Annotated in this window: 106 protein-coding genes and 3 rRNA genes (2 of these 109 cut by a window edge); 72 read left to right on the top strand and 37 right to left on the bottom strand. The window is 69.6% G+C overall.

The window, feature by feature from the left end:
• From ACQEXA_RS25645 to ACQEXA_RS25620, 6 genes are all read left to right on the top strand, one after another.
• Positions 1-464, top strand: the 3' portion of a protein-coding gene (locus tag ACQEXA_RS25645; protein ID WP_433131123.1) for a type III pantothenate kinase. Its footprint begins 334 nt before the window's first position; only the last 464 of its 798 coding nucleotides appear in the window; its start codon lies beyond the left edge, outside the window; it ends in the stop codon at positions 462-464.
• Between the two features lie 194 nt (positions 465-658).
• Positions 659-1,312: a hypothetical protein gene (locus tag ACQEXA_RS25640; protein ID WP_432930980.1), complete on the top strand. Its 654-nt coding sequence runs from the start codon at positions 659-661 to the stop codon at positions 1,310-1,312.
• A gap of 101 nt (positions 1,313-1,413) precedes the next feature.
• On the top strand, positions 1,414-1,593 hold the full coding sequence (locus ACQEXA_RS25635) for a hypothetical protein (RefSeq protein ID WP_432930982.1): 180 nt from the start codon (positions 1,414-1,416) through the stop codon (positions 1,591-1,593).
• A 200-nt stretch (positions 1,594-1,793) separates the two neighbouring features.
• Positions 1,794-2,354 (top strand): BlaI/MecI/CopY family transcriptional regulator, encoded by a 561-nt coding sequence (locus ACQEXA_RS25630; RefSeq protein WP_433134618.1) that lies wholly within the window; start codon positions 1,794-1,796, stop codon positions 2,352-2,354.
• Between the two features lie 9 nt (positions 2,355-2,363).
• Entirely contained in the window at positions 2,364-2,897 is a 534-nt protein-coding gene (locus ACQEXA_RS25625; RefSeq protein ID WP_432930984.1) for an amino-acid N-acetyltransferase, read from the top strand.
• Between the two features lie 240 nt (positions 2,898-3,137).
• Entirely contained in the window at positions 3,138-3,476 is a 339-nt protein-coding gene (locus tag ACQEXA_RS25620) for a histone-like nucleoid-structuring protein Lsr2 (protein ID WP_359394812.1), read from the top strand.
• Here the strand turns inward: ACQEXA_RS25620 and ACQEXA_RS25615 are convergent.
• Positions 3,455-4,129, bottom strand: coding sequence for an SCO3374 family protein (locus ACQEXA_RS25615; protein ID WP_433131121.1), 675 nt, complete (start codon positions 4,127-4,129; stop codon positions 3,455-3,457). The genes ACQEXA_RS25620 and ACQEXA_RS25615 overlap by 22 nt on opposite strands.
• Positions 4,130-4,559: 430 nt before the next feature.
• Between ACQEXA_RS25615 and ACQEXA_RS25610 the strand changes: the two genes are divergently transcribed.
• Together ACQEXA_RS25610 and ACQEXA_RS25605 are read left to right on the top strand one after the other, a co-directional pair.
• A complete protein-coding gene (locus tag ACQEXA_RS25610; RefSeq protein ID WP_432930988.1) occupies positions 4,560-7,085 on the top strand; it encodes an ATP-dependent Clp protease ATP-binding subunit in 2,526 nt (841 codons plus the stop codon).
• Between the two features lie 407 nt (positions 7,086-7,492).
• Positions 7,493-8,158: a M23 family metallopeptidase gene (locus ACQEXA_RS25605; protein ID WP_433131119.1), complete on the top strand. Its 666-nt coding sequence runs from the start codon at positions 7,493-7,495 to the stop codon at positions 8,156-8,158.
• Between the two features lie 7 nt (positions 8,159-8,165).
• Here the strand turns inward: ACQEXA_RS25605 and ACQEXA_RS25600 are convergent, their stop codons facing one another.
• Positions 8,166-8,765, bottom strand: coding sequence for a TetR/AcrR family transcriptional regulator (locus ACQEXA_RS25600; protein ID WP_433131117.1), 600 nt, complete (start codon positions 8,763-8,765; stop codon positions 8,166-8,168).
• A 167-nt stretch (positions 8,766-8,932) separates the two neighbouring features.
• On the opposite strand from ACQEXA_RS25600, the gene ACQEXA_RS25595 reads away from it, so the two are divergent.
• The 3 genes from ACQEXA_RS25595 (at position 8,933) to ACQEXA_RS25585 (ending at position 11,563) form a co-directional block, all read left to right on the top strand.
• Complete coding sequence (locus ACQEXA_RS25595; RefSeq protein WP_432930994.1) at positions 8,933-10,516, top strand: MDR family MFS transporter; 1,584 nt, start codon at positions 8,933-8,935, stop codon at positions 10,514-10,516.
• 116 nt (positions 10,517-10,632) lie between these two features.
• A complete protein-coding gene (locus tag ACQEXA_RS25590) occupies positions 10,633-11,055 on the top strand; it encodes a helix-turn-helix transcriptional regulator (RefSeq protein ID WP_359394895.1) in 423 nt (140 codons plus the stop codon).
• A 58-nt stretch (positions 11,056-11,113) separates the two neighbouring features.
• Positions 11,114-11,563, top strand: coding sequence for a VOC family protein (locus ACQEXA_RS25585; protein WP_359394822.1), 450 nt, complete (start codon positions 11,114-11,116; stop codon positions 11,561-11,563).
• Positions 11,564-11,842: 279 nt separating this feature from the next.
• Here the strand turns inward: ACQEXA_RS25585 and cseC are convergent, their stop codons facing one another.
• From cseC to ACQEXA_RS25555, 6 genes are all read right to left on the bottom strand, one after another.
• Positions 11,843-13,183: a two-component system sensor histidine kinase CseC gene (gene cseC / locus ACQEXA_RS25580; RefSeq protein ID WP_432930996.1), complete on the bottom strand. Its 1,341-nt coding sequence runs from the start codon at positions 13,181-13,183 to the stop codon at positions 11,843-11,845.
• An 8-nt stretch (positions 13,184-13,191) separates the two neighbouring features.
• Positions 13,192-13,896, bottom strand: a complete 705-nt coding sequence (gene cseB, locus ACQEXA_RS25575; protein WP_432930998.1) for a two-component system response regulator CseB — start codon at positions 13,894-13,896, stop codon at positions 13,192-13,194.
• 9 nt (positions 13,897-13,905) lie between these two features.
• On the bottom strand, positions 13,906-14,565 hold the full coding sequence (locus ACQEXA_RS25570) for a hypothetical protein (protein ID WP_432931000.1): 660 nt from the start codon (positions 14,563-14,565) through the stop codon (positions 13,906-13,908).
• On the bottom strand, positions 14,553-15,092 hold the full coding sequence (locus ACQEXA_RS25565) for a SigE family RNA polymerase sigma factor (RefSeq protein ID WP_432931002.1): 540 nt from the start codon (positions 15,090-15,092) through the stop codon (positions 14,553-14,555). The genes ACQEXA_RS25570 and ACQEXA_RS25565 overlap by 13 nt, the downstream gene beginning before the upstream one ends.
• A gap of 392 nt (positions 15,093-15,484) precedes the next feature.
• On the bottom strand, positions 15,485-16,435 hold the full coding sequence (locus ACQEXA_RS25560; protein ID WP_432931004.1) for an A/G-specific adenine glycosylase: 951 nt from the start codon (positions 16,433-16,435) through the stop codon (positions 15,485-15,487).
• A gap of 661 nt (positions 16,436-17,096) precedes the next feature.
• On the bottom strand, positions 17,097-18,728 hold the full coding sequence (locus tag ACQEXA_RS25555; RefSeq protein WP_433131115.1) for an IS200/IS605 family accessory protein TnpB-related protein: 1,632 nt from the start codon (positions 18,726-18,728) through the stop codon (positions 17,097-17,099).
• Between the two features lie 262 nt (positions 18,729-18,990).
• Between ACQEXA_RS25555 and ACQEXA_RS25550 the strand changes: the two genes are divergently transcribed.
• Positions 18,991-19,797, top strand: a complete 807-nt coding sequence (locus ACQEXA_RS25550) for a hypothetical protein (RefSeq protein ID WP_432931006.1) — start codon at positions 18,991-18,993, stop codon at positions 19,795-19,797.
• Positions 19,798-19,802: 5 nt separating this feature from the next.
• On the opposite strand, the gene ACQEXA_RS25545 is transcribed toward ACQEXA_RS25550, so the two are convergent.
• The 3 genes from ACQEXA_RS25545 to radA form a co-directional block, all read right to left on the bottom strand.
• Entirely contained in the window at positions 19,803-20,162 is a 360-nt protein-coding gene (locus ACQEXA_RS25545) for a DUF6204 family protein (protein ID WP_432931008.1), read from the bottom strand.
• A 67-nt stretch (positions 20,163-20,229) separates the two neighbouring features.
• Complete coding sequence (gene disA, locus ACQEXA_RS25540) at positions 20,230-21,354, bottom strand: DNA integrity scanning diadenylate cyclase DisA (protein ID WP_359394842.1); 1,125 nt, start codon at positions 21,352-21,354, stop codon at positions 20,230-20,232.
• 81 nt (positions 21,355-21,435) lie between these two features.
• Positions 21,436-22,845 carry a DNA repair protein RadA gene (gene radA / locus ACQEXA_RS25535; RefSeq protein ID WP_432931010.1) on the bottom strand — a complete coding sequence of 470 codons (1,410 nt, stop codon included), beginning with the start codon at positions 22,843-22,845 and terminating at the stop codon, positions 21,436-21,438.
• 243 nt (positions 22,846-23,088) lie between these two features.
• On the opposite strand from radA, the gene ACQEXA_RS25530 reads away from it, so the two are divergent.
• Positions 23,089-24,825: a BACON domain-containing protein gene (locus tag ACQEXA_RS25530; RefSeq protein ID WP_433131113.1), complete on the top strand. Its 1,737-nt coding sequence runs from the start codon at positions 23,089-23,091 to the stop codon at positions 24,823-24,825.
• Between the two features lie 134 nt (positions 24,826-24,959).
• Here the strand turns inward: ACQEXA_RS25530 and ACQEXA_RS25525 are convergent, their stop codons facing one another.
• Complete coding sequence (locus tag ACQEXA_RS25525) at positions 24,960-25,811, bottom strand: hypothetical protein (RefSeq protein ID WP_432931014.1); 852 nt, start codon at positions 25,809-25,811, stop codon at positions 24,960-24,962.
• Positions 25,812-25,882: 71 nt separating this feature from the next.
• Between ACQEXA_RS25525 and ACQEXA_RS25520 the strand changes: the two genes are divergently transcribed.
• The 4 genes from ACQEXA_RS25520 to ilvD all read left to right on the top strand — a co-directional run bounded on the left by ACQEXA_RS25520 (position 25,883) and on the right by ilvD (position 30,498).
• Positions 25,883-26,809, top strand: a complete 927-nt coding sequence (locus ACQEXA_RS25520; protein ID WP_359394852.1) for a Ppx/GppA phosphatase family protein — start codon at positions 25,883-25,885, stop codon at positions 26,807-26,809.
• Positions 26,810-27,027: 218 nt separating this feature from the next.
• Positions 27,028-27,852, top strand: a complete 825-nt coding sequence (locus ACQEXA_RS25515) for a sugar phosphate isomerase/epimerase family protein (RefSeq protein WP_359394854.1) — start codon at positions 27,028-27,030, stop codon at positions 27,850-27,852.
• A 16-nt stretch (positions 27,853-27,868) separates the two neighbouring features.
• Positions 27,869-28,498 (top strand): TetR/AcrR family transcriptional regulator, encoded by a 630-nt coding sequence (locus tag ACQEXA_RS25510; protein ID WP_359394857.1) that lies wholly within the window; start codon positions 27,869-27,871, stop codon positions 28,496-28,498.
• Between the two features lie 146 nt (positions 28,499-28,644).
• Complete coding sequence (gene ilvD / locus ACQEXA_RS25505) at positions 28,645-30,498, top strand: dihydroxy-acid dehydratase (protein WP_359394858.1); 1,854 nt, start codon at positions 28,645-28,647, stop codon at positions 30,496-30,498.
• Positions 30,499-30,550: 52 nt separating this feature from the next.
• Here ilvD and ACQEXA_RS25500 read toward each other — a convergent pair whose 3' ends face one another.
• Complete coding sequence (locus ACQEXA_RS25500; RefSeq protein ID WP_433131111.1) at positions 30,551-32,644, bottom strand: serine/threonine-protein kinase; 2,094 nt, start codon at positions 32,642-32,644, stop codon at positions 30,551-30,553.
• A gap of 177 nt (positions 32,645-32,821) precedes the next feature.
• Between ACQEXA_RS25500 and ACQEXA_RS25495 the strand changes: the two genes are divergently transcribed.
• From ACQEXA_RS25495 to proC, 7 genes are all read left to right on the top strand, one after another.
• On the top strand, positions 32,822-33,139 hold the full coding sequence (locus ACQEXA_RS25495; protein ID WP_432931020.1) for an SH3 domain-containing protein: 318 nt from the start codon (positions 32,822-32,824) through the stop codon (positions 33,137-33,139).
• Positions 33,140-33,160: 21 nt separating this feature from the next.
• Complete coding sequence (locus ACQEXA_RS25490; protein ID WP_432931021.1) at positions 33,161-33,502, top strand: hypothetical protein; 342 nt, start codon at positions 33,161-33,163, stop codon at positions 33,500-33,502.
• Positions 33,503-33,547: 45 nt separating this feature from the next.
• A complete protein-coding gene (locus tag ACQEXA_RS25485) occupies positions 33,548-34,039 on the top strand; it encodes an EamA/RhaT family transporter (RefSeq protein ID WP_432931023.1) in 492 nt (163 codons plus the stop codon).
• A 124-nt stretch (positions 34,040-34,163) separates the two neighbouring features.
• Positions 34,164-34,940, top strand: coding sequence for a class I SAM-dependent methyltransferase (locus ACQEXA_RS25480; RefSeq protein ID WP_433131109.1), 777 nt, complete (start codon positions 34,164-34,166; stop codon positions 34,938-34,940).
• Between the two features lie 62 nt (positions 34,941-35,002).
• Positions 35,003-35,839: an ABC transporter ATP-binding protein gene (locus tag ACQEXA_RS25475; RefSeq protein ID WP_433131107.1), complete on the top strand. Its 837-nt coding sequence runs from the start codon at positions 35,003-35,005 to the stop codon at positions 35,837-35,839.
• Positions 35,836-36,609, top strand: a complete 774-nt coding sequence (locus ACQEXA_RS25470; RefSeq protein ID WP_432931028.1) for an ABC transporter permease — start codon at positions 35,836-35,838, stop codon at positions 36,607-36,609. The genes ACQEXA_RS25475 and ACQEXA_RS25470 overlap by 4 nt, the downstream gene beginning before the upstream one ends.
• A gap of 119 nt (positions 36,610-36,728) precedes the next feature.
• Positions 36,729-37,538, top strand: coding sequence for a pyrroline-5-carboxylate reductase (gene proC, locus ACQEXA_RS25465; protein ID WP_432931030.1), 810 nt, complete (start codon positions 36,729-36,731; stop codon positions 37,536-37,538).
• Positions 37,539-37,582: 44 nt separating this feature from the next.
• Here the strand turns inward: proC and trpS are convergent, their stop codons facing one another.
• Positions 37,583-38,578 carry a tryptophan--tRNA ligase gene (trpS, locus tag ACQEXA_RS25460; protein WP_432931031.1) on the bottom strand — a complete coding sequence of 332 codons (996 nt, stop codon included), beginning with the start codon at positions 38,576-38,578 and terminating at the stop codon, positions 37,583-37,585.
• 735 nt (positions 38,579-39,313) lie between these two features.
• Here trpS and ACQEXA_RS25455 point away from each other — a divergent pair.
• The 12 genes from ACQEXA_RS25455 (at position 39,314) to ACQEXA_RS25400 (ending at position 52,378) form a co-directional block, all read left to right on the top strand.
• Positions 39,314-40,839: ribosomal RNA gene (locus tag ACQEXA_RS25455) — 16S ribosomal RNA — on the top strand.
• A 311-nt stretch (positions 40,840-41,150) separates the two neighbouring features.
• Positions 41,151-44,268 (top strand): 23S ribosomal RNA (locus tag ACQEXA_RS25450).
• A gap of 88 nt (positions 44,269-44,356) precedes the next feature.
• Positions 44,357-44,473, top strand: a 5S ribosomal RNA gene (gene rrf / locus ACQEXA_RS25445).
• The 16S, 23S and 5S rRNA genes sit together here, the layout of an rRNA operon.
• A 70-nt stretch (positions 44,474-44,543) precedes the next feature.
• A complete protein-coding gene (locus ACQEXA_RS25440) occupies positions 44,544-45,188 on the top strand; it encodes an HAD family hydrolase (RefSeq protein WP_433131105.1) in 645 nt (214 codons plus the stop codon).
• A 93-nt stretch (positions 45,189-45,281) separates the two neighbouring features.
• The gene (locus tag ACQEXA_RS25435; RefSeq protein ID WP_433131103.1) at positions 45,282-45,983 is read left to right on the top strand and encodes a VC0807 family protein; all 702 of its coding nucleotides are present in this window, start codon (positions 45,282-45,284) and stop codon (positions 45,981-45,983) included.
• Positions 45,984-46,049: 66 nt separating this feature from the next.
• Entirely contained in the window at positions 46,050-47,261 is a 1,212-nt protein-coding gene (locus ACQEXA_RS25430) for an MFS transporter (RefSeq protein ID WP_433131101.1), read from the top strand.
• Positions 47,212-48,384, top strand: a complete 1,173-nt coding sequence (locus ACQEXA_RS25425; protein WP_432931038.1) for an acetoin utilization protein AcuC — start codon at positions 47,212-47,214, stop codon at positions 48,382-48,384. Before ACQEXA_RS25430 ends, ACQEXA_RS25425 begins: the two co-directional genes overlap by 50 nt.
• Before the next feature lie 123 nt (positions 48,385-48,507).
• Entirely contained in the window at positions 48,508-49,323 is an 816-nt protein-coding gene (locus ACQEXA_RS25420) for a phosphatase (RefSeq protein WP_359405424.1), read from the top strand.
• 129 nt (positions 49,324-49,452) lie between these two features.
• Entirely contained in the window at positions 49,453-49,665 is a 213-nt protein-coding gene (locus ACQEXA_RS25415; protein WP_166661820.1) for a helix-turn-helix domain-containing protein, read from the top strand.
• 156 nt (positions 49,666-49,821) lie between these two features.
• Complete coding sequence (locus ACQEXA_RS25410; protein WP_003948845.1) at positions 49,822-49,920, top strand: 30S ribosomal protein bS22; 99 nt, start codon at positions 49,822-49,824, stop codon at positions 49,918-49,920.
• A 335-nt stretch (positions 49,921-50,255) separates the two neighbouring features.
• Positions 50,256-51,317, top strand: coding sequence for an NAD-dependent epimerase/dehydratase family protein (locus ACQEXA_RS25405; protein ID WP_359405439.1), 1,062 nt, complete (start codon positions 50,256-50,258; stop codon positions 51,315-51,317).
• 14 nt (positions 51,318-51,331) lie between these two features.
• Positions 51,332-52,378 carry a lysophospholipid acyltransferase family protein gene (locus ACQEXA_RS25400; protein WP_432931043.1) on the top strand — a complete coding sequence of 349 codons (1,047 nt, stop codon included), beginning with the start codon at positions 51,332-51,334 and terminating at the stop codon, positions 52,376-52,378.
• A 106-nt stretch (positions 52,379-52,484) separates the two neighbouring features.
• On the opposite strand, the gene ACQEXA_RS25395 is transcribed toward ACQEXA_RS25400, so the two are convergent.
• The 3 genes from ACQEXA_RS25395 to ACQEXA_RS25385 form a co-directional block, all read right to left on the bottom strand.
• Positions 52,485-53,759: a DUF5667 domain-containing protein gene (locus ACQEXA_RS25395; RefSeq protein WP_432931045.1), complete on the bottom strand. Its 1,275-nt coding sequence runs from the start codon at positions 53,757-53,759 to the stop codon at positions 52,485-52,487.
• 306 nt (positions 53,760-54,065) lie between these two features.
• Positions 54,066-54,842, bottom strand: a complete 777-nt coding sequence (locus ACQEXA_RS25390; protein WP_432931047.1) for an ECF subfamily RNA polymerase sigma factor, BldN family — start codon at positions 54,840-54,842, stop codon at positions 54,066-54,068.
• Positions 54,843-55,500: 658 nt separating this feature from the next.
• A complete protein-coding gene (locus tag ACQEXA_RS25385; protein ID WP_359405411.1) occupies positions 55,501-56,433 on the bottom strand; it encodes an HAD family hydrolase in 933 nt (310 codons plus the stop codon).
• A 172-nt stretch (positions 56,434-56,605) separates the two neighbouring features.
• Between ACQEXA_RS25385 and ACQEXA_RS25380 the strand changes: the two genes are divergently transcribed.
• From ACQEXA_RS25380 to ACQEXA_RS25360, 5 genes are all read left to right on the top strand, one after another.
• Entirely contained in the window at positions 56,606-56,890 is a 285-nt protein-coding gene (locus tag ACQEXA_RS25380) for a glutaredoxin family protein (protein ID WP_432931049.1), read from the top strand.
• Positions 56,891-57,204: 314 nt separating this feature from the next.
• The gene (locus tag ACQEXA_RS25375) at positions 57,205-57,957 is read left to right on the top strand and encodes a redox-sensing transcriptional repressor Rex (protein ID WP_432931051.1); all 753 of its coding nucleotides are present in this window, start codon (positions 57,205-57,207) and stop codon (positions 57,955-57,957) included.
• The gene (locus ACQEXA_RS25370) at positions 57,954-59,747 is read left to right on the top strand and encodes a glutamyl-tRNA reductase (protein WP_432931053.1); all 1,794 of its coding nucleotides are present in this window, start codon (positions 57,954-57,956) and stop codon (positions 59,745-59,747) included. Before ACQEXA_RS25375 ends, ACQEXA_RS25370 begins: the two co-directional genes overlap by 4 nt.
• Complete coding sequence (gene hemC / locus ACQEXA_RS25365) at positions 59,744-60,739, top strand: hydroxymethylbilane synthase (RefSeq protein ID WP_432931055.1); 996 nt, start codon at positions 59,744-59,746, stop codon at positions 60,737-60,739. Before ACQEXA_RS25370 ends, hemC begins: the two co-directional genes overlap by 4 nt.
• Entirely contained in the window at positions 60,736-62,442 is a 1,707-nt protein-coding gene (locus ACQEXA_RS25360; RefSeq protein WP_432931057.1) for a uroporphyrinogen-III synthase, read from the top strand. Before hemC ends, ACQEXA_RS25360 begins: the two co-directional genes overlap by 4 nt.
• 43 nt (positions 62,443-62,485) lie before the next feature.
• Here ACQEXA_RS25360 and ACQEXA_RS25355 read toward each other — a convergent pair whose 3' ends face one another.
• Positions 62,486-64,117 (bottom strand): IS200/IS605 family accessory protein TnpB-related protein, encoded by a 1,632-nt coding sequence (locus ACQEXA_RS25355; protein WP_433131098.1) that lies wholly within the window; start codon positions 64,115-64,117, stop codon positions 62,486-62,488.
• Between the two features lie 410 nt (positions 64,118-64,527).
• Here ACQEXA_RS25355 and hemB point away from each other — a divergent pair, with 410 nt between their 5' ends.
• Positions 64,528-65,520, top strand: coding sequence for a porphobilinogen synthase (hemB, locus tag ACQEXA_RS25350; RefSeq protein WP_432931061.1), 993 nt, complete (start codon positions 64,528-64,530; stop codon positions 65,518-65,520).
• 10 nt (positions 65,521-65,530) lie between these two features.
• Here hemB and ACQEXA_RS25345 read toward each other — a convergent pair whose 3' ends face one another.
• Positions 65,531-66,118: a DUF4232 domain-containing protein gene (locus ACQEXA_RS25345; protein ID WP_432931063.1), complete on the bottom strand. Its 588-nt coding sequence runs from the start codon at positions 66,116-66,118 to the stop codon at positions 65,531-65,533.
• Positions 66,119-66,450: 332 nt separating this feature from the next.
• On the opposite strand from ACQEXA_RS25345, the gene ACQEXA_RS25340 reads away from it, so the two are divergent.
• The gene (locus ACQEXA_RS25340) at positions 66,451-67,356 is read left to right on the top strand and encodes an SAM-dependent methyltransferase (protein WP_433131096.1); all 906 of its coding nucleotides are present in this window, start codon (positions 66,451-66,453) and stop codon (positions 67,354-67,356) included.
• Positions 67,357-67,372: 16 nt separating this feature from the next.
• Here the strand turns inward: ACQEXA_RS25340 and ACQEXA_RS25335 are convergent, their stop codons facing one another.
• From ACQEXA_RS25335 to ACQEXA_RS25320, 4 genes are all read right to left on the bottom strand, one after another.
• Entirely contained in the window at positions 67,373-68,305 is a 933-nt protein-coding gene (locus tag ACQEXA_RS25335; protein ID WP_432931067.1) for a phosphotransferase family protein, read from the bottom strand.
• Between the two features lie 285 nt (positions 68,306-68,590).
• A complete protein-coding gene (locus ACQEXA_RS25330) occupies positions 68,591-69,409 on the bottom strand; it encodes a DUF4253 domain-containing protein (protein ID WP_432931069.1) in 819 nt (272 codons plus the stop codon).
• A 35-nt stretch (positions 69,410-69,444) separates the two neighbouring features.
• Entirely contained in the window at positions 69,445-69,687 is a 243-nt protein-coding gene (locus ACQEXA_RS25325; RefSeq protein ID WP_432931071.1) for a DUF397 domain-containing protein, read from the bottom strand.
• Positions 69,684-70,511, bottom strand: a complete 828-nt coding sequence (locus ACQEXA_RS25320; RefSeq protein ID WP_432931072.1) for a helix-turn-helix domain-containing protein — start codon at positions 70,509-70,511, stop codon at positions 69,684-69,686. Before ACQEXA_RS25320 ends, ACQEXA_RS25325 begins: the two co-directional genes overlap by 4 nt.
• A gap of 113 nt (positions 70,512-70,624) precedes the next feature.
• On the opposite strand from ACQEXA_RS25320, the gene ACQEXA_RS25315 reads away from it, so the two are divergent.
• Positions 70,625-71,053, top strand: a complete 429-nt coding sequence (locus ACQEXA_RS25315; protein WP_432931074.1) for an ATP-binding protein — start codon at positions 70,625-70,627, stop codon at positions 71,051-71,053.
• On the opposite strand, the gene ACQEXA_RS25310 is transcribed toward ACQEXA_RS25315, so the two are convergent.
• Together ACQEXA_RS25310 and argS are read right to left on the bottom strand one after the other, a co-directional pair.
• Entirely contained in the window at positions 71,046-71,276 is a 231-nt protein-coding gene (locus ACQEXA_RS25310; protein WP_433134836.1) for a hypothetical protein, read from the bottom strand. The genes ACQEXA_RS25315 and ACQEXA_RS25310 overlap by 8 nt on opposite strands.
• A gap of 386 nt (positions 71,277-71,662) precedes the next feature.
• Positions 71,663-73,426: an arginine--tRNA ligase gene (argS, locus tag ACQEXA_RS25305; protein ID WP_432931080.1), complete on the bottom strand. Its 1,764-nt coding sequence runs from the start codon at positions 73,424-73,426 to the stop codon at positions 71,663-71,665.
• Between the two features lie 222 nt (positions 73,427-73,648).
• On the opposite strand from argS, the gene lysS reads away from it, so the two are divergent.
• Positions 73,649-75,394 (top strand): lysine--tRNA ligase, encoded by a 1,746-nt coding sequence (gene lysS, locus ACQEXA_RS25300; RefSeq protein WP_432931082.1) that lies wholly within the window; start codon positions 73,649-73,651, stop codon positions 75,392-75,394.
• Positions 75,395-75,469: 75 nt separating this feature from the next.
• Here lysS and ACQEXA_RS25295 read toward each other — a convergent pair whose 3' ends face one another.
• From ACQEXA_RS25295 to ACQEXA_RS25285, 3 genes are all read right to left on the bottom strand, one after another.
• Positions 75,470-76,855 (bottom strand): DUF2637 domain-containing protein, encoded by a 1,386-nt coding sequence (locus tag ACQEXA_RS25295; RefSeq protein WP_432931084.1) that lies wholly within the window; start codon positions 76,853-76,855, stop codon positions 75,470-75,472.
• Positions 76,856-77,024: 169 nt separating this feature from the next.
• Positions 77,025-77,888, bottom strand: coding sequence for a DUF3558 family protein (locus ACQEXA_RS25290; RefSeq protein WP_433131094.1), 864 nt, complete (start codon positions 77,886-77,888; stop codon positions 77,025-77,027).
• 124 nt (positions 77,889-78,012) lie between these two features.
• A complete protein-coding gene (locus ACQEXA_RS25285) occupies positions 78,013-78,846 on the bottom strand; it encodes a DUF3558 domain-containing protein (protein ID WP_433131092.1) in 834 nt (277 codons plus the stop codon).
• Between the two features lie 193 nt (positions 78,847-79,039).
• Between ACQEXA_RS25285 and ACQEXA_RS25280 the strand changes: the two genes are divergently transcribed.
• On the top strand, positions 79,040-80,233 hold the full coding sequence (locus ACQEXA_RS25280) for an RtcB family protein (RefSeq protein WP_432931090.1): 1,194 nt from the start codon (positions 79,040-79,042) through the stop codon (positions 80,231-80,233).
• Positions 80,234-80,318: 85 nt separating this feature from the next.
• Here ACQEXA_RS25280 and ACQEXA_RS25275 read toward each other — a convergent pair whose 3' ends face one another.
• The 3 genes from ACQEXA_RS25275 to ACQEXA_RS25265 all read right to left on the bottom strand — a co-directional run bounded on the left by ACQEXA_RS25275 (position 80,319) and on the right by ACQEXA_RS25265 (position 81,737).
• Positions 80,319-80,486: a hypothetical protein gene (locus tag ACQEXA_RS25275; RefSeq protein WP_359405345.1), complete on the bottom strand. Its 168-nt coding sequence runs from the start codon at positions 80,484-80,486 to the stop codon at positions 80,319-80,321.
• Positions 80,486-81,262, bottom strand: coding sequence for an SDR family NAD(P)-dependent oxidoreductase (locus ACQEXA_RS25270; RefSeq protein WP_432931092.1), 777 nt, complete (start codon positions 81,260-81,262; stop codon positions 80,486-80,488). The genes ACQEXA_RS25275 and ACQEXA_RS25270 overlap by 1 nt, the downstream gene beginning before the upstream one ends.
• A gap of 139 nt (positions 81,263-81,401) precedes the next feature.
• Positions 81,402-81,737, bottom strand: coding sequence for a YnfA family protein (locus ACQEXA_RS25265; protein WP_432931094.1), 336 nt, complete (start codon positions 81,735-81,737; stop codon positions 81,402-81,404).
• 147 nt (positions 81,738-81,884) lie between these two features.
• On the opposite strand from ACQEXA_RS25265, the gene ACQEXA_RS25260 reads away from it, so the two are divergent.
• Positions 81,885-82,346: a hypothetical protein gene (locus tag ACQEXA_RS25260; RefSeq protein WP_432931096.1), complete on the top strand. Its 462-nt coding sequence runs from the start codon at positions 81,885-81,887 to the stop codon at positions 82,344-82,346.
• A 4-nt stretch (positions 82,347-82,350) separates the two neighbouring features.
• On the opposite strand, the gene ACQEXA_RS25255 is transcribed toward ACQEXA_RS25260, so the two are convergent.
• A complete protein-coding gene (locus tag ACQEXA_RS25255) occupies positions 82,351-82,761 on the bottom strand; it encodes a winged helix-turn-helix transcriptional regulator (protein ID WP_432931098.1) in 411 nt (136 codons plus the stop codon).
• A gap of 136 nt (positions 82,762-82,897) precedes the next feature.
• Here ACQEXA_RS25255 and ACQEXA_RS25250 point away from each other — a divergent pair, with 136 nt between their 5' ends.
• Entirely contained in the window at positions 82,898-83,788 is an 891-nt protein-coding gene (locus tag ACQEXA_RS25250; RefSeq protein WP_432931100.1) for an NADP-dependent oxidoreductase, read from the top strand.
• 66 nt (positions 83,789-83,854) lie between these two features.
• Here the strand turns inward: ACQEXA_RS25250 and ACQEXA_RS25245 are convergent, their stop codons facing one another.
• On the bottom strand, positions 83,855-84,661 hold the full coding sequence (locus ACQEXA_RS25245) for a DUF6597 domain-containing transcriptional factor (protein ID WP_432931101.1): 807 nt from the start codon (positions 84,659-84,661) through the stop codon (positions 83,855-83,857).
• 120 nt (positions 84,662-84,781) lie between these two features.
• Between ACQEXA_RS25245 and ACQEXA_RS25240 the strand changes: the two genes are divergently transcribed.
• The 5 genes from ACQEXA_RS25240 (at position 84,782) to ACQEXA_RS25220 (ending at position 90,203) form a co-directional block, all read left to right on the top strand.
• Complete coding sequence (locus tag ACQEXA_RS25240; protein WP_432931103.1) at positions 84,782-85,897, top strand: LLM class flavin-dependent oxidoreductase; 1,116 nt, start codon at positions 84,782-84,784, stop codon at positions 85,895-85,897.
• Positions 85,894-86,625: an FMN reductase gene (locus tag ACQEXA_RS25235; RefSeq protein WP_432931105.1), complete on the top strand. Its 732-nt coding sequence runs from the start codon at positions 85,894-85,896 to the stop codon at positions 86,623-86,625. The genes ACQEXA_RS25240 and ACQEXA_RS25235 overlap by 4 nt, the downstream gene beginning before the upstream one ends.
• 570 nt (positions 86,626-87,195) lie before the next feature.
• Complete coding sequence (locus tag ACQEXA_RS25230) at positions 87,196-87,906, top strand: response regulator transcription factor (protein ID WP_432931108.1); 711 nt, start codon at positions 87,196-87,198, stop codon at positions 87,904-87,906.
• Positions 87,907-87,953: 47 nt separating this feature from the next.
• Positions 87,954-89,471 (top strand): HAMP domain-containing sensor histidine kinase, encoded by a 1,518-nt coding sequence (locus ACQEXA_RS25225; RefSeq protein WP_432939408.1) that lies wholly within the window; start codon positions 87,954-87,956, stop codon positions 89,469-89,471.
• Between the two features lie 447 nt (positions 89,472-89,918).
• Positions 89,919-90,203: a GNAT family N-acetyltransferase gene (locus ACQEXA_RS25220; protein WP_432931110.1), complete on the top strand. Its 285-nt coding sequence runs from the start codon at positions 89,919-89,921 to the stop codon at positions 90,201-90,203.
• Positions 90,204-90,205: 2 nt separating this feature from the next.
• Here the strand turns inward: ACQEXA_RS25220 and ACQEXA_RS25215 are convergent, their stop codons facing one another.
• Positions 90,206-92,155 (bottom strand): amino acid transporter, encoded by a 1,950-nt coding sequence (locus ACQEXA_RS25215; RefSeq protein ID WP_432931112.1) that lies wholly within the window; start codon positions 92,153-92,155, stop codon positions 90,206-90,208.
• Positions 92,156-92,434: 279 nt separating this feature from the next.
• Here ACQEXA_RS25215 and ACQEXA_RS25210 point away from each other — a divergent pair, with 279 nt between their 5' ends.
• Positions 92,435-93,712 carry an ArgE/DapE family deacylase gene (locus tag ACQEXA_RS25210; RefSeq protein WP_432931114.1) on the top strand — a complete coding sequence of 426 codons (1,278 nt, stop codon included), beginning with the start codon at positions 92,435-92,437 and terminating at the stop codon, positions 93,710-93,712.
• 200 nt (positions 93,713-93,912) lie between these two features.
• On the top strand, positions 93,913-94,317 hold the full coding sequence (locus ACQEXA_RS25205; RefSeq protein WP_432931116.1) for a hypothetical protein: 405 nt from the start codon (positions 93,913-93,915) through the stop codon (positions 94,315-94,317).
• A gap of 248 nt (positions 94,318-94,565) precedes the next feature.
• On the opposite strand, the gene ACQEXA_RS25200 is transcribed toward ACQEXA_RS25205, so the two are convergent.
• A complete protein-coding gene (locus tag ACQEXA_RS25200) occupies positions 94,566-95,228 on the bottom strand; it encodes a hypothetical protein (protein WP_359395148.1) in 663 nt (220 codons plus the stop codon).
• A 139-nt stretch (positions 95,229-95,367) separates the two neighbouring features.
• Between ACQEXA_RS25200 and hemL the strand changes: the two genes are divergently transcribed.
• The 9 genes from hemL to ACQEXA_RS25155 all read left to right on the top strand — a co-directional run bounded on the left by hemL (position 95,368) and on the right by ACQEXA_RS25155 (position 104,881).
• Positions 95,368-96,687, top strand: coding sequence for a glutamate-1-semialdehyde 2,1-aminomutase (gene hemL, locus ACQEXA_RS25195; protein ID WP_432931118.1), 1,320 nt, complete (start codon positions 95,368-95,370; stop codon positions 96,685-96,687).
• Positions 96,684-97,358, top strand: coding sequence for a histidine phosphatase family protein (locus ACQEXA_RS25190; RefSeq protein ID WP_432931120.1), 675 nt, complete (start codon positions 96,684-96,686; stop codon positions 97,356-97,358). Before hemL ends, ACQEXA_RS25190 begins: the two co-directional genes overlap by 4 nt.
• A 191-nt stretch (positions 97,359-97,549) precedes the next feature.
• Positions 97,550-98,836: a hypothetical protein gene (locus ACQEXA_RS25185; RefSeq protein WP_432931122.1), complete on the top strand. Its 1,287-nt coding sequence runs from the start codon at positions 97,550-97,552 to the stop codon at positions 98,834-98,836.
• 66 nt (positions 98,837-98,902) lie between these two features.
• On the top strand, positions 98,903-99,544 hold the full coding sequence (locus ACQEXA_RS25180) for a TlpA family protein disulfide reductase (protein WP_432931124.1): 642 nt from the start codon (positions 98,903-98,905) through the stop codon (positions 99,542-99,544).
• Position 99,545: 1 nt separating this feature from the next.
• On the top strand, positions 99,546-100,319 hold the full coding sequence (locus ACQEXA_RS25175) for a cytochrome c biogenesis CcdA family protein (RefSeq protein ID WP_359395157.1): 774 nt from the start codon (positions 99,546-99,548) through the stop codon (positions 100,317-100,319).
• Between the two features lie 3 nt (positions 100,320-100,322).
• The gene (gene resB / locus ACQEXA_RS25170; protein ID WP_432931126.1) at positions 100,323-102,164 is read left to right on the top strand and encodes a cytochrome c biogenesis protein ResB; all 1,842 of its coding nucleotides are present in this window, start codon (positions 100,323-100,325) and stop codon (positions 102,162-102,164) included.
• Complete coding sequence (ccsB, locus tag ACQEXA_RS25165) at positions 102,161-103,243, top strand: c-type cytochrome biogenesis protein CcsB (protein WP_432931128.1); 1,083 nt, start codon at positions 102,161-102,163, stop codon at positions 103,241-103,243. Before resB ends, ccsB begins: the two co-directional genes overlap by 4 nt.
• 137 nt (positions 103,244-103,380) lie before the next feature.
• The gene (locus ACQEXA_RS25160) at positions 103,381-103,791 is read left to right on the top strand and encodes an SRPBCC domain-containing protein (RefSeq protein ID WP_432931129.1); all 411 of its coding nucleotides are present in this window, start codon (positions 103,381-103,383) and stop codon (positions 103,789-103,791) included.
• A 124-nt stretch (positions 103,792-103,915) separates the two neighbouring features.
• The gene (locus tag ACQEXA_RS25155; protein WP_432931131.1) at positions 103,916-104,881 is read left to right on the top strand and encodes an isopenicillin N synthase family dioxygenase; all 966 of its coding nucleotides are present in this window, start codon (positions 103,916-103,918) and stop codon (positions 104,879-104,881) included.
• Positions 104,882-104,961: 80 nt separating this feature from the next.
• On the opposite strand, the gene ACQEXA_RS25150 is transcribed toward ACQEXA_RS25155, so the two are convergent.
• A complete protein-coding gene (locus tag ACQEXA_RS25150; RefSeq protein WP_432931133.1) occupies positions 104,962-105,354 on the bottom strand; it encodes a PLD nuclease N-terminal domain-containing protein in 393 nt (130 codons plus the stop codon).
• A gap of 88 nt (positions 105,355-105,442) precedes the next feature.
• Between ACQEXA_RS25150 and ACQEXA_RS25145 the strand changes: the two genes are divergently transcribed.
• On the top strand, positions 105,443-106,900 hold the full coding sequence (locus ACQEXA_RS25145) for a menaquinone biosynthesis decarboxylase (protein WP_432931135.1): 1,458 nt from the start codon (positions 105,443-105,445) through the stop codon (positions 106,898-106,900).
• The gene (gene mqnP, locus ACQEXA_RS25140) at positions 106,897-107,799 is read left to right on the top strand and encodes a menaquinone biosynthesis prenyltransferase MqnP (RefSeq protein WP_432931137.1); all 903 of its coding nucleotides are present in this window, start codon (positions 106,897-106,899) and stop codon (positions 107,797-107,799) included. The genes ACQEXA_RS25145 and mqnP overlap by 4 nt, the downstream gene beginning before the upstream one ends.
• Before the next feature lie 155 nt (positions 107,800-107,954).
• On the opposite strand, the gene ACQEXA_RS25135 is transcribed toward mqnP, so the two are convergent.
• On the bottom strand, positions 107,955-108,593 hold the full coding sequence (locus tag ACQEXA_RS25135; protein ID WP_432931141.1) for a rhomboid family intramembrane serine protease: 639 nt from the start codon (positions 108,591-108,593) through the stop codon (positions 107,955-107,957).
• 91 nt (positions 108,594-108,684) lie between these two features.
• Between ACQEXA_RS25135 and ACQEXA_RS25130 the strand changes: the two genes are divergently transcribed.
• The 6 genes from ACQEXA_RS25130 to ACQEXA_RS25105 form a co-directional block, all read left to right on the top strand.
• Positions 108,685-109,377 carry a UbiX family flavin prenyltransferase gene (locus ACQEXA_RS25130; protein WP_359395176.1) on the top strand — a complete coding sequence of 231 codons (693 nt, stop codon included), beginning with the start codon at positions 108,685-108,687 and terminating at the stop codon, positions 109,375-109,377.
• Positions 109,378-109,531: 154 nt separating this feature from the next.
• Positions 109,532-109,987, top strand: a complete 456-nt coding sequence (locus ACQEXA_RS25125) for an Lrp/AsnC family transcriptional regulator (RefSeq protein ID WP_359395178.1) — start codon at positions 109,532-109,534, stop codon at positions 109,985-109,987.
• A gap of 84 nt (positions 109,988-110,071) precedes the next feature.
• Complete coding sequence (mqnE, locus tag ACQEXA_RS25120; protein ID WP_360990263.1) at positions 110,072-111,235, top strand: aminofutalosine synthase MqnE; 1,164 nt, start codon at positions 110,072-110,074, stop codon at positions 111,233-111,235.
• A gap of 109 nt (positions 111,236-111,344) precedes the next feature.
• Complete coding sequence (locus ACQEXA_RS25115; RefSeq protein ID WP_432931143.1) at positions 111,345-111,869, top strand: N-acetyltransferase family protein; 525 nt, start codon at positions 111,345-111,347, stop codon at positions 111,867-111,869.
• 141 nt (positions 111,870-112,010) lie between these two features.
• Positions 112,011-112,310: a DUF4229 domain-containing protein gene (locus ACQEXA_RS25110; protein ID WP_359395185.1), complete on the top strand. Its 300-nt coding sequence runs from the start codon at positions 112,011-112,013 to the stop codon at positions 112,308-112,310.
• Positions 112,311-112,352: 42 nt separating this feature from the next.
• Positions 112,353-113,018 carry the 5' portion of a TetR/AcrR family transcriptional regulator gene (locus ACQEXA_RS25105; RefSeq protein ID WP_433131090.1) on the top strand. Its footprint extends 63 nt past the window's final position, so the window shows 666 of its 729 coding nt (coding positions 1-666); its start codon is at positions 112,353-112,355; its stop codon lies beyond the right edge, outside the window.

Genomic DNA, 113,018 nt, shown 5'->3' with positions numbered 1-113,018 from the left:
GCGCCGACCGCATCATCAACGCGGCGGCGGCGGTCGAGCTCTACGGCGGTCCGGCGATCGTCGTGGACTTCGGTACGGCGACCACGTTCGACGCGGTCTCGGCGCGCGGCGAGTACACGGGAGGCGTCATCGCGCCCGGTATCGAGATCTCCGTCGAGGCCCTCGGCGTCCGCGGCGCCCAGCTCCGCAAGATCGAACTGGTCCGGCCGCGCGCAGTGATCGGCAAGAACACGGTCGAGGCGATGCAGGCCGGCATCGTCTACGGGTTCGCCGGACAGGTGGACGGCGTGGTGAACCGGATGGCCCGCGAGCTGGCGGAGAACCCGGACGACGTCACGGTCATCGCGACCGGCGGCCTGGCCCCGATGGTCCTGGGCGAGGCCTCGGTGATCGACGAACACGAGCCGTGGCTGACCCTGATCGGTCTGCGGTTGGTGTACGAACGGAACGTCTCCCGTATGTGAGCGCCCCGCGCCCGGCAGGGGCGCGGGGACCGCGGCATCGCACGGCTCCGCCGCCGACCGCACACGACGCGCAGTCGCGTGCGGCCGGCACCGCCGACGGCGAACGGACGCGCCTCGCCCCCACCTGAGGGAAACCGGAAGCGACACGACAGCCTGGTAGGCCGGTTTTGTCCGATTAGCGGTAGCGTCCCCGCATGCCCACGCCATACGGATCCCGCGGCGGCCTGGCGTTCGGCACGGAGGAGCTGTACGTGCTCCGCCGTGCCCTCGCCCTCGCCCTCCAACCCCGCACCGCTTCCGCAGAGGACGTCCAGGACTGCCTCCGCCTCGCCGCGTCCGTCGACGAGGCGGTGCGGGAGGGTGCCCGCCTGAGGACCTTCCTGGTGGCGGACCTCGCGCGCTACCGTGCCGCCCTCCCCGGTGCCGCCGTCGGCTACCTCACCCTCCTGGACGACGCCCTCCGCGCCGGCCACCGCCCGGCCCCCGACGACCTCGCCGCCTTGCGCGCCCTGCGCGGCACGCCGGCCGCCGCCGCCCTCCTGGAGCGCTGCCGAGCCGTGGCCGAACTCGACGCACGCGCCCAGCCGACGCCCCGCAGGGCGGTCATCCCCGCCTCCCGTGCCCGGCTCACGGCCCTTCCGGGCGGCCGCGCGAGCGGAGAGGAGCCGGCCGAGGAGCCGGCCGCCAAACCCGGTGACAAGCCCGCCGAGAAGCCGGAGAAACCCGGTCCGCGTCCCGAGCCCGGGACCCCGCGCCCGTCGCGCCCCATCCCCACCCCCGGCGAGGTCTTCCCGCCGAAGCGCAAACCCGGGCCGCCGCACGCGCAGCGGGAGCTCGCCGTCGGCTGACCCGCAGCGAGGCGCCGCGCCCGTACCCGCCCCACCTGCCGCAATCCGGTAACGCCGACCCGACCGGGGCCGATCGGACAGGCCCTGGCTACTCTGGTCGCATGGACTACGTCTCCGCGCTCGTACCCCCGGTCGTCATGGCCGTGTTCTTCATCGGACTCATCAGGGTGATCGTGAAGACCCAGGGCGGCGCCAACAAGGCCAAGGAGGACGCGGCCGTCGACGCGGCCCTCGCCCATGCCGAGCATGCCCACAAGGGCGCTCAGGACGCCGAGGTCTGACCCGGCCGGCGCGCATCGGCGGGCCGCCGCGTTCCAGGTGTCTCCAGCCCACCCTGGCGTACGACCCGTGGATCTTTCGAGTCGTACGCCCTTTTTGCTGGGGTTCGCCGCGTAAGCGCACGTCCGGTAGGCCATGGATGACTTCTGCCACTATTGTGCTGAACGTGCCTCGCCCATTGGGAGAACTCGAAGACGCGGTCATGACGCGGGTGTGGAAGTGGAACCGCCCGGTGACCGTTCGAGAAGTCCTGGAAGACCTTCAACAGGAACGGTCCATCGCGTACACCACCGTGATGACCGTCTTGGACAACCTCCATCAGAAGGGCTGGGTCCGCCGAGAGGCGGAAGGCCGTGCCTATCGATATGAGGCGGTCTCCACCCGTGCCGCCTACGCGGCGGCCCTGATGAACGACGCCTGGTCGCAGAGCGACAACGCGGCCGCCGCACTGGTCGCCTTCTTCGGCATGATGAGCGACGAACAGCGGCAGGCCCTGAACGACGCCGTACGCATCGTGCAGGGCCCGGAGAGCCGGGAGTCGTCGAGTACGAAAACGCCGGGCGCCGAGGATGCCGAATCCCCCGAATCGAGCGCACGTCCGGGTGGTGCCGAGGGGAGCGGCGGCGAGAACCCCGCCGGGAACCCCGGGGAGAACCCCGCCGGGAACCCCGGGGAGAACCCCGCCGGGAACCCCGGGGAGAACCCCGCGGAGATGCCTGACGAGAACAACCCCGCCGCTGCCGAGGACGACACCGGGCGATAGCGTCCGCCCATGCCGGCAGAGAGCACCGAAGCCACCACGAAAGCCATCACTGTCCGACGGGCCAGGACGAGCGATGTCCCCGCGGTGCGCCGACTGCTCGACGCCTACGTCCGGCGCGGCATCCTGCTCGACAAAGCGACGGTGACGCTTTACGAGGACATCCAGGAGTTCTGGGTGGCGGAACGCGACGACAACGGCGAGGTCGTGGGCTGCGGCGCCCTGCACGTCATGTGGGAAGACCTGGCGGAAGTGCGCACTCTGGCGGTGAACCCCGGGGCCAGGGGGCTCGGTGTCGGGCATCAGTTGCTGGAGAAGTTGCTGCAGACCGCCCGCTGGCTCGGGGTTCGCCGTGTTTTCTGCCTGACCTTCGAAGTGGACTTCTTCGGGAAGCACGGCTTCGTGGAGATCGGGGAGACACCGGTGGACAGGGATGTCTACGCGGAGCTGATGCGTTCCTATGACGAGGGTGTGGCGGAGTTCCTCGGTCTCGAACGAGTGAAACCGAACACCTTGGGCAACAGCCGGATGCTTCTGCATCTGTGATCGCCCGCGACTATTCAGCCGTGCTTCAGCCGGACGACCTTGCCCGGGTTCCCTATGTCCGAAACGCGTATCTTTCCGCTCTCAGGGTCGTCCACTGACCTCTCCCAGAGGGTTTGTGTTTTTCCAGCAAAAGCGGTTTGCTTTCCGACGTACTGCAGTACTGCATATAACAGGGGACGCGAAACGGGCGGCACAGGCCGCAGACCCTCGGCCCTGAAGATATCGATGAAAGGAAATCCGGTGGCACAGAAGGTTCAGGTCCTTCTTGTCGACGACCTCGACGGTGGCGAGGCGGACGAGACCGTCACGTTCGCGGTGGACGGCAAGACGTACGAGATCGACCTCACGACCGCCAATGCGGACAAGCTCCGTGGCCTTCTCGACCCCTATGTGAAGGGTGGTCGTCGTACCGGTGGCCGTGCGTCGGGCGGACGCGGCAAGACCCGTGCCGCGGCTTCCGGCGGCAGCCAGGACACCGCGCAGATCCGTGCCTGGGCGAAGGAGAACGGTTACGAGGTCAACGACCGCGGCCGTGTGCCGGCGTCCATCCGCGAGGCCTACGAGAAGGCGAACGGCTGAGCGCTCGCGCTCCTCAGCCGGACCCGGTGGCACTGCGTTGCCATCGTGTCGACCAGACGTACCAGATCGGGGGCGCCCCCACCGCCCCGCACGGCCGACAGCGCCGGCAACAGCAGTTCGACGTCGCATCCCGGCTCGGGGGGCCGCAGCCAGACGGCGGCCCCCTGTGAATCGTTCCGGTCCAGGGGAAGCGGCCGGGATTCCGGGATGCCGTCCGGATCCGACGGCACCTTCGCCAGGGGGCGTCCCGGCGGCAGCGGAGCCTCGATGTGCCCGCCCTCCCCGGTCGCCATGAGATCCAGGGCCACAGCGCCCCACTCCAGCCAGTCGAGCAGCCCAGGCACCTCCTCCGCGCTGCCCGCGGCCACCAGCAGCCGCATCCGCCGTCCGCACAGTGCCACCGGCGACGAGGGCCCCAGATGCCGCAGTGCGGCGAAACCGGCCTCCGCGGGGACTTCCAGGACATCGAAGCGCACCCCCGTCACCAGCCGCACCGGCTCTCCGGGCAGGGTCTCCCAGCCCAGTTCCCGCTCGTACCAGTGACGCACCGCACCGCTCGCGCCGGGCGCCGTCCCGGGCGGCGGCATGGCGACGGGCGGGGGTGGCGCTGAACGCCCCGACGAGAGGTGGCGGTCGGGCGACGGGCGGGCCATGTCAGGAGCAACAGCGGAAGTCCGTTCGGGGTTACTCTATGTGCCGAGCTCGTTGCACACAGTGCCGAAAATGGGGACGTCAAGGGGTGTTCGGCGGCGCAAGGATGTTCGCCCGTAGCGGAGGGAACCGGTGTGCACGGCATGGAGTGTCAATGCGTGCGGGTAAGACATCCCTAGTGGGAGGGGGCGTCGCGGAGGAAAGGCGGTCTCACGTTCGCCAACGGCGTACTGGCGAGTGGGGTATCTGCCTGGCCTGCGGGAACATCGTCTCGCACCATCGAGTTGGAGCAGATGTCGGCGTTCGGGGTCAGGAGGCCAAGAACGGTGTCGGCAGTTGGAATGAGCGGTCCCCGCTTGCGGGACTAAGCTGCGGAAGGACAGCGAGGGGAGAGTCCCCTCACTGCCTGACCGCTCTGAGGAGCGATTAACGATGTTCGAGAGGTTCACCGACCGCGCGCGGCGGGTTGTCGTCCTGGCTCAGGAAGAAGCCCGGATGCTCAACCACAACTACATCGGCACCGAGCACATCCTCCTGGGCCTGATCCACGAGGGTGAGGGTGTCGCCGCTAAGGCCCTGGAGAGCCTCGGGATTTCGCTCGAGGCGGTCCGCCAGCAGGTGGAGGAAATCATCGGCCAGGGCCAGCAGGCGCCCTCAGGCCACATTCCCTTCACTCCCCGTGCCAAGAAGGTCCTAGAGCTGTCGCTCCGCGAGGCCCTCCAGCTCGGCCACAACTACATCGGCACGGAGCACATCCTGCTCGGCCTGATCCGTGAGGGCGAGGGCGTCGCCGCCCAGGTCCTGGTCAAGCTGGGCGCAGACCTCAACCGTGTCCGCCAGCAGGTCATCCAGCTGCTGTCGGGCTACCAGGGCAAGGAGACCGCCACCGCCGGCGGCCCGGCCGAGGGCACCCCCTCGACCTCCCTCGTCCTGGACCAGTTCGGCCGGAACCTCACCCAGGCCGCTCGTGAGTCCAAGCTCGACCCGGTCATCGGGCGCGAGAAGGAGATCGAGCGGGTCATGCAGGTGCTGTCCCGCCGGACCAAGAACAACCCGGTCCTCATCGGCGAGCCCGGCGTCGGCAAGACGGCGGTCGTCGAGGGCCTGGCCCAGGCCATCGTCAAGGGCGAGGTGCCCGAGACCCTCAAGGACAAGCACCTCTACACCCTCGACCTGGGCGCGCTGGTCGCCGGCTCCCGCTACCGCGGTGACTTCGAGGAGCGCCTGAAGAAGGTGCTCAAGGAGATCCGCACCCGCGGCGACATCATCCTGTTCATCGACGAGCTGCACACGCTGGTCGGTGCGGGTGCCGCCGAGGGCGCCATCGACGCGGCTTCCATCCTGAAGCCGATGCTGGCCCGCGGTGAGCTGCAGACCATCGGTGCGACCACGCTGGACGAGTACCGCAAGCACCTGGAGAAGGACGCGGCCCTCGAGCGCCGCTTCCAGCCCATCCAGGTCGCGGAGCCGTCCCTGCCGCACACCATCGAGATCCTCAAGGGTCTGCGCGACCGTTACGAGGCGCACCACCGCGTCTCCATCACGGACGAGGCCCTGGTCCAGGCGGCCACCCTCGCCGACCGCTACATCTCGGACCGCTTCCTGCCGGACAAGGCGATCGACCTCATCGACGAGGCCGGTTCCCGGATGCGCATCCGCCGGATGACCGCTCCGCCGGACCTGCGCGAGTTCGACGAGAAGATCGCGGCCGTCCGCCGGGACAAGGAGTCCGCGATCGACTCCCAGGACTTCGAGAAGGCGGCGTCTCTCCGTGACAAGGAGAAGCAGCTGCTCGCCGCGAAGGCCAAGCGGGAGAAGGAGTGGAAGGCCGGCGACATGGACGTCGTCGCCGAGGTCGACGGCGAGCTGATCGCCGAGGTGTTGGCCACCGCCACGGGCATCCCGGTCTTCAAGCTCACCGAGGAGGAGTCCAGCCGACTGCTCCGCATGGAGGACGAGCTCCACAAGCGGGTCATCGGCCAGGTGGACGCCGTCAAGGCGCTCTCGAAGGCGATCCGCCGTACGCGTGCGGGTCTGAAGGACCCGAAGCGTCCGGGTGGTTCGTTCATCTTCGCGGGCCCGTCCGGTGTCGGTAAGACCGAGCTGTCCAAGGCGCTCGCCGAGTTCCTCTTCGGTGACGAGGACGCGCTGATCTCCCTCGACATGTCGGAGTTCAGCGAGAAGCACACGGTCTCGCGTCTCTTCGGTTCGCCCCCCGGCTACGTGGGCTACGAGGAGGGCGGCCAGCTGACGGAGAAGGTGCGGCGCAAGCCGTTCTCGGTGGTTCTCTTCGACGAGGTCGAGAAGGCCCACCCGGACATCTTCAACTCGCTGCTGCAGATCCTGGAGGACGGTCGTCTGACCGACTCCCAGGGCCGGGTCGTGGACTTCAAGAACACGGTCATCATCATGACGACCAACCTCGGCACCCGGGACATCTCCAAGGGCTTCAACCTGGGCTTCGCCGCCGCGGGCGACACGAAGAGCAACTACGAGCGCATGAAGAACAAGGTGTCGGACGAGCTGAAGCAGCACTTCCGGCCCGAGTTCCTCAACCGCGTCGACGACGTGGTCGTCTTCCCGCAGCTGACCCAGACCGACATCCTGGCGATCGTCGACCTGATGATCGGCAAGGTCGACGAGCGGCTCAAGGACCGGGACATGGGCCTCGAGCTCGCCCAGTCCGCCAAGGAGCTGCTGGCGAAGAAGGGCTACGACCCCGTGCTGGGCGCCCGGCCACTGCGCCGCACGATCCAGCGCGAGATCGAGGACACGCTGTCCGAGAAGATCCTCTTCGGAGAGCTGCGTCCGGGCCACATCGTGGTCGTCGACACGGAGGGCGAGGGCGACGCCAAGACCTTCACCTACCGCGGTGAGGAGAAGTCGGCACTGCCGGACGTCCCGCCGATCGAGCAGGCGGCCGGTGGCGCCGGACCCAACCTGAGCAAGGAGGCGTAAACCCTCCGAGGGTTTCGCCGAAGGGGCTGCCCCGGGACTTCGGTCCCGGGGCAGCCCCTTTTTCCATTCCTTCGTTTCCCCATGGATCTCCCGGTCCTCAGTGACCGATCCATGACGGAAGGCAGGCCCGGCAAACGGCGGCGGTGACATGCCGCACACGCGAACCGGGTGGTACTAGGCGCACTAGTCGAGCATCCCGGCGAATAAAAGGGACATTTCCTTCTCCGAACCGAGGTGAGGGCCCGAAGCGCACCTTGTCAGATGTTTGCCCGATATCGATGTCTGGTGTCAAGTGTTCTGAATCATCCGCACTGATTACGAACTATCACCGTAGATCGTGAATTTTGGCGTCAGTCGACCCAGCGGTTACCAAGAGATGGTCAAGTCCCCGACCTCCGAGGTTCCGCATGTCGAAGCGCACCCTGTCTCTTCTGACCCGTACGTTCCGATTCCGCACCCGCGTCGCCGCTCTGGCCGCCGGTGTGGGCGCCTCGGCCGTGCTGGGAGTCGGGGTCGCGGCCGCCACCGGTGCCACCGAGGACAAGGCCCCCACCGAGGCCGTCGCCGCGAAGGTTCCTGTCCAGGCGAAGGCGCCCGCCAAGCCCGCCGAGGCGAAGCCGAAGGCTCCCGCGCGCAAGGCGCCGGCGAAGCCGCCCTCCTGGGTGGGCCCGGTCGGCCACTACACGCTCTCCGCGAGCTTCAACCAGTCCGGCGGCATGTGGAACTCCACCCACAGCGGTCAGGACTTCGCGGTCCCGAGCGGGACGGACGTCGTCGCCGCGCACGGCGGCACGGTCGTCAAGGCCGGCGGCTACGGCGCGGGCGACGGACCCGCGTACGGCAAGGCCGTCGTCGTCAAGCATGCGAACGGCATGTACTCCCAGTACGCCCACCTCTCCCGGGTCGACGTCAGGGTCGGCCAGGCGGTCGGCACCGGGCAGCACATCGCGCTCTCCGGCAACACCGGGAACTCCAGCGGGCCGCATCTGCACTTCGAGATCCGTACGAGCCCCGACTACGGGTCCGCCGTCGACCCCGTCGCCTTCCTGCGGTCCCAGGGCGTGTCGCTCTGAGCCGCCGCTACTGGGCCTGCGTGCCCGAATGAGCCTGCGTGACGAGGTCTATGGCCACCTCGAGGACCGCCTTGCGCTTGTCCTCGGGATCGCCCTCGACCTCCTGGAGGACGAACATCCCCGCGTGCATCGTGAAGAGCGCGCTGATGCAGCGGACCTGGTCGGTCAGTGACGCGTCCGGGTCCCTGATGATGTCGCGCATCTGCAGCATGCGGTCCTTGAACTGGTTGCCGATGCTCAGTTCCCGGATGGCGGCCTGGTTCTCCTGCATGAAGCGGAAGAGCGGGGCCGCGCCGGCCAGCGCCTCGCTGTAGCGGCGCAGCACCTCCTCCTTGGTCCGCAGGCTGTGCGGCTGCGCCTTGGCCCACTCGATCAGCTCGTCCATCGGCCGGGAGAGGTCCTCGAAGATGCTGACCAGGATCTCTTCCTTGGTCTTGAAGTGGTAGTAGAGCGCAGCCTTGGTGACGTCCAGCTGCTCGGCGATCTCCCGCAGCGAGGTCTTCTCGTAGCCCTGCTCGGCAAAGAGTTCGAGCGCCACGTCCTGGATGCGCTGGCGCGTGTCCCCGCGCCGCTGCCGCTTGGTGCCCTCCATGGTGGTGCCGCCCATCGCCGTACTCCTCGCACTTCCGATACCGACTTGCCTGCCCGACCGGCAGGCGCGCCGAAACTTACTTGACGCCCGGCTAGTTACGGGACTACCTTCCCTTAGTGTAGTCAACTAGCCGGTCGGCAAGTAAGTGCCCGAGCGGCACGCGGTACCAGGGGAGTGGGAGCATGGCGGACAACGCGGCACCGGCGGAAACCGGGAAACAACCACGGAGCGTGCGGGTCGTCCTGCTCGCTCTCATGGTCACCATGATGCTCGCCATGCTCGACAACATGATCGTGGGCACCGCGATGCCGACGATCGTGGGCGAGCTCGGTGGGCTTCAGCACCTGTCGTGGGTGGTGACCGCGTACACGCTCGCGACCGCCGCCTCCACCCCCCTGTGGGGCAAGCTCGGCGACATGTACGGGCGCAAGGGCTCCTTCATGTCCTCGATCGTGATCTTCCTGATCGGATCGGCGCTCAGCGGCATGGCGCAAGACATGGGCCAGCTCATCGGCTTCCGTGCCATCCAGGGCCTCGGCGCCGGTGGCCTGATGGTCGGCGTCATGGCCATCATCGGCGATCTCATCCCGCCGCGAGAGCGCGGCAAGTACCAGGGCATGATGGCCGGCGTCATGGCGCTCGCGATGATCGGCGGCCCGCTGATCGGCGGCACCATCACCGACCACTGGGGCTGGCGCTGGGCGTTCTACATCAACCTGCCGCTCGGCGTCGTCTCCCTGGCCGCCATCAGTGTCGTACTGCACCTGCCCAGGAAGCGCTCCAAGACGCGGATCGACTACCTCGGCGCCCTGCTGCTGACCGTCGGCATCACCTCGATCGTGCTGGTCACCACCTGGGGCGGCACCGAGTACGCGTGGACCTCCGCGCGGATCATGGAGCTGATCGGGATCGGCGTCGCGGCGCTCATCGGATTCGTGTTCTGGCAGACCAAGGCCGCCGCGCCGGTCGTGCCGCTGCACATCTTCCGCAGCCGCAACTTCTCGCTGATGTCGGTGATCGGCTTCATCACCGGTTTCGTGATGTTCGGTGCGGTGCTGTTCCTGCCGCTGTACCAGCAGTCGGTGCAGGGCGCGTCCGCCACCAACTCCGGTCTGCTGCTCCTGCCGATGCTGGGCGCGATGCTCGTCGTGTCGATGATCGCCGGACGGGTGACCACCAACAGCGGGCGCTACAAGATCTTCCCGGTGGCCGGCAGCGCGCTGATGATCACGGGTCTGTTCCTGCTCTCCCAGATGGACACCGGGACGAGCCGGTTCACCTCGGGCGTCTACATGGCCGTCCTGGGCGCCGGCATGGGCTGCCTGATGCAGATCACCATGCTGGTGGCGCAGAACAGCGTCGAGATGCGGGACATGGGTGTGGCCTCGTCGACCACCACCCTTGCCCGGACCCTCGGCTCCTCCTTCGGTGTCGCGATCATGGGCGCCCTCTTCAACAACCGGGTGCAGCACGTGATGGCCGAGCGGGCCGGCGCCCTCGGGTCGAAGATCACCGAGCAGTCCGCGCAGCTGGACGCCAAGAGCCTGGAGAAGCTGCCGGCGGCGGCCCGTGAGGCCTACCAGTACGCGGTGTCGACGGGTACGCACTCCGCGTTCCTGCTGGGTTCGGTGGTGGCCGTGGTGGCGCTGCTGGCCGCGGTGTTCGTGAAGGAGGTCCCGCTGCGCGGTGCGGGGCCGAACAAGCAGGCCGAGACCACGGCAGGGGACGCCGTGGACGCGCAGCCGACGGTTGCAGAGGCCGTCTGACCAGCGCGATTCTCGGCTCCTGAAGGCCCCCGGTGTCGTCCGCCCCGGGGGCCTTCCCCTGTGCGCGTCGAGGCGCGTTGTCAGGGCTCCGTGGCAGCATCGAAACCGTGGACAAGATGCGGCAGCTGCGGCTCGCCAAGGACGCGATGGACCGGGACTGGGCCGACCCGGACCTCGATCTCGACGCCGTCGCCGCACATGCCGGGTACTCGCGCTACCACTTCATACGGGCCTTCAAGGCGGCCTACGGCGAGACACCCGGCCAGTACCTGACCCACCGGCGGATCGAGCGGGCCGAGGACCTCCTGCGCACCGCGAACCTCACCGTGACCGAGATCTGCCACCTCGTGGGATTCAGCAGCGTCGGCACGTTCTCCGCCCGGTTCAAGGCCTGGACCGGCCTGACCCCCAGCGAATACCGGACCAAGCACGTCGGTCGCGGGGCCGCGCTCATCCCCGGGTGCTACGCGATGCTCTGGGCCGGTGGCTTCCGCCCCGGGTCCGCCGCGCAGGACCGCAATTCCGGAGAAGCGCCCTGAGACCCGTGCTGCCTACCGTGGCAGCGCAAGCAACCCCCGCGCATCCGGGAGAACGACCATGATCAAAGGCCTTGCCATCACGACCGTCTGGGTCCTCGACCAGGACCGGGCCAAGGAGTTCTACACACAGAAGCTCGGCCTCGAGGTCCGTACGGACATGACCATGGGGGAGGGCGGAATGCGCTGGCTCACCGTCGGTGCCCCCGACCAGCCCGATGTCGAGCTGACGCTCATGGTGCCGGGGCCGCCCGCGATGGATCCCGAGTCCGCCGAGATGATGAAGAAGCTCGTGGCCAAGGGCGCCCTGGGCGCCGGTGTGCTGGCCACCGACGACATCCACGGGGACTACAAGAAGCTCAAGGACCGCGGGGTGGAGTTCCTCCAGGAGCCCCAGGAGCGCCCGTACGGCACCGAGGCGCTCTTCCGGGACGACTCCGGGAACTGGTTCTCCTTCACCCAGCGCCGGGAGGACGGCGGCCTGGACCTCGACAAGGAGTGGGCCTCCTAGGCTCACCAGTTGGATTAGCGAGCCGTAGTGAACCTGTGGCAGAGTGCTACGCGCACGCCCGGCGCCCAGGCGACGTCGGGCACCCTCCTCGGTCGGGTCTTGCGGCCCGGTCGACCAGCGTCCGGAGGGACGTGCCACGCGGGCTGGCGGCTTCTGTCGTTCAGTACCAGGGCACGAAGGCGATTGGGCTCCCAAGGCTGAGCAACGCTCAGGCTCGCTAAGCCAATCAGAGACGCTCTGCGATCCCTCCGGCGGCGGGTCCGCGCGGGTTCGCGCGGCTCAGCCGCCGGAGAGCGGCAGGATCGGGAAGCTCCCGGTGTTCGTCGGTGCGTGCTCGGGCAGCCACAGCACGGCGACCGCACCTTCGGCTGGTACCTCCTCCGGTGCCCCGCCGGGGCGGATGTTGCGGAACGTCAGGCGCGCGCCCAGCACGCGCGCCTGGCCCGCCGCGATCGTCAGTCCCAGGCCGTGGCCGACGCCCGAGCGGTCGGAGCGGCCCGTGCGGAACCGCTGCGGGCCGTCCGACAGCAGCTCCTCCGGGAAGCCGGGACCGTGGTCCCGGACCCGGATCACCCGGCCCTCGACCGACACCTCGATCGGCGGTTTGCCGTGCCGCGCGGCGTTCGCCAGCAGGTTGAACAGCACGCGTTCCAGCCGGCGCGGGTCGGTGGTGACCTCCGACTCGTGGATCACCCGGACCTTGGTGTCGGGATCCCTCGCGGCCACCCGCCGGCTGACGAACTCACCGAGCATGATGTCCTGCAGTTCGGCGCGCTCGGACGCGCCGTCCAGGCGGGCGACCTCCAGGACGTCCTCCACCAGCGTCCGCATGGCCTTGGCGCGGTCCAGCACGAGTTCGGTGGGGCGGCCGGGCGGAAGGAGCTCCGCCGCGGTGAGCAGGCCCGTGACGGGGGTGCGCAGCTCGTGGGCGATGTCCGCGGTCACCCGGCGCTCCGCCTCCAGACGCTGTTGCAGCGCGTCCGCCATCGCGTCCACCGCGCGTGCCAGATCGTCGGTCTCGTCGCGCACGACCCCGCCGATCGCCTCCCGTACCCGGACGTGGGCGTCGCCGGCCGCGACCCGGTTCGCCGCGGCCGCCGCCTTGCGCAGCCGCCCCGAGAGCTGGCCGCCGATGAGGACCCCGAGCGCCGACCCGCCCAGCACGACCGCGATCGAACCGATGAGCAGCGCCTGGTCGAGGTCCTTCATCACCTCGGCGCCGCGGTCCGTGAACCGGGTGTGCAGGGACAGCACCCGGCCGTTCTTGAGCGGCAGGGCGGCCCAGATGTCCGGCACGCCGTGCGCGCCCTCCGACACATAGGTGGCCCGCCGGCCCTCCGCGACCTTGTCCAGCAGGTCCTGCGGGATGGTCGGGTCGTCGACCTTGACCCCGAAGGCCAGGGTGCGCCCCGACTCGTACATGCGCTGGGCCACCTGGATCCGCTCGTCCGCGAGGTCGCGCGAGTTGTTGAGCATCGAGACGCTCGCCGCGTTGTGCACGACGAGGCTCAGCGCGATCGCGACCATCGCGCCGACCAGGGCGATGGCCGCGCTGAGCTTCCAGCGCAGGCCCGTGCGTATGGCGTCGTCCGGGATCAAGCGTCGAAGGAACCGGCGCATACTCCCGCTCAGGCCTTCAACTTGTAGCCGAAGCCGCGGACCGTCTCGATCCGGTCCTGGCCGATCTTGGTGCGCAGTCGCTGCACATGGACGTCGACGACCCGGGTGTCCCCGCCCCAGCCGTAGTCCCACACGCGTTCCAGCAGCTTGTCGCGCGACAGCACGCTGCCGGGCGCCGAGGAGAACTCCAGCAGCAGCCGCATCTCGGTCGGGGTGAGCGCCACCGTCTGACCCGAGCGCCGGACCTCCATACCGTCGGTGTCGATCTCCAGGTCGCCGAAGGCGAGCACACCGCCGTCCGCCGTCGAGGTGTCCTCGGCTGCCCGGTCGGCGCCGCTCGCGTGCCCGAAGCGGCGCAGCACCGCGCGGATGCGGGCGACCAGTACGGCACCGTCGAACGGCTTGGTCACGTAGTCGTCGGCGCCCGCCTCCAGGCCCAGTACGACGTCGATGGAGTCCGCTCGCGCGGACACCATGATCACCGGCACGGTCGACTCGTCACGGATACGGCGGCACAGACTGACCCCGTCCAGGCCGGGGACCATCACGTCCAGCAGGGCGATGTCGGGACGGCGGGCGCGGAACGCCTCGAGGCCCGACAGGCCGTCGGGCATGGCCGTGACCGCGAAGCCGTCCCGCTCCAGCGCGAGCTGGGTGGCCTCGCGGATGACATCGTCGTCCTCGACGAACAGGACGTGGGTCTGCTCTGCCATCCGGTGCTCTCAGTTTTTGGTCGGGGCGGCCGAGCCGCCGTTGCCCACCGCGTTGCTGTATTCGTTGTGCGTCCGGGACACCTCGGTGAAGTGGTTCGTCCGCCAGTTGTAGGTGATCACTTCCTCGATGGAGGGGTATGACACCGGGTCGCCCTTCTCGTACATCTGCTGGGTCACCACCAGGTCGCCGCGGTCTATCTCCGCGTAGACCGGGGGTTCCTCCGCCTTGAACACATTCTGGTACCTGTGGTTCTTCATCTGGTACACGTACGACCCCATGCCGACGGCGTCATGGCAGGTCATCACGTTGACCACGATGTCGCTGAACGTCCCGTGGGTCAGATTGCCGTAGGACACGTCGACCGGGTACTCGTCGGCCACGCAGGGCTTCAGATCCTCCTTGACCGCCCTCGCGACCCGGGGATCGTCCTTCACGAGTTGCACCACGTCCAGCCGTGTGGGCTCTGCGGTGGTCGGCGAGGCCGAGGGCTTCGCGGCGGGGCCCGGGACCACCGAGTCGCTGCGCGCCGGGCCCTCGTCCCGTGCTCCGGTGCCGCCGGTGGCGCAGGCGGAGAGGAGAAGCCCGAGGGCGGCGATCGCGGTCATCGCCGCGGTCGCCGCCTTGAGGGCTCCGATGGGCCTCAAGGCCCTCGTGCCTAGGCCGCGCAACGCTCCTGCTCCTCACGCTCCAGCGCACGTGCGTCCAGGTCGCGGGCCTCCAGCTCCTCCCGGAGCCGGGCGAGCGCCCGGTGCAGCGTGCTCTTGACCGTACCGGCCGACATGCCGAGGGCGGCGGCCGTCTCCTCCGTGGACATCTGTTCCCAGTGTCGCAGGACGACGACACTGCGCTGCTTCGGAGCGAGAACATTCAGCACGTCCATCAGCAGGGCGCGGTCCGCGTGCTGCTCGGTGGTGTCCTCGACGGGTGCCTCCGGAAGCTGTTCGGTGGGGACCTCCTCGAGCCTGCGGGCCCGCCACCACTCGGTGCGCGTGTTGATCATCACGCGGCGGAGGTAGGCGTCCGCCAGCCGCTTGTCCGCGATACCGTCCCAGCGGCCGTAGGTGCGCACCAGCGCCGTCTGCAGCAGGTCCTGGGCGTCGGTCGGGTCCGGCACCAGCCGGCGGGCGCTGCGCAGCAGCGCGTCCTGTCGGGTGCGGACATACTCCTCGAACTCGAGCACCTCGCCCTGCGCCATTCCAACCGCCTCCGTTCCCCGTTTCCGACCTCTCCTCGGGCTGCGTCCCGCAGCCGGGTGCCGGTTCTCCAAAGCCTGTGCAGGTCGTGTGCCGCGGTCTTCCGCGGTACGGACATGAAGCTACTGAGGAGTTGTCACGGGGTTGTCTGAGGCAGCCTGCGGAGAGCCCTCGGCTGTCCGTCGGTTGTGTAACGGATGTAGGAACGGGGTAACGGGGGAAGGGAGTTGGGGTGGATGTGAGGTGATTTGTCCGGTAGGTGGACGGAGAACTTCATGACGGACACCGCGATGGCTGTGACACGGCGAGCCGCGGGCTGTGCGACGGCTGAGCGCCGGATGTGTGCGCCGGCGTCCGGGCGCGGCCGGTGGCACGCGTCCGGACTCCGGCGGGGTCAGGAGAGCGGGAGGCGGTAGAGGCCGCCGGGCAGGGGTTCCACCAGGCCGTCGGAGACCAGGCCGTCCAAGGCTCGGGCGCGTTGCACCGGCTCTTCCCAGACCCGGTCGAGCACCGACTGGGGAACCGGGGTCATGGCCTCCCGCAGCACGGCCAGCAGCCGGCCACGCACCTGACGGTCCGTGCCCGCGTACGTCTGACCGCGCCGTGGCGGGCCCTCGTGCTCCGGCTTCCCGGCCGACTGCCAGGCGCACAGGGCGGCGATCGGGCAGCGGTGACAGGACTCGTTCTTCGCGGTGCAGATGAGCGCGCCCAGCTCCATGGAGGCGGCGGCCCAGCGCGACGCCGTGCGCTCGTCCGCGGGCAGCAGCTCACGGGCGAGCTTGCGCTCGGCGGCGGTGGTGGCGTTCGGCGGGTACTGCACACCGGTGACCGCACGGGCCAGGACCCGGCGCACATTGGTGTCCAGGACCGGGTGCCGCTGGCCGTACGCGAAGGAGGCCACGGCCGCGGCCGTGTACTCGCCGATACCGGGCAGCGCCAGCAGCTGGGCGTGCTCGGTGGGTACGTCGCCGCCGTGCCGCTCCGTTATGGCCACGGCGGCGCCGTGCAGACGCAGTGCGCGGCGCGGGTAGCCCAGGCGGCCCCAGGCGCGGACGGCCTCGCCGGGGGGCTCCTTGGCCAGGTCGGCCGGGCGCGGCCAGCGGGCGAGCCACTGCTCGTAGACGGGCAGGACGCGGTTGACCGGCGTCTGCTGCAGCATGAACTCACTGACCATCACGCCCCACGGACCGGCCTCCGGGCGCCGCCAGGGGAGATCGCGGGCGTGCTCGTCGAACCAGGCGATGACCAGGCCGTGCAATGCCGTGCCCGGGGCCTGCCCGGTGGGGGCGTCGGAGGTGCCGTCGCTCTGGACGGAGGTGCGAGTGGGGGTGGTGGGTGCAGTCATGACGCGTTCGATCCTGCCATGTGAGAGGGCACAGGGTGGGGGACCGGCTCGGGTCGGAGTGGTGTGTCGGTCCGGGCGGCATCCGGACGGGCGGTGCGCCGGAGCCCGGGCGGGCAGGGCGCGGACCACGGCGGACGGAGCGCCGGCGTCCGCCGTCCGGCCGTCTGCCGGGGAGCGTTCGGCGGTCGCCTGTCTGGAGGAGGGGAACGGGGGCGGGCGGACGGCCGCGGTCCTGTCCCATCCGGTCCGGCCGGATTCCGTCCCGCGTGAAGGCGGCTCGGTGGAGCGGACATCGCAGGATGTGCGCCGGCCGATGCGGCTGCCGAGCCCCCGCCTTGTCCGTGTCCGTGTCCGCGCCGCCGCGGCGCCGCGGACGGCTGGTGGGATCCCGGTATCCCAGCGCTCCGGCGCTTCGTTCGACGGCTGCCCGCCGAGCAGACCTCGACCGGTCGACGGATTCCCCTTGAGCAGGCTCCGACCGCTCGGCGCTCCGGAGCCCAGGGCGATGCCATGGTTCCCGCCGAGGGCTCCACCGGGCCGGTGCGCATGGGGGTTCGCCACCGGGCGGGTCCTGCTCGCGCCGCGGGCTCTCGTCGATGGGTCCACGCCATCTGTCGTACGAGCCGGGCGCACGGTGCTCGCCGCAGGTCCTCAACCGTTCCTAGTCAGTGAGCAGGAGTGAGTCTTGTACCCAATCCTGGTCAACTGGCGCATCCCGAACGGTGGTGGATGCACTGGTCTCCCGCGTTCGCGCCGCGTCCGGCGACACGGATCGTGTCCGTGGTCCGGGGATGCGGGGGCGGGATTCCTCACGCCCTGGGGTGCCGTGTGCGGCCTGGGCGGTCCGATGCCCCATACGATCGCTCTGGTCGTGTGGGGGCGGTGCCGTCCGTCGCCGGATGCGGTGCCCCAGGGCGCGCCTGCCGATCGCGATGCCCGCGGCATCGTGACGGCTGGTTTTCCTGGTCGTGTGGGTGAGGGGTTTTTGCCAGTGCTGGGCGCCCCACCTGCTGGTGTAGGCGGGGTCGACGGCGATGATGGTGATGCCGAGTTCGGCCGCCATGCTGACGAGCCGGGCCCGCAGCCTGGATACGGGCATGCCGGAGATCACCTGCCGAAACCGCTTCTGGCGCCCGTGCTTCTCCCGGGTCTTCTCCGCGCTGAAGTCGAGGTCTTCGACCGCGATCGACAGGCTGTGGCGTTTCGCCCAGTGCAGGAGCCGGATCAGCGCATGCCGTACCTGGGCGTCACGATGGTCCGCGGTGCCGGACAGGTCGTAGAAGAACCGGCGCGGTTCGCCGACCGGATTGCCGTGCTGATCGAGCCGCCAGGCGGCGAGGTGGTCGGCATTCGTATCGACACTGATTAGACCGCCTGCGCGGGCGTGGGACAGGGGGACGGTTGTGACCGGTGGGATGGTCCAGGACGCGGTGAGGTACCAGCGCCCGCGCTGCACGTCGTAGTGGATGCGGTAGGCCACGGCCCGGTTCGTGGTGATGCGGTCGGCCCATTCCTCGCTGCGGTGGTGGAAGACCGCGGTTGCGGCGAGGACGTACCGGCCGTGTGGGGCGTTCGCCAGGTGGGCGAGCGGGGCGGGGAGCTTGAGGGAGATTTCGCCGTCCGGGGTGACGCGGATCGTCTCGTTCCCGAACCGCTTGCCTGACTCGCCGTCCGCCTGGAGGAACCAGCGCTCCGCTTCCCACCGCCGGCGCCATGCGTGCTCGGTGAGCTGCGCCGCGTCGAGGTGGTGTCGGGTGTTGAGCAGGCGTTTGCCGCCTCGCACCACCCGCACCCGTCCCCTGTCGTGATCGGCCCGCTCCCGCTCCAGCCGGTCCTTCAGCAGACGCAGTCGCCGGGACTTTTGGAACCACTCCTGCCGGGTGCGGTATCCGCCCGGCGCCCGCTTCGAGCCCTTCTCACCCACCGGCAGCGACAACCGGCTGGTGATCGTCTTGATACCGGCCTCAAGGCTGTGGATGTGCGCGAGTTGGGCACGCCTGGACAGCGCCCACTGATCGTGGCTGGCCTTCGTGATCGAACCGGCCCACCGCGAGGACGACGTGTCGGTCAGGGCCCGCTTGCGCCCCGCCCATGTATCCGTGGAGTGCTCCAGGCCCTCGGCGCACCGGCGTTTGAGATCCTTCGAGGCCAGCGACCCCAGATGCGCGCCGACCAGACGTAACACCGTGTCATCGTCCGGCGTGAGGTCCTTGATGCGGGTGCGGATCGCCACGCCGGCCGGGCCGAGGGCCACGAAGGGGGCAGCGATCGTGCGCAGCGACTCACCTCGCATCGATGTGCCCCCTCCACAACGCTTGATCAGCAACAGGAAGAACGCTACCGGCCGACACTGACATTCAGTGCCCGCCAGCGTCGTGCGCGCGCTGCAACACCACGAACCAGTGCACACTCACGCACACTCCTGCACATCCGAAACCGAACAGCTCCCAACCCCTCGTGAACGGCACCCGATCTGTGATGATGATCCGGAAAAACCGGGCCCAGAGCGGCGGGTGGGGCAAGGCACGGCGCAGTTCTCTCGTACAGTTTGCGCCGTGGGATCTCTGCGCAATCCGGTCGGGCCGCTTCCCTCCTCCATCTACTGGCGACGGAGGGCCGTACTGCTGTCCATGGTCGCCCTGTTGGCGCTGCTGATCGCGTGGGTGGTGACCGCCACCGGCGGCGGTGGCGGGAAGAACGGCGCCGACGGCTCGAACGGCAAGCACCCCACCTCCTCGATCACTCCGGGTCCGTCGGGCACCGGGCCTGCGATCAGCCAACACCCGGGCGGGCGCGACGAGTCGAGCGGCGGCGGTTCGGGGTCTTCGCCCGGATCGTCGGGGTCCGGCGGGTCCGGTGACACGGGCAGCGGCTCAGGTGGCGCGGACGGCGGGGCCTCCGGCGGTGGCGACGGCGGGTCCTCCGGCGGTCAGCTGTCGGCCGGTGCTGGGTCCTCGCTGCCCAACTGCACGTCAGGCGCGGTGACGTTGACGCTGAAGTCCGTGCACAACTCGTACGCCCCCGGAGACACGCCTACGTTCGAGCTGACCGCCAAGAATTCGTCCGGTGGCGACTGCAAGGTCGATCTCGGGCCCAAGACCGCGGTGTTGACGATCACGCAGACGGGCAGCGACGACGACATCTGGTCCTCGTCCGACTGCCCGAGCGGCTCCGGAAGCCTGCTGTTCCGCGTGCCGGCCAACAGCGAGGCCACCTACACGGTGAAGTGGGACCGCAAGCAGAGCGCGCCCAACTGCGCGACTCCTCCGGCTGGTTCGGCGTCGGCGGGTACCTACCTGGTCGAGGTGCAGGCCCCCGGCTTCCCGAAGGTCCAGACGTCGTTCGTGCTGTCGCAGGACTGAGCCGGTCAGGAGGACGACTCCGCGATCGCCCGGCGCCGGCGCTTGCCGAGCGGCGCCTGGGAGAGGTCCTCGGCCTTGGAGCGGAGGTTCTTGTAGCCGTAGCCGTGGTCGTCGAGCCAGGCCTTCGCGGCCTCCTCGGCGCGTTCCGTGGCCTCCAGGATGTCCTCCTCGGCCTCACCGGAGTCCAGGAAGCGGAAGGTGAACGTGGTGCGGGCGGCGAGGTCGTAGCTGAGATGGCCCTCCGGGGTGAAGGCCGCGCGCAGCACGTCGTGCTCCGCGGCCCGGGCCAGTAGCTCGGCGCGCTGTCCGTCGTCGAGGCCGTCGAAGACGCCACGGACCGTGATGCGGAAGGTGCGGATGCTCATCCCTCGAACGTAGACGCGAGGAGAGGCATCCCTCTACGGGATTTTCCGCGCTCGGTACGGCCGACGGCTAGACGTAGCGTTCGAGGATGGAGGACTCCGCGAGGCGCGACAGCCCTTCCCGCACGCTGCGGGCCCGGGCCTCGCCGACGCCGTCCACCGTCTGGAGGTCGTCCACGCTGGCCGCGAGCAGCTTCTGCAGGCCGCCGAAGTGGTCGACCAGGCGGTCGATGATGGCGCCGGGCAGCCGGGGAACCTTCGCCAGCAGCCGGAAGCCGCGCGGGGACACCGCCGAGTCGAGGTTCTCAGGGGAGCCGGTGTAGCCCAAGGCGCGGGCTACCGTGGGAAGTTCGAGGAGCTCGAGGTGGCTCAGCGCATCCAGTTCGGACAGGGCCTCGTCGACCGTGCGGGAGCGCTTCGCGGTCGGCTCGGGCACGTAGTCGCGTACCACCAGTTCCCGCTCGGGCTCCACGCCCGCGATCAACTCGTCCAGCTGCAGGGCGAGCAGACGACCGTCCGTGCCCAGTTCGACCACGTATTCCGCGATTTCGGTGGCAATGCGGCGGACCATCTCGAGTCGCTGGGACACCGCCGAGACGTCCCGGACCGTCACCAGGTCCTCGATCTCCAGCGCGGAGAGCGTGCCCGCCACCTCGTCCAGGCGGAGCTTGTACCGCTCCAGGGTGGCCAGGGCCTGGTTGGCGCGGGACAGGATCGCCGCGGAGTCCTCCAGGACCCGGCGCTGTCCGTCGACGTACAGCGCGATCAGGCGCATCGACTGCGAGACGGAGACCACCGGGAAACCGACCTGCTTGCTCACCCGATCCGCCGTCCGGTGACGTGTGCCCGTCTCCTCCGTCGGGATCGTGGGGTCCGGGACCAGCTGCACGCCGGCCCGCAGGATCTTCGACAGGTCCGAAGAGAGAACGAGGGCGCCGTCCAGCTTGCAGAGCTCACGCAGCCGCGTTGCCGTGAACTCGACATCCAGGACGAAACCACCCGTGCACATCGTCTCGACGGTCTTGTCGGAGCCGAGCACGATGAGACCGCCGGTGTTGCCGCGCAGGACGCGCTCGAGGCCGTCGCGCAGGGGCGTGCCGGGTGCCACGGCGCTCAATGAGGCGCGCATCAGGCCATCGGCGCCGGAACTCCCACCGTACTTTCCGGGAGCTGCTGCCCGGTCGTTGGCTGCCACTGCACTCCTCCGGTCGCAGGTTCTTGGGCGCTCCCGTGTCGCACAGTCGGTTCGTACGGACGGGCAAGACCAGGGCAAAGTCTACCGGCGGTCCTCGTCGTCCCGTGGGGCCTCTCGGCGACGGGAGCGTGGGAGGACCCGCAGGGCGTCCCCTATGTCCGCCACTTCCAGCACCTTCATCCCGGACGGGACCTTGCCCGGGTCGGTCGGTACGAGCGCGTGCGTGAAGCCCAGACGGTGCGCCTCGGCCAGCCGGCGCTGAACACCCGTGACCCTTCTGACCTCGCCCGCGAGCCCCACTTCGCCGATCGCCACCAGGTTCTTCGGGAGCGGGGTGTCGCTCGCGGCGCTCGCCAGCGCCAGCGCGACCGCCAGGTCGGCGGCCGGCTCCGACAGCTTCACTCCGCCGACGGTCGCGGAGTAGATGTCCCGTTTGCCCAGGGCGCTGATCCGGCCGCGCTGCTCCAGGACGGCGAGCATCATCGAGACCCGCGAGGTCTCCAGCCCCGACGTGGTGCGGCGGGGGGAGGGGATCTGCGAGTCCACGGTGAGCGCCTGGACCTCGGCCACCAGGGGACGGCGGCCCTCCAGGGTCACGGTCAGGCAGGTGCCGGGCACCGGCTCGGCACGGCGGGTCAGGAACAGGCCGCTCGGGTCGGCGAGACCCGTGATGCCCTCGTCGTGCAGCTCGAAGCAGCCGACCTCGTCCGTCGCGCCGTAGCGGTTCTTGACCCCGCGTACCAGACGCAGGCGCGCGTGCCGGTCGCCCTCGAAGTGCAGGACGACGTCCACGAGGTGCTCGAGCAGGCGCGGGCCCGCGATCGCGCCGTCCTTGGTGACATGGCCCACGAGGAGGGTGGACATGCCGCGCTCCTTGGAGGCGCGGATGAGTGCCCCGGCGACCTCCCGCACCTGGGCCATGCCGCCGGGCGCACCGTCGATCTCGGGGGAGGCGACGGTCTGCACGGAGTCGAGGACGAGGAGTGAGGGCTTGACCGCGTCCAAGTGGCCCAGGACGGCCGCGAGATCGGTCTCCGCGGCGAGGTAGAGATGATCGTCGATGGCCCCGATGCGGTCGGCGCGCAGCCGCACCTGGCTCGCCGACTCCTCGCCCGTCACATACAGCGTGCGGTGCTCGTCACTCGCCGCCTTGGCCGCGACGTCCAGCAGGAGCGTCGACTTGCCGACGCCGGGTTCCCCGGCGAGCAGCACCACCGCGCCGGGGACCAGCCCGCCGCCGAGGACGCGGTCCAGCTCGGCGACGCCGGTGGAGCGGGCGGTGGCCTGGCGTCCGTCGACCTGCCCGATGGGCAGGGCGGAACTCGTCACCCGGCCCGGCGCCGTGGTCCGCACCGCGGGCGCGCCGTACTCCTCGATCGTCCCCCAGGCCTGGCACTCGGGGCAGCGGCCGAGCCATTTGGCCGTCTGCCAGCCGCACTCGGTGCAGCGGTAGGACGGCCGGTCCTTGGTGATCTTCGTACGGGCAGCCATGGACGAAACCGTAGCGGGGCCCACTGACACGGGGGCACACGCCCGGGCAGGAGGAGCGCCCCCGAGGGCGCGCGGGCCGCGCGCGTCACGTCCGTCCCTGCGCCGCCGCGGCCGACGGCGCGCCCGGGCCGGCCAGGGAGTGCGCCGTTCCCGCCCCCCTTATGAGGGATCGTTTCACCCGTACGGAGTAAAAGTCCGCAAGGGGGCAGAAGGCGCCATGGATGGGCGCCTACGGTCGCACAGGTGATGAGCAGCAGGCCGGAGACGTCCCCACACGCCAGCGGCGCACACCCGGCGCGAAGGAACGCGCGCAATCGGGGCAGGGTGCCTCGTGGCGCGCACCTCAGCACCACGGCGCAGCAGCCGCCCACGAGGTACGACCCCTACCTGGACGGTCTCTTCACCTACTGCCTGTCCGTGCTGTGCGACCACGACGAGGCGACCGCAGCCCTGGCGGACGCCCTGGTGCTCGCCGAGCGCCGTGGCTCGCGCGGCTCACAGGCCCCCGGCGGCCGCCGCGCCTGGCTGTACGCCCTCGCCCGCTGGTCCTGTCTGCGCCGGCTCGCCGAGGCCAGGCGCCGCCGTCAACCCGGCGGCCATGCCGCCGGGCGGGACCGGGGCCCCCGCGCGCACAAGGAAGCCGCCGACCGGCGCGCCGCCGAGGCGGCCGCCGCCGTGCCCCTCTCCGAGGAGACCCAGGAGGAGCGCCGCCGGGAGCTCGCCCGGCTCGCCTGGCCGGAGGCCGCCGGCACCACCCCCGAGCAGCGCGAGGCGCTCGAGCTCGCGGTGCGCCACCAGCTCTCCGCCTCCGAGGTCGCCGCGGTGCTGGGCATGGAGCCCGCCGCCGCCCGTGAGCTCCTCGCCTCCGCCGCCTGTGAGGTCGAGCGCACCCGCGCCGCCCTCGCCGTCGTGGAGACCGGCGTGTGCCCGAGCGCCGCCCGTCTCACCGGCGACCACCAGCTGGTCCTGAGCGCCACACTGCGCCGCGAGCTCGTCCGGCACGTCGACGACTGCCCCCGGTGCCGCCGTGCCGCGGAGCGCGCGGTTCCCGGCAGCTGGCCCGGCACCAGCGTCACTCCCGCCGAACTCCCCGTTCTCAAGGTGCCCCGCAAGGTTCTGCAGAGCGCGATGGCGCATGCCGCACCCACCCGTGGCGGCGTCCCCCGCTTCGACCGCCGGGGTTTCCCGGTGGACCCGAAGGACCACGCAGCCCGCAGGGACCGTCTGCGCGCGCGTGCCGTCACCACGACGGTGGTCGCCGCCGTGATCGCGGCCCCGGTCCTCGCCCTGTGGGCCGCCTACCGAGGTCCCCTGGCCGGCGACAGCGCCGAGGGACCCAGCGCCACCGCACGCGAGGCGCACGGCTCCGAGACGCTCGGCGGCGACGGCGCCGGCGGCTACGAGAACGCGGGCAACGCCAGTGCGAAGCCCGGCGGGCACTTCGGCAAGGACGGCCGCTCGCCTGACGTCTCCGTCGAGGTCATCGGTGTGAAGACCGGGAACCCGGGGTCGGGACACCTGGGGGTGGTGGCCCGCAACGACGGCACCACGACCCTCATCACGCTCACCGCGTCGGGAGACGGACCGGTCCACTGGTCGGTGTCCACCCGGGCCTCCTGGCTCTACATGAACCAGTCCTCGGGGACGCTCGCACCCGGAGAATCGTTCACGGTGCGGGTGTACGTCGACCACCTCCGCGAACCGTCGGGCTCCTGGCACGCGAGCGTGGCGGTGGCTCCCGCGGGCGCGGTCGTCACCATCGACGGATATGGGGCGGTGCGCCCGACCGAACCGCACCCCACCCCTGACCAGTCCGGTCCGTCCGACCCCGCGCCGAGCGGTTCGCCCTCGGCCGACCCGGACCCCACACCCAGCGACCCGACTCCGACCGACCCGCCGTCCACGAGCGGGCCTCCCTCCGACCCGCCGTCGCCGACCCCGACGCTCACCGACAGCTTCACCGCGAGCCCGTCCCCGTAGGCACCCGTCGATCCGGGCCGGCACGGGTCCACGGTCGGCGGCGAACGGGACGCGAAGGGGCGGGACGAGCCGCAGCTCGGCCCGCCGGATCAGCGGGGTCCGATGCCCAGTGCGCCGGATGCGCGGGGGCCGGGCTAGGGGAGCGCCGGATCAGCGGGGTGCGGTGCCACCAGCGGGAGCTGCGAGGCCAGGCGCTGCTCGCACAGCTCCGCCAGGCGGTCGTACCCCGCCTTGCCCATCAGCTCGGTCAGCTCGGCCCGGTACGAGACGTACACCGGCTCGCCCGCGCCGTGCGCCGACGTGGCCGACGTGCACCACCAGTGCAGGTCGTGGCCGCCCGGCCCCCAGCCACGGCGGTCGTACTCACCGATGGACACCTGCAGCACCCGGGTGTCGTCGGGCCGGTCGATCCAGTCGAAGGTCCGCCGGATCGGCAGCTGCCAGCAGACGTCGGGTTTGGTCTCCAGCGGCTCGCGGCCCTCGCGCAGCGCCAGGATGTGCAGCGAGCAGCCGGCGCCGCCCGGGAATCCGGGCCGGTTCTGGAAGATGCAGGAGCCCTGGTAGGGGCGGGTCTGCCGGGAGCCCTCGTCGTCCTCCGCGACCCAGCCGGTCTCCATGCCCACGTCATGGTTCTGCCAGATCTCCGGCGTGAGTCGTGCCACATGCCCGGCCACCCGCTTCTCGTCGTCCTCGTCCGAGAAGTGCGCACCCAGCGTGCAGCACCCGTCGTCCGCGCGGCCCGCCTGAATGCCCTGGCAGCCGCTTCCGAAGATGCAGCTCCAGCGCGAGGTCAGCCAGGTCAGATCGCAGCGGAAGACCTGCTCGTCGTCGGCCGGATCCGGGAACTCCACCCACGCGCGCGCGAAGTCGAGCCCCTTCTCGTCGTTCGCCTTCGGGGCCTTCCTGGGCGCGGGCGCCTTCGCCTGCGAGGAATCCTTCGACCCCTTGGAGGATTTGTCGGACTTCGCCTTTTTCGTCTTTGGCACGCATCCAGGGTAAGTGGCCCCGGACCTCATCCGGGACTGAGCACCGTCGTCGTGGCAGTAGCGTTCCGTACATGAGACTCGGTGTCCTCGATGTGGGTTCGAACACGGTGCATCTGCTGGTGGTGGATGCGCACCCCGGCGCGCGTCCGCTTCCCGCGCATTCGCACAAGGCGGAGCTGCGGCTCGCCGAACTCCTCGACGGCAGCGGCGCCATCGGCGCCCACGGGGTCGACAAGCTGATCGCCGTCGTACGGGACGCCCTCGAGGCGGCCGAGGACAAGGGAGTCGAGGACCTGCTGCCGTTCGCCACCTCCGCGGTGCGCGAGGCGACCAACGCGGACGACGTCCTGGCCCGGGTGAAGGAGGCCACCGGCGTCGAGCTCCAGGTGCTGACCGGCGCGGAGGAGGCACGGCTGACCTTCCTCGCGGCCCGCCGCTGGTTCGGCTGGTCGGCGGGCAAGCTGCTCGTCCTGGACATCGGCGGCGGCTCGCTGGAGATCGCCTACGGCATCGACGAGGAACCCGACGCCGCGGTGTCGCTGCCGCTCGGCGCCGGCCGGCTCACCGCGGGCTGGCTGCCGGGCGATCCGCCGGACCCGGCCGACGTGAAGGCGCTGCGCCGCCATGTCCGCGCGCAGATCGCCCGCACCGTCGGCGAGTTCAGCCGTTTCGGGGCGCCCGACCATGTGGTCGCCACGTCCAAGACCTTCAGGCAGCTCGCCCGCATCGCCGGGGCGGCGCGGTCCGCGGAGGGGCTGTACGTGCAGCGCGATCTGAAACGGCAGTCCCTGGAGGCGTGGGTGCCGCGGCTCTCCGGGATGACGGCCGTGGAGCGCTCGACTCTGCCGGGCGTCTCCGACGGCCGTGCGGGCCAGCTCCTCGCCGGGGCGCTGGTCGCCGAGGGCGCGATGGACCTGTTCGGGGTGGAGACCCTGGAAATATGCCCGTGGGCGCTGCGCGAGGGCGTCATCCTGCGGCGCCTCGACCACATGCCCTAGGTGCGCGCAGGCGAGTGGTGACGGCGGAGGAGATCCCGCCATCCCCCTCGCCCGCGCCGTGCGGCAGCCCGGTCCACGGGTGCCGCGAGGGCCCGGGCGGAGCGGGCACCGGCCCGGCCGCGCGGCGGCGGCGACTTCCGGCCGCTGTGCCACTTCCCACACCCCGCGCCCCGCTTCCCGCCCTCCATGTCAATGCGGCGCCCCGTACCCTGTCCCTCGTGGCAGAACCAGCGGTGCGCATCCCGGATGCGAAGGTCGCGCTGTCGACGGCCTCCGTCTATCCGGAGTCGACGGCAACGGCCTTCGAGATCGCAGCGCGCCTCGGTTACGACGGGGTCGAGGTCATGGTGTGGACCGATCCGGTCAGCCAGGACATCGAGGCGCTGCGCCGGCTCAGCGACTACCACCGGGTCCCCGTTCTCGCCATCCACGCCCCCTGTCTGCTCATCACCCAGCGCGTCTGGTCCACCGATCCCTGGGTCAAGCTGCAGCGGGCCCGCGCGGCCGCCGAGAAGCTCGGCGCCGGCACCGTCGTGGTCCACCCGCCCTTCCGGTGGCAGCGTCAGTACGCCCGCGACTTCGTCGACGGCGTATGGCGCATGGCGGACGAGACGGATGTGCGGTTCGCCGTCGAGAACATGTACCCGTGGCGCTACCGGGACCGCGAGATGCTCGCGTACGCCCCCGACTGGGACGTCACGCGCCACGACTACCGCCATTTCACGATAGATCTCAGCCACACCGCGACGGCTCGTACGGACGCCCTGCAGATGCTCGACCGCATGGGCGACCGCCTCGGCCACGTCCACCTCGCCGACGGCAACGGCTCCAACAAGGACGAGCACCTCGTCCCCGGCCGCGGCGTGCAGCCCTGCGCCGAGGTGCTCGAGCGGCTCGCGCTCACCGGCTTCGACGGGTACGTCGTCATCGAGGTCAACACCCGCCGTGCCATGTCGGGTGCCGAGCGCGAGGCCGACCTCGCGGAGGCCCTCGCCTTCACCCGGCTGCACCTCGCGTCGGCCGTGAAGGTGTCCCGCGGGTGAGTGGGATGCTGTGCCCATGACCAGGGCGACCGGAACGGGTCCCGTCCGTCGCGGCCGGGGACGGCCCAGCCGTACGGAGACGGCGGCGGCCCCCGCCACCCGCGACAGCATCCTGGAGGCGGCCCGCGAGGAGTTCTCCGAGCGCGGCTACGAGAAGACGTCGGTGCGCGGCATCGCCAAGGCCGCCGGTGTGGACTCCGCGCTGGTGCACCACTACTTCGGCACCAAGGAACAGGTCTTCGAGGCCGCCATCGAGGTGGCCTTCGCCCCCGCGATGAGCGCGCCGGACGCGATCGCCCAGGGGCCCGAGGAGGGCGTCGGCGAGCGCCTGACCCGGTTCGTCCTCGGCATCTGGGAGAACCCCACGACCCGTACGCCGCTGCTGGCGATTCTCCGGTCCGCCGTGAACAACGAGTCCGCGGCCGCCGTCTTCCGCCGCCTGGTGGCCACGCAGCTGCTGCGCCGCGTCGCCGGCCAGCTGGACATGCCGGAGCCCGAACTGCGCGCCGAGCTGGCAGCCGCCCAGCTCGTCGGGGTGGCGATGCTGCGCTACGTGGTCAAGGTGGAGCCGCTGGCCTCGGCGGACCTGGAACAGCTCGTGGCGCGGCTGGCCCCCGTGGTGCAGGGGCACCTGACCAACCCCTGAAGGGGGCCCGGCGCGCTCCGGGCGAAGGGCCGGGCGGACCGGTTCGACCGAGACCCGCGTCCCGGGATCCGGACAGTTGTGTCCGGTCCTTGGAGCACCGGCGTAGGCTCGAGGGAAGTCATGACTCTCCGAAGGAGCGAGCGACGATGCCCGAGCTGAGGTCCCGCACAGTCACCCACGGCCGCAACATGGCGGGCGCCCGCGCCCTCATGCGTGCCTCAGGTGTACCCGGTGCGGACATCGGACGGAAGCCGATCATCGCCGTCGCCAACTCCTTCACGGAGTTCGTGCCGGGACACACCCACCTCCAGCCGGTCGGCCGGATCGTCAGCGAGGCGATCACGGAGGCGGGCGGCATCCCCCGCGAGTTCAACACGATCGCCGTCGACGACGGCATCGCGATGGGGCACGGCGGCATGCTCTACAGCCTGCCCTCCCGCGACCTGATCGCGGACAGCGTGGAGTACATGGTCGAGGCGCACTGCGCCGACGCCCTGGTCTGCATCTCCAACTGCGACAAGATCACCCCGGGCATGCTGATGGCCGCCCTGCGCCTGAACATCCCGACGGTCTTCGTCTCCGGCGGGCCGATGGAGTCCGGCCGCGCCACCCTGGTCGACGGCACGGTCCGCACACTCGACCTGGTCGACGCGATCTCCGACGCCGTGAACGACAAGATCTCGGACGAGGACATCCTCCGCATCGAGGAGAACGCCTGCCCGACCTGCGGCTCCTGTTCCGGCATGTTCACGGCCAACTCGATGAACTGCCTGACCGAGGCGATCGGCCTCTCCCTCCCCGGCAACGGCTCGGTGCTGGCCACCCACACGGCCCGCCGTGCGCTGTACGAGGACGCGGCCCGTACGGTCATGGATCTCACCCGCCGTTACTACGAGCAGGACGACGAGACGGTCCTGCCCCGCTCCATCGCCACCTTCCCGGCCTTCGAGAACGCGATGGCACTCGACATCGCGATGGGCGGCTCCACCAACACGATCCTGCACCTGCTGGCGGCGGCCCAGGAGGCGGGCGTCCCCTTCGGGCTGGCGGAGATCGACCAGGTGTCGCGCCGCGTCCCGTGCCTGGCGAAGGTCGCCCCGAACGTCGCCAAGGACCGTACGTACTACATGGAGGACGTGCACCGCGCCGGCGGCATCCCGGCCCTCCTCGGCGAACTGCACCGCGCGGGCCTGCTGAACGAGGACGTCCACGCCGTCCACAGCCCGTCCCTGGCCGACTGGCTCAAGACCTGGGACGTCCGCGGCGGCTCGCCCTCGCAGGAGGCCGTGGAGCTGTGGCACGCGGCCCCGGGCTGTGTGCGCTCGGCCGAGGCCTTCTCCCAGTCCGAGCGCTGGGCGTCGCTGGACGAGGACGCGGAGAGCGGGTGCATCCGCTCCGCCGAGCACGCGTACTCCAAGGACGGCGGTCTGGCCGTCCTCAAGGGCAACCTGGCCGTGGACGGCTGCGTGGTGAAGACGGCGGGCGTCGACGCGTCCATCTGGACGTTCGAGGGGCCCGCGGTCGTCTGTGAGTCGCAGGAGGAGGCCGTCCAGAAGATCCTGACCCAGGAGATCAAGGAGGGCGACGTCGTCGTCATCCGGTACGAGGGTCCCAAGGGCGGCCCCGGCATGCAGGAGATGCTCTACCCGACCTCGTACCTCAAGGGCCGGGGCCTCGGGAAGAGCTGCGCCCTGGTCACGGACGGCCGTTTCTCCGGCGGCACGTCGGGCCTGTCCATCGGCCACGCGTCCCCGGAGGCGGCCTCGGGCGGCACCATCGCGCTGGTCCAGGACGGCGACCGGATCCGGATCGACATCCCGGACCGCACGATCGAGCTCCTGGTCTCCGACGAGGAACTGGCCGCCCGCCGCGAGGCCCTGAACGGCGTGTACGCTCCGGCCAACCGCGACCGCAAGGTCTCGGCGGCCCTGCGCGCCTACGCCGCGATGGCGACGAGCGCGGACAAGGGCGCGGTGCGCGACGTCAGCAAGCTGGGCTGAGGCTCCGCCGACAGCACTGGGCCGTCCCTGCGGGGGGCGGCCCTTTCGCCTGTCACCAACTCGACGGGTCATGCCCGTCCACGGCGAAGACGGTGCCGTCGGGGGCGGAGGCGTAGACGTGGCCGTTGAGGAGGAGGGGCTCCGGGAGCGAGGCCGCGACGTGCTCCGCGCGCGTGCCGAGGCGCGGCCGGGTCTGGCCGATGAGACCTCCCTTGTCGGCGTCGAAGGCGAGCAGCCGTCCGTCGGCCGCGGTGAAGTAGACGTGACCGCCGTCCGCGACCGGCGCCGAGCCGCGCGTCACCGACGTCTCGACATGCCAGAGCCGCTTTCCCGCGACCATGTCGACGGCTTCCAGTGAGCCGCCGGCGGCCAGGAGGTACACGACGTGGCCGTGCACGGTGGCGTGGGCGCGCTCCAGCGGTACCGGCAGCGCCACTCTCCGCGTCGAAGCGGAGCCAGGGGTGTAGCGGACCACGGCCGTCGTGCGTTCGTAGACCTGGTCGACGGAGAGGAAGAAGACGGACCCGCCCGCGGTGCCGAACGGTTTCAGCACACCCTTCAGCCGCGCGTCCCACCGCACATCACCCGTGTGCGGATCCACTGCGGTGACGTGCGTGCTCGACCCGTCGTCAGATGCGCTCGCCGCGTACGCCAGCGGGTTGCCTGCGAACGAGGTGAAGTACGGCATGCCCTGGCCCGGGATGGCGTGACTCCACTCCGTCTTGCCCGTGGCGCTGTTCACGCCGGTGACCGTCCCGTCGGCACCGGTGAGCAGCAGCATGTCTCCCGCCTGACGCGGTGCGTCGTACCCGGACGAGGCCCGCTGCCAACGCGTCCTTCCCGACGCGGGGTCGAGTGCCTGCAGAGCGCCGCGCTGGTCGGTCAGAGGCTGAACGAGACCGCCCGACACGAGCGGCGGCCCGCTCCTGATCGTCCTCGCGACCGCGTGCCGCCAGAGCTGGGTGCCGTCGGACGGATTGAGGGCGAAGATCAGCCCTGGCTGTCCGCAGAACAACTTGCCCGCGCCGTGGGAGCACTGCGCAGCGTTCCCGTCCTCGGACACGGGCGTCGTCTCCCAGGCGCGGAACGCGTCCCCCGTGGTCCGGGGCGTGTCACCCGTCGGCGTGGTGGCGGGCCCTCCTTGGGACAGGACCGAAAGGAGCACGCCGCCCACGGCCAGGACGAGCGCTGCACCGGCGAACACCACACGCCTGCGCGGGCGCTTCCCAGGCGGAGCCTCCGGCTTCTCGACGCCGGGTTGCGGCGCCGGCGCATCGACGGTCCGCTGTCCCGGTATGAACGCCCGGGTGTCGTACGACGCCGCCACCGACCGCAACTCGCGCATCAGTTCGTCCGGTGTGGGCCGGTCTTCGGGCTCCTTGGCGAGGCAGCGCAGCACCAGCGGCGCGAGATCCTCCGGCACCCCGGCCAGGTCGGGCTCGTCGTGCACCACCTGGTAGGCGACGACATACGGGCTGTCCGAGTCGAACGGCCCGCGCCCGGTCGCCGCGTGCACCATCACGGACCCGAGGGCGAAGATGTCGGCGGCCGGCCCGACCTCTCTCGGACGCCGGAACTGCTCGGGCGCCATGAAGGGCGGCGTTCCGATCAACTTTCCGGTCTCGGTCCGCAGTTCGCTGTCCTTCGGCCGGGAGATGCCGAAGTCGATGACCTTCGGCCCGTCCTCGGCGAGCAGGACGTTGCTCGGCTTCAGGTCCCGGTGCACGACCCCGACGCGGTGGATGTCGCGCAGCGCCTCCGCGAGACCGGCCATCATCCGGCGCAACTGGGACGGCGCCATGGGCCCGTTCTGCTTCACCTGGTCGGACAGGGTCGGACCGGGAATGAACAAAGTGGCCATCCAGGGCCGTTCGGCCTCCGGGTCGGCGTCGACCACGGGCGCGGTGAAGGCACCACTCACCCTTCGGGCGGCGGCCACCTCCTGCCGGAAACGGCCCCTGAACTCGGGATCCTTGGCGAACGCGGCGTGCACGACCTTCACCGCGAGCTTCAGCCCCGAGGCGCTCCTGGCCAGATGTACGACACCCATGCCGCCCGAGCCCAGGCATGACTCCAGCCGGTACTGGCCGTCGTACTCGGGACGTTCCGCTTCCGCGCCCCCTCCGGTGTTCTGCTGCGGCGCCATGGACCACCCCCGTGCTGTTCGTCCGCGCGCGATTTGGGAGCCTAGTCGATGAAACTTACGAGACCGAGGCGGCTTGCCAGCCTCCTCATGCCAGTCGCCGAAGTGCGTTTCAGTACGTGGCTGGAGGGAATCAACGGGTCCCCATGACACTCATGGGGCCAACGGGGGAGGTTTTTCATGACAGTTGACCGTGCCGAAGGAGCCGGGGGCGACGGCGTGGCGGCGGCCGTGGCGACGGCCGCCGCCCTGCACTACTACTCGGTGGCACCGGGCGTCCGGCTGAATGTCCGTAGTGGTCCCGGGACCGGCTACAGCATCGTCCGGGTCCTGCCCGAGGGCGCCAAGGTCGCGATCTTCTGCCAGACGCCGGGTACCAAGGTCACCGGCCCGTACGGCACCAGCGCCATCTGGGACAACATCGACGACGGCGAGTACGTCGCGGACGCGTATGTGAACACGGGCAGCGACGGGTACGTCACCTCGCGCTGCGGCTGATCCCACCAAGGAGAGACAGTCATGACATCCAGGAAGCGCAGATCCGTCCTTCTGGCCGGATCAGCCGCCGGAGCACTTCTCATGGTGCTGGGCTCGTCGGTGAGCGCATCGGCAGCTCCGTACTACTCGGTGGCACCGGGCGTCCGGCTGAATGTCCGTAGTGGTCCCGGCACCAGCTACAGCATCGTCCAGGTACTGCCCGAGGGGGTCAGCGTCCCGATCTTCTGCCAGACGCCGGGGTCGACCGTGACGGGTTATTACGGCACGAGCAACATCTGGGACAACATCGGCAACGGTGAGTACGTGTCCGACACCTATGTGCATACGGAGAGCGACGGATACGTCACGTCACGCTGCGCATGACGACAGCGGCGGGGACCCCCGGTCGTCCGGAGTGATAATCGACCCGTGAGCGACGCGAACGGCACTCCGGGCACCCCCACGGGTCCCCGCCCCGAACCCCTCCGCTTCTTCGGCACGACGTGGGTGGACCACGACGGCGGATACGCGGGACGCCGCGTCGGCGTGGCCGTCGGCTCGCTCGTGGCCGCCGCCGTCTCCTGCCTGGTGCTGCGCTTCGCCTACCAGGGCCTGGAGGTCGCCAACGTCGGCAAGGGGGTGACCCTGCTGGTCGTGGTGATGTTCGCGGTGTGCAGCGCGATGGCCTTCAACCACACCTGGGGGAGCTTCACCAAGCGCCCCGACCCGGAGCGGCAGGCATCGCTCCGCGGCCTTCTGGCGATCGGCTTCGTCGGCTCGCTGCTCGCGTACTTCTTCCGCTCGCTGCGCGAGGCCCCCGGTGAGAAGCTCCACCGCGAGGACTACGAAGAAGCCCGCGCCGCCTACGAGAAGCGCACGACCCGACGTTCGGGCAACCCGGCCCGCAAACGCCGCCCCTGACCCGGCGGCCCCGCGGCGCCGCCGGCCGGCCGTGGGCCGGGACCGGCTCCCTTCCCGGTCTCACCGTCCCTCGGCCCGGCAAACCCGCTGTCCCCCGGTGTCCGGCCCCCGCCACCATGGGCGTATGAACGCGTCGCTCCGCTCCACCCGCGCCCACTCCTTCAACGCCGCCGCAGCCCAGTACGCCGCGAACCGCCCGACCTACCCGCCCGCCCTCTTCGACGCCCTGGAAGACCTCGCGGGCCGCCCGCTCGCCGGCGCCCGAGTGGCGGACATCGGCGCCGGCACCGGGATCGCCACCGCCCTTCTCAAGTCCCGTGGGGCCCATGTTCTCGCGGTGGAGCCCGGCGAGGGCATGGCGGCCCAGTTCCGCCGAAGCGTCCCCGGCGTCCCCGTCCTCCGCGGCGACGGCAACGCCCTGCCCCTCGCCACCGCCTCCACCGACTTCCTCACCTACGCCCAGGCCTGGCACTGGACCGACCCCGCCCGTTCGGTCCCGGAAGCACTGCGGGTGCTGCGCCCCGGCGGCGCCCTCGCGCTGTGGTGGAACATGGACGCGCAGGACGTTCCGTGGATCGCCGCACAGGCCGACCGCATCAAGCGGCACTTCGGCGCCGAGCACGCCTCCAAGTCCGGCGCGGGGGGCACCCGTACCGAACTGGCCTTCGCAGGCGCACCCGACGTCCCGGCCCACACCCACCGAGTCGTCCGCTGGAGCCGCACGGTCTCCGTGGACACCCACCTCGCCAACGTCGGCAGCCACTCGATCTTCCTCGTCCTCGGTGAGGAGGATGCGCGCGCCTTCTTCGCCGAGGAGCGCCAGCACCTCCTCGAGGTCTTTCCGGACGGCCTGGTCGAGGAGGTCTACGACGTCGAGTTGATCGTGGCGACGCGACCGTAGGCGCCATGGCGGCCCGGCCCCACCGGCTTGACGGCCGGTCCGTCGCGCGCCATATTCATCACATGATGAATATCAGTCGGACGCATCCGCCCGGCCTCCCGGAGCAGGGGCCCGCCGCCCCCGCCATCCGAGCCGCAGACCTCACCGCCGTACGCGGCCCCCGCACGGTCCTACGGGGTCTCGACTTCACCGTCCCCCGCGGCCGCATCACCGGACTGCTCGGTCCCTCCGGGTGCGGCAAGTCGACCCTCATGCGCGCGATCGTCGGCACCCAGGCCAAGGTGAGCGGCACCCTCGAAGTCCTCGGGCGCCCCGCCGGCGACGCCTCCCTGCGCTCCCGCATCGGCTACGTCACCCAGGCGCCCTCCGTCTACGACGACCTCACGATCCGCCAGAACCTCGAGTACTTCGCCGCGATCCTCGACCCCGGCCGCGCCGCCGCCGACCGCCGCCACGAGGACGTCACCCGGGCCATAGCCGACGTCGACCTCACCACGCACGCCGACGCCCTCGCCGGCAACCTGTCCGGCGGCCAGCGCAGCCGCGTCTCCCTCGCGGTCGCCCTGCTCGGCACCCCCGAACTCCTGGTCCTGGACGAACCGACAGTCGGCCTCGACCCCGTTCTGCGCCGCGACCTGTGGGCCCTCTTCCACACCATCGCGGCGGACCGCGGCGCCACGCTCCTCGTCTCGTCCCATGTCATGGACGAGGCCGAGCGCTGCCACCGCCTCCTGCTGATGCGCGAGGGCGAGATCCTCGCCGAGGACACACCCGAGGCACTGCGCACCCGTACGGGCGCGGAGACGGTCGAGGAGGCCTTCCTGCACCTGGTGGACGAGGCAGCGGCCGGGAACAAGGCCGGAGAACCGAAGAACACCGCCGAGGAGACGGTCCGATGACCACGACGACCCCGCGCGCCACCACGAGCCCTCTGACCCTCTCCCGCACCACGGCGACGGCCGTACGCGTCCTGCGCCAACTCCGCCACGACCCGCGCACGATCGCGCTGATGATCGTCATCCCGTGCGTGATGCTGCTCCTGCTGCGCTACGTCTTCGACGGCAGCCCGCGCACGTTCGACTCGATCGGCGCCTCGCTGCTCGGTATCTTCCCGCTGATCACGATGTTCCTGGTGACGTCGATCGCGACCCTGCGCGAACGCACCTCCGGCACCCTGGAGCGCCTGCTCGCGATGCCGCTCGGCAAGGGCGACCTGATCGCGGGCTACGCCCTCGCCTTCGGAGCTCTGGCGATCATCCAGTCGGCCCTCGCGACCGGTCTCGCGGTCTGGTTCCTGGGCCTCGACGTCACCGGCTCGCCCTGGCTGCTGCTTCTGGTGGCCCTCCTCGACGCGCTGCTCGGCACGGCGCTCGGTCTGTTCGTCTCGGCCTTCGCGGCCTCGGAGTTCCAGGCGGTCCAGTTCATGCCCGCGGTGATCTTCCCGCAACTCCTCCTCTGCGGACTGTTCACCCCTCGCTCCGACATGCACCCGGTCCTGGAGGCCATCTCCGACGTCCTTCCCATGTCGTACGCGGTGGACGGCATGAACGAGGTCCTCAAGCACACGGACATGACGGCGACGTTCCTGCGGGACGCACTGATCGTGGCGGGCTGCGCCCTCCTGGTCCTGGGGCTGGGGGCGGCGACGCTACGGCGCAGGACGGCTTGACGCGGTCGCGAGCCGCACCGGGAAGGCCCATCCCGCCCACCGGACAAGGACCCCCCGCACGTACCCCCGGTGCGAGGATGAATCCGGACGACGCAAACCCTCCGGAGGGCACCCGCACCATGAGCCAGAAAGTCGCAGTCCTCGGCACCGGAAAGATCGGCGAAGCCCTGCTCAGCGGAATGATCCGGGCCGGCTGGGCTCCCGCCGATCTCCTGGTCACCGCCCGCCGCCGGGAACGGGCCGAGGAACTCCGCGCCCGTCACGGCGTCACCCCGGTCACCAACGCCGAGGCAGCCAAGACCGCGGACACGCTCATCCTCACGGTGAAGCCCCAGGACATGGGCACGCTTCTCGACGAGCTCGCCCCGCACATCCCGGCCGACCGCCTGGTCATCAGTGGCGCCGCCGGCATTCCCACCTCGTTCTTCGAGGCCCGGCTCGCCGCCGGCACCCCGGTCGTCCGCGTCATGACGAACACCCCCGCCCTCGTCGACGAGGCCATGTCCGTCATCTCCGCCGGGAGCCACGCCACCGAGGCCCACCTCGCCCACGCGGAGGAGATCTTCGGCGCCGTCGGCAAGACGCTGCGCGTCCCCGAGTCGCAGCAGGACGCCTGCACCGCCCTCTCCGGCTCCGGTCCGGCGTACTTCTTCTACCTGGTCGAGGCCATGACCGACGCCGGCATCCTGCTCGGACTGCCCCGCGACAAGGCCCATGAACTGATCGTCCAGTCCGCGATCGGCGCTGCGGTGATGCTCCGCGACAGTGGCGAGCACCCGGTGAAGCTCCGCGAGAACGTCACCTCGCCCGCGGGTACGACCATCAACGCGATCCGGGAACTGGAGAACCACGGGGTGCGTGCCGCGCTCATCGCCGCGCTGGAAGCCGCCCGTGACCGTAGCCGCGAACTGGCGTCCGGCAACAACTGACCTTCGTGCCCACCGCCGGGCGTCCGGCGGTGGGCACGGGACCTTCAGGCGGGCAGCAGACCGATCGCGCGGTACGCCGCGTCCACCCGAGGAGCGGCCATCTCTCTGGCCCGCTCCGCTCCGGCCCGCAGCACCTCGTCCACCCGACCGGGATCCGCGCACAACGCCCGGTGCCGCTCCTGAACCGGCCGCAGCAGTTCGACGACGGCCTCCGCGGTGTCCTTCTTCAGGGCGCCGTAGGTGTCATAGGCACCGCTCAGCTCCTCGGGGCTCCGCCCCTCGCACGCGGCCAGGATCTCCAGCAGGTTCGACACACCCGGCCGCGCCTCCCGGTCGTAGACGACGTCCGACCCGCTGTCGGTCACGGCCCGCATGACCTTCTTCCGCACCACGTCCGGCTCGTCGAGCAGATAGACGATGCCCGGCCCGGAGTCGTCGGACTTCCCCATCTTCGACGTCGGTTCCTGAAGGTTCATGACCCGGGTCGCGACCTCCGGATGGGTCGCCCGGGGCACCACGAACGTATGCCCGTACCGCTGGTTGAACCGCACCGCCAGATCCCGGCTCAGTTCCACGTGCTGCGTCTGGTCGTCCCCCACCGGCACCTCGTCGGTCCCGTACGCCAGGATGTCCGCCGCCATCAGCACCGGATACGTCAGCAGCGACAGCCGCACGCTCCCGCCTCGCTCGCGCTCACGGGCGGCTTTCTCCTTGTACTGGATCATCCGCCGCATCTCGCCGTCCGTGGCGACGCACTCGAGCACATACGAGAGCCGGGTGTGGGCGTCCACATGGCTCTGTACGAACACCGTGCACAGCTCCGGATCGAGCCCCGCGGCCAGCAGCAGCGTCGCCGCCTGCCGCGTGAGCCTGCGTACCCGCGCCGGATCGTGGTCCACGGTCAGGGCGTGCAGGTCGACCACGCAGAACAGCGCGTCGGCCTGGTGCTGGTCCACCTCGGCCCACCGCCGCATGGCTCCGAGGTAGTTCCCCAGCGTCAGGTGCCCGGTCGGCTTGATCCCGCTGAATACCCGTGTCATCTCTCCACCTGTAGGTCAGGGCCGCCTGTCCGGCCGGCCGCCCCTCCGGAGGGAGATACAAGAACGGCCGCCGGGGCGGCGGCCGTTGTGCGCATACGTGAGTCGGCCGCCGTCAGGCGGCCCACCACTGCTGGTTGCACGTACGCGAAGTCATGAGAAGAGAGTACGCCTCCTCCGGCCCCGCGGGAGGAAGTTGACACGCCTCTGCCCGATGCGTAATGTTCTCCAGGTTGTCCGACGTGAGCGCCGACCACGGTCGGTCCCCGGACAGCCATTCCGCAGGTACCCACCGATACTCGGCGCTGCTTTGCCGTGTGTATGGGCGCGCGTATTTTCGGAATGAGGAATCCGCGTTCGAGCTTTTGCGAGGACGCAGCCCCCGATTAGCTCGGACGGCAGGAATCCGCTAAAGTCTCACTCGTCGGAACGGTCCAACGGCCGGGAAGACAACCCGCTCCGGCCGGGAATCGGATCGAGAAAAGGTCTGATAGAGTCGGAAACACCGAAGGGAAGCCCGGAGGAAAGCCCGAGAGGGTGAGTACAAAGGAAGCGACCGTTCCTTGAGAACTCAACAGCGTGCCAAAAATCAACGCCAGATATGTTGATACCCCGTCTCCGGTCATCATGACTGGGACGAGGTTCCTTTGAAATAACACAGCGAGGACGCTGTGTGCGAGGGGACTATTCCTCCTCTCGCACCGCTCTCGTGGTGTTTATCCCGATTACGGGAAAACATTCACGGAGAGTTTGATCCTGGCTCAGGACGAACGCTGGCGGCGTGCTTAACACATGCAAGTCGAACGATGAAGCCCTTCGGGGTGGATTAGTGGCGAACGGGTGAGTAACACGTGGGCAATCTGCCCTTCACTCTGGGACAAGCCCTGGAAACGGGGTCTAATACCGGATATTACTCTCGCAGGCATCTGTGAGGGTCGAAAGCTCCGGCGGTGAAGGATGAGCCCGCGGCCTATCAGCTTGTTGGTGAGGTAATGGCTCACCAAGGCGACGACGGGTAGCCGGCCTGAGAGGGCGACCGGCCACACTGGGACTGAGACACGGCCCAGACTCCTACGGGAGGCAGCAGTGGGGAATATTGCACAATGGGCGAAAGCCTGATGCAGCGACGCCGCGTGAGGGATGACGGCCTTCGGGTTGTAAACCTCTTTCAGCAGGGAAGAAGCGAAAGTGACGGTACCTGCAGAAGAAGCGCCGGCTAACTACGTGCCAGCAGCCGCGGTAATACGTAGGGCGCAAGCGTTGTCCGGAATTATTGGGCGTAAAGAGCTCGTAGGCGGCTTGTCACGTCGGGTGTGAAAGCCCGGGGCTTAACCCCGGGTCTGCATTCGATACGGGCTAGCTAGAGTGTGGTAGGGGAGATCGGAATTCCTGGTGTAGCGGTGAAATGCGCAGATATCAGGAGGAACACCGGTGGCGAAGGCGGATCTCTGGGCCATTACTGACGCTGAGGAGCGAAAGCGTGGGGAGCGAACAGGATTAGATACCCTGGTAGTCCACGCCGTAAACGGTGGGAACTAGGTGTTGGCGACATTCCACGTCGTCGGTGCCGCAGCTAACGCATTAAGTTCCCCGCCTGGGGAGTACGGCCGCAAGGCTAAAACTCAAAGGAATTGACGGGGGCCCGCACAAGCAGCGGAGCATGTGGCTTAATTCGACGCAACGCGAAGAACCTTACCAAGGCTTGACATACACCGGAAAGCATTAGAGATAGTGCCCCCCTTGTGGTCGGTGTACAGGTGGTGCATGGCTGTCGTCAGCTCGTGTCGTGAGATGTTGGGTTAAGTCCCGCAACGAGCGCAACCCTTGTTCTGTGTTGCCAGCATGCCCTTCGGGGTGATGGGGACTCACAGGAGACCGCCGGGGTCAACTCGGAGGAAGGTGGGGACGACGTCAAGTCATCATGCCCCTTATGTCTTGGGCTGCACACGTGCTACAATGGCCGGTACAATGAGCTGCGATACCGTGAGGTGGAGCGAATCTCAAAAAGCCGGTCTCAGTTCGGATTGGGGTCTGCAACTCGACCCCATGAAGTCGGAGTTGCTAGTAATCGCAGATCAGCATTGCTGCGGTGAATACGTTCCCGGGCCTTGTACACACCGCCCGTCACGTCACGAAAGTTGGTAACACCCGAAGCCGGTGGCCCAACCCCTTGTGGGAGGGAGCTGTCGAAGGTGGGACTAGCGATTGGGACGAAGTCGTAACAAGGTAGCCGTACCGGAAGGTGCGGCTGGATCACCTCCTTTCTAAGGAGCACTTCTTACCGGGCTTGCTCGGTCAGAGGCCAGTACATCGGCGAATGTTCGATGCTGGTTGCTCATGGGTGGAACGTTGATTATTCGGCACGGTCCAGGATGGACCAGGCGCTAGTACTGCTCTTCGGGGCGTGGAACGCTGATCTGGTCGGCTGATCGTGTCGGGCACGCTGTTGGGTGTCTGAGGGTATGGCCGTTCGGCTGCCTTCAGTCGCCGGCCCCAGTGAACTCGCCGCGTAAGTGGTGGGGTGATGGGTGGCTGGTCGTTGTTTGAGAACTGCACAGTGGACGCGAGCATCTGTGGCCAAGTTTTTAAGGGCGCACGGTGGATGCCTTGGCACCAGGAACCGATGAAGGACGTGGGAGGCCACGATAGTCCCCGGGGAGTCGTCAACCAGACTTTGATCCGGGGGTTTCCGAATGGGGAAACCCGGCAGTCGTCATGGGCTGTCACCCACTGCTGAACACATAGGCAGTGTGGAGGGAACGAGGGGAAGTGAAACATCTCAGTACCCTCAGGAAGAGAAAACAACCGTGATTCCGGGAGTAGTGGCGAGCGAAACCGGATGAGGCCAAACCGTATGCGTGTGAGACCCGGCAGGGGTTGCGCATGCGGGGTTGTGGGATCTCTCTTCTGTTGTCTGCCGGCAACAGGACGAGTCAGAAACCGTTGATGTAGGCGAAGGACATGCGAAAGGTCCGGCGTAGAGGGTAAGACCCCCGTAGTCGAAACGTCAGCGGCTCGTTTGAGAGACACCCAAGTAGCACGGGGCCCGAGAAATCCCGTGTGAATCTGGCGGGACCACCCGCTAAGCCTAAATATTCCCTGGTGACCGATAGCGGATAGTACCGTGAGGGAATGGTGAAAAGTACCGCGGGAGCGGAGTGAAATAGTACCTGAAACCGTGTGCCTACAAGCCGTGGGAGCGTCGGAAGCACTTCGGTGCTTCTCGTGACTGCGTGCCTTTTGAAGAATGAGCCTGCGAGTTTGCGGTGTGTTGCGAGGTTAACCCGGGTGGGGAAGCCGTAGCGAAAGCGAGTCCGAATAGGGCGATTCAGTAGCACGCTCAAGACCCGAAGCGGAGTGATCTAGCCATGGGCAGGTTGAAGCGGAGGTAAGACTTCGTGGAGGACCGAACCCACCAGGGTTGAAAACCTGGGGGATGACCTGTGGTTAGGGGTGAAAGGCCAATCAAACTCCGTGATAGCTGGTTCTCCCCGAAATGCATTTAGGTGCAGCGTCGTGTGTTTCTTGCCGGAGGTAGAGCACTGGATAGGCGATGGGCCCTACCGGGTTACTGACCTTAGCCAAACTCCGAATGCCGGTAAGTGAGAGCGCGGCAGTGAGACTGTGGGGGATAAGCTCCATGGTCGAGAGGGAAACAGCCCAGAGCATCGACTAAGGCCCCTAAGCGTACGCTAAGTGGGAAAGGATGTGGAGTCGCACAGACAACCAGGAGGTTGGCTTAGAAGCAGCCACCCTTGAAAGAGTGCGTAATAGCTCACTGGTCTAGTGATTCCGCGCCGACAATGTAGCGGGGCTCAAGCGTACCGCCGAAGTCGTGTCATTCATATATAAGCCCCAACGGGTGTATGGATGGGTAGGGGAGCGTCGTCTGCCGGGTGAAGCGGCACTGGAAGGTAGTCGTGGACGGTTGACGAGTGAGAATGCAGGCATGAGTAGCGATTCACACGTGAGAAACGTGTGCGCCGATTGACTAAGGGTTCCTGGGTCAAGCTGATCTGCCCAGGGTAAGTCGGGACCTAAGGCGAGGCCGACAGGCGTAGTCGATGGATAACCGGTTGATATTCCGGTACCCGCTGTGAAGCGTCAAACATCGAGCATCGTGATGCTAAGGCCGTGAAGCCGTTCCGGACCCTTCGGGGAAAGGAAAGTGGTGGAGCCGCCGAACCAAGCGGTTAGTAGGTGAGTGATGGGGTGACGCAGGAAGGTAGTCCATCCCGGGCGGTGGTTGTCCCGGGGTAAGGGTGTAGGCCGTGCGATAGGTAAATCCGTCGTACATGGGGCTGAGACCTGATGCCGAGCCGATTGTGGTGAAGTGGATGATCCTATGCTGTCGAGAAAAGCCTCTAGCGAGTTTCATGGCGGCCCGTACCCTAAACCGACTCAGGTGGTCAGGTAGAGAATACCGAGGCGTTCGGGTGAACTATGGTTAAGGAATTCGGCAAAATGCCCCCGTAACTTCGGGAGAAGGGGGGCCATGCCTGGTGAGAGCACTTGCTGCTTGAGCTGGGGGTGGCCGCAGAGACCAGCGAGAAGCGACTGTTTACTAAAAACACAGGTCCGTGCGAAGCCGTAAGGCGATGTATACGGACTGACGCCTGCCCGGTGCTGGAACGTTAAGGGGACCGGTTAGCTCCATTTCGGTGGGGCGAAGCTGAGAACTTAAGCGCCAGTAAACGGCGGTGGTAACTATAACCATCCTAAGGTAGCGAAATTCCTTGTCGGGTAAGTTCCGACCTGCACGAATGGCGTAACGACTTCTCGACTGTCTCAACCATAGGCCCGGTGAAATTGCACTACGAGTAAAGATGCTCGTTTCGCGCAGCAGGACGGAAAGACCCCGGGACCTTTACTACAGTTTGATATTGGTGTTCGGTTCGGCTTGTGTAGGATAGCTGGGAGACTTTGAAGCAGCCACGCCAGTGGTTGTGGAGTCGTCGTTGAAATACCAGTCTGGTCGTGCTGGATGTCTAACCCGGGTCCGTGATCCGGATCGGGGACAGTGTCTGATGGGTAGTTTAACTGGGGCGGTTGCCTCCTAAAGAGTAACGGAGGCGCCCAAAGGTTCCCTCAGCCTGGTTGGCAATCAGGTGTTGAGTGTAAGTGCACAAGGGAGCTTGACTGTGAGACCGACGGGTCGAGCAGGGACGAAAGTCGGGACTAGTGATCCGGCGGTGGCTTGTGGAAGCGCCGTCGCTCAACGGATAAAAGGTACCCCGGGGATAACAGGCTGATCTTCCCCAAGAGTCCATATCGACGGGATGGTTTGGCACCTCGATGTCGGCTCGTCGCATCCTGGGGCTGGAGTCGGTCCCAAGGGTTGGGCTGTTCGCCCATTAAAGCGGTACGCGAGCTGGGTTTAGAACGTCGTGAGACAGTTCGGTCCCTATCCGCTGTGCGCGTAGGAGTCTTGAGAAGGGCTGTCCCTAGTACGAGAGGACCGGGACGGACGAACCTCTGGTGTGCCAGTTGTTCTGCCAAGGGCATGGCTGGTTGGCTACGTTCGGGAGGGATAACCGCTGAAAGCATCTAAGCGGGAAGCCTGCTTCGAGATGAGGACTCCCACCCACTTGATGGGGTAAGGCTCCCAGTAGACGACTGGGTTGATAGGCCGGATCTGGAAGCACGGTAACGTGTGGAGGTGACCGGTACTAATAGGCCGAGGGCTTGTCCTCAGTTGCTCGCGTCCACTGTGTTGGTTCTGAAACCACGAACAGCCCCACGTTGTCATGACGTGGTGTGGCGTTCACAGTTTCATAGTGTTTCGGTGGTCATAGCGTGAGGGAAACGCCCGGTTACATTCCGAACCCGGAAGCTAAGCCTCACAGCGCCGATGGTACTGCAGGGGGGACCCTGTGGGAGAGTAGGACGCCGCCGAACAAATCTTGGGAAAACCCCGCACCCACGGTGCGGGGTTTTTCGTTTTTCGGGCTCGTCTACGCTCGTACCCATGCGCTATGACCTCGTCATCTTCGACAACGACGGCGTCCTTGTCGACAGCGAGCCCATCTCCAACCGGCTGCTGGCCGCCTACCTCACCGAGCTCGGACACCCGACGACGTACGAGGACTCCATCCGCGACTACATGGGGTCCGCGATGCATCGAGTCCACGACCTCGTCCAGGAGCGCACGGGACGGCTGCTGCCGGCCGACTTCGACGACGTCTTCCACGGACGGGTCTTCGCCGCCTTCGAACGGGAGTTGAAGCCCGTGGCGGGAGTCGTGGACGTACTGGAGAAACTGTCCGCCGACGGGACCCTGTACTGCATGGCGTCGTCCGGGAGTCATGAGCGCATCCGGGTGGGTCACCGTACGACGGGGCTGACCCGGTGGTTCGACGACGGGCGGATCTTCAGTTCCCAGGACGTCGGACGAGGGAAGCCGGCGCCGGATCTGTTTCTCCACGCCGCCGAGCGGATGGGGGTCGCGCCGGGCAACTGCGTTGTCGTGGAGGACAGTCCACTGGGTGTGCAGGCCGCCGTCGCCGCCGGGATGGACGTGTTCGGGTTCACCGCGATGACGCCCGCGGCCAAGCTCGCGGCTGCCACACAGCTCTTCTCCACCATGGGGGAGTTGACCGACCTGCTGGTATGACCCGGGCCACCGGCCCGGCGCTGACATTTGTCATGCCGAGCTGCGGACGATCGTTCCTACCGGCGGACCCGCCCCGGCGGCGAAGCTGAGGGCATGACGACGAACACGGTTTCCCAGGGTGAGAGCAAGAAGCAGAACTTCCTGCCGCTGATCATCGACGTCGCGGTGCCGATCGGTTCCTACTACCTGTTCAAGGACGGGTTCGGGACGAGCACGCTGATGGCCCTCGGCCTCAGCAGCGTCGTGCCGGCCGTGCGGACCGTATGGGGCGTGGTCAAGGAGCGGACGCTCAACGCCTTCGCCGCGCTCATCCTCTTCGTGAACGTCGCCGGGCTGCTTCTCAGCTTCGTCGCCGGTGACCCGCGGCTGATGCTCGCCAAGGACAGTGGGATCAGCAGCGTGATCGGAGTCGGGATCCTGACCTCTGTGGTCATGGGGAAGCCGATGATGACGGCGGGCATGAAGCCCTGGCTGGTGAAGGGCGTTGCGGCCAGGGAGGCCGCCTGGACGCGGCTGCAGGACCGGTCCTCCGCCTTCCGGCGGGCAGAGCGGGTGTTCTCGGGCGTGTGGGGTGTGGTGCTGCTCGCGGAGTGCGTGGTGCGGGTCGTGGGCGCCTACACGCTGCCGGTCGACACGATGGTCTGGATGGGCTCGGTGGTCCTCGCGGTCGCGATGACGCTCGGGTTCGTCCTCAGCGGCGCCCTGGCCGCCCGTCCGATGGCGCAGCTGCTGATCGCCGAGGTGAAGGCCCAGAGCGCCGACGAGCCCGCCCTGGCGCTCGCTTCCGCCCGGTAAAGCTGAACAAAATTCGTCTTCGACGGGATCTACCCACCGGTAGCCCGGGGTCCTACTCTCGCCGGCATGACAGATGTGCTGCGGCGCGGTAGGGCCTCGCTGGCGTTCGGCTTCCTCGCCCAGGGCGCCACCTTCGCCCTGCTGGTGACCCGTATCCCGGCCATCCAGGACCGGTACGGCGTCTCCGACGCGCTGCTCCCCGTCTTCCTCGCCGCCGTGCCGATCCTCGCCGGCGTCGGCAGCGTGACGACCGAGCAGCTGGTCAAGCGCGTGCGGCCCAGCAGGCTGCTGCGGTGGTCGCAGCCCGTCGTGCTGCTCGCCCTCCTCGGCGTGGGCCTCGGCGAGAACATGGCCGAACTGGCTGTGGCCCTGGCGGCGTTGGGGCTTTCCGTGGGCGCCCTGGACGCCTCGATGAACATGCTCGGGGTGAGCCTTCAGCGGACGTACGGGCGCAGCATCATGCTCGGTTTCCATGCCGCGTACAGCCTCGGCGGGATCGTCGGCGCCTCGCTCGCCTGGGTGGGCGCGCACGGGCATCTGGCACTGTGGGTGTCGTACCTGCCGTTGGTCGCGGTGCTGCTGCCGGCCACGCTCATCGGCAGCCGATGGTACGTCGACGGGAGCGGGCCGGAGCCGGACGCGAAGGGCGCCGAGTCCGGCCCGCTCGTCTTCCGGCTGCTGCTGCCGCTCTGCCTGGTGATGACGTTCGCGTACATCGGGGACTCGACCGTCTCCAACTGGAGCGCCAAGTATCTGCAGGACACGCTGGGCAGCTCGGAGCAGCTGGCGACGGTCCCGTACAACGTCTACATGGTCACCACGCTGCTCGGGCGGTCCATCGGTGACTTCGGGGTGCGGCGGTTCGGGGCCGTGGCGGTCGTACGGCTCGGCGCGCTGGTGGCGGCGCTCGGGTTCGCGGTGGTGGCGGGGGCGCCCGGGGCGTGGGTCGGGATGCTGGGATTCACCCTGCTGGGCCTGGGGCTGTGCGTTCTCGTACCGCAGACCTTCGCGGCCGCCGGGCGGCTGTTCCCCGGGGCTTCGGACACGGCCGTCGCACGCCTCAACATCTTCAACTACGTGGGCTTTCTGATCGGTTCGCCCTTGGTGGGTGCGCTCGGGGACGCCTGGAGCTACCGGGGCGCCATGCTGGTGCCGATGGCGTTGGTGCTGGTGACACTGGTGTACGCCCGCTCGTTCGCGCCGGGAGCGGACCGATACGGTGACGGGCATGAGCGGCCGCGCACAGCTGATGTGGGACGAGGCAGTAACGGGCTATGACTTCGGTCCGGACCATCCGATGGACCCGGTCCGCCTCGCGCTGACCAGAAAACTCGTCGACGCCTTCGGGCTCGACCGGGCGGTCGAGGTGGTCGCGGCGAAGCCCGCGGGCGACTCGACGCTGCGGCTCGTGCACCGGGAGGACTACGTGGAGGCCGTGAAGGCCGCGTCCGCGCACCCGGCGTCGGCGGACGGATCGTACGGACTCGGGACCGTGGACGATCCGGCCTTCGCCGGGATGCACGAGGTGTCCGCGCTGATCGCCGGGCAGTCGGTCGGGGCGGCGGAGGCCGTGTGGCGCGGGGACGTCCTGCACGCCGTGAACTTCGCCGGCGGGCTGCACCATGCGATGCCGGGCGGTGCCTCCGGGTTCTGCATCTACAACGACGCCTCCCTCGCCATCGCCCGGCTGCTGGAGCTGGGCGCCGAGCGGATCGCCTATGTGGACGTGGACGTGCACCACGGGGACGGCGTGCAGGCGGCGTTCTGGGACGATCCGCGGGTCCTGACCATCTCGCTGCACGAGCATCCGCGCACTCTGTTCCCGCAGACCGGGTGGCCGGAGGAGACGGGCGCGCCGGACGCGGAGGGCAGCGCGGTGAACGTGGCGCTGCCCGCCGGCACCGGGGACGCGGGCTGGGTGCGTGCCTTCCACGCCGTGGTGCCGGAGCTGGTCGCCGACTTCCGTCCGCAGGTGCTGGTCTCCCAGCACGGTGCCGACACCCACTTCGAGGACCCGCTTGCCCATCTCGCCGTGTCGCTGGACGCGCAGCGTGCCGTGCAGGTGGCGTGTCACGACCTGGCGCACGAGTACGCCGACGGCCGCTGGGTGGCGCTGGGCGGCGGCGGATACGCGGTCGTGGAGGTGGTACCGCGGTCGTGGACGCACCTGGTCGCGATCGCGGCGGGGCGGCCGATCGAGCCGGTGACCGTGATCCCCGAGAGCTGGCGGCAGGAGGTGTTCGCGCGGACCCGGCAGTTGGCGCCGGGGCGGATGACGGACGGCCGGTGGCCCGTGTCGTACGCGGACTGGGACGCGGGATACGACCCGGCCGACCGGCTCGACCAGGCGGTGCTGGCGGCGCGGAAGGCGGTGTTCCCGCTGCGCGGGCTGCTGGCGTAGCCGGCCGCCGGGTGCCCGGCATGTGCGGCGAAGTGGCGTACCTGGACGCACGGTTACGCCGACTGTGGGGTGTTTCCCGTATTCCGGGCGCAGGGCGGGCGCGATTGGGCCAGCATCGCTGTCGTGTTGAGCACCGGTGCACTGCGTGCACATCTGCTGGCCGCCCGGCTGGCCGGGCCTGTGGCCACCTCACGCGAGGAGAGCCTGCGCAGCTATCGGCTGTTCGCCGCCCGCGACCCCCGCGTGCTGATCGGCCTCGATCCCGAATGGACATGGGGTCATCGGGATCTGATCGAGCTGATGGCGGACAAGTGCGGGGGCTCGGCCGATCCCCAGCGGATCTCCGGGCACGATGTGATCGACCCGCAGCGCACGCTGGAGGGTCTCGAGGCCTTCGCCCAGCGGATCGGCCAGGCTGCGCAGGACGGGGCGACGGTCCTTCTCGGCACCGGTCACCCGCACCGGTTGCTTGGCTTCTACGCCGAACTCGCGGACGCCTTGTCGACGGCGGGATGTACTGTCCTCACCCCGGCGCAGGGTCGTCGTGTCGACATAACGACCCGGTTCGGTCTACGCACGTACGACCTTGATTACGTACGGGGAGTGGCTTTCGTAAGGAACCCGGAGCCCGGAGGGGCCGGTTGTGAGCCCGGCGCACACACGCATTCGCCGCTGCCGGTGCGCACCGTGCTGGCCGCGGCCGCCGAGTCCGGCGGGCCGCTGCCGCAACTCGTCATCGGGGATCATGGTTGGGTCTGCGGAGCAGGTCAACTGGGCTTCGACGCGATCGGCCTGGCCGACACCGACGATCCCGCTCTCTTCGTTGGTGAGGCCGAGGGGCGCGTGTCAGTCGTCGTTCCCCTCGATGACGCTGTGCGGTCTCATTACTACCGACCGCTTACTCGCTATGTACTCAATCGAGCGTGTCTGTCACAGTAGGCCGCCGATGGCATCCCCTCTTCCCCACTTGCATCATCCGCACCTACATTGGGGAGTGAGCACGCAGCGACGAAGAGTCACCGGAAGGGGAAGCCGGTGGCCGTCGAGTGCGGAAGGTTCAGGTGTGTCATGGCTGCAGCTGACGAGAGGCCTCTGAACGAGGTTCAGTTCCTGACCGTGGCGGAAGTCGCCTCGGTGATGCGAGTGTCGAAGATGACCGTGTACCGGCTGGTGCACAGCGGTCATCTGCCGGCGATCCGGGTGGGGAGGTCCTTCCGGGTACCGGAGCAAGCGGTCCACGAGTACCTCCGCGAGAGCTATGTGGGGGTGGAGACGGCCTGACGGCTGCCCGATGGGGTCGGCCCGGCGAGGTCTCCGTACGGCCTCCCGGGTCACCTCGATTACGAGCTCAGCGCTCGGGCGGGTAGGCTAGGCCCCTCGTAGGTCGTGTGGGCCCATGGCGCCCAGCACCGAGTGAAGAAGTGAGCGAGGGTAGTCGTGGGCTCTGTTATCAAGAAGCGGCGTAAGCGGATGGCCAAGAAGAAGCACCGCAAGCTGCTCAAGCGCACCCGCGTTCAGCGTCGCAACAAGAAGTAAGGAGCGGCCCCCGCGAGGGCGCCCTTGCTGCTGTGCGCCGGTGCGCGCGTCGGCCCCCCACTGCTGGTGGGGGGCCTTTGTCTTGCCTGGCGGGCGGCTTCAGCCGGAGCGCGGTGGGGGTCGTCTCGGGTCCGCCCGGCCGCGGCGATCCGTGCGGACGTCCGTCAGTCATATGACTTGTTCTGATCGCACGTTCGTGCGTGTCGTCACTTCGTGCATCGGGTGGTCATCACAGCGCAACATCAACCGGCTAAGTTGGCGGCATACGGGGAACGCGGCAGGCTGTCGGGCAGAAGCGCGCCCCAGTGGACGCGACGGGAAGAGAGGCGCTGAACTTGGGCAAGGTCGTGCTTGTGACCGGGGTGGCCCGCCGACTCGGTGGCCGGTTCGTACGACGGATCCAGCGTGACCCGGAGGTCGACCGCGTCATCGCGGTGGACGCGGTCCCGCCCGAGCACCATCTGGGCAGTGCCGACTTCATCCGGGCCGATATCCGCCAGCCCACCATCGCCCGGGTGCTCGCCGAGTACTCCGTCGACACGGTCGTCCACATGGACGTGACCGGCACCCCGCTGGGCAGCGGCAGCCGGGCCACGGTCAAGGAGACCAACGTCATCGGCACCATGCAGCTGCTCGGGGCCTGCCAGAAGTCCCCGACGGTCAAGCGGCTGGTCGTGAAGTCCAGTACGAACGTGTACGGATCCGCGCCCCGCGACCCGGCCGTCTTCACCGAGACGACCCCGCCCAAGTCGCTGCCCAGCGGTGGCTTCGCCAAGGACACCGTCGAGGTCGAGGGGTATGTACGGGGCTTCGCCCGGCGCAGGCCCGATGTCGCGGTCTGTGTGCTGCGCTTCGCCAACATCCTGGGCCCGAACGCCGACTCGCCCCTCGCGTCGTACTTCTCGCTGCCCGTGCTGCCGACCGTCCTCGGCTACGACCCGCGGCTGCAGTTCGTGCACGAGGACGATGTGATCGAGGTGCTGAGGATCGGCTCGCACGAGCCGCAGCGGGGCACCCTCAACAGCGGCACGTTCAATGTGGCCGGGGACGGGGTGCTGCTGCTGTCGCAGTGTGCGCGTCGCCTGGGGCGGCCCACCGCCCCGCTGCTGCTGCCCGCGGTCACCTGGGTAGGCTCCGCGATGCGTACTCTGGGCATGACGGACTTTTCTCCCGAGCAGATCCGGCTGCTCACCCACGGGCGGGTGGTGGAGACGGAACAGATGCGTGTGACGCTCGGATACGAGCCGAAATACACGACCGCGGAGACGTTCGCGGACTTCGCGCGCAGCCGCGGCCCCGGACTCCTGCCGCCGGAGGCCCTCGCGGGGGCCATCGACAGGATCGCCGCGCTGCCCGTCCTGGGCGGTGGCCACCCCCCGACGCAGAGCGCCAACTGAGGAGCGCATCAACAATGGCGGATGCCAAGGTCATTCCGTTCGACGACGACCGGTCCCGCGGGGCTGCCGCGCAGCGGCCGCAGCGGCGCCGGGGCGCGGGGAGCCGGAGGGGGAGCGAGCCCGCGGCGGTCCGTGAGGTGCAGCCCCTGCCGGGCAGGGCGATCCCGCAGGATGATGTTCCCGTGACGCGCGAGGAAGAGCCGCCCGCCGGCGCCCAGGAAGGGAGCCTGGAGCGACGCATCGCCGGGGGTCTGGCCTTTCTGCGCCGCCGTCTGACCGGCGACTACGAGGTGGACGACTTCGGTTACGACGAGGAGCTCACCGACCAGGTCCTGATGTCGCTGCTGCGGCCGATGTACGAGAAGTACTTCCGGGTCGAGGTGAAGGGCGTCGAGAACATCCCGGACAAGGGCGGCGCGCTGATCGTCGCCAACCACTCGGGCACCCTGCCCCTGGACGGCCTGATGCTGCAGGTCGCCGTGCACGACAACCACCCGGCGGGTCGGCATCTGCGGCTTCTCGCGGCGGACTTGGTCTTCGTGCTGCCGGTGGTCAACGAACTGGCCCGCAAGGCCGGTCACACCCTGGCCTGTGCCGAGGACGCCGAGCGACTGCTCGAGCGCGGCGAGGTGGTCGGTGTGATGCCGGAGGGCTTCAAGGGCATCGGCAAGCCGTTCAGCGAGCGCTACAAGCTGCAGCGCTTCGGCCGTGGCGGCTTCGTCTCCACGGCGCTGCGCACCGGGACGCCGATCATTCCGTGCTCGATCGTCGGGGCGGAGGAGATCTACCCGATGATCGGCAACGCGAAGACCCTGGCCCGGGTGCTGGGCTTCCCGTACTTCCCGATCACTCCGACGTTCCCGTGGCTCGGTCCGCTGGGGGCGATCCCGCTGCCGACGAAGTGGACGATCCAGTTCGGCGAGCCGATCCCCACGGACGGCTATCCGCCGGAGGCCGCGGAGGACCCGATGCTGATGTTCAACCTGACGGACCAGGTCAGGGAGCAGATCCAGCACACGCTGTACAAGCTGCTGGTGCAGCGGCGTTCGGTGTTCTTCTGACCGCGGGATCCTCCCGCGTCTCGCACCTTCCCGCTGCTGCGGATACGACGACGGGGGCGCCCCTGCGACCAGGGGCGCCCCCGCTCTCGTCGGAGCCGCGGTGGCCCTACTTTCTCTCCTCGTTGTTGAGGCCTAGTCCCGGCAGCCACCAGGGAAGCAGCGGCGGCAGTGTCATATTCGGTCCGGACGACGGGCTCTTGCTCGACGACGGCGAACTGCTGCCGCTGTCCTTCGGCGGATCCAGCAAACCGCCCGTGTTGCCGCCGAGCAGACCGTCGCTGCCGCTCTTGGACGAGGACGGCTGGGGCTTGCCGCTGTCGTCGCTGCTGGTCGCGGAGCCGCTGGTGGTGCTGGGGGCGGGTCCGTCCGAGCCGGTCGAGTCGGTGGCGCTCGGAGCGGAGCTCCGGTGCCGGCCGGTGCCGTCCGAGGACGGGGGATTCGGCAGGAGCGACTGCAGCGGGGCGACCTCCTGGTCCAGGGCTTCGAAGACCGACGTCACCTGCTGACTGACGTCGCCGAGCTGGACGGGCAGCCGGTCGCGCAGGGCGCCCCAGGCCTCGCGGTGGGACTGGGTGAAGGCGGAGAGCGCCTGGATGGCGGCGAGTGAGCCGTTGCGCTCGTAGACCTCGTGCAGCAGGCGGTGTCCTTCGGACGCGTCGTGCTGCATGCCGGACAGCGTGCGGCGGATCTCGCCGAGGGACTCGTGGTCGAGCTGGCCGCCGTCACGGCCGCGCTCCATCAGCCGGCGGGCCTCGTTCAGCCGGGTGGAGGCCTGGTCGAGGTAGAGCCGCCCGCGGTCGTTGTCCCCCTCGGTCATGCCGAGTTTGACGTCCTCGATGCCGCGTTTGAGGCCGTAGAGTGAGTCACCGGGCAGCGCGTCGTTACTGGCAGCGGCCACTCCACCGAAGGAGGCCGCCGCCACGCCGACGCTAAGTCCGCCCGCGGCGAGGCCCTTGGTGAGCCGCGTCCGGGGACGCAACTTCCCCAGCGGGCTTGCCCGGTGCGCCCCCCGGGCCCGGTGGGAGTGCGCTCCTGTCTCCCGCCGGCCTTCCGCGGAAGCCGCGCCCCTCTTCTGACCGGGCACCGATGGGTCCGCCGCCTCGCCTCCGGGAGCCGTGCCCTCCCGCAGCATGGCCTCCATCGCGGCCACAAGCCGCGCGCGGTGGACGACCTTCACCTCGGGATCGAGCGTCGGCCTCGGCAGCTCGTCGAGACGGATCGCGAGGCCCAACAGGTGGGCCTGCTCCGTCCGTTCCGCATCAGCCGGGGCCGGAGCCGATCCTCCGGACTGCTCGGCCGCCGTGCCCCGGTCGTCGGACTGGAACTCCAGGGCCTGGGCGAAGGCGTTCGCCCGCCGGTGCGCCGATACGTTCGCGATCACTGGCGGCACCTCCTCTCGTCATGACGGTCGACTCCCCAGGGGATCCTGAGGGTTGCACGCCCTGTCCGCATCCACACGAACGAGTGGAGGGGGACGGTCAGGGGGTGACCACAGGGAGCCTCTATCCCGCACAACGAGCGGCTCGGCACTTGGGTTACGGACGATAGATGATCGGACCGCGAATCCAACATGCCTGCACGGAAGATAAGTTGAAGGTGGCGGAACGTGTGCGGCCGGGCACGGCGGACATGGGTGGCGCCTGTGCCCGGCGGGGACGGAGGAACGGCTCGATGTGGTCGGCGGGGTTCAGCGGGCGTCTTCGGGCAGGAGCCGGGCGAGGGTGCGGACGGCCCGGTACTGGAGGGTCTTGATCGCGCCCTCGTTCTTGCCCATCACGCGGGCGGTCTCGGCGACGGAGAGGCCCTGGAGGAAGCGGAGTGTCACGCACTCCAGCTGCTGGGGGTTGAGTCGCCGCACGGCGTCGAGCAGGGCGGCGTTCGAGAGGGATTCGAGGACGGAGTCCTCGGGCGACCGCTCGACCTCGTTGGCGTCGAGCATCTCCCCGGTGGTGACCTCGAGGCGGAACCGGCTCGACTTGAAGTGGTCCGCCACCAGGTTGCGGGCGATGGTGACGAGCCAGGCGCCGAAGTCGCGCCCCTGCCAGGTGAAGGTGCCGATCCGGCGCAGGGCGCGCAGAAAGGTCTCACTGGTGAGGTCCTCGGCGGTCGCTCTGCCGCCCACCCGGTAGTAGATGTAGCGATAGACGGTGTCGCTGTACTGGTCGTACAGGCGCCCGAACGCATCGGCCTCGCCGGCCTGGGCGCGCTCTACGAGGTCCATCATGCGTGCGCTGTCACTGTCCGCAGTCGGTCGGCGTGCGGTGGTGGCCGCCGAGCCGGAGCGGCCCCGTCTGCCGCCGACCGCGGCGCTGCCGTCGGCCAGTGCGTAGCACAGACCGATCGGCGCGGCGGTGGCAAAGGCGGGGACGGCGTACGCGGTGGGGACGAAGCCGCGCAACAGGTCGAGGACCGTTGCGCGCAGCGTAGCCAGGCCCGAGGCGTCAACCCCGACGTGTGGGTACACGGGACTCCCAGAGGCAGAGCTTCCATCACGTGCAGTGCGGAATCGTTCACCCTTCGTAGCGACGGAGGGGTACCGGTTTGCGTCTGAGGAGAATAACGCTTAGTACAGGCAGTGCTACACCCAGTTGCTCAAATCATCGATTACGTTGCTTCTGTAACCGATTGATGCTCGCTCAAGTACCGCAGGGTGACCGATTGTTGACCGGTTCGATCCGACTTTCGACTCAGTACGGGGCGTGTTGTGGCCGGGTCGGTATGGGGGGAGTGGTGGGGGCGGCGCGGGGGTAAGACGGTCGGAATGCGATCGCTCTCGGAGCGACGCACAGACGGGTAGTGGCCCCCGCCCATGACCCGTCGCCGTGAGATCGACCGACTGCCGGCGCTCACTCCAACCAGTGAAACGTGCGACGGGTGCGCGAAGCCCTGGTCTCCGCCCGTCACGGCCGCGAACGGGGCGCGGTGCCGCAACAGCCCCGTCGGACGGCCGGGCCGGCGGCCCCCCGCCTGCCCGGGCGTCCGACGGTGGCGGGCCGCCAAGACGGCGGCGCCCCGACCGCCCCGGTTTCAGCGGTCGCCGGGTGGGTGTCCGGCACCGTCGCCGGGCAGGCCCGGGCCGTGGTGGCCGTGGGTGCCCGTTCCAGCGTCGGCCGTGGAGGCGTTCAGCGGCGGCGGCGGTGCAGCGCGATGGCCGCTGCCGTGCCGCCCGCCACCGCGCCGAAGCCGGCTGCCGCCGGGAGGCCGACCTTCGCCGCCTTGCGGGCCGTGCGGTAGTCGCGCAGGCGCCAGTCGTAGGTGCGGGCGTGCTTGCGGAGCTTGGTGTCGGGGTTGATCGCGTACGGGTGGCCCACCAGCGAGAGCATCGGGATGTCGTTGTGCGAGTCGCTGTACGCGGCGCAGCGCGAGAGGTCCAGCCCCTCCGCCACCGCGAGCGCGCGCACCGCTTCGGCTTTCGCCGGTCCGTGCAGCGGCTCGCCCACCAGCCTGCCCGTGTAGACGCCGTCGACCGATTCCGCGACCGTGCCGAGAGCACCGGTGAGGCCGAGGCGGCGAGCGATCACCGTCGCGATCTCCACCGGGGCAGCCGTGACCAGCCACACCTTCTGGCCCGCGTCCAGGTGCGCCTGCGCCAGCGCCCGCGTACCGGGCCAGATCCGCTCGGCCATGTACTCGTCGTAGATTTCCTCGCCGATCGACATCAGCTCGGCGACGCGGTGGCCCTTGACGATCGAGAGGGCGGAGTCGCGGGCGTCCTGCATGTGCTCGGGGTCCTCGACCCCGGCCAGCCGGAACCACGCCTGCTGCCAGGCGAACTTCGCCAGGTCGCGCGTCTCGAAGAACTTCCGCTTGTACAGGCCCCGCCCGAAGTGGAACAACGCGGCGCCCTGCATCACGGTGTTGTCCAGGTCGAAGAACGCCGCGGCCTTGTCGTCGCCGAGGACCGGGAAGTCCGGTTCCCGGTCGGAGACGTCCTTGTCCTGTGCGGCGACGTCCTGCGAGGACTTGCGCGCGGCCTCCGCCGAGGCCTCGCCTGCCAAAACACTCCTCGCCGTGGCGGAGCGCCTACGGGGAGTGAGCCATCCGAGAGCGGCCATGACGCGAGCATAGCCAGTCTGTTCAGTGGTTCCGGAGTCGTCAGGTTTGGAGGCTGTGAACTCTCCACGACCGTGTCGTTAAAGAATCGGTTACATCGGCGTGGCGTCGAGGCGCCGGCCGGTGCGTCGGGTTGTGGTGCTCCGGCTCCCTCTTCGTCCCGGCGGGGCGAGAATGGCCGACATGAGGCCCATCTTTCGGCGCAAGAGCGATCAGGAACCCGGTGACCGGCTCGTCACTCTCATCCGCAAGCCCGGGTGCCATCTGTGCGACGACGCGCAGACCGTCATCGAGAAGGTGTGCGGCGAGCTCGGCGTGGCCTGGGAGCAGAAGGACATCACTCAGGACGAGGAGCTCAACCGCCAGTACTGGGAGCAGATTCCGGTAGTGCTGGTCGACGGCGCGCAGCACACCTTCTGGCGTGTGAACGAGGAGCGGCTGCGCAAGGCCCTGACCTAGGGCCGCCGGTGCCCGCGTGACCTGACCGACCAGTCCAACTGGCCGGGAAAGTCGCTTAGGATCGTCGGCGACTGGTCTCGGGGGGCGTGGATCGTAGAGGAGAGTGGGCGGTTTTGCCCCCAGAAGAAAAGGAACAGCGGCACCCCCGCGGCGGTTCCCCATCCATGCGGCGGGGGTGCGTGACCCCGGTCACGTTGGCCGGGCAAATCGGACACAATCTTTGTGCACGCGTTCACAAAGACATAGCCTGCATTCGACGGGGCGGTCCAGGGACGTGTGACCGCCTGCAGCCCCGCTCTACCCGCAGGAGCACCGTGGCAACTGGCCGAACTCACCGACCGGCGACCCGCAGCCGAGGGATTCCCGAGGCCACCGTCGCCCGGCTTCCGCTGTACCTCCGAGCCCTGACCGCACTGTCGGAGCGCTCGGTACCCACGGTCTCCTCCGAGGAGCTGGCCGCGGCCGCGGGGGTCAACTCCGCGAAGCTGCGCAAGGACTTCTCCTACCTCGGCTCCTACGGGACCCGGGGCGTGGGTTACGACGTCGAGTATCTCGTGTACCAGATCTCCCGTGAGCTGGGGCTGACCCAGGACTGGCCGGTTGTGATCGTCGGTATCGGTAATCTGGGCGCGGCGCTGGCCAATTACGGAGGGTTCGCCTCCCGGGGCTTCCGGGTCGCCGCGCTCATCGACGCCGACCCGTCGATGGCCGGAAAGCCGGTCGCCGGCATTCCGGTGCAGCACGCCGACGACCTGGAAAAGATCATCGAGGAGAACGGCGTCTCTATCGGCGTCATCGCCACCCCTGCGGGGGCCGCCCAGCAGGTCTGCGACCGTCTGGTGGCCGCGGGTGTGACCTCCATCCTGAACTTCGCGCCGACCGTGCTGTCCGTCCCGGACGGCGTCGACGTGCGCAAGGTCGATCTCTCCATCGAGCTGCAGATCCTCGCCTTCCACGAGCAGCGCAAGGCCGGCGAGGAGGCCCTTCCCGACGGCCTGCCGGCCACCGCCGCGGACTCCGCCGACCAGGGACCCGACGGGGACTTTCCCGCCGTGATGCCGGCATGAGTCTCCTCGTCGTCGGGCTGAGCCACCGCAGCGCTCCGGTCAGCGTCCTCGAGCGGGCCGCGCTGGCCTCGGACGCCCAGGCCAAGCTGCTTCAGGACACGGTCGCCGCCGAGCCGGCGGACGAGGCCGCGGTGCTCGCCACCTGCAACCGCATCGAGCTGTACGCCGACGTGGACAAGTTCCACGCGGGTGTCGCCGAGCTGTCCACCCTGCTCGCCCAGCACAGCGGGGTCGGTCTCGACGAGCTGACCCCCCACCTCTACGTGCACTACGAGGACCGGGCCGTCCACCACCTGTTCTCGGTGGCCTGCGGGCTGGACTCGATGGTCGTCGGCGAGGGCCAGATCCTCGGCCAGATCAAGGACTCCCTGGCCACCTCGCAGGAGCTGCACACCGCCGGACGGCTGCTGAACGATCTGTTCCAGCAGTCGCTGCGGGTCGGCAAGCGCGCCCACTCCGAGACCGGGATCGACCGCGCCGGTCAGTCGCTGGTGACCTTCGGCCTGGAGCAGCTCTCGTCCGGTGCGCCGGTCGAGACCTGGGCCGCGGGCAAGCGCGCCCTCGTGATCGGCGCGGGCTCGATGTCCTCGCTGGCCGCCGCGACCCTCGCACGCGCCGGGGTCGCCGAGATCGTGATCGCCAACCGCACGCTGGAGCGTGCCGAGCGTCTGGCGAAGATCCTGACGGAGGACGACGACACGGACGTGTCGGCACGTGCGGTACCGATGGACACGGTGCCGGACGAGCTGACACGTGCCGATGTCGTGGTCTCCTGCACCGGCGCGACGGGTCTGGTCCTGACGGCCCAGGCGGTCGCTGAGGCGCTCGAGAGACGCGTGGACGGCCCCTCAGACCCTCTCGCCCCTGCCACCCCGGCCGCCCCGGCACAGGGCGCCCAGGCCGCGCGTACGGCCGTGGCGTCGATGCCCGGCCAGGCCGCCGCACGGGACGAACTCGCCCCCACCAGCCTGGGCACCGAGGACGGCTGCCCGCTCGACCTGTCCGCCGTGCAGGGCACGGCCGGCTTCTCGGTGCTCGGCGAGGCCGCCGTCGCCGGGATGCGAGCCGCCGAGCTGGAGCAGCACGCGGCCTGGGTCGACAAGGGCGACAAGGAGCGCAGCGGCCGTCCGACCGGCAGCGCAGTGCTCGACCCGGAGACCGAGGCCGAGGTCATCACCGCGCTGGCCGCGACCGCGGCCACCGTCGGCCGGATCCCCGAGCGCCGCCGCCCCGAACCCGTCGTGCCGGCCCCCCGCCCCGCGCCCGTGCTGTCCATCCTCGACCTCGCGATGCCGCGGGACGTCGACGCGGCCGTGCACCGGCTGCCCGGGGTACGGCTGGTCGACATCGAGTCCCTCGCCGAGGCCTCCGCCGACGCGCCGATGGCCGCCGACGTCGATCAGGTGCGGCGGATCGTCTCCGACGAGGTCACCGCGTTCGGCGCCGCCCAGCGCGCGGCGCACATCACGCCAACCGTGGTCGCGCTGCGCTCGATGGCCGCCGACGTGGTGGCGAACGAGATCGCGCGCCTGGAGGGGCGGCTGCCGGGCCTGGACGACAAGCACCGGGCCGAGATCACCCAGACCGTGCGGCGCGTCGTCGACAAGCTGCTGCACGCGCCGACCGTACGGGTCAAGCAGCTGGCCGCCGAGCCCGGCGGCGCCGGATACGCGGACGCGCTGCGCACCCTGTTCGACCTGGACCCCGAGACGGTCGCCTCCGTCTCCCGGGCCGAGGACGCCGACAGCACCGAGAACACCGAGAACGCCAAGAACCGAGGGCGAGCATGAGTGAGCCACGTGAGCCGCAGGCGCACGTCACACACCGAGAAGAGGCACTGAGGCTCGGGACCAGGCGCAGCAAACTCGCCATGGCCCAGTCCGGACAGGTCGCGGACGCCGTGCGCCGGGTCACCGGACGGCCGGTGGAGCTCGTGGAGATTACGACGTACGGCGACACCTCCCGTGAGCACCTCGCCCAGATCGGCGGCACCGGTGTGTTCGTGACCGCGCTGCGCGACGCCCTGATCAGGGGCGAGGTCGACCTCGCGGTGCACTCCCTCAAGGACCTGCCGACCACGCAGCCGCAGGAGCTGGCGCTGGCCGCGGTGCCCGTACGCGAGGACCCGCGTGACGTGGTGGTGGCGCGCGACGCCCTGAAGTTCACCGACCTGCCCCGCGGCGCGCGCATCGGCACCGGTTCGCCGCGCCGTATGGCGCAGCTGAACGCGTACGCGCGCGGCCACGACCTCGACATCGAGACGGTCCCGATCCGCGGCAACATCGACACGCGGATCGGCTACGTCCGCAGCGGCGAGCTGGACGCCGTGGTCCTCGCCGCGGCCGGACTGAACCGCATCGGCCGGATCGACGAAGCGACCGACTTCCTGTCGGTCGACACGGTTTTGCCCGCCCCCGGCCAGGGGGCACTGGCGATCGAGTGCACCGCGGACAACGCGGACCTGATCGCGGCGCTCGCCGAGCTCGACGACCCGTTCACCCGGGCCGCCGTGACCGCCGAGCGGTCCCTGCTCGCCGCCCTGGAGGCCGGTTGCAGCGCCCCTGTGGGCGCGCTGGCCGACCTGTTGGCCGACGGGCAGATTGTCCAAGAAATGCGCCTGCGCGGCGTCGTCGGCACCCCCGACGGCCAGGCGCTGGTGCAGCTGTCCACCACCGGTCCCGTGCCCGAGACGCACGACCAGGCAATGGCGCTCGGTCGCGAACTCGCCGCCGAGATGCTTGCCAAGGGCGCGGCCGGTCTGATGGGGGAGCGAGCACATTGAGCCCCACCACCCTTCCCGCCGGCCTTGAACACGGGTACGTCACCTTCCTCGGTGCCGGACCCGGGGATCCGGGACTACTCACCCTGCGCGCCGTGGAGGCGCTGGCGAACGCGGACGTGCTCGTCGGCGAGCACGAGGCGCTCGACGTGGTGCGCACACATGCCAGAGCAGGCGTCGCCGTCGTGAACACGGACCCGGACCCCGCCACGGGTACGTATCCGGGCACGGGCACGCCTCAGCTAGCGGTCGTTGACGGCGAGTCAACAGCCGCTGGCGTCCCCGCGTTCAGGGATGCGGCACATCTTGTCATGGAGGCTGCGCGGGGCGGCAGGCGGGTCGTCCGTGCGGTGACCGGCGACCCCGGCATGGACTCGTACGCCACCGGAGAGATGCTGGCGTGCGCCGCCGCGGGCGTCCCGTTCGAGGTCGTGCCCGGCGTCGCGACCGCCGTCGGCGTGCCCGCGTACGCGGGTGTGCCGCTGCGGGACGCGCAGGGCACCGACGTACGGTTCGTGGACGCGCGGACCGCTACGGACCGCTGCTGGACCGAGATCGGCGCCTCCGACGGCACCGTCGTGGTCTCCACGACGCTGGACTCGGTGGCCGCCGCCGCGGGTGAGCTGGTGGCCGCGGGCCGCAAGCCGGACACGCCGCTGACGGTGACCGTCGCCGGTACGACGACCCGGCAGCGCACCTGGACCGCGACACTCGGCTCGATCGCGCAGACGCTCAAGCAGGCGAAGGTCCTGCCGTCCCCCGAGGGCGGGCGTCCGGTGATAGCCGTGGTCGGTGAGCGTTCCTCCGCGGCCCAGCGCGACCAGCTGTCGTGGTTCGAGAACAAGCCGCTGTTCGGCTGGAAGGTCCTCGTCCCGCGTACGAAGGAGCAGGCGGTCTCGCTCTCCAACCAGCTGCGGTCGTACGGGGCAGTGCCGCACGAGGTGCCGACGATCGCCGTCGAGCCGCCGCGCACGCCCCAGCAGATGGAGCGCGCGGTCAAGGGTCTGGTGACAGGCCGCTACGAGTGGATCGCGTTCACGTCGGTCAACGCGGTGAAGGCGGTCCGCGAGAAGTTCGAGGAGTACGGCCTCGACGCGCGCGCCTTCGCGGGCATCAAGGTGGCCGCGGTCGGCGAGCAGACGGCGAAGGCGCTGGTGGCCTTCGGCGTGAAGCCGGACCTGATCCCGAGCGGCGAGCAGTCCGCGGCCGGCCTTCTGGAGGACTGGCCGCCGTACGACCCGGTGTTCGACCCGATCGACCGTGTGTTCCTCCCGCGCGCCGACATCGCCACGGAGACCCTGGTGGCCGGGCTGATCGAGCTGGGCTGGGAGGTCGACGACGTCACCGCGTACCGGACGGTCCGCGCCTCGCCGCCGCCGGTCGAGACCCGCGAGGCGATCAAGGGCGGCGGCTTCGACGCGGTCCTGTTCACGTCCTCCTCGACGGTCCGGAACCTGGTGGGCATCGCGGGCAAGCCGCACAACGTGACGGTGATCGCCTGCATCGGCCCCGCCACGGCGAAGACGGCGGAGGAACACGGCCTGCGCGTCGACGTCATGGCTCCGGAGCCCTCCGTACACGCGCTGGCGGAGGCGCTCGCGGACTTCGGCCTGAGGCGGCGCACCGCCGCCCACGAGGCCGGGGATCCGGTGACGCGGCCGAGCGAGCGGCGGCCGGGTGCGCGGCGGCGTCGTACGACGACCTGAGCCACTGCCGGGCCGAAAGCGACCGGACGCGAAAGAACCGTTCTTAATCAGTGAGCAGGAGTGAGTCTTGTACCCAATCCTGGTCAACTGGCGCATCCCGAACGGTGGTGGATGCACTGGTCGCCCGCGTTCGCGCCGCGTCCGGCGACACGGATCGTGTCCGTGGTCCGGGGATGCGGGGGCGGGTTCCCTCACGCCCTGGGGTGCCGTGTCCGGCCTGGGCGGTCCGATGCCCCACACGATCGCTCTGGTCGTGTGGGGGCGGTGCCGTCCGTCGCCGGATGCGGTGCCCCAGGGCGCGCCTGCCGATCGCGATGCTCGCGGCATCGTGACGGGTGGTTTTCCTGGTCGTGTGGGTGAGGGGTTTTTGCCAGTGCTGGGCGCCCCACCTGCTGGTGTAGGCGGGGTCCACGGCGATGATGGTGATGCCGAGTTCGGCCGCCATGCTGACGAGCCGGGCCCGCAGCTTGGATACCGGCATGCCGGAGATCACCTGCCTGAACCGCTTCTGGCGCCCGTGCCTCTCCCGGGTCTTGTCCGCGGTGAAGTCGAGGTCTTCGATCGCGATCGACAGGCCGTGGCGTTGGGCCCAGTGCAGGAGCCGGATCAGTGCATGCCGTACCTGGGCATCACGATGGTCCGCGGTGCCGGACAGGTCGTAGACGAACCGGCGCGGTCGACCGCATGGATTGCCGTGCTCGTCCAGCCGCCAGGCGGCCAGATGGTCGGCGTTCGTATCGGCACCGATCAGGCCGCCTGTGCGGGCGTGGGACAGGGGGACGGTCTTGATGGGTGGGATGGTCCAGGAGGCGGTGAGGTACCAGCGGGAGCGGTCTGTGTCGTAGTGGATGCGGTAGGCCACGGCCCGGTTCGTGGTGATGCGGTCGGCCCACTCGTCACTGCGGTGGTGGAAGAGGGCAGCGCCGGTGAGCGTATACCGGCCATGCGGGGCGTTGGCCAGGTGGGCGAGCGGAGCAGGCAGTTTCAGGGACACGTCGCCCTCGGGCGTGACGCGGATCGTCTCGTTGCCGAACCGCTTGCCCGATTCCCCGTCCGCTTGGAGGAACCAGCGCGATGCTTCCCAACGTTGCCGCCACTGGGCCTGCGTGAGCTGGGCGGCGTGCAGGTGGTGCCGGTTGCGCGCGAGCCGCTTCCCGCCGCGCACAACCCGGACCCGGCCCACGGCGTGGTCGGCCTGCTCGGCACCCAGCCGGTCGCGAAGGACCCGCAGGCGCCGGGACTTGGCGAACCACTCTCGTGCGCTGCGGTAGCCGCCAGGCGCCCGCCCCTTTCCCTTCCCGCCGATCGGAAGGGACAGGCGGTGCGCGATCGTCCGCACGCCCGCCTGAAGGTTTTGAATGTGCGCGCTTTGGGCACGCCTTGCCAGCGCCCACTGATCGTGCGTGGCCTTGGTGATACTCCCGGCCCAACGCGACGAAGACTCCTCCGTCAGGGCCCGCTTGCGCCCCGCCCACGTATGAGTGGAGTGCTCCAGACCGTCGGCGCACCGGCGTTTGAGATCTCTTGCGGCCAGCGAGCCCAGATGCGCGCCCACCAGGCGCAACACCTCCTCGTCGGTGGCGCTCAAGTGGCCCAGACGGGTCCGGATCGTCACGCCCGACGGGCCGACGGCCACGAAGGGAGCAGCGATCGTGCGCAACGACTCACCACGCATCGATGTACTCCCTCCATCACGCTTGATCGGCAACAGGAAGAACGGTACGGCCGGGCACTGACATCAGTGCCCGCCATACGACGTGTGCGCGCTGCAACACCACCAGCCAGTACATGCTCCTGCACACCCACGCACGCTCCTGTACATCCGAAAACGAACAGTTCCCCACCCCTCCGACCGCGACATGCGGTCGGAGGGGTTTTTCGCGCTGGACCGGCGTTCAGTCCTCACAGCCGGGTGCCGGGCCGGCGCAGTTCGTGTCGTCATCGCTCTGCACGGTGCTGCAGACGAGGGCCTGGGCACCCGGAAACTGCGAGAGTTCCGCTCGATGGCTCATGCCTCCGATACGTCCGCACCGGTCGACACCACGTCGGCAAAAGGACCCCTGGGCCGGGCGTAGCGTAGAGAGCATGACGAAGTACGGATCCTTCCCCGGTTCCCGTCCCCGGCGGCTGCGTGCCACACCCACCATGCGTCGCATGGTCGCCGAGACGCGGCTGCACCCGGCCGACTTCATCCTCCCGGCGTTCGTGCGGGAGGGTGTGAGTGAGCCGGTGCCGGTCGCGTCCATGCCCGGCGTCGTGCAGCACACCCGGGACAGCCTGAAGAAGGCCGCCGCGGAGGCGGTGGAGGCCGGGATCTCCGGGATCATGCTCTTCGGCGTGCCCGAGGAGTCGAAGAAGGACGCCGTCGGGACGACGGGCACCGACCCGGACGGGATTCTGCAGGTCGCCCTGCGCGATGTCCGGGCCGAGGTCGGCGACGACCTGCTCGTCATGTCCGATCTGTGCCTGGACGAGTTCACCGACCACGGGCACTGCGGTGTGCTCGACGCCGAGGGGCGCGTGGACAACGACGCCACCCTGGAGCGGTACGCCGAGATGGCGCAGGTGCAGGCCGACGCCGGTGCCCATGTCGTCGGGCCCAGCGGCATGATGGACGGCCAGATCGGCGTCGTCCGGGACGCGCTCGACCAGATCGGGCGCGAGGACGTCGCGATCCTCGCCTACACCGCCAAGTACTCCTCCGCCTTCTACGGGCCGTTCCGGGAGGCCGTCGCCTCGTCCCTGGAGGGCGACCGCAAGACGTACCAGCAGGACCCCGCCAACTGGCGCGAGTCCCTGCGGGAACTCGCTCTCGACCTGGAGGAGGGCGCCGACATGGTGATGGTCAAGCCGGCCGGGCCCTACCTCGACATCCTGGCGAGGGTCGCGGACGCGGTCGACGTGCCGGTGGCCGCGTACCAGATCTCCGGTGAGTACGCGATGATCGAGGCCGCGGCCGAGAAGGGCTGGATCGACCGCGACCGGGCAATCATCGAGTCCCTGACCGGCATCAAGCGGGCCGGTGCCCGCAACATCCTGACCTACTGGGCCACCGAGGTCGCCCGCACCCTGCGCTGACGCCCGCCGGTCAGTACGTCAGGGCCGCCTCTCGGTTCGAGAGCCAGTACGTGACGGTCACCTTGTCGTCGACGTGCACGCCCTCGCCCGGGAGCGCCGGGTGGACGGTGTGGCCGTCGGGAAGGGCGACCGTGAGGGTCTTCACCGTGCGGCCGTGTCCGCCGGTGCCGTCCGCCGCCGACAGGAGCACGCCCGCGTAGGCCGATGCGCCGGGAGAGAGCGTGACGGCGGAGCGCGGTCGCGTCTCCCGCGCGGGCGGCGCCGAGGAGTCCGCTCCGCCGAAGCGGGCCTTCGGGTAGCCGGTCAACGTGCAGTTCGTGGCGCCCGTGTTGGTGACCGTCAGAAGCAGATGGTCCGTGGGGCGGGAGACCGGGGTCGCCGTCGTCCTGGTGTGGCCGCCCGAGCAGGGGGCCGCCGTGCCGGGGCCCCCGGCGCCGCGGACCGGGCCGTCGGAGAGGGTCGACTCCGAGGACGGTCCCTCGTCCCGTACGCCCTCCCCGTTCTGGCATGCCGTGAGTCCCAGGGCGGCGAGCACGGCCGTGGCGGCGAGCAGACGAGTTCGGAAGGCACGGGCGGTACCGGTGGTGCGAGCAGACATGGGTCGGCCCTTCGACGTCAGGAACTGGGGGGGTGGCGCGGCCGCTCGACCGGTCACCGGGAGCGGAAGCCTCGCTACCGGACAGCTTGGCCGCTGCGGGAGCCCGGCCGCCACATCCGCCGCGGTTTTCGGGACGCCCGGATCGCGATGTGCGCCCTGACGTGGGGAAACGCCGTCCGCCGGGAAACCGGGACGGGACGCAGGAGGCGTCCCGAGTCTCCGTCCCCGGCGGTCCGGGCACTTCCAACTCGCCACAGGAGTTAGGTTGTTGACCACATCTTTGGTTGCCCCTTCAATGACCGAGTCCTACGCCGACCACCAGGGAGACGTCCATGCCCGGCGATGCCCTCAGCCGTGACCCGGCCGAGCTGCGTAAGCGGATCGACACCACCAAGGCCCACCCGGCACGCGTCTACGACGTCTTCCTCGGGGGCAAGGACAACTACCCGGTGGACCGCGCGGCGGCCGCCGCCGCACTCGCCGCCAACCCGCGCGGCTACCTCGACGTCCGGCACAACCGTGACTTCCTGCGCCGCGCGGTGACCCGGCTCGCCGAGCAGGATGGCATCCGGCAGTTCCTCGACATCGGCACCGGCCTGCCGACCGCGCAGAACGTCCACCAGATCGCCCAGCACATCACCCCCGACTCGCGGGTCGTCTACGTGGACAACGACCCGGTCGTCCTCGCGCACGCCCGCGCCCTGCTCACCAGCGGGCCCGAGGGGCGTACGGACTACGTCGACGCCGACCTCGCCGCACCCGCCGAGATCCTCGAACAGGCCGCGAAGACCCTGGACTTCGACCAGCCCGTCGCGCTGGTGCTGGTGGCGGTCCTGCACTTCGTCGAGGACGAGCAGGCCTACCCGATCGTGCGCGAACTGGTGGAGGCGCTGCCCTCCGGCAGCCGGCTCGTGCTCAGCCACCTCACCGAGGACCTCAACCCGGAGAACATCCGCGCGGTCCAGCGCACCTACACCGAGCGCGGCTTCACCTTCGTCCTGCGCTCCAAGGACAAGGTCGCGCGGTTCTTCACCGAGACTCCCGGCGTCACCCTGGACGAGCCGGGCGTCGTCCCGGTCCACCACTGGCACCAGGACGGCGCGGCGCCCCAGCCCGAGCATGTCGACCCGGCGCAGCTCGCCACCCTCGACGACATCGAGAAGGTCCGCTACCGCGACATCAGCGACGTCACCGACGCGGACATCAACGTGTACGTGGCCACCGCCCGGAAGGTCTAGCCGGGCCGGGCCGCGCTCACCCCTCCGTGCCGAACCACCTCTCGGCGAGTGCGTCCAGGTGTGGTTCGGCCGGAGACGGGAGCTCGTGCAGATACAGGGGCAAGTCGCTGTACACGTGCAGCAGCGTGTACGCGAGCAGCTGCCGGGGGTCGTACGGGGCGCGTCCGTAGGCCGCGTGGAAACGGCGGAACTGGCGCGGGTCGGCACGGGTGACGAACAGGCCCACGCTCGCGAAGTCGTAGGCCGGATCGCCGATCATCGCCGGCTCGAAGTCGAACAGCCCGGTCAGCCTGCGGCCGTCGCGCATGTCGATGGTCAGGTGCTCGCGCATGAACTCGGTGTGCAGCAGCGCGAGTCCGGTGGTGGCGGGCAGCGGGACGGAGTCCAGGAACTCGGGGATCCGGTCGAGCCAGGGCTCGGTCACCCCCTTGGCCCGGTGGTGCTCGAGCGTCCCGGCGCGCCGGCGGCGCAGGAACGAGGCCCAGTCCGTCGGTCCCACGACATCCGTCAGCGGCTTGAAGTCCATCGCGTGCAGCGAGGCCAGCGTCCGGGCCGACTCCGACACGATCCGGTCCTGCTCCGCCGCCGTGAGCCTCGGCCAGGCCTCGGCGACACTCAGCCCGGGCAGCCGGGACATCAGCACGAACCGCCAGCCGTTGCCGTACTCGTCGGTCGCGTGCAACCGGGGTGTGGGAAGCGACAGTTGCCCCCAGAGGTGGGACAGCACCCGTGCCTCTCGGATGGCTTTCGTCGTCTCGAAGCGCGGATACAGCTTCAGGACCAGGTCGCCCCCGACCGCGTACACGGGCAGGGAGCCCTCGTCGAAGCGCCGCACCGGCAGTCCGACGAGCCCCAGTCGGTCGAGCAGGTCCAGGGCGGCCGGGCGCAGCACCGCCTCGTCCGAGAGCATCGCGTCCAACTCGTCGATCATGTCCACGCTCGGCAGCATGGGCCGCATGCTAGGACCCGGCGACGGTCGTCCGCAGGGCCAAACAGGGTTGTTGTATGAGGCAGTTATATCCCGGAAGTGCCCGAAAGAGCTGTTTTCGAGCGGCGTACCCATGGGACCCCGGGCCGCGTAGGCGGACTGACGGCTTCCGGGGCCCTTCGACGCCGACGGGGTCGCCGCCGCGCACCGCGGCCGCCGGGGACGCCGTGCTCGACGGCCCCCGGCGGGCCTGACCGGAACGCTTCGTCGCCTACAGCCCGGAGGGGATACGGCGGGGCAGGCGGCTCAGTCCCACCAGAAGGACCAGATCCGCCGGCCCACGATCTCGTGCGCGGCGTACTCCTGGAGCGTCTCGTGGTGCCCCTGGGCGATGTTGTCCGGGCAGAAGGCGAAGTGCTCGGCGGCCACCGCCTCGGCTTCGGCCTGCGTGGTCGGCGGGGCGGCGACGGACAGGACGAGCTGGTCGAAGGTGAGCGCGACGACCCGTATGCCGAAGCGGTCCTCCCAGGAGCGGAGGACGGAACAGATGCGGGCCGTGTCGTTCTCGTGGTTCAGGGGCCCGCTCCAGCCGATCGCCGCGGGTATGTCGGCCGAGCGACGGGCCGGAACCAGGGCGAGGCGCGCCTCCTTGAACCAGGAACCCTCGTCCAGGAGGGAGTCCGCGACCTCCGCCGCGCGTGCGTCGGGGTCGGCTTCCAGCCGGGGCGCGGCGGCGAGACCGGGCCACTCCGGGCCGAAGGGGGCGAGCATCTCGTCGAATTCGCCGTTGGTGTCGTCGTCGCCCCAGAAGTCGGCCAGCACCTCCTCGGCGTCATGATCCCCGGGGTACGACATCTCGCCCGGCATCAACTCCCATTCCTCGGGGCCGCCCTGGGTGCCGCCGACGTCGACGAGCACCGGAAGGAGCCCCGCCCGCGCCCCGGGTGAGCCCAGCCGGGCCCAGTTGCCGGAGGACGCGGTGCGTCCGGCATGCCACAGCAGCGGCTCGTGCCACGGACCCTCGTCCGTGGCGTCGATCAGTCTCCCGGGCGGGAGTTCAAGCCCGAGCGCGCGCCCGCTCGGATCGGCCGCCAGCTGGGGCAGCGGATTGGGAAGTGTCGCCATGCCAGTGACTGTAGGGCCAGCCTCTGACAGCGCCCCTAGCGGGCCGCGTAGTCGGTGAACGCGGCCCAGGCCTCCGGAGAGACGGTGAAGACGGGGCCGGTGGGGTTCTTGGAGTCGCGGATGTGAACGGTGTGCGGACAGGCGGCGACTTCTACGCACTGGCCGCCTTCACTGCCGCTGTAGCTGGACTTGCGCCACGCGTGGGCGACTTCGAGGCAGGCGCCGCCTTCGCTACCGCTGTAGGACGACTTGAACCACTGAAGAGCTTCGGTGCTCATTTCTCTCCTAGTAGGCGGTCGAGCAGGTCCCGGGAATCCTGAGTGGTCAGGGCCTGTGTCCGCAGCATCGCATATTTGCGCGCCAGGAAGGACACCTCATCCGGACCGGAGACCCACTGGCTGCCGCGTTGGGACTCGGTGTACGCGAGGTGCTGGTGATCCGGGGTCTCCAGGAGGGTGAAGGGGCCGTCGAGCCCTGCGTGGTGGGGGCTGCGCATCGGGAGGAACTGGATTGCAAGGCCCGGCAGTTCCGCGACCGTCCGGAGGTGGCGAAGCTGCTCCAGTTGCACCCTCCGGCCGCCGATTCCCAGGTACAGCACCGGCTCCCAAACGATGAAGCTCAGCGTCGGCGGAACCTTGCGGTGCAGGATCTCCTGACGCTCGATGCGGGCCGCCGTGCGGGTCTCGACCTCGTCCTCGTTGTACGCGGGTACGCGTTCGCGTAATACGGCCCGGGCGTACGCCTCGGTTTGCAGGAGGCCCGGCAGAACGGTCGCGTCGAACCAGGAGAGAGCGATGGCCTCACGCTCGTGCTGGACGTACAGCTCGGCCCACATCGGAAACTGGTCGATCTCCGGCAGGTTCTCCACTCCGACCGATAACAACCCTTTTGTCCCCAGAAGTTCATCCAGCAACGCCGCCAGGTCCGGCTTCAGCGGACGCCTCCCCTGTTCGATCGAGGCGATCGTCTCCTCGTCGAGCATCAGCCGTTCCCCGAGGGCTCGTTGAGTGAGGCCCGCCGCACGGCGTGCGGTGCCCAGCTGGACCCCCAGCATCTTCATGGCCGAGAGGTTCTTCTTCTGTGGAAGCTTCCTGGAGTTCATGCTGGACCAACTCCCCACGCCCGCCCGTACGCGACCCCGAACGAACCCGTACAAAAAATCTGTACGGGCTCACTCAGTGATCCACGGTAGTCACTCTCCGCGACACTCGTCCTGTGAACGAGACGATCCAACTCCCGCCCCTGCGCGAGAGGTTCTTCCGGCGCGAACGCCGAGCCGTCCCCGCCGCCCGGCGGTTCGCCCAGGAGACGCTGGCGGGCTGGGGCCTCGCCGAAGCCGGGCGCAGCGAGGACGTGCTGCTGTGCGTGAGCGAGCTGGCGACCAACGCGCTGCTGCACGGGGTGCCGCCCGGCCGCCACTTCCGCCTCTTCCTGCGGTACGACGGTGCCTTGCTGCGGGTGGAGGTGCACGACAGCGGGGGTGGCGTCCCACACCTCGTCGACAAGGCCGACGACGGTGACGAGGGCGGGCGCGGGCTGCTGCTGGTCTCCGCGCTCGCCGACAAGTGGGGTGTCGGCGAGCGGGAGCTCGGCAAGGTGGTGTGGTGCGAGTTCGCTTCCGCACCACCTGGGGACGTCACCTGAGGGCGTCGGTCGCGCTGGACTGCCAGTACGTCGCGGTCAGCTTGCTGTCGTAGTACACGCCCTTGGCGGGCAGCTTCACGGTGGCCGTGGGGCCCGCGTCGCTGCGCGGGGTGCGCCCCTGGAAGATGACGGTCAGTTTGTGGCCCGTGGTTCCGTTCTCTCCGCTGCCGTCGGCGGCGGAGAGTCGCACGCCCGCGTAGCCGGACCCGCCCCGGGCGCCCACTGCATCTCGTCGAACCGCAGGAAGGGGAAGTACGTCAGGTCGCACGGCCGGGAGCCGGTGTTCTTGACGGTGATCAGCATGTGGTCGAGGGGGCGGGACACCACCTGGGCGGTGACCTGGGTGTTGGCGCCGTTGCAGAGGACGGGCGTCGTGCTCGTGGTCCCGTGGCCCGTACCCGAGCCGGACGCGCGGCCCGTGGTGTCCTTGCCGGTCCCCGTACCCGTGCGGGACGCGGTGTGCGAGCCCTTCGCCGCCGACGAGCCGGAGCCCGAGCCGGTGTTCGCGGCCGGGGCGCCCTGTGCGGCGGGACTCTGGTGCCGTAGGCGGCCCGGAAACGAACGCGGCCCCGCCGGGAGTGTCCGGCGGGGCCGCGTCACGCAACGGGATCAGAGCCGCTCGGGCGTCCTGATGCCCAGCAGCGTCATGCCCGCGTGCAGGGTGCGGGCCGTGACGTCGCACAGGAAGAGTCGGTTCTCCACCTGCTCCGGCGTCTCGGCCTTCAGGACCGGGCACTTGTCGTAGAAGGACGTGTACAGCGACGCCAACTGGTACAGGTACGCGGTCATCTTGTGCGGGGCGTACTCCCGCGCGGCCTCGGCCACGTTCTCCGCGAACTGGTCGGCGTGCAGGCCCAGGGCGCGCTCGGCCTCGGTCAGTTCGAGCTCGGGGTGCGCGGCCGGGCGTACCTCGCCGGCCTTGCGCAGGATCGACTGGATACGGGCGTAGGCGTACTGGAGGTAGACGGACGTGTCGCCGTTCAGCGACACCATCTGGTCGAGGTCGAACTTGTAGTCACGGCTCGCCGATGTCGACAGGTCCGCGTACTTCACCGCGCCGATGCCCACCTGGGCCCCGCGCTCGGCGATCTCCTCCGCGGACAGGTCCTGTGCCTTCTCCCGAACGACCGCGGAGGCCCGGTCGATCGCCTCGTCCAGCAGGTCGACCAGGCGGACCGTCTCGCCCTCACGGGTCTTGAACGGCTTGCCGTCCTTGCCGAGGACCGTGCCGAAGGCGAGCTGGTACGCCTTCACGTCGTCGTTCAGCCAGCCGGCCCGCCGCGCGGTCTCGAAGACCATCTTGAAGTGCAGCGACTGACGGGCGTCCACGACGTAGATGATCGAGTTCGCCTTCAGGTTGAAGACACGGTCGCGGATCGCGGACAGGTCCGTGGCCGCGTAGCCGTAGCCGCCGTCCGACTTCTGGACGATGAGCGGGACCGGATTGCCGTCAGGGCCCTTGACGTCGTCGAAGAAGACGCACAGCGCACCCTCGGAGCGGACCGCGACACCGGAGTCCTCCAGGAGGCGGCACGTCTCCGCGAGCATGTCGTTGTAGCCCGACTCGCCGACGATGTCGGGGTCCCGGATCTCCATGTCCAGCTTCTCGAAGACCGAGAAGAAGTAGATCTTCGACTCGTCGACGAACTTCTGCCACATGGCGACGGTGTGCGGGTCCCCGGCCTGGAGGTCGACCACCCGGCGGCGGGCACGCGTCTTGAACTCCTCGTCGGAGTCGAAGAGCCTGCGGGCCGCCTTGTAGAGCCGGTCGAGGTTCGACATCGCCTCTTCGCCGGTGACCTCGGCGGCCCTGTGGTCCAGCTCGTGCGGGTGCTCGTCCAGGTACTGGATGAGCATGCCGAACTGGGTGCCCCAGTCGCCGATGTGATGGCGGCGGATCACCGTCTCGCCGGTGAACTCCAGGAGCTTGAGCACGGAGTCGCCGATCACCGCCGAGCGCAGATGGCCGACGTGCATCTCCTTGGCCACGTTCGGCTGGGCGTAGTCGATGACCGTGGTGCCCGGGTTCTCCGCGTACGGCACGCCGAGGCGGCCCTCGGTGTCGGAGGCGCGGGCGGCGAGGTTCTCGGTGATCGCCTTGTCGGTGACCGTGATGTTGAGGAAGCCGGGGCCGGAGACCTCGACGTCCTTGATCACGTCACCGGTGACGACCTTGTCCACGACCTGGGTCGCCAGCTCGCGCGGGTTCGCCTTCGCCTTCTTCGCGAGCGCCAGGATCCCGTTGGCCTGGAAGTCCGCCCGGTCGCTTCGTCGCAGCAGCGGGTCCGCGTCGGCGGCCTCCGGCAGGGTGGCCGAGAGGGCGTTCGCGAGGCGCTGGTGGACGGAAGCGGTGAGGGACGTGACCGAGGCCATGGATGTGGGTGCCGTTCTCCTCGTGCGAATAGTTCAGACGCAGCCAGTATCCCATGCGGGGTAAAGCGATTTTTTCGTTCGCCGACTGAACTGCGGCCCGCGTCCCCTCGTCCCTGAGGGTGCGGCACGGGCGTGAAAAGGCGTTTTCGCGGATGTGGCCCTGCCTGGGACAATGGAGTGGTCAGCCGTCTGACCGTGCCGGCTGCTTCGAGAAAGAAGGACGTGCCGATCGTGGCTCAGAGCACCGAGACCACCGACTGGGTCTCCCGTTTCGCGGATGAGGTCATCGAGGAGTCGGAGCGTCGGGCCCCGGGCAAACCGGTCGTCGTCGCGTCCGGGTTGTCGCCTTCGGGCCCCATCCACCTGGGCAATCTCCGGGAGGTCATGACGCCGCACCTCGTCGCCGACGAGCTCCGGCGGCGCGGGTACACGGTGCGCCACGTGCTGTCCTGGGATGACTACGACCGGTACCGGAAGGTCCCGTTCGGCGTACCGGGCGTGGACGACTCCTGGGCCGAGCACATCGGCAAGCCGTTGACCTCCGTGCCCGCCCCGAAGGGCTCCGCTCACCCGAACTGGGCCGAGCACTTCAAGGCCGCGATGGTCGAGTCGCTGGCGGAGCTGGGCGTCGAGTACGACGGGATCAGCCAGACGGAGCAGTACACCTCGGGCACCTACCGCGAGCAGGTCCTGTTCGCGATGAAGCACCGGGCGGAGATCGACGCGGTGCTCGCCCAGTACCGGACCAAGCCGAAGGCCGCCGCGAAGAAGCAGCAGCAGAAGCCCGTCGACGAGGCCGAGCTGGAGGCCGAGGAGGGCTCCGGCGCCGCCGCCGAGGACGACGGCAGCTCCGGCTCCGCCGGGTACTTCCCGTACAAGCCCTACTGCGGCCGGTGCGGCAAGGACTTCACCACCGTGACGGCGTACGACGACGACACCACCGAGTTGACGTACACCTGCTCGGCCTGCGGGTTCGCCGAGACGGTGCGGCTGAGCGAGTTCAACCGCGGCAAGCTGGTCTGGAAGGTCGACTGGCCGATGCGGTGGGCCTACGAGGGCGTCGTCTTCGAGCCCTCCGGTGTCGACCACTCCTCCCCGGGCTCCAGCTTCCAGGTCGGCGGGCAGATTGTCGGGATCTTCGGCGGCAAGCAGCCCATTGGTCCCATGTACGCCTTCGTGGGCATCAGCGGCATGGCCAAGATGTCCAGCAGCAAGGGCGGGGTCCCGACCCCGGCCGACGCGCTGCAGATCATGGAACCGCAGCTGCTGCGCTGGCTCTACGCCCGCCGCAGGCCCAACCAGTCCTTCAAGATCGCCTTCGACCAGGAGATCCAGCGGCTCTACGACGAGTGGGACAAGCTGGTCGGCAAGGTCGCCGACGACTCGGCGCTGCCCGGCGACGTCGCCGGGTACATGCGGGCGACCGGCACGGCCGCAGGCCCGCTGCCCGCCACCCTGCGCCCGCTGCCCTACCGCACGCTGGCGTCCGTCGCCGACATCACCGCCGGCCACCAGGACCAGGCACTGCGCATCCTGTCCGACCTCGACCCGGCCAACCCGCTGACCTCGCTCGACGTGGTCCGGCCGCGGTACGACAAGGCCGAGGCCTGGATCAACACGCAGGTGCCCGAGGACCAGCGCACCATCGTCCGCGGCGAGCCGGACGCCGACCTGCTGAAGTCCCTCGACGAGCAGTCGCAGCAGTCGCTGCGGCTGCTGCTCGACGGCCTGGAGGAGCACTGGTCGCTGGACGGGCTCACCCACCTCGTGTACGGCGTGCCCAAGGTGCAGGCCGGGTTCTCGCCCGACGCCACCCCCAAGGAGCTGCCGCCGGAGATCAAGACCGCCCAGCGGTCGTTCTTCGCGCTCCTGTACCACCTGCTCGTCGGCCGTGACACCGGTCCGCGGCTGCCCACCCTGCTGCTCGCGGTGGGGCAGGACCGGGTGCGCACGCTGCTCGGCGCGTAGTCCCAGGTACGCGGAGGGGCGCCCGGTGAACACCGGGCGCCCCTCCGCGTCTTCACGCTGTGCGATGCCGCCGGGTCAGGCGATGTGGTCCTCTTCCAGCTCCGCGTTGAAGCGGTTGGAGAAGCGGTTCACCATGCGCTTGGCGGCGGCGTCGGTGAGGGAGATGCCGTACGTGGCCTCGACGCTGTCACCGAACTCGCGCGGCGTGGGCAGACTGCCGTTGATGGACTGGCGGAAGACCGAGTAGTAGCCCTCCTCGTCGGGTTCCGTGCCGCCGCCTTCGCCGAGCTGGCGGGTGCGGTTCGGGCCCGCCGGGATGGGGAAGCTGCCCGTCTCCTCACCGGAGGACTCCTCGGGCTGCTCCGGGTTCGGGGCCTGGTACTGCTCCGGGGCGGGGCCCTGGTACTGCCGCGGATTCGGGACCTGGAACTGCTCCGGGCCGGCGCCCTGGTACTGCTGCGCGTTCTGGGCCTGGTACTGCTCAGACTGCTGGTTCTCGTACCACTGCCACTGGTCTTCCTCGGGATCGTAGGAAGGCTCCGGCTGGTACGTCGGGTCGTAGGTGCCCTGGTACTGGATCTCCTGCTGGGCGTTGAACCACGGGCTCTGGTCGCCCTCCGGTGCGGAGCCCGGCTGCCCTGAGGCCGCATCGGCCTCGAGCCGGGGGCGCTGCCCGGCGGGAGGCGCCGCCTTCTGCGGGACGGAAGCCGCCGCGGCGGCCCCGGTGCCCCCGGCCGCTTCCAGCTGCGGCGCCGGAGGTATCAGGGCCGGTTCTATGCCGGCCGCCGCCAGGCCGGCCGGGGCGGTGTCCACCAGGGGGACGCCGAACTTCGCCAGCCTCAGGGGCATCAGCGACTCCACCGGGGCCTTGCGGCGCCAGGCGCGGCCGAAACGGGAACGCAGGCGGGCCTGATAGACGAGACGTTCCTGCTCAAGCTTGATGACCTGGTCGTAGGAGCGCAGCTCCCACAGCTTCATGCGGCGCCAGAGCAGGAAGGTGGGTATGGGGGAGAGCAGCCAGCGGGTCATGCGGACGCCCTCCATGTGCTTGTCCGCAGTGATGTCCGCGATCCGGCCGATGGCGTGGCGGGCCGCCTCCACGGCGACCACGAACAGCACCGGGATGACCGCGTGCATGCCCACGCCCAGCGGGTCCGGCCAGGCCGCCGCGCCGTTGAACGCGATCGTCGCCGCCGTCAGCAGCCACGCCGTCTGGCGCAGGAGGGGGAAGGGTATGCGGATCCAGGTCAGCAGCAGATCCAGCGCCAGCAGGACGCAGATACCCGCGTCGATGCCGATCGGGAACACATAACTGAAGTCCCCGAACCCCTTCTTGAGGGCCAGCGCGCGGACGGCCGCGTACGAACCCGCGAAGCCGATCCCGGCGATGATGACGGCACCGGAGACGACCACGCCGACGAGAATCCGGTGTGTCCGTGTCAGCTGCAGTGGCGCGGCCACCTGTACTCCCCTCCCATAGCGTGTGGTTGCGCGCAACAGGGTGGCACACGCGCGGGGCCGACGGGTGACCGGAGTGGGACGAGCCCGGTCCGCGCGGGACCGGGCTCCGGCAACTGTCCTGGTGGCGCCAAGGATTCAGCGGCAGACGAGTTCGTACTTAACGATCCGGTCAGCCCTTCGTGGCGGCCGAAGCCGACGGGGAGGCGCTCTTGGACGCTCCCTGCGACGGGGAGGTGCCCGCCTTGCTGCCGTCCTTGTTAGCCGCCGTCACCGCGGCCACGGCCTCCTTGGCCGCGTTCTCGGCCGCCTTCGCCAGGTCGTCGGCGTCCGGCGTCTTGTCGCCCGCCAGGCCCGCTCCGTTGTAGTCGAGGGTGACGACGACGTTCTCCACGCGCGCCACGACCGTCTGCTGTTTGAAGGATCCTTCCTTCTTCTTGAGGTCGTAGCGCACCGCGGTGGTCTCGTCGCCCACCCCGGCGACCGGCTGCGCCTTGGTGTTCTTCGCGCCTTCGACGGACTGGGCGTCGTGCACCTGCTTGGTGAAGTAGTCCTTGGCGAGCTTGTCGCCCTCGCCGCGCGTGGCGTTGGACTCGAAGCGCAGCAGGGAGACGTTGAGCCAGCGGAACTGGGAGCCCTTGACGCCGTTGTTCTCCAGGCTGCTCCAGGAGCAGCTGGAACGCGACGCCGAGTCGTCCGTCGTGCCCTTCTTGCCGGACTTGGCCCCCTTGGGTACCAAATCGCCCAGGGTCTTCTGGGACAGGACGCCGCAGGGCTCGGGCAGCGTGGAGTACGCGGCCGGCTGGACGGCGTTCGCCGAGGCGCTCTGCGAGGGCCGCGCGCTCGAGGTCTGCTGCTTGGCGTCGCCGCCGGAGGCGGAACCGGAGTCCGAGGAGGAGCAGCCGGCGGCGACGAGCACCGCCGGAACGGCGGCCGCGCAGACGAGGAGTCGGCGAAGGCGGGGGCCCCGGCGGTTCGGCCGGCCCTTGCCCTGATCGTGCTGATCTCGCTGGTCTCGCTGTGCAGGTCGGTGCATGGTTCCTTCACTCATGACGCTCGTGGATCGTGCGGTCGGATCGGGTCCGAGGGGCCACGGTACGCGGTGGGAACACATGCGGTGCGAGGTTCGGCATCCTTCACGGGGCCGGCCCGGGGGTTCGTCAGCCGAGCGAACCGGCCAGCTGCTGAGCCAGTTTCCTGGCCTTGTCCTGCATGTCCTTGCTGTCGGGGGCCTGTGTGGTGGTGGCCGGCTGCTCGTCGTACTCGATGGTCACGATCACGTTGGACGTGCGGAACACCACAGTCACGGTGCGCTGCTCGGCGGTGCTCAGCTGGTCGTCGAGGAACGCCTCGTCGCCGAGGCCGTCGAGCGTGCGCGGCTCCAGGCCGGTCGGGGTCTCGGTGGCGGACGGGTTCGCTGAGTCCGAGGCGGAGGCCGAGCCGGAAGTCGAGGCGGAAGCCGACGCGGAGGGCGAGGGGGGCGCGCTCGCCGTCGCGGTGCCACTGGCCGCGGAGGACGCGCCGGTCGCGGAAGCTGAAGGCGGCTCGGGAAGGTTCGCGGCCTTCTCCTTGGTGGCGTACACCTCTTGGGCCCGGCTGTCGTCGGAGACCGTGTTGTCGTACGACACCACGCGCTCGAGGTCGACGAACAGGTGGTCCGTGGCGCCGGGCGACTCGGCCTTCCAGCGGCAGCCGGAGCGCCGGTCGTTGTTGTAGGTGGCCGCGGCCTCGCCCGCGTAGGCCCTGTCGCGCTGCTCCTGGTCCGCTATCTGCTTGATGCCGGGCAGCAGCGAGTCGAGGGTGTCGTGGCTCACCGCGCCGCAGGCGTCGGAGAGCGTGCGGTACTTGCCGGGCTGGGCGGCCGGAGCGCTCGTGGTGGCGCTGCCGGCCTTGGAGTCCTCCGCCGCGCCGCCGCTGCCGGAACTGCCGGTGCAGGCGGCCAGCAGAGCCGCGAGGAGTACGACGGCGCCCGGTACGTACGCCTTCCGCTGCACGGTGAGGCTCCTCTCGACGGTTCCACGGGGCCTGTGTCCGCTGGTTATTCGGTTGCCGCGTGAGGCGGGCCCCTGGAGACAATGTCTATCGCACGCACGGCCGTGGACGCCGGTCCGTTGTCCCTTACGTCGACCGTGGCGCCGGTTTTGCGATTAACGACTTGTGACACGTTTCCGGGGGGATGGGGAAGAAATGTCGTACGTAGAAGTGCCGGGGGCCCAGGTCCCGATCCGGCTGTGGACGGACCCCGCGACGGTCGAGGGCGCCGCGATGCAGCAGCTGCAGAACGTGGCGACGCTGCCGTGGATCAAGGGCCTCGCGGTCATGCCGGACGTCCATTACGGCAAGGGCGCGACGGTCGGCTCGGTCATCGCCATGCGGGACGCGGTGTGTCCGGCGGCGGTGGGCGTGGACATCGGCTGCGGGATGTCGGCGGTGAAGACGTCCCTGACGGCGAACGACCTTCCGGGCGACCTGTCGCGGCTGCGCTCGAAGATCGAGCAGGCGATCCCGGTCGGCCGGGGGATGCACGACGAGCCCGTCGACCCCGGGCGGTTCCACGGTATGGCCACCTCCGGGTGGGACGATTTCTGGGGCCGGTTCGGCGGCGTCGCCGAGGCGGTGAAGTTCCGCGAGGAGCGCGCCACCAAGCAGATGGGCACGCTCGGTTCGGGCAACCACTTCGTCGAGGTGTGCACGGACACGACCGGTGCCGTGTGGCTGATGCTCCACTCTGGTTCCCGCAACATCGGCAAGGAACTGGCCGAGCACCACATCGGCGTGGCCCAGAAGCTCCCGCACAACCAGGACCTCGTCGACCGCGACCTCGCCGTCTTCGTGGCGGACACCCCGCAGATGGCGGCGTACCGCAACGACCTGTACTGGGCGCAGGAGTACGCGAAGTACAACCGCTCGCTGATGATGGCGCTCCTGAAGGACGTGGTCCGCAAGGAGTTCAAGAAGGCGAAGCCGACCTTCGAGCAGGAGATCTCCTGCCACCACAACTACGTGGCGGAGGAGCGGTACGAGGGCATGGACCTGCTCGTGACCCGCAAGGGCGCGATCCGGGCGGGCTCCGGTGACTTCGGGATCATCCCGGGGTCGATGGGCACGGGCTCCTACATCGTGAAGGGCCTCGGCAACGAGAAGTCGTTCAACTCGGCGTCGCACGGCGCGGGTCGGCGCATGAGCCGCAACGCGGCCAAGCGCCGCTTCACGGCGCAGGACCTGGAGGAGCAGACGCGGGGCGTGGAGTGCCGCAAGGACTCCGGAGTCGTGGACGAGATCCCCGGCGCCTACAAGCCCATCGAGCAGGTCATCGAGCAGCAGAGCGACCTGGTGCAGGTCGTGGCGAAGCTGAAGCAGGTCGTCTGCGTGAAGGGCTGACGCGGCGAGGTGCTGACGCACGGGGCCCCCGGCGGATGCCGGGGGCCTTGCTCACGCCGGCCCCCGCGGCCGTCCGCCCGTGGATTCACTTCGCGTGCCTCACCGCGTAGATCATCACGAACGCCACGATGTGGATACCGAAGAGGAAGTACGCGAGGTAGTACCAGACAAAGCGCTGGCGTTTCTTCTCCAGGGACAGGCGTTCCTCGTCCCCGGTGCCCGCGGGTTCGTCGGCCGGCGCCGGTTCGGGCATCACAGCTCCCGGTGGACCTTGGTGTTCGACGCCTGGGCACGCGGGCGGACCACCAGGAGGTCGACGTTGACGTGGCTGGGGCGGGTGATCGCCCAGGTGATCGTGTCGGCCACGTCGTCTGCGGTGAGCGGCTCGGCGACGCCCTGGTACACCTTCGCCGCCTTCTCCGTGTCGCCGCCGAAGCGGGTCAGCGCGAACTCCTCCGTCCGCACCATGCCGGGCGCGACCTCGATCACCCGGACCGGGGTGCCCACGATCTCCAGCCGGAGGGTCTCGGCGAGGACGTGCTCGGCGTGCTTGGCGGCGACATAACCGGCGCCGCCCTCGTACGTGCCGTGGCCGGCGGTGGAGGACAGGACCACCACCGTGCCGTCGCCGCTCGCCGTCAGCGCGGGGAGCAGGGCCTGGGTGACGTTCAGGGTGCCGAGCACGTTCGTCTCGTACATCCGGCGCCAGTCCTCGGGGTCGCCGGTGGCGACCGGGTCGGCGCCGAGCGCGCCGCCCGCGTTGTTCACCAGGACGCCGATCGTCCTGAAGGCCGTCGCGAACTCGTCGACCGCCGCACGGTCCGTGACGTCCAGCGCGTACGCCGTCGCCGAGTGGCCGGCCGCGGTGAGCTCCTCCGCGAGCGCCTCGATGCGGTCCTTGCGCCGGGCGGTGACGACGACGCGGTAGCCCGCCTCGGCGAGCTGCCGGGCCGTCGCGGCCCCGATGCCGCTGCTCGCCCCGGTGATGACGGCGATGCGGGAGGCGGCGGCAGGTGCGGCGGCGGTCATGGGGCGGCTCCTCGGGCTGCGGGCTCGGTCCGGCGGTCGCGCGTACGGTCGTACGGGCCACCTCCGCCCAGGATAGGTGGCGGGGCCGGGCGGCCGACGGGAGTGCCCAAGTGGTGGCCGGCCGGCTGCCGCACGGGGGTCAGTGGCCTCGCGGCGCCCACATGATCACTGCCATCCCGGCGAGGCAGATCAGGGCGCCGGTCACATCCCAGCGGTCCGGCCGGTAGCCGTCCGCGACCATGCCCCAGGCCAGGGAGCCGGCCACGAAGATTCCGCCGTACGCGGCGAGGATGCGGCCGAAGTGGGCGTCCGGCTGGAAGGTGGCGACGAAACCGTAGACACCGAGGGCCATGACACCCGCGCCGATCCACACCCAGCCGCGATGTTCGCGCACGCCCTGCCACACGAGCCAGGCGCCGCCGATCTCGAAGAAAGCGGCCACGACGAACAGGGCGGCGGACCTGAGGATGAGCATGCCGCCACCTTCGCACGAGGCGCCCGGCACCCGGATCGAGGCCCCGTCTCGTCCGGCCGCGCGCGGGTCACCTGCCCGGCGGCGCCTGCCGTGCCGCACAAGTGGGATACATGCGGTGATGTCCGGGCCGATGCGGAGGAACCGACGATGAGGAAGTGGATGTCCGGCGCGCTGGGCGCGGCCGTGGTGGTGGGTGCGGCCGTTCCCGCCGCGGCCGTGGGTGCCGAGGCCGGCCTCACCTATCACGGGTATGTGGACATGGGCCTCGGCGAGGTCAATGTGCGCCTGACCCCGACGAACCGCGGGGCCTCCAGCATCGAGGACGCCACCGTGCGGCTCCACTGGTCCAAGCCGCTGACGGACCAGCAGCAGCTGGCCGAGGGCTGCGCCCGGTACGACGCGAGCACGGTGCTGTGCCGCACGGGGGCGATCGCCGCGAACGGCGAGGGCAAGGAGATCCATCTGCGGTTGCGCCTCGCGGACGCCACGACCGACGAGGTGCGGCTGGACATCGACTCCGTGTGGTGCGGCGGCGCGGTGGACCGCGACCCGAGCAGCGGCCGCCAGCAGGTTGTGGCGCTGGGCACGGGGGACCGGTACGCCTTCTGAGCGGTCAGGAGCCCGCCCGGCTCCCCTCGTCGTACAGCTCCCGCGCCTCGTGGACCTCCTCGATATGGGCCTCCGCCCAGCCCTTCACGGCGGACAGCAGGTCGCTGAGGCTGCGGCCGAGCGGGGTGAGTTCGTAGTCCACGCGCACCGGCACGGACGGGGTGACGGTCCGGCTCACGATGCCGTCGCGCTCCAGCGAACGCAGCGTCTGCGTCAGCATCTTGGGGCTCACCCCCGCGATCTTGCGGCCCAGGTCGCTGTAGCGCATCGAACCGGCGGACAGCGCGCTGACGACCAGGCCGACCCACTTGTCGCTGATGTTGCCGAGGAGCTGGTGCGTCGGGCAGCTCTTGATGAACGCGTCGTACTCGATCCGCGCCTGCTCGCGCCGCTGCGCCGCGGTCATGGTGGCCATGCGTGCACCTCCTGGTGAGGTACGCACCTTCAGGTGCCTACTTTCTTTCAGATAGTAGCTGTTCCTAGGGTTGTGACAGCAGCGTAGATACCGGAACTTTCTGCGCATATCCCCTACGTAATCCTGGAGAACAGTCATGCGTGCTGCTGTGGTGACGACGTTCGGCGGGCCCGAGGCCGTGGAGATCGTGGAGGTGGAGACGCCGGAGCCGGCCGCGCGTCAGGTGCGGATCAAGGTCGCGGCGGCCGCGCTGAACCCGGTGGACGCCGGGGTGCGCGCCGGGATCTTCGGCCCTGCCGATGGACGGATCGGCCTCGGCTGGGATGTCGCCGGGACCGTCGACGCGACGGGCGAGGGCACGGCCTGGAACGTCGGTGACGAGGTGGTGGCCCTCCAGTACGGGATGGTGAAGCCGCTGGGCACGCACGCGGACTACGTCGTCGTGGACGCGGACGCGGTGGCGAAGGCCCCGGCGACGGTGGACTCCGTGCTCGCCGCGACGCTGCCGCTGAACGCGCTGACCGCCGCTCAGGCGCTGGACCTGCTGGATCTCGGCCCGGGACGGTCGCTGCTGGTGACCGGTGCCGCGGGCGCGGTCGGCGGGTACGCCGTCCAGCTCGCCGTCCGCCGGGGGATCGAGGTGACCGCGCTCGCCCGTGAGAGCGACGAGCGGTTCGTACGGTCGCTGGGGGCGGGACGGCTGGTGACCGGGGGCGCCGACGCGGGGAGCTTCGACGCGGTGTTGGACGCGGCGGTTCTCGGGGAGACGGCGCTGGAGTGGGTGCGGGACGGCGGGGCGTACATGGGGGTCATTCCGCATGCGCAGCCGGGTCCCGTGCGAGGCATCGAGACGGCCGCCATCCAGGTGGGTGCCGACGGGGCCCGGCTCGCGGAGCTGGTCGGGCTGGTCGAGGAAGGAGCGCTGACGCTGCGGCTGGCCGCGACGTTCTCGCTGGCAGACGCCGCCAAGGCGCATGCGTGGCTGGCCGAGGGCGGGGTGCGGGGACGGGTCGTGCTCGTTCCCTAGAGCGGGTGCGGTGCGGCCGGTCGCGCCCGCGCGGCGAAGCCGCTCAGAGATCCGGTACCGCGTCCCTCACGGGGCGCGGTGCTGCACGTATGCCGTCGGCGGCACCCCCACCGTCGCCGTGAAGTCCCTGACCAGATGGGCCTGGTCCGCGTAGCCGAGCTCGGCCGCCAGACCCGCCCAGTCCACCGCCCGCTCGGTCTCCGCGCGCTCCAGGGCCTCATGGATGCGGTAGCGCAGGACGACCCACTTGGGACCCACGCCCACATAGGCCGCGAAGAGGCGCTGCAGGACCCGTACGGACACGCCCTCCGTCCGTGCGAAGTCGGCGACGCGACGGATCGTGCGGTCGGTGCGGATGCGGTCGACGAGGGTCATCGCCAGGTCGGCCTGCGGGTCCGGGTGCGGGCCGAGCCCCAGCAGGAAGGCGTCCAGGGCCGCCACGCGCTCGTGCGCGTCGCCGGGAGTGACGATGCTCACGGGGTCGGCGCCGGGGAGGACGTCGGCCACCGGAACGCGGCGGCCGGTCCAGTCCGCCACCGGACGGCCGGGCGCGAAGGGGCGGAAGCCGCCGGGGCGGAACTGGATCCCGCACACCCGGCCCCGGCCCTGGAGCTTCTGCGTGAACAGCTCCAGCCCGATGCCCGCCACCTCGCCCCACGGGGCCTGGTCGCCGTACTGCTGGAAGACCACGTTCACCGACGGGTGCGGTACGACATGGGACGCGTACGGCTCCGGGAGGTCCCAGTCGATCAGCCAGTAGTGCTCGAGATACGGGCGCAGGGGCTCGGCCGGTTCGAAGCGCCGGAAGGCCACGCGCGAGAAGAGCTCCGCGGCGTCGACGATGCCTCGTGTGTCACGGCGAGGGGCGGCCATGCCCGGATCCTACGAGCGGGCAGTGACATCGAGCACTGTCAGCGGGCGGAATACACGGACGGGCCGCTTCGTTCTGCGAGTATAGTTGAATCGTAAACAACCTGGAGGGTGTGAGCGGGCATGCAGTTCGGGATCTTCAGCGTCGGAGACGTCACCATGGACCCGACGACGGGACGGACGCCGACCGAGCGCGAGCGGATCAAGGCCATGGTCGCCATCGCGCTCAAGGCCGAGGAGGTCGGCCTCGACGTCTTCGCGACGGGTGAGCACCACAACCCGCCCTTCGTGCCGTCGTCGCCGACCACGATGCTCGGCTACATAGCGGCCAAGACGGAGAGGCTGGTCCTGTCCACCTCCACCACCCTCATCACCACCAACGACCCGGTGAAGATCGCCGAGGACTTCGCGATGCTCCAGCAGCTCGCGGACGGCCGGGTGGACGTGATGATGGGGCGCGGCAACACCGGCCCGGTCTACCCCTGGTTCGGGCAGGACATCCGCCAGGGCATCAACCTTGCCATCGAGAACTACGCGCTGCTGCACCGGCTGTGGCGCGAGGACGTGGTGGACTGGGAAGGCCGCTTCCGCACCCCGTTGCAGAGCTTCACCTCCACGCCGCGCCCGCTGGACGACGTGCCGCCGTTCGTCTGGCACGGCTCCATCCGCTCGCCGGAGATCGCCGAGCAGGCCGCCTACTACGGTGACGGCTTCTTCCACAACAACATCTTCTGGCCCGCCGACCACACCAAGCGGATGGTCGAGCTGTACCGGGAGCGCTACGCGCACTACGGGCACGGCACGCCCGAGCAGGCGATCGTCGGCCTGGGCGGACAGGTGTTCATGCGGAAGAACTCCCAGGACGCGGTACGCGAGTTCCGGCCGTACTTCGACAACGCGCCGGTGTACGGGCACGGCCCGTCCCTGGAGGACTTCACCGACCAGACCCCGCTGACCGTCGGCTCCCCGCAGCAGGTCATCGAGAAGACGCTGTCCTTCCGCGACTACGCCGGCGACTACCAGCGCCAGCTGTTCCTGATGGACCACGCGGGGCTGCCGCTGAAGACCGTCCTCGAGCAGCTCGACATGCTCGGCGAGGAGGTCGTGCCGGTGCTGCGCAAGGAGTTCGCGAAGGACCGTCCGGCGAACGTGCCGGACGCGCCGACGCACCAGTCGCTGCTCGCCGCCAAGCAGTCCGAGCAGGCCCCGGAAGGGGCTGAGGAGGTGACCGCCGTATGAAACTCGTCGTCGTCTCGGCGGGGCTGAGCGTCCCGTCCTCCACCCGGCTGCTCGCCGACCGGCTGGCCGCCGCCGTGGACCGGCGCACCCCCGCCGACCTCCGGGTCGTCGAACTGCGCGACCTCGCCGTGGAGATCGCGCACAACTTCACCAACGGCTTCCCCGGGCGTGCGCTCGAGGAGGCGCTCGACGCGGTGACGCAGGCCGACGGACTGATCGTCGTCACGCCGGTGTTCTCCGCGTCGTACAGCGGCCTGTTCAAGTCGTTCTTCGACGTGCTGGACAAGGACGCCCTGGTGGGCAAGCCGGTCCTGATCGCGGCGACCGGTGGCACCGCCCGGCACTCCCTCGTCCTGGACTACGCCCTGCGCCCGCTCTTCACCTACCTGCGGGCCGTGGTCGTCCCGACCGGGGTCTACACGGCGTCGGAGGACTGGGGCGCCGAGGGTCTCGCCGAGCGGATCGACCGGGCGGCGCAGGAGCTGGCCGGTCTGATGGCCGCGGGGTCCCTTCGGCAGACCGGCACCGGAGCGGAACGCGCCTGGTCCGTGCCGGAGCCCGCTCATCCGGTGGCCGCTCCCGTCGTGCCCCTGCCCGGGCCGGCCGCGGGCGACCGGGCGAGCGGCACGGACGGGGACCGCACGTCCGCGGCGGAGGCCGGCGCGACGCACGCGCACGGCTTCCGGGTGATCCCCTTCGAGGAGCAGCTCGCCGCGCTGCGGAACTAGGCGCCGCCCGGTCCCGTCCGGGCGCGGCGCCGGGCGGCGGTTCGCGATGACCTGTCGTCGGACATGGGTCGGGGTGGGCCGCCGCCGTCCTGCGTTCGGCCCACCCCTGGCCGCACCGGCCGGTCCCCGACCGGGGGGCTCCGGGCCCGGCCGGGCGGGTCTCCTCACCTGGCGCGCCCTGGGATGGCGGGCCGGGCGAACCTCTCGGGCGGCGGGTCCGGCGGCGTGCGCGCCGCGCGGACCCGTTCGCCGTTCCACGGCTTCGGTGTCGTCGTCTTCAGGTGTTCGTCCGTCGCGACGGCGGAGATACGGCGGGACCGGAGGGCGGTCGGTACCACCCGGCGACGAGCCCCAACTTGTCGGCCGGTGCCTTCGACCGCTTCGTCCCGGCCCGCCTCCATGGCTCCGCCCCGGCGCACCCACTCGGGGAACGCGCCGACGTGACGTACCCAACACACTGGCCCGACCAGGTAAGTCACCGCGCGCGCAGCGGTGAGAGGCGGGTAAGAAGCCCGCCCCCCGTCCGGCTCAGCCGGTGGTGCACCACTGTGACCTTGGCAGACTGGTGGGGTGACCCAGACAGTGCTGCTCGCCGAGGACGACCGTGCCATCCGCCATGCCCTGGAACGAGCACTGACACTGGAGGGCTACCGGGTGACCGCTGTGGCTGACGGGGTCGAGGCCCTCGCACAGGCCCACCGCACCCAGCCCGACGTGCTCGTTCTCGATGTGATGATGCCCGGCATCGACGGCCTGCAGGTGTGCCGGGTGCTGCGCGCCGAGGGCGACCGCACCCCGATCCTGATGCTCACCGCACTGGTGGAGACCGCCGACCGAATCGCCGGCCTGGACGCGGGCGCCGACGACTACGTCGTCAAACCGTTCGACGTCGAGGAGGTCTTCGCCCGGCTGCGGGCCCTGCTGCGGCGCACCAACGGCTCCGCTCCCGAGCTGCCGAAGGAGGAGGAGAAGATCCCGACCGGCCAGGTGTCCGTCGCCGGGCTGCGCATGGATGTACAGGCGCGCCGCGCCTGGCGCGGCGCGCGCGAGCTGGAGCTCACGAGGACCGAGTTCGATCTGCTGGAGCTGCTGGCCCGCAACGCGGGCATCGTCCTCGACCACGCCACCATCTACGACCGCATCTGGGGCTACGACTTCGGCCCCGGATCCAAGAACCTCGCCGTCTATGTGGGCTATCTACGACGCAAGCTGGACGAGCCGGGGGCCCCGGCGCTCATCCACACGGTGCGCGGCGTGGGGTATGTGCTGAGGGAGGACTAGTGCCTCCACCAGTGGATTCCGGCGCCGAGGCGGACGCCGGAGTGGGAATGCGGCTGTGGCGGAGGCTGCCGAGAGGGCTGCGCCGCCGGCTGCGGCTGCGGTCCAGGCTGCGGCGGATCTCCTCGCTGCGGACCACCTTCACGGTGTCGTTCGCGGCGGTGGCCGCCGGCGTCACCGTCCTCGTCGGCTTTCTGAGCTACGACGCCGCGGCCCGGCTGGTCCGCGTCGACCAGCAGACCGTCTTCGCCCAGGTCGTCGCCGACCTGCGGGACCAGGTCCGCCAGAAGCAGCTCATGCCGGACGACTTCGCCATCTCCGACAAGGACCACGACACCCCGCGCGACGACATCATCCGGCCCAGCCGCACGGTCGTGCAGGTGCTCGGCCCGGGCGGCGCGGTCGTCGACCACTCCAATCCGGCGCTGCCCGTGGGCGGCGACGACCGCAGGATCGCCGAGAGCGGCACCGCGGCCAGGCTCCTGGAGCACAAGAGCGTCGACGTCGACGGCGATGTCTACCGGGTCGCGACCGTCGCGCTCGGGCACGGTCAGGGCGCCGTGCAGGTCGCCCAGGAGCTCAGCAGCACCGAGGACCTGCTGCGCAGCCTGCAGCAGCGGACGGCCCTGCTGATGGGCGCGGTGGTGATAGCGGCCGGGCTGTTCGGCTGGTGGCTGGCGCGGCGCATCACTGGGCGACTGGTGCGGCTCGCCGGTGCCGCCGAGGACGTGGCGCGCACCCGCAGGGTCGGCATCCAGGTCCCGGTCACCGGGAACGACGAGGTCGGCCGCCTCGGGCGCTCCTTCGACCGTATGCTGGGGCGCCTGGCCCAGTCCGAGGAGGACCAGCGGCGCCTGGTGCAGGACGCGGGCCATGAACTGCGTACGCCGCTGACGTCCCTGCGGACGAACATCTCGCTGCTGCGCCGCATCGACGAACTGCCGCCCGCCGCACGCGAGGAACTGGTCGCCGACCTCGCCCAGGAGTCCCGTGAACTCACCGACCTGGTCAACGAGCTGGTCGATCTGGCGGCCGGGCAGTCGGACACGGAGCCGTTGCAGCGGGTGAGGCTCGCCGACATCGCCGAGGACGCGGCGACGATCGTGCGCCGCCGCACGGGCCGCGAGATCGTCGTCCGTGTCACCGGTGACACGACGGTCGATGGACGGGTCTCGGCGTTGCAGCGCGCGGTGTCCAACCTGCTGGAGAACGCGGCCAAGTTCGACCGTGACGGCACGTCGCCGATCGAGATCGTCGTCACAGGTCCCGAGCACCCGTTCCAGCTGGAGGACTCCGACGCACCGCGAACCGGCCTGCCGCTGGGCAGCGTGCGCGTGGAGGTGCTCGACCGCGGACCCGGCGTCGAGGAGAGCGACCTCATGCGCATCTTCGACCGCTTCTACCGTGCCGCCGACGCCAGGAGCCTGCCCGGCTCGGGGCTCGGCCTCTCGATCGTGCAGGACGTGGCCACGTCGCACGGGGGAGCGGCGTTCGCGTACCGGCGTCCGGGCGGAGGATCGGTCATCGGGTTCACGATCGGCGGTGGCGGGCGAGCGGGGCGCCAGTGACAGGGCGGGCGGGGGACGTCGCCACGCACCTCGTGTGGGCCGCACAGGGCCGGCCCGACCTGGTGCGGCGGTGCGGTTCCGCCCTCGCCGTCGCCGCGCCGGGGCTCTCCGGACGGGACCGGATCGCCCTCTCTGGGGACGCCGACGACGCCGTTCGTCTCGTACGCGATCTGCTCGCCGAGCTGGGGCCCGGCTACCGGCCCTTCGGGGACGCCGGCCTGATCGCCGCTCTCGCGCGGCGGATCCCCGGGCTCGCCTCGACCGAACCCTTCTACTGGATGGAGACCGCGGCCCCGGGCCGCCCGCCCCGGACGGAGACCGCGGCCCCGTCTGGCGCGTCCGGCGTCTTTGGAGTGCGGTGGCTGGACGCGGCCGAGGAGCGGATGTCGGAACCCCTCTTCGAGCGCTGGTTCCCCCCGGTCCCACGCCCGGCCGGGACGCTCGGGGGTGAGTCGCTGGGCCGGAGTGCACGGCGGGAGCGGGCTGCTCGCCGTCGCCGCCGACGCCTGGTCCGCCGCCGGGTGCGGCTTCGTCGCCGGAGTGGTCACCGCCCCCGAGGCCCGGGGGCGCGGCCTCGGCACCGCCGTGTGCCGGTTCGTGGTCGACGCCCTTGTCCGGGAGCACGGCCGCGCGGCCCTCATGGTGGACGCGGGCAACATGCCTGCCCTCGCCGCCTACGAGCGCATCGGCATGACGAAGCGGCTGTTCGACGCGGCTGCCGTGGTGGCCTGAACTCAGCCCACGTGCACGCGCGGCCGCCGCTTCCGGTCGTGCTCCGCCTCCCGCAGCACCTCCCGGGTCACGGGTGCCACCTCTCCCTGACCGAAGAGGAAGAAGCGCAGGAAGTTGGCGAACGGGGTCCCCTCGGTCCACTCGAAGTACATGTGCGGGATGCAGCCGGTCATGTCCCGGGCGTGCAGCAGCAGAGCGGCGAGGGCGTTGGGGATGGAGGACGACTCCAGGGTGAGCACGCGGTAGCGGCCGTGCAGCACCTCGCCGTGGACGGTCAGACCGGCCTCGAACTCCGACGGGTCGCGGACCGTCACCTCCACGAAGACGAAGTCCTCCTGCGGGGGCAGATCGTTGTCGTTCCGGATCTGCTCGATCTTGTCGCGGTACTCGGCGACGTCCCGGTTGTTCGGCTCGTTGGCGATGAACCGGATCTTGCGGCTGGCGATGTCCCGGACGAAGCGCTCGGCCAGGGTGTCCAGGGTCACGCTGGTCACCCGCAGCTCGAAGGCGCGGGCGAGGCGGGAGAGCAGCGAGAGCAGGATGATCCCGGCGATGAAGCAGGCGCCGATCTTCACACCGTCGGGCCGCTCGATCACGTTGACGACCGTCGTGTAGAGGAAGACGGCCGAGATGATCGCGAACACGATGGTCCATCTGCGCTGTGCGGCCTTGCGGGCGGCGATGGTCACCGCGATCGCCGCGGAGCTGATCAGGACCAGCACACCGGTGGCGTAGGCGCCGCCCTGGGCGTCCACATTGGCGTCGAAGATCCACGTGACCAGGAAGGCGACCAGCGTGAAGACGATGACCATGGGCCGCACGGCGCGCGCCCAGTGCGGGGCCATGCCGTAGCGGGGCAGGTAGCGCGGCATTAGGTTGAGCAGGCCGGCCATCGCGGAGGCCCCCGCGAACCACAGGATCGCGATGGTGGAGACGTCGTAGACCGTGCCGAAGGCGTTCCCCAGGTACTCGTGCGCCAGGTAGGCCAGCGCACGGCCGTTGGCCCGGCCGCCCGCCCGGAACTCCTTCTCCGGGATCAGCAGCGTGGTGATGAAGCTGGTGGTGATGAGGTAGCCGCTCATGATGACCGCCGCGGTGGTCAGCAGCTTCTTGGTCTCCCGGATCCGGCCGGTCGGCCGCTCCTCCGTGTCGCCGGGGTCGCCCTGCACATGGGGCATGACGGCGACACCCGTCTCGAAGCCGGACAGACCAAGCGCCAGCTTCGGGAAGACGATCAGCGCCACACCGATCATGACGAAGACGTTCCCGTGCTCGGTGGTCAGGGCCCCCGTCCAGTTGGTGACCACGTGCACGGCCGTCAGCACATGCCACAGCCCGACGGCCACGACCACGGCGTTCAGCACGAGATAGATACCGACCAGGGCGAAGGCGACGCCGATCGCCTCCAGGAACCCCTTGAGGAACACCGCGCCCAGCAAGGTGATGAGCAGCAGGGTGATGATCATCTGGTGGCCGTGGAGGGTGCCGGTCAGATGCGGGTTCTCGATCAGGTGGGTGGAGGCGTCGGCGGCCGAGAGCGTGATGGTGATCAGGAAGTCGGTGGCGGCGAAGCCCAGCAGGGTCAGGACGAAGAGCTTGCCCTTCCAGAAGGTGAGGAGCCGTTCCAGCATGGCGATGGAGCCCTGGCCGTGCGGGCTCTCCTGTGACACCCGCCGGTAGACCGGCAGGGCGCCGGCCAGGGTGACGATCACGAGGACGATGGTGGCGATGGGGGAGAGCAGTCCGGCGGCGAGGGCGGCGATGCCGGGCTGGTAGCCGAGGGTGGAGAAGTAGTCGACGCCGGTCAGGCACATCACCCGCCACCAGGGCTGGCCCTTGTGCGCTGACTCGGGCTGGGCTTGCGGAGCCGCGGAGCCCTTGCCCATGTCGGACAGCCCCTCCAGCATCCACGCCCGCAAGCGGCTCGGACGTGTGTGCTCCGTAGCGGCCATCGGCGTGCTCTCCTGGCATATGGCTCTGCGAGCGGTTCCGGCCATCGAGGAGACCGGGTTCCAGCGTAGGCAGAGACCGAATCCGGTGGCCCGTGGACGGCGACCGGATGGTGTCGCGCCGCCCGGAGGAGACAGGTGGTGCCTGGCCGGTGAGGGTGCGCCGAGGGCCGGGCCGCTGAGACCGCGGGGAGTGGCCGGGCACGTGCAGGGCCTAGGGTGGCGCACCCAGGGCCGTCGGCTGCCGGAAGCCGTGGCGTGTCGTGACAGGAGCAACCGTCCATGACCGCACCCGAGTTCGCAACCGAGGAGGCCGCCGCGCTGGCGGCCGTCGACGAGGTGTCCATCGCCCGGACGCTGCGGGAGCTGATCGCGATCCCGAGCGTGACTGGGACCCCGGTCGAGTCGGAGATCCAGCACGAGCTGGCCCGGCGGCTCGACCGGCTCGGGCTCGACGTCGACCTGTGGTCCATGAACCTGCCCGAACTGCTGGCCGACCCCGGCTTCCCCGGCGCCGAGGCGCCCAGGGACGAGGCCTGGGGCCTGGTCGCCTCGACCCCGGACGGGGACGACGGACCGGCACTGATTCTCCAGGGGCATGTGGACGTCGTACCGCCGGGGGATCCGGCGAGCTGGGAGGGCGACCCGTTCGTGGCGAGGACCGCCGGGGACTTCGTGTACGGCCGCGGCGCCTGCGACATGAAGGCCGGACTCGTGGCGCACCTGGCCGCGCTGGAAGCGGTGCGCGCGAGCGGGGCCCGGCTGCGCGGCCGCGTCGCCGTGCACTTCGTCGTCGGCGAGGAGGACGGCGGGCTCGGCGCCTTCGGCACACTGCGGCGCGGGCACACCGGCGACGCGTGCGTCATTACCGAGCCGACCGGCGGCACTCTGGTGACGGCCAACGCGGGTGCCCTGACCTTCCGGGTCTCCGTACCCGGCCGGGCGGCCCACGCGAGCTCCCGTGACGAGGGGGTGAGCGCCGTCGACGCGTACATACCGGTCCACCGGGCCCTGGCCGCACTGGAGGGGGACCGCAACACCGACCCGGACCCCTTGATGAAGGAGTACCCCATCCCCTACGCGCTGTCGGTCGGCACCGTCCGCTCCGGCGACTGGGCGAGTAGCGTGCCCGATCTGCTGGTCGCCGAGGGCCGGCTGGGCGTGCGGCTCGGCGAGGACCCGGCCGCGGCCCGGGCCGAACTGGAGGAGTGCGTGGCCCGGGCCTGCGCCGCCGACCCCTGGCTCAGCGCGCACCCGGCCGTCGTCACCTGGCCGGGCGGCCAGTTCGCGAGCGGCCGGCTGCCCGCAAGCCACCCGCTGCGGGACGCCGTGGCAATGGCGCACGCCGACGCGACGGGCGGTCCCGGGCCGCGGGAGCGCGGGGCGCCGTACGGCAGCGATCTGCGGCTGTACGCGGCGGAGGGCATCCCGACCCTGCAGTACGGGCCCGGTGACGTACGCCTCGCGCACAGCCCACGGGAGCGGGTTTCGCCCGCCGAAGTCACGAACGTGGCACGCGCACTCGCGTTGACGATCTTGCGCACGGTCGGAATCAAATGAAGGGAAGGTAAGAAGTCAACTCTTACGATTACCCGCTGTACCTGCTGTTACTACAGAGAGTGGCCGACTTTTCATCGTCCTCGTTGCTGCATTCCAGTGACGGCCGGGTCGCAGCCCGTTCGGCTCCATGGAAGCCTCGAAGGTGCGCGCAAGTGGGGGATCCGTCCAGTGGGGGATCTGTCACAGCACAGGAGACAAACGTGAAATCCACGCTTCGTACCCGCTCTGCCCGTGTCCTCGCCGTCGGTGCCGTCGCCGTCACCCTGGTGGCGGTCGGGGCCGTAGGTGCCTTCGCCGCCGCGCCGGCCTCGACGGCCCAGAACACGACCGTGACGGCGGCCTCGATCACCGTCCAGCCGTCGCACACCGAGCTGAAGCCGGGTCAGTCCGTGACGTTCGCCGGCCACACCGAGGGCCTGAGGGCCGGCGACACGCTGACGCTTCAGCGGTACATCGGCAGCCAGTGGGTCACCGTGAAGAGCCTCAAGGTGCAGGGCGACACCTTCACCTTCTCCGCCGTCAAGCTCCCCAATCGGGGCATGGAGAAGTTCCGGGTGATCCACGCCAAGGCGATGTCGCCGACGGTGACGATCAACGTGCGGTGACGCCGCGAGCCTGACACCACAAGGCTGAGGGGCGCCCCGGATCCCGGGGCGCCCCTTCCCTCTGTCCGGCCGTGCGCGACAAACGTCCGGAATTCCGTCGCCATGACCACTGCGGAGACGAGTGCGGCGCTCCATAGGGAATTCGGCGCGCATTTCCCTTTACGCGGTCACGATGTCATTCGGTCACGATGTCACGTGCGTCACAACGCAGTCGGAGTTCCCCTGTCGAACGGTCCGGTGACGCCGGTTCAGGGCCACACCAGGCAATAGGGCTGATGCCCCGCCTCATGCAGGCGATGGCTGAAATCCTGCCATTCGTGGAGCAGCTGGTACACGTTGAAGGCGTCACGCGGCCCGCCCCGGTCCGGCACCGTGGACCAGATGAACGCCGCGGCGCCCACCGCCTCCTCGCCGATGCCTCGCAGGGGGTCGACGACCGTCATGGGGAGCTTGACCACCGCGTAGTCGGGGTGCAGGACGACCAGTTCCAGCGGCGGGACCTTGTGCAGCGGGACGCCCTCGATGCCCGTGAGGACCATCGCCGCCATCGTCTCCGGCTTGATCTTGGTGAACATGCCGCCCATGCCCAGCTCGTCGCCGCCGAGTTCCTCGGGACGCATCGAGATCGGGACCCGGGCCGCGGTGGCGCCGTCGGGCGCACCGAAGTACTTGTACGTCACCCCCACCCGGCCACCATTCCCGCTTCCTGCCCCGAGTCCGTCCAACCTACGGTTCGCGTGGTCCATGCCATCCATACGCGACAGCCGGTCGATCCGCTCAGGTCCACCCTGCGCACCCTGCGCCTGACGTCTCTCGCTCGTCTCCTCCGCGTCGCGTCGGTGCCTTCCCCGCCGGGCACGCCGAGGACCGAGGTCATCGGTCCCCTCGCCCAGTCCGCCACCGCGATGCATATCTCCACCCGACTGCTTTTCTAGGATGCGAAGGCCCCGCTGCGCAACCCGATCATCGTGTCAGTGACCTCCCCCACGTTCGTCCGCCGAAACGTGCGGTGAAACACCTGTCCGCAGGATCTTCGCGGCCTCTGACACCATGGCTTGTGTGAGCTATCCGTACGAAGCCCCAGTTTCGCAGACTCTTTTCGAGCGCGCGGCGGCCGTCACGCCCGGCGGCGTGAACTCTCCGGTACGCGCCTTCCGCGCCGTGGGCGGTACGCCCCGGTTCATGGTGTCCGGTGACGGTCCCTATTTGACCGATGCCGACGGACGCGAATATGTCGATCTTGTTTGTTCGTGGGGGCCCATGATCCTCGGGCATTCCCACCCCGAGGTGATCGCCGCCGTCCAGGAGGCCGTCTCCCGCGGCACCTCCTTCGGTACGCCCGGTGAGGGCGAGGTCGCGCTCGCCGAGGAGATCGTCGCCCGGGTCCGGCCCGTCGAGCAGGTGCGCCTCGTCTCCAGCGGGACGGAAGCCACCATGTCGGCGATCCGGCTCGCCCGCGGGTTCACCCGGCGGTCCAAGGTGATCAAGTTCGCCGGGTGCTATCACGGGCACGTCGACTCCCTCCTCGCCGCCGCCGGCTCCGGGGTCGCGACGTTCGCACTGCCCGACACCCCCGGAGTCACCGGTGCCCAGGCCGGCGACACCGTCGTCCTGCCCTATAACGATCTGGACGCCGTCCGCACCGCGTTCGCCGCCCACCCCGGCGAGATCGCCTGCGTGATCACCGAGGCCTCGCCCGGGAACATGGGGGTCGTGCCGCCGCTGCCGGGGTTCAACCAGGGACTCAAGGATCTCTGCGAGGAGAACGGCGCTCTCTACATCTCCGACGAGGTGATGACCGGCTTCCGCACCAGCAAGGCCGGCTGGTACGGGATCGACGGTGTCGAGCCCGACCTCATGACGTTCGGCAAGGTGATGGGTGGCGGCTTCCCCGCCGCCGCGTTCGGCGGACGTGCGGACGTCATGGCGCATCTCGCTCCGGCCGGCCCCGTCTACCAGGCCGGCACCCTCTCCGGTAACCCGGTCGCCACCGCCGCCGGTCTGGCCCAACTGCGGCTGCTCGACGACGCCGCGTACGAGAAGGTCGACGCGGTCTCCGCCGAGATCCGTACGCTCGTCACGGACGCGCTGACCAAGGAGGGCGTGGCGCACCGGCTGCAGAACGCCTCCAACATGTTCTCCGTGTTCTTCACCGACCGGCCGGTGCACAATTACGAGGACGCCAAGAGCCAGGAGTCCTTCCGGTTCACGGCGTTCTTCCACTCCCTTCTCTCCCAGGGCGTCTACCTGCCGCCCTCTTCTTTCGAATCCTGGTTCGTCTCCACCGCCCACGACGAGCGGGCGATCCAGCAGATCGCCGACGCCCTTCCGGCGGCGGCCCGTGCAGCAGCGGAGGCCACGGCAGCATGAGTGACATCACCGTCGTCCACCTGATGCGGCACGGCGAGGTCGCCAACCCCGACGGGGTGCTGTACGGGCGGCTGCCCGGCTACCACCTGTCCGAGCTGGGCCGGCAGATGGCCGAGCGGGTCGCCGAGCACCTCTCCTCCCGGGACATCACCCACGTCGTCGCCTCCCCGCTGGAGCGGGCGCAGGAGACGGCCACCCCGATCGCCAAGGCGCACGGTCTCGACCTCGCGGTCGACGAGCGGCTGATCGAGGCCGAGAACGTCTTCCAGGGCAAGACCTTCGGGGTCGGGGACGGCGCGCTGCGGCGCCCCGAGAACTGGAAGCACCTCGTCAACCCGTTCAAGCCGTCCTGGGGCGAGCCGTACGTGGAGCAGGTCGTCCGGATGATGGGGGCGCTGGACGCCGCCAAGGACGCGGCGCGCGGCCACGAGGCCGTGTGCGTCAGCCACCAGCTGCCGATCTGGATCGTGCGCAGCTTCGTGGAGAAGCGCCGGCTGTGGCACGACCCGCGCAAGCGGCAGTGCACGCTGGCGTCCCTGACCACCTTCACGTATCAGGGCGACAGGATCGTGTCGGTGGGGTACACCGAGCCGGCCCGGGACCTGGTGCCGGCCCATCTGCTCGCGGGTGCCAAGCCGATCAAGGGCAAGGACAAGGCGTTCGGGGCCTGAGGACCGGCGCCCCGGTGACGGCGTACGCCTTGAATCAAGGCGTATGCCTCGTCACAAGATGTACGCAGTCCTGCCATGTAATCGTTTCTTCGTAAAGTCCGCTCCACGTAGTCGAGTTCGGCGGAACCTTCGTCTTCATCGCGCCCTCTCATTGTGTGACCACTGAGAGGGCGCAATGAGATGGGGACGGAATGCGGGAGATCAGCCGACGGGGACTGATGGGGCTCGGGGCGGGTGCGGCTGCCGCGATGGGGCTGGCCGGATGCGGTACCCAGCAGCACGACGACGCGAAGCCCGGCCGTGGTTCCGGCAAGAGCACTCCCCGTGCCTCCAGCAGCCCCACGGCCACCGCACGCCCCCTCGGTGACGGCTCGACCTCGGCCGCCGGCAAGCAGCCGAACCAGCCGGACAAGCCGGTGCCCCTGGAGCCCGGCCAGACGCCGCCGCAATTCGTCGTCTTCTCCTGGGACGGCGCCGGAGAGGTCGGCAACGGGCTCTTCCCGCGCTTTCTCGACCTCGCCAAGGAGCACGGCGCGCACATGACCTTCTTCCTCTCCGGGCTCTATCTGCTGCCGGAGTCGAAGAAGCGCACCTACCTCCCGCCGAACAACGCGCCGGGTGCCTCCGACATCGGATATCTGACGGACGCGCACATCCGTTCCACCCTGCAGAACGTGCGCCGTGCCTGGCTCGAGGGCCATGAGATAGGCACCCACTTCAACGGGCACTTCTGCTCCGGTTTCGGCACCGTCGCGCACTGGACGCCCAAGCAGTGGCGCAGCGAGATCGACCAGGCCAAGTCCTTCGTCAAGGAGTGGCGGACCAACACCGGGTTCACCGATCTGCCGTCGCTGCCCTTCGACTACGACAAGGAACTGATCGGCGGCCGGACCCCCTGCCTCCTCGGCCAGGACAACCTGCTGCCCACGGCCCGCGAACTCGGCTGGCGCTACGACGCCTCCTCGCCCGGCGGCCGGCAGCGCTGGCCGGAGAAGCGCCAGGGCCTGTGGGACTTCCCGCTCCAGCTGGTCCCGTTCCCCGGGCGCAGCTTCGAGGTCCTGTCGATGGACTACAACATGCTCGCCAACCAGTCGATCCGGACGACGCAGGCTCCCTCGTCCAACTACCCGGGCTGGCGCACCCAGGCGGCGAACGCCTACATATCCGGATTCAGGCGGGCATATGAGACCAATCGTGCACCGTTCTTCATAGGCAACCACTTCGAGCACTGGAACGGCGGCATCTACATGGACGCCGTCGAAGAGGCGTTCAAGCACATAGCCCGTGAGAAGGAAAAGGGCGCCGACGTACGGCTCGTCTCCTTCCGGCAGTTCACGGACTGGCTCGATGTGCAGCGGCCCGAGGTCGTGCGCAAGCTGCAGTCGCTGGACGTGGGACAGAAGCCGGCCGGGGGCTGGACGACGTTTCTCGCGGCAGCCGGCAAGGAGGCTTCGGATACCCCGTCGAAAGCCGCCTGAAACGCGGTTTTCCACCCACAAGGGGGGTGCGCAAGATCCCCGGAACGGACATGCGAAACTTTTCACATGAGTGCCGCCTGCCGCACCCCCCAGCGCCTGAACCGGACCCGCAGCCGCAGCCGCAGCCGCCGACGCGCCGCCCTGGCCACCGCCGGGGCCGCCGTGGCGGCGCTGGTGCTGTCCGCCTGCTCCTCCGGGGGCACCTCAGGGGGCTCCGGCAACACCAACTTCATCACTGGCAAGGACGGCATCGCGACCGTCAAGAAGGGCGAGCGGGCCGCCGCTCCCGACCTGTCCGGGCCGACGATCGACGGCAAGCAGCTGGACGTCGCCGCCTACAAGGGCAAGGTCGTCGTCATCAACGTCTGGGGCTCCTGGTGCCCGCCGTGCCGCGCCGAGGCGTCGAACTTCGTCAAGGTCGCCCAGGACACGGCCGGCAAGGGCGTCCAGTTCGTCGGCATCAACACCCGTGACACCAGCACCCAGCCGGCCCGCGCCTTCGAGAAGCAGTACGGGGTGCCGTACCCGAGTCTGTACGACCCGACCGGAAAGCTGATGCTCCGCTTCAAGCAGGGCACACTCAACCCGCAGGCGATCCCCTCCACGCTGGTCATCGACCGGGACGGGAAGATCGCCGCGCGCACGCTGCAGGCGCTCAGCGAGGACAAGCTGCGCGCGATGCTCGCCCCGGTACTCGCGGAGAAGTGACGTGACCGGAGTGTCCACTCTCGCCGCAGCCACCGATCCCAACCAGACGGTACTCAACGGGGCCCTGCTGCTCGCCGTGCCGGTGGCGGTGCTCGGGGGTCTCGTCTCCTTCTTCTCCCCGTGCGTTCTGCCGCTCGTCCCCGGTTACCTCTCGTATGTGACCGGGGTCACCGGCAGCGATCTGGCGGAGGCGCGGCGCGGGCGGATGGTCACCGGCGCCTCCCTGTTCGTGATCGGGTTCACCGTCGTCTTCGTCTCCGGCGGGGCGCTGTTCGGGTACTTCGGGCAGACGCTGCAGGAGTACAGGGACACCGTGTCCAAGGTGCTCGGCGTCCTCATGATCCTGCTGGGCGTCTTCTTCATGGGGCTGATGCCCTGGCTGACCCAGCGGGAGTTCCGTTTCCACAAGCGGCCGATGGCCGGGCTGATCGGCGCGCCGCTGCTGGGCGCGCTGTTCGGGATCGGCTGGACCCCATGCATCGGCCCGACCCTCGCCTCCGTGCTGGCGCTCTCCTCCAACCAGGCGAGCGCGGGCCGCGGGGCCCTGCTGACCGTCGCCTACTGCCTCGGTCTCGGTGTGCCCTTCGTGCTCGCCGCGGTCGCCTTCCGCAAGGCGCTCGGTGCCTTCGGCTGGGTCAAGCGCCACTATGTCTGGGTGATGCGCATCGGCGGCACGATGATGATCGTGACCGGTGTGCTGCTGCTGACCGGCGCCTGGGACAGCCTCGTGCAGGACATGCAGACCTGGTCCAACGGCTTCACGGTGGGGATCTGACCCATGAGCGACACACGGAGCACCGACGTGCACAGCGACGGAACCCCTGGAACATCCGCGCGGACCAGCGAGCCCGAGACTCCCGCGAACGCCACCGAGCCCGACCTCGGCGAGGCCGCCTCGCAGCTGTCCACCGCCCCCGTCGAGACGGCCGTGCCCGGCTCCTTCGGCGGTTCCCGGGCGCCCGGCGCCAAGGGGTGGATCACCTGGATCCTGCGGGAGACCGTCGGCTGGGCCCGCTGGTTCTGGCGGCAGTTGACCTCCATGCGGGTCGCGCTGCTTCTGCTGTTCCTGCTCTCGCTCGGGGCGATCCCCGGTTCGCTCATCCCGCAGTCCGGCACCGACGTGCTGAAGGTGCAGGACTTCATGACCGCCCACAGGACGCTGGGCCCGGTCTACGAGAAGCTCGGGCTGTTCCATGTGTACAGCTCGGTCTGGTTCTCGGCGATCTACATCCTGCTGTTCGTCTCCCTCATCGGCTGCATCGTGCCGCGCAGCTGGCAGTTCGTCGGGCAGCTCAGGGGCCGCCCGCCGGCCGCGCCCAAGCGGCTGACCCGGCTGCCCGCGTACGCGACCTGGCGCACCGACGCCGACCCCGAGCAGGTCCGCGAGGTCGCGCTGAAGGTGCTCAAGCGGCGCCGCTTCCGCGCCCATGTCGCCGGTGACGCCGTCGCCGCCGAGAAGGGCTATCTGCGCGAGGCCGGGAACCTGGCCTTCCATGTCGCCCTCGTGGTGATGCTGGTCGCCTTCGCCTGGGGCCAGCTCTACAAGTCCGAGGGCAACAAGCTGGTCGTCGAGGGCGACGGGTTCTCCAACACGCTCACGCAGTACGACGACTTCAAGTCGGGCAACCTCTTCACCGACGACGACCTCGTGCCGTTCAGCTTCAAGCTGGACAAGTTCGCCGCCACGTACGAGCGCACCGGCCCCAACAAGGGCACCCCGCGCACCTACCAGGCCGGCATCACCTACAGCGTGGGCGCCTACGGCAAGGACAAGAAGACCACCATCAAGGTCAACGAGCCGCTGAACATCGGCGACGCCAAGGTCTACCTCGTCAGCCACGGGTACGCCCCCACGGTCACCGTCCGCGACGGCAAGGGCAACGTCGTCTTCCACGACGCCGTGCCGCTGCTGCCCCTCGACCCCAACGTGACCTCGCAGGGCGCGATCAAGGTGCTGGACGGCTACCGGAACGCCCAGGGTCAGCCGGAGCAACTCGGCTTCCTCGCGGTCTTCGTGCCGACCTTCGCCGGAGCCGGCAAGGGCACGATGTCCTCGCAGTTCCCGGCGCTCGACTACCCGGTGCTGGCGCTGAACGCGTACCACGGAGACCTGGGCGTCAACGCGGGCCTCCCGCAGAACGTGTACCAGCTGGACACCAAGAACCTGAAGCAGTTCAAGGACGCGAGCGGTGCCATCCTCAAGTCCAGCCTGCTGCCCGGTGAGACCATGACGCTGCCCGGCGGCAACGGCTCGATCACCTTCGACAAGGACATCAAGGCGTGGGCCGGCTTCCAGATCGTCCAGCAGACCGGCACCGGCTGGGCGCTCGGCGCCGCGATCACCGCGATCTTCGGCCTGGCCGCCTCGCTGTTCATCCACCGCCGCCGCGTCTGGGTGCGCGCGACGACCGGAGCCGACGGCGTGACCGTCGTCGAGATGGCGGGTCTCGGCCGCAGCGAGTCCACGAGGCTGCCCGAGGAACTCGGCGACCTGGCCGCGCTCGTCCACGACCAGGCACCCACGACAATCGACGACGAACCGTCCCCGGACGCCGACCCCGATCAGGAGCCGGGCGCCGCAACCTCCGTACCCGTCGCTGAAGGGGCTCAGAAGAAGTGACCCTCGCCACCGCCACCAACGAACACCTCGCGAACATCAGCAACACGCTGATCTACTCCGCGATGACCGTCTACACCCTGGCGTTCTTCACCTACATCGCCGAATGGATCTTCGGCAGCCGCAGCAGGGTCGCCCGTACGGCGAACGCGCTCACCGCCGACGGCGCGAAGAAGGCGGAGGGACCCGCCGTCACGGTCCGGAAGGCCGGGGGCACCGCGGTGCTCGAGCGGCCGAAGGTCGTCACCCGCGCCGCGACCGGCGCCCGTGACGTGCCGGACGGCCCCGGCGCCCACGGCGGCGACGAGCAGGGCGACCTCTACGGCCGGATCGCCGTCTCGCTCACGGCGCTGGCCTTCCTCGTCGAACTCGTCGGCGTCATCGCCCGCGCGGCGTCCGTACAGCGGGCGCCGTGGGGCAATATGTACGAGTTCAACATCACCTTCTCCACGGTCGCCGTCGGTGTGTACCTCGTCCTGCTCGCCCTGAAGAAGAACGTGCGCTGGCTGGGCCTCTTCCTCACCACCACGGTCCTGCTCGACCTCGGTCTCGCCGTCACCGTCCTGTACACGGCCAGCGACCAGCTCGTCCCGGCCCTCCACTCGTACTGGCTGTACATCCACGTCTCCACCGCCATCATCTGCGGTGCGGTCTTCTACGTCGGCGCGGTCGGCACGCTCCTCTATCTCTTCAAGGACTCGTACGAGAACAAGCTGCAGAACGGCGGCAAGCCCGGCACGTTCGCCACGTCCGTCCTGGAGCGGCTTCCCGCCTCCGCCTCCCTCGACAAGTTCGCCTACCGCGTGAACGCCGCGGTCTTCCCCCTGTGGACGTTCACGATCATCGCGGGCTCCATCTGGGCGGAGTCCGCCTGGGGCCGCTACTGGGGCTGGGACCCCAAGGAGACCTGGGCCTTCATCACCTGGGTCGCGTACGCCTGCTATCTGCACGCCCGTTCCACGGCCGGCTGGAAGGGCCGCAAGGCGGCCTACATCGCGCTCATCGCCTTCGGCTGCTGGCTGTTCAACTACTACGGCGTCAACATCTTCGTGACCGGCAAGCACTCCTACGCGGGCGTCTAGTCCTCCTGCCGCACAGGCCGGTTCCGTGGCGTGAGCCACGGAACCGGCCTGTGCCGTTCGCACGCGGCCCCGGCCGCCAGGACGGCCCGGCACCTGCAACACGTGCGGAACATCCGCTCGCGGGCGAGGCTGGTGTCATGACCGATCCCATCGAAGAGGGCACCGCCGAGCACCGTGGGGATGTGCGCGTACGGCACTACCTGCTGCACCTGCCCCGGCCCGTGGAGGAGGTCTGGCCCGCCCTGGCAACCGCCGCGGGTCTTGGCTGCTGGCTGGCCGCCGCCGAGCCGTTCGAACCACGGCTCGGCGGCGAGGTGGGACTGAGCCTGCCCGGTGGAACGGCCCGGGGCCGCGTCACCGCGTGGGACGTGGAACGGGTCGCCGAGTACACCGTGGAGCGCCGCGGCCGTATCCGCTTCCATCTGGAACGGGGCCGTCCCGAGGGCACCACGGTGCGCTTCACGCACGAGTCCGAGGAGGACACGGACCCGGGCTGGAGGGAACGCTTCGAGCGCCTGCTCGCGTATGTGGGAGGCCGCGGCGGCTGAGCCGTCGCACGCTCCTCGGCCCGGTGTTTCGGCCGACGGAGAGCGGAGGCATGGATCAGGCACAGGCGCACGAGACGCTCGCCACCGCGGTCGCGGAGGCTCTGTGGAATGAGGACTTCGGAACGTGACTGAGCCCCGTATCCCCACCATCGATCTGCGACCCTGGCTGGACGGCGCCCCGGACGCCCGCGCCCGTACCGCGCGCACCGTCGACGACGCCCTGCGCAGCGCCGGTTTCCTGCTGGTCACCGGGCACGGCGTGGCCGCGTCCCTGCGCGCCCGGATCCGTGCCGCGGCGCGGACGTTCTTCGTGCTGCCCGCCGAGATCAAGGAGAAGTACGCGGCCCGGGTCGGCGGTCGCGGCTGGCTCGGCCCCGGCACCGAGGCCAACGGCTACTCCGAGGGCACCGAGACCCCGCCCGACCTCAAGGAGTCGCTGACCTTCGCCACGCACGAGCCGTTCGAGGATCCGGAGATCAACGCGCAGTGGTACGCGCCCAACGTCTGGCCGCGCGAGGTGCCGGAGTTGCGGGTGCTGTGCGAGGAGTACCTGGCGCGGATGGGCGAGCTGGAGAACCGGCTGCTGTCGCTGCTCGGCGAGGCCCTGGGGCTCGAACAGGACTTCTTCACGCGCCACATGGCACATCCGACGTACGGGTTCAACATCAACTGGTACCCGGGTACGGAGCTCGTCGGCGAGCCCGAGCCCGGCCAGTTCCGCATCGGCCCGCACACCGACTTCGGAACCGTCACGATCCTCGACCGGCAGGCCGGCAAGGGAGGACTCCAGGTCCACACGGACGACGGCGGCTGGCAGGACGCGCCCTACGACCCGGCGGCCTTCACCATCAGCATCGGCGACCTGATGGCCCGTTGGACGGGCGACCGCTGGCGTTCGGGCCGGCACCGGGTTCTGCCGCCGCCGGCCGACGCACCAGCCGAGGAGCTGATGTCCCTCGTCTACTTCGGCGAGTGCACCCCGGGCACCGTCGTCGAGTCGGTACCGGCGCCGGTGGGGCGGGTGGCGTACGAGCCGGTCGACTCGCATGTGTATCTGCGGGAGAAGCTCGACTCGATCACGGTCCGCTGAGCCCGGCGCCGGCCCGTGCCGGACCGCGGACGGATCCAGGGCCGGGGCGGCACCCCGGTTCCAGGGTCAGGGCCTCGCCCTCAGCCCTGGGGCTCCTCGCCGCGTTCCCGGCGCCGCAGTTCCTCCTCGCGCCGGCGCAGGTCGGCCTCCCAGTCCTTCAGGAGCGCCTCGTCCTTCTTGTTCTCTTCCTTCAACGTCTTCAGGAAGGCGGGGTTGTCGTCGGGCGCGACCCACTCCATGCGGTGGTTGCGGTGCCACTCGGAGGGCGTGGCTCCGTTCGCCGGGGCCTCGCGCACCTTGCCCACCACGAGCCAGGCGATCGGGCCGACCAGCACTTCCCCGAAGAGCAGGATGATGATGACCCAGACCACCTTGGGCAGCCCCCGGATCTGCGCCTCGGGGGTGTTGAGGCAGTCGATGAAGGCGTATATCCACAGCGCCAGGACCAGCAGGTAGGGCAGATACCTGAACATGGTGGTGCGATCCCCCAGGAGTCGGCGACGGGGCATGAGAGGGCCCCGGTGACGGGGCAAGGTTAGCCGGTACCGGATACTGGGACGCATGGCCTACGACGATCTTCGGTCCCTGCTCCGGGCGCTGGACCGCGAGGGGGACCTCAAGCGCATCAAAGCCGAGGTCGACCCCTATCTGGAGGTCGGGGAGATCGTCGACCGGGTGCAGAAGTCCGGCGGCCCCGCGCTGCTCTTCGAGAACGTGCGCGGCTCGAGCATGCCCCTCGCCATGAACGTGTTCGGTACCGACCGGCGTCTACTCAAGGCCCTCGGCCTGAAGTCGTACGGCGAGATCTCCGACCGGATCGGCGGACTGCTGAAGCCGGAACTGCCGCACGGATTCGTCGGGGTGCGCGAGGCGTTCGGGAAACTCGGGGTGATGGCCCACGTACCGCCCAAGAAGGTCAAGTCCGACAACGCCCTCGTGCAGGAAGTCGTCCTGCGCGGCGACGAGGTGGACCTCGACACCCTGCCGGCCCTCTTCACCTGGCCCCAGGACGGCGGCTCCTTCTTCAACCTCGGGCTCACCCACACCAAGGACCCGGAGACCGGGATCCGCAACCTCGGTCTGTACCGCCTCCAGCGCCACGACAAGCGGACCATCGGTATGCACTGGCAGATCCACAAGGACAGCCGCAACCACTACCAGGTGGCGGCCAGGCGCGGCGAGAAGCTCCCCGTCGCGATCGCCTTCGGATGTCCGCCGGCCGTGACGTACGCCTCCACCGCGCCGCTGCCCGGCGACATCGACGAGTACCTCTTCGCCGGGTTCATCGCGGGCAAGCGGATCGAGATGGTCGACTGCAAGACGGTCCCGCTCCAGGTGCCCGCCAACGCCGAGGTCGTGCTGGAGGGCTGGCTGGAGCCCGGCGAGATGCTGCCCGAGGGGCCGTTCGGCGACCACACCGGCTTCTACACGCCGCAGGAGCCCTTCCCCGCCCTGACGATCGACTGCGTGACGATGCGCCGCCGCCCTCTGCTCCAGTCGATCGTGGTGGGCCGCCCCCCGACGGAGGACGGTCCCCTCGGCCGGGCGACCGAGCGGTTCTTCCTGCCGCTGCTGAAGATCATCGTGCCGGACATCGTGGACTACCACCTCCCCGAGGCGGGCGGTTTCCACAACTGTGCGATCGTCTCGATCGACAAGAAGTACCCCAAGCACGCCCAGAAGGTGATGCACGCCGTCTGGGGTGCGCACATGATGTCCCTCACCAAGCTGATCGTGGTCGTGGACGCCGACTGCGACGTCCACGATCTGCACGAGGTCGCCTGGCGTGCCCTCGGCAACACGGACTACGCCCGTGACCTCACGGTCGTCGAAGGCCCGGTCGACCACCTCGACCACGCCTCCTACCAGCAGTTCTGGGGTGGGAAGGCAGGCATCGACGCCACGAAGAAGTGGCCCGAGGAGGGTTACACGAGGGACGGGGGCTGGCCCGACATGGTCCTGTCCGACCCGGAGACGGCGGCGAAGGTGACCCGCCGCTGGAAGGAGTACGGCCTGTGAGCAGCGCCTCCGCCGCGATCCCGCAGCCGGGACGCACCAAGGCATTCCTGCGCCTGGTGATGATCGAGCACTCCGTCTTCGCGCTCCCCTTCGCGTACATCGCCGCGCTGACCGCGATGTACCAGTGGGACCGGAACATCCACTGGGGCCGGCTGTTCCTGGTCACCGTCGCCATGGTGGGCCTGCGCACCTTCGCCATGGCCGCGAACCGGATCATCGACCGGGAGATCGACGCCCGCAATCCGCGCACGGCCCACCGCGAACTGGTCACCGGCGCGATGTCGGTGCGGCACGCCTGGACCGGCGCACTGATCGCGCTGGTTTTCTTCCTGGGCTCCGCGGCGCTGCTCAACCCGCTGTGCCTGGCGCTCGCCCCCATCGCGGTGATCCCGATGGTGGTGTATCCGTACGGCAAGAGGTTCACCAACTTCCCGCAGGCCATCCTCGGGCTCGCCCAGGCGATGGGACCGGTCGGCGCCTGGCTGGCGATCACCGGCAGGTGGGACTGGGACGCGGTCATCCTCGGGCTCGCGGTCGGGATCTGGATCGGCGGCTTCGACCTGATCTACGCCTGCCAGGACGTGCAGACGGACCGCGAGATCGGGGTCATGTCGGTGCCGGCCCGCTTCGGCGTGCCGGCGGCGATCTGGGGCGCCCGGGTGTGCCACACGGTCGTGACGGTCCTGTTCGTCTGGTACGCGGTCGTCACCAGCGCCGGTTTCTTCTTCTGGCTCGGTCTGGTGATCGTGGCGGGGGCCTTCGTCTACGAGCACTCGATCGTGCGGCCCCATGACCTGAGCCGAGTGAACCGGGCGTTCTTCAGCGTCAACGGATTCATCGGCATCGCCCTGTTCGTGTGTGCGCTTCTTGACCTTCTGGTGCGGGGTCTGAGCATGTGAGTACGGGGGGGCCTACCAAGGGGTGCAGGGCCCCAGGGAGTCGACCGTGACCGTCCCGGGCATCGACCGCCTGCACGCGCGGCTCAGCAAGCCGGCGGACATCTTCCCCGGCTGTCTGACGGAGATGGTCGAGGGCGGCATTGGAAGGCCGACGCTCACCACCGGCCGCCTTCCGGTGGACCCGAAAGCGCGCGACCGGTCCTGACCCCGGCCCCAACCCCCCGCCGGAACAGGAACGCCGCCGCCACCCCCGCCACCAGTCCGATCAGATGGCCCTGCCAGCTGACATTCGTCTGCGCGGGCGAGAGGCCCATCAGGATCGAGCCGCCCCACACCGCGCCGACCAGCAGGCCGACCAGGATGCCGAGCGGGCGGCGCTCGACGAGGCCGCCGGCCACGAGGAAGCCGAAGAGTCCGAAGATGAGGCCGGAGGCGCCCGCGGTGTTGGTGTGCGCCGGGGCGATGAGCCATACGCCCAGGCCGTCCGCCACGATGATCAGCAGACAGACCGCGGCGAACCGGCGCAGTCCGCCGAGGGCCGCCAGGAAGCCGAGGACCAGCAGCGGAACGCTGTTGGCCGCGACATGGGCGAAGCCGAAGTGGATGAAGGCGGCGGGAACGACGTCGACCAGCTCGGAGGCGGTGCGCGGCATGATGCCGAGCCCGTCCAGGGCGTGGCCGCTCACCACGTCCACCACTTCGAGCAGCCACAGCAGCGCCACCCACCCCACCATCAGCTTGGCCGCCGCCTTGGCGCGGTCGCTCTGCGACCACTCGGGCTCCGCACCCCGCATTGCACCCCCCACCCCTCGCTGATCCCCTCCGGTGAACGGCGGGGCCCCCTTGGCCGGTTCCCGCCCCGCGGTGCCGGATAGGCTCGGTGTCGTGAACCCAGTCAAGCCAGGAGAGACGTCGCGTACGCCTTGGATCGTAGGGGTGTCCGGCGCCTCCGGCACCCCGTATGCCGCTGCCGTGCTGCGCGCACTGCTCGCCGCGGGCGAGAGTGTCGATCTGGTCGTCTCCCGCGCCTCGCGGCTCACCCTGCTGGACGAGACGGGGATCGCCTTCCGTGACGCGCACTGGCGGGACGACCTGAGGGAATGGCTGGGGCGGGGCGCCGACGGCAAGCCCGGGACGTTCACGGTCGACGTCGACGGGGACCGCGTACGGCACTGGAGCGCCGGCGACCTGGCGGCCGGGCCGGCTTCCGGGTCGTACCCCGCCAAGGGGATGCTGATCGTGCCCGCGTCGACGGCGTGTGTGGCCGGTGTCGCGCTCGGGCTCTCGAAGGACCTGTTGCAGCGGGCCGCGAGCGTGACGCTCAAGGAGCGGCGGCCGCTGGTCGTCGCCGTGCGGGAGACCCCGCTCGGCGGGCAGACCCTCAGGCATCTGGTGGCCCTGGACGAGGCGGGCGCGGTCGTGCTGCCCGCGTCGCCGGCGTTCTACGCCGGGGCGACGCACATCCAGGACCTCGTCGACTTCGTCGCCGGGCGGGTGCTGGACGCGGCAGAGGTGCCGCACCGGCTGTACCGCCGCTGGAAGGGAGAGCTCGGGGGAGGCTCGCGGCCCGACGAGTAGGGGCCGGCGGATTCTGCGCAGCGTCCTCCGATGACGCGCCGGGACAGTGGCCCACCACTGATCGTATAAATGATTCTCAGGGCTCCGGCTCTGCACGCCTTGATTTCTATACGTAAACTTTCGGTAACGCCGAACAATGAAAGGCTTAGGACCTATGGATGCCGTTGACAGGCAGCTCATTCAGGCCCTGCGCGAGAACGGCAGGGCCTCTTATGCCGAGCTCGGCCGACTCGTGGGCCTCTCCGGGCCCAGCGTCACCGACCGCATCAACCGCCTGGAGGCGGCCGGCGTCATCACCGGCTACCGCGCCACCGTGGACGCCGCCTCCCTCGGTCTCGGCGTCACGGCCCTGATCGGCATCTCGCTGTCCGACGCCGCCGACCACGAGGACGTGGCGCGCCGTCTGAGGGACCTTCACGAGATCGAGGACTGCTGGTTCATCGCCGGCGACGACTCCTTCATGCTCAAGGTGCGCGCGAGCGACGTGGACGGCCTGGAGAAGACCATCCGCCGGCTGTCCGGCACCAAGGGCGTCTCCCGTACGCGCACCACGATCGTGCTGTCCACGAAGTGGGAGAACCGGGTGGGCGAGCTTCCCGAACAGAGCTAGGCGCACGGCGCCGTATGGGGGCGCCGTCCGTCCGGAGGGCGGGGGGTACGGTTGGCAGGATTCGTCCAAGGGAGAGGCAGAAGCATGGATGTCGGGCTCAAGCGCGAGCTGGAGGACAAGGTCCGGGCCGGTGAGCGGCTGACCCGCGAGGACGGCATCGCGCTGTACGAGTCGGATGACCTGGCCTGGCTCGGCGGTCTCGCGCACGAGGTGCGGACCCGCAAGAACGGTGACGTGGTCCACTTCAACGTCAACCGCCACCTCAACATGACGAACGTGTGCACCGCCTCCTGCGCCTACTGCTCCTTCCAGCGCAAGCCGGGCGAGAAGGACGCGTACACGATGCGCATCGAGGAGGCGGTCAAGCTCGCCAAGGCGATGGAGTCGGACAACCTCACCGAGCTGCACATCGTCAACGGCCTGCACCCGAACCTGCCGTGGCGCTACTACCCGCGCTCGCTGCGCGAGCTGAAGGCGGCGCTGCCGAACGTCTCGCTGAAGGCGTTCACTGCGACGGAGATCCACCACTTCGAGACGATCTCCGGTCTGACGGCCTCCGAGATCCTGGACGAGCTGATCGACGCCGGTCTGGAGTCGCTGACCGGCGGCGGCGCCGAGATCTTCGACTGGGAGGTCCGGCAGCACATCGTCGACCACAGGACTCACTGGGAGGACTGGTCGCGCATCCACCGCCTGGCGCACGAGAAGGGTCTGAAGACCCCGTGCACCATGCTGTACGGCCACATCGAGGAGCCGCGCCACCGCGTGGACCACGTGCTGCGGCTGCGTGAACTCCAGGACGAGACCGGCGGCTTCCAGGTCTTCATCCCGCTGCGCTACCAGCACGACTTCGTGGACATGAAGGACGGCAAGATTCGCAACCGCCTTCAGGAGCGCACCCAGATGGCGACGGGGGCCGAGGCCCTGAAGACCTTCGCGGTCTCGCGTCTGCTGTTCGACAACGTCCAGCACGTCAAGGTGTTCTGGGTCATGCACGGTGTGCAGACCGCGCAGCTGGCCCTCCAGCACGGCGCCGACGACATGGACGGTTCGGTCGTCGAGTACAAGATCACGCACGATGCGGACAACTTCGGCACGCCGAACAAGCTGACCCGCGAGGACCTGCTCGACCTGATCCGTGACGCGGGCTTCCGGCCGGTGGAGCGGAACACCCGGTACGAGATCATCCGCGAGTACGAGGGCTCGGACCCGGCGCGCCGGGACGAGCCGCAGCCCATGCGCCTCTGAGCGCCCACGCACCCTGGTGCAAGCCCCGGCTCCGCCGGGGCTTTGGCGTGCGCGCCGGCGGCGCGGAAGGGGCTTGAGTCCCGGCCGGAGTAATAGGTACCCTCGCGGCATGCCCCTTACTTTCGTCTTCGATCCCGCCATGACCCCCGAGCTCCGTGACGGCGTCCTCGACCTGTGGACGGACGTGTCCAACGCCGGCGGCGCCGTGGGTTTCGTGGCTCCGGTCACCCGCGAGGAGATACGCCCGGAATCCCTGAAGCACCTGGCGGCGATGAGTGAGGGGCGCACCCGGCTGCTGGTGGGACACGACGAGGATGGGCGGGTGGCGGCGACCACGTTCCTCACCTTCAACACCCACCGGCTGATGAAGCACTGGCTGTGGCTCTACACGGTGATGGTGCATCCGCGGCACCAGGGCAAGGGCTACGGCCGTGACCTGCTGGCCGCCGCCGCGGACGCGGCGCGCGGCATCGAGGGCATCGAGGCGGTACGGCTCACCTGCCGGGGCGGTCTCGGTCTCGAGAACTTCTACGGGTCCTGCGGCTACAAGGAGGTCGGCCGGGTGCCCGATGCCATCCGGGTGGCTCCGGGGGACGACCGCGACGACATCACGATGCTGCTGCACCTGGGGTGAACCGGGGCGTACCCCGGTGCAAGATCAGGTGTTCGGCGTGCTTCACTGGAGGGTGCCTTTTGGGAACCCTTTGGGAAGATCGCCGGGTTCTCGGCTTGGCTCGCACAGGGGAACCCCCACGGAACGGAAGAGTGGATTGAGATGCTCCGCTACACGCTGATGCGCCTCGGTATTCTCGCGGGCTGCCTCGTGGTCGTCTGGGGCCTCGTCTACTCGGGCATCGTCCCGCGCGGCCTCGGCGACTCCAACGGCATCTGGATCGTCCTGCTGGCCCTGGTGATCTCGGCCCCGATCAGCTTCGTCGTCCTGCGCAAGGAACGCGACCGGGCGTCCATGCAGGTCGTCGGTCGGGTGGACCGTATGAAGGCCAACATCGAGGCGAACCGTGCGCAGGAGGACGTGGCGGACGACGCCGCCAGGACTCAGGGTCAGACCTCCTGAGGCGGCCCATACGGCGGGCCGCCCGACCGTAGTCTTGCCGGTATGGGTGCCGTGAAGACCAAGCGGATGCCGCGGGCGGTCCGGGAGCAGCAGATGCTGGACGCCGCCGTGAAGACCTTCGGGCAACGCGGCTACATGGCCGCGTCCATGGACGAGATCGCCGAACTCGCCGGTGTGTCCAAGCCCTTGGTTTATCTGTACCTGAACTCCAAGGAAGACCTCTTCACCGCCTGCATCCGCCGGGAGGCCGCCGCGCTCATCGAGGCGGTGCGCTCCGCCGTGGGGCCCGGACTCGCTGCCGACCGCCAACTCTGGGACGGGCTGCGAGCGTTCTTCACGCACACCGCGCAGCACCCGGAGGGCTGGTCGATCCTGCACCTGCAGGCCCGTACGCAGGGCGAACCCTTCGCCGCCGAGGTCACCGCGATGCGCGAGGAGATCGTCGCGTTCGTGACGCAGCTCATCGCCGTCGCCGCCCGGGAGGCCCGCCCCCGGCCTCTCGGCTGCGCTCGAGCGGAGAGGTACCCCGAGGACCCCGACCTCCCTGAGCGCGAGGTCGCAGGGCTCGCCGAGGCCCTGGTCGGTGCCGCCGAGTCGCTCGCGGCCTGGGCCAACGCCACACCCGGTGTCTCGGCCAGGCAGGCGGCGGCCACCCTGATGAACTTCGCCTGGGCGGGCCTCGGCAACCTCATGGTCGGGCGCCCCTGG

The organism is Streptomyces sp. CA-106110 (genome assembly GCF_050936285.1).
GTDB lineage: Bacteria > Actinomycetota > Actinomycetes > Streptomycetales > Streptomycetaceae > Streptomyces.
The sequence above is the reverse complement of the archived record's forward strand: the minus strand, read 5'-3'. Positions and strand labels throughout refer to the sequence as shown.

Coding starts and splice junctions, on each gene's coding strand:
- ACQEXA_RS25590 (WP_359394895.1), top strand. CDS start 10,633: ATGCGGCAGCTGCGGCTCGCCAAGGACGCGATGGACCGGGACTGGGCC.
- ACQEXA_RS25565 (WP_432931002.1), bottom strand. CDS start 15,092: ATGGCGCAGGGCGAGGTGCTCGAGTTCGAGGAGTATGTCCGCACCCGA.
- trpS (WP_432931031.1), bottom strand. CDS start 38,578: ATGACACGGGTATTCAGCGGGATCAAGCCGACCGGGCACCTGACGCTG.
- ACQEXA_RS25400 (WP_432931043.1), top strand. CDS start 51,332: ATGGCGGATGCCAAGGTCATTCCGTTCGACGACGACCGGTCCCGCGGG.
- ACQEXA_RS25430 (WP_433131101.1), top strand. CDS start 46,050: ATGACAGATGTGCTGCGGCGCGGTAGGGCCTCGCTGGCGTTCGGCTTC.
- ACQEXA_RS25270 (WP_432931092.1), bottom strand. CDS start 81,262: ATGACCGCCGCCGCACCTGCCGCCGCCTCCCGCATCGCCGTCATCACC.
- ACQEXA_RS25500 (WP_433131111.1), bottom strand. CDS start 32,644: ATGGCGCCGCAGCAGAACACCGGAGGGGGCGCGGAAGCGGAACGTCCC.
- ACQEXA_RS25380 (WP_432931049.1), top strand. CDS start 56,606: ATGGCCGACATGAGGCCCATCTTTCGGCGCAAGAGCGATCAGGAACCC.
- ACQEXA_RS25260 (WP_432931096.1), top strand. CDS start 81,885: ATGAGGAAGTGGATGTCCGGCGCGCTGGGCGCGGCCGTGGTGGTGGGT.
- ACQEXA_RS25435 (WP_433131103.1), top strand. CDS start 45,282: ATGACGACGAACACGGTTTCCCAGGGTGAGAGCAAGAAGCAGAACTTC.
- ACQEXA_RS25480 (WP_433131109.1), top strand. CDS start 34,164: ATGAACGCGTCGCTCCGCTCCACCCGCGCCCACTCCTTCAACGCCGCC.
- ACQEXA_RS25245 (WP_432931101.1), bottom strand. CDS start 84,661: ATGGCCGCCCCTCGCCGTGACACACGAGGCATCGTCGACGCCGCGGAG.
- resB (WP_432931126.1), top strand. CDS start 100,323: ATGAGCGACACACGGAGCACCGACGTGCACAGCGACGGAACCCCTGGA.
- ACQEXA_RS25240 (WP_432931103.1), top strand. CDS start 84,782: ATGCAGTTCGGGATCTTCAGCGTCGGAGACGTCACCATGGACCCGACG.
- ACQEXA_RS25585 (WP_359394822.1), top strand. CDS start 11,114: ATGATCAAAGGCCTTGCCATCACGACCGTCTGGGTCCTCGACCAGGAC.
- cseC (WP_432930996.1), bottom strand. CDS start 13,183: ATGCGCCGGTTCCTTCGACGCTTGATCCCGGACGACGCCATACGCACG.
- ACQEXA_RS25370 (WP_432931053.1), top strand. CDS start 57,954: ATGAGTCTCCTCGTCGTCGGGCTGAGCCACCGCAGCGCTCCGGTCAGC.
- ACQEXA_RS25330 (WP_432931069.1), bottom strand. CDS start 69,409: ATGGCGACACTTCCCAATCCGCTGCCCCAGCTGGCGGCCGATCCGAGC.
- ACQEXA_RS25110 (WP_359395185.1), top strand. CDS start 112,011: ATGCTCCGCTACACGCTGATGCGCCTCGGTATTCTCGCGGGCTGCCTC.
- ACQEXA_RS25160 (WP_432931129.1), top strand. CDS start 103,381: ATGACCGATCCCATCGAAGAGGGCACCGCCGAGCACCGTGGGGATGTG.
- ACQEXA_RS25440 (WP_433131105.1), top strand. CDS start 44,544: ATGCGCTATGACCTCGTCATCTTCGACAACGACGGCGTCCTTGTCGAC.
- ACQEXA_RS25600 (WP_433131117.1), bottom strand. CDS start 8,765: ATGGGCGGCACCACCATGGAGGGCACCAAGCGGCAGCGGCGCGGGGAC.
- cseB (WP_432930998.1), bottom strand. CDS start 13,896: ATGGCAGAGCAGACCCACGTCCTGTTCGTCGAGGACGACGATGTCATC.
- ACQEXA_RS25475 (WP_433131107.1), top strand. CDS start 35,003: ATGATGAATATCAGTCGGACGCATCCGCCCGGCCTCCCGGAGCAGGGG.
- ACQEXA_RS25190 (WP_432931120.1), top strand. CDS start 96,684: ATGAGTGACATCACCGTCGTCCACCTGATGCGGCACGGCGAGGTCGCC.
- ACQEXA_RS25345 (WP_432931063.1), bottom strand. CDS start 66,118: ATGTCTGCTCGCACCACCGGTACCGCCCGTGCCTTCCGAACTCGTCTG.
- ACQEXA_RS25635 (WP_432930982.1), top strand. CDS start 1,414: ATGGACTACGTCTCCGCGCTCGTACCCCCGGTCGTCATGGCCGTGTTC.
- ACQEXA_RS25385 (WP_359405411.1), bottom strand. CDS start 56,433: ATGGCCGCTCTCGGATGGCTCACTCCCCGTAGGCGCTCCGCCACGGCG.
- ACQEXA_RS25235 (WP_432931105.1), top strand. CDS start 85,894: ATGAAACTCGTCGTCGTCTCGGCGGGGCTGAGCGTCCCGTCCTCCACC.
- ACQEXA_RS25625 (WP_432930984.1), top strand. CDS start 2,364: ATGCCGGCAGAGAGCACCGAAGCCACCACGAAAGCCATCACTGTCCGA.
- ACQEXA_RS25595 (WP_432930994.1), top strand. CDS start 8,933: ATGGCGGACAACGCGGCACCGGCGGAAACCGGGAAACAACCACGGAGC.
- argS (WP_432931080.1), bottom strand. CDS start 73,426: ATGGCCTCGGTCACGTCCCTCACCGCTTCCGTCCACCAGCGCCTCGCG.
- mqnE (WP_360990263.1), top strand. CDS start 110,072: ATGGATGTCGGGCTCAAGCGCGAGCTGGAGGACAAGGTCCGGGCCGGT.
- ACQEXA_RS25280 (WP_432931090.1), top strand. CDS start 79,040: ATGTCGTACGTAGAAGTGCCGGGGGCCCAGGTCCCGATCCGGCTGTGG.
- ACQEXA_RS25605 (WP_433131119.1), top strand. CDS start 7,493: ATGTCGAAGCGCACCCTGTCTCTTCTGACCCGTACGTTCCGATTCCGC.
- proC (WP_432931030.1), top strand. CDS start 36,729: ATGAGCCAGAAAGTCGCAGTCCTCGGCACCGGAAAGATCGGCGAAGCC.
- ACQEXA_RS25185 (WP_432931122.1), top strand. CDS start 97,550: ATGCGGGAGATCAGCCGACGGGGACTGATGGGGCTCGGGGCGGGTGCG.
- ACQEXA_RS25150 (WP_432931133.1), bottom strand. CDS start 105,354: ATGTTCAGGTATCTGCCCTACCTGCTGGTCCTGGCGCTGTGGATATAC.
- hemC (WP_432931055.1), top strand. CDS start 59,744: ATGAGTGAGCCACGTGAGCCGCAGGCGCACGTCACACACCGAGAAGAG.
- ACQEXA_RS25115 (WP_432931143.1), top strand. CDS start 111,345: ATGCCCCTTACTTTCGTCTTCGATCCCGCCATGACCCCCGAGCTCCGT.
- ACQEXA_RS25640 (WP_432930980.1), top strand. CDS start 659: ATGCCCACGCCATACGGATCCCGCGGCGGCCTGGCGTTCGGCACGGAG.
- ACQEXA_RS25320 (WP_432931072.1), bottom strand. CDS start 70,511: ATGAACTCCAGGAAGCTTCCACAGAAGAAGAACCTCTCGGCCATGAAG.
- ACQEXA_RS25355 (WP_433131098.1), bottom strand. CDS start 64,117: ATGCGTGGTGAGTCGTTGCGCACGATCGCTGCTCCCTTCGTGGCCGTC.
- ACQEXA_RS25335 (WP_432931067.1), bottom strand. CDS start 68,305: ATGCTGCCGAGCGTGGACATGATCGACGAGTTGGACGCGATGCTCTCG.
- ACQEXA_RS25210 (WP_432931114.1), top strand. CDS start 92,435: ATGACCGCACCCGAGTTCGCAACCGAGGAGGCCGCCGCGCTGGCGGCC.
- radA (WP_432931010.1), bottom strand. CDS start 22,845: ATGGCTGCCCGTACGAAGATCACCAAGGACCGGCCGTCCTACCGCTGC.
- ACQEXA_RS25425 (WP_432931038.1), top strand. CDS start 47,212: ATGAGCGGCCGCGCACAGCTGATGTGGGACGAGGCAGTAACGGGCTAT.
- ACQEXA_RS25555 (WP_433131115.1), bottom strand. CDS start 18,728: ATGCGAGGTGAGTCGCTGCGCACGATCGCTGCCCCCTTCGTGGCCCTC.
- ACQEXA_RS25290 (WP_433131094.1), bottom strand. CDS start 77,888: ATGCACCGACCTGCACAGCGAGACCAGCGAGATCAGCACGATCAGGGC.
- ACQEXA_RS25520 (WP_359394852.1), top strand. CDS start 25,883: ATGAGACTCGGTGTCCTCGATGTGGGTTCGAACACGGTGCATCTGCTG.
- ACQEXA_RS25610 (WP_432930988.1), top strand. CDS start 4,560: ATGTTCGAGAGGTTCACCGACCGCGCGCGGCGGGTTGTCGTCCTGGCT.
- ACQEXA_RS25340 (WP_433131096.1), top strand. CDS start 66,451: ATGCCCGGCGATGCCCTCAGCCGTGACCCGGCCGAGCTGCGTAAGCGG.
- ACQEXA_RS25200 (WP_359395148.1), bottom strand. CDS start 95,228: ATGCATCGCGGTGGCGGACTGGGCGAGGGGACCGATGACCTCGGTCCT.
- ACQEXA_RS25560 (WP_432931004.1), bottom strand. CDS start 16,435: ATGACTGCACCCACCACCCCCACTCGCACCTCCGTCCAGAGCGACGGC.
- ACQEXA_RS25135 (WP_432931141.1), bottom strand. CDS start 108,593: ATGCGGGGTGCGGAGCCCGAGTGGTCGCAGAGCGACCGCGCCAAGGCG.
- ACQEXA_RS25250 (WP_432931100.1), top strand. CDS start 82,898: ATGCGTGCTGCTGTGGTGACGACGTTCGGCGGGCCCGAGGCCGTGGAG.
- ACQEXA_RS25325 (WP_432931071.1), bottom strand. CDS start 69,687: ATGAGCACCGAAGCTCTTCAGTGGTTCAAGTCGTCCTACAGCGGTAGC.
- ACQEXA_RS25255 (WP_432931098.1), bottom strand. CDS start 82,761: ATGGCCACCATGACCGCGGCGCAGCGGCGCGAGCAGGCGCGGATCGAG.
- hemL (WP_432931118.1), top strand. CDS start 95,368: ATGGCTTGTGTGAGCTATCCGTACGAAGCCCCAGTTTCGCAGACTCTT.
- ACQEXA_RS25145 (WP_432931135.1), top strand. CDS start 105,443: ATGGCCTACGACGATCTTCGGTCCCTGCTCCGGGCGCTGGACCGCGAG.
- ilvD (WP_359394858.1), top strand. CDS start 28,645: ATGCCCGAGCTGAGGTCCCGCACAGTCACCCACGGCCGCAACATGGCG.
- ACQEXA_RS25470 (WP_432931028.1), top strand. CDS start 35,836: ATGACCACGACGACCCCGCGCGCCACCACGAGCCCTCTGACCCTCTCC.
- ACQEXA_RS25615 (WP_433131121.1), bottom strand. CDS start 4,129: ATGGCCCGCCCGTCGCCCGACCGCCACCTCTCGTCGGGGCGTTCAGCG.
- ACQEXA_RS25630 (WP_433134618.1), top strand. CDS start 1,794: ATGACGCGGGTGTGGAAGTGGAACCGCCCGGTGACCGTTCGAGAAGTC.
- ACQEXA_RS25275 (WP_359405345.1), bottom strand. CDS start 80,486: ATGCCCGAACCGGCGCCGGCCGACGAACCCGCGGGCACCGGGGACGAG.
- ACQEXA_RS25125 (WP_359395178.1), top strand. CDS start 109,532: ATGGATGCCGTTGACAGGCAGCTCATTCAGGCCCTGCGCGAGAACGGC.
- ACQEXA_RS25490 (WP_432931021.1), top strand. CDS start 33,161: ATGACATCCAGGAAGCGCAGATCCGTCCTTCTGGCCGGATCAGCCGCC.
- ACQEXA_RS25415 (WP_166661820.1), top strand. CDS start 49,453: ATGGCTGCAGCTGACGAGAGGCCTCTGAACGAGGTTCAGTTCCTGACC.
- ACQEXA_RS25545 (WP_432931008.1), bottom strand. CDS start 20,162: ATGAGCATCCGCACCTTCCGCATCACGGTCCGTGGCGTCTTCGACGGC.
- ACQEXA_RS25225 (WP_432939408.1), top strand. CDS start 87,954: ATGCGGCTGTGGCGGAGGCTGCCGAGAGGGCTGCGCCGCCGGCTGCGG.
- ACQEXA_RS25265 (WP_432931094.1), bottom strand. CDS start 81,737: ATGCTCATCCTCAGGTCCGCCGCCCTGTTCGTCGTGGCCGCTTTCTTC.
- ACQEXA_RS25495 (WP_432931020.1), top strand. CDS start 32,822: ATGACAGTTGACCGTGCCGAAGGAGCCGGGGGCGACGGCGTGGCGGCG.
- ACQEXA_RS25510 (WP_359394857.1), top strand. CDS start 27,869: ATGACCAGGGCGACCGGAACGGGTCCCGTCCGTCGCGGCCGGGGACGG.
- ACQEXA_RS25215 (WP_432931112.1), bottom strand. CDS start 92,155: ATGGCCGCTACGGAGCACACACGTCCGAGCCGCTTGCGGGCGTGGATG.
- ACQEXA_RS25180 (WP_432931124.1), top strand. CDS start 98,903: ATGAGTGCCGCCTGCCGCACCCCCCAGCGCCTGAACCGGACCCGCAGC.
- hemB (WP_432931061.1), top strand. CDS start 64,528: ATGACGAAGTACGGATCCTTCCCCGGTTCCCGTCCCCGGCGGCTGCGT.